Annotated in this window: 98 protein-coding genes, 1 other RNA gene and 2 pseudogenes (1 of these 101 cut by a window edge); 48 read left to right on the plus strand and 53 right to left on the minus strand. The window is 64.5% G+C overall.

The window, feature by feature from the left end; genetic code table 11:
- Together serC and gyrA are read right to left on the minus strand one after the other, a co-directional pair.
- A protein-coding gene (gene serC / locus ISF28_RS17075) for a 3-phosphoserine/phosphohydroxythreonine transaminase (protein ID WP_198118375.1) crosses the window boundary here: on the minus strand, positions 1-277 show its beginning. 830 nt of this gene lie to the left of the window's left edge; 277 of the gene's 1,107 nt are visible here — the first part of the coding sequence; the start codon lies at positions 275-277; its stop codon lies off the left edge, out of view.
- Between the two features lie 231 nt (positions 278-508).
- Positions 509-3,124, minus strand: a complete 2,616-nt coding sequence (gyrA, locus tag ISF28_RS17080) for a DNA gyrase subunit A (protein ID WP_198118376.1) — start codon at positions 3,122-3,124, stop codon at positions 509-511.
- 395 nt (positions 3,125-3,519) lie between these two features.
- On the opposite strand from gyrA, the gene ompA reads away from it, so the two are divergent.
- The 10 genes and pseudogenes from ompA to ISF28_RS17125 all read left to right on the plus strand — a co-directional run bounded on the left by ompA (position 3,520) and on the right by ISF28_RS17125 (position 12,561).
- The gene (gene ompA / locus ISF28_RS17085) at positions 3,520-4,236 is read left to right on the plus strand and encodes an outer membrane protein OmpA (RefSeq protein ID WP_198118377.1); all 717 of its coding nucleotides are present in this window, start codon (positions 3,520-3,522) and stop codon (positions 4,234-4,236) included.
- A gap of 134 nt (positions 4,237-4,370) precedes the next feature.
- Positions 4,371-5,069 (plus strand): bifunctional 2-polyprenyl-6-hydroxyphenol methylase/3-demethylubiquinol 3-O-methyltransferase UbiG, encoded by a 699-nt coding sequence (gene ubiG, locus ISF28_RS17090; RefSeq protein ID WP_370663454.1) that lies wholly within the window; start codon positions 4,371-4,373, stop codon positions 5,067-5,069.
- A gap of 23 nt (positions 5,070-5,092) precedes the next feature.
- Entirely contained in the window at positions 5,093-5,800 is a 708-nt protein-coding gene (locus ISF28_RS17095; RefSeq protein WP_198118379.1) for an HAD family hydrolase, read from the plus strand.
- A 289-nt stretch (positions 5,801-6,089) separates the two neighbouring features.
- Entirely contained in the window at positions 6,090-6,644 is a 555-nt protein-coding gene (locus tag ISF28_RS31055) for a glycine zipper 2TM domain-containing protein (RefSeq protein ID WP_198118380.1), read from the plus strand.
- Between the two features lie 108 nt (positions 6,645-6,752).
- Positions 6,753-7,111, plus strand: a transfer-messenger RNA (tmRNA) gene (ssrA, locus tag ISF28_RS17105).
- 64 nt (positions 7,112-7,175) lie between these two features.
- Positions 7,176-7,721, plus strand: coding sequence for a DUF6538 domain-containing protein (locus ISF28_RS31225; protein ID WP_370663457.1), 546 nt, complete (start codon positions 7,176-7,178; stop codon positions 7,719-7,721).
- A 107-nt stretch (positions 7,722-7,828) separates the two neighbouring features.
- A complete protein-coding gene (locus tag ISF28_RS17110) occupies positions 7,829-8,584 on the plus strand; it encodes a site-specific integrase (protein WP_198118381.1) in 756 nt (251 codons plus the stop codon).
- Positions 8,585-8,883: 299 nt separating this feature from the next.
- Positions 8,884-10,314 carry an RES family NAD+ phosphorylase gene (locus tag ISF28_RS17115; protein ID WP_198118382.1) on the plus strand — a complete coding sequence of 477 codons (1,431 nt, stop codon included), beginning with the start codon at positions 8,884-8,886 and terminating at the stop codon, positions 10,312-10,314.
- A 77-nt stretch (positions 10,315-10,391) separates the two neighbouring features.
- Positions 10,392-11,497: pseudogene (locus ISF28_RS17120) on the plus strand (IS3 family transposase).
- Positions 11,498-11,535: 38 nt separating this feature from the next.
- Complete coding sequence (locus ISF28_RS17125; protein WP_198118383.1) at positions 11,536-12,561, plus strand: hypothetical protein; 1,026 nt, start codon at positions 11,536-11,538, stop codon at positions 12,559-12,561.
- Positions 12,562-13,566: 1,005 nt separating this feature from the next.
- On the opposite strand, the gene ISF28_RS17130 is transcribed toward ISF28_RS17125, so the two are convergent.
- The 8 genes from ISF28_RS17130 to ISF28_RS17165 all read right to left on the minus strand — a co-directional run bounded on the left by ISF28_RS17130 (position 13,567) and on the right by ISF28_RS17165 (position 20,267).
- Positions 13,567-14,925, minus strand: coding sequence for a hypothetical protein (locus tag ISF28_RS17130; protein WP_198118384.1), 1,359 nt, complete (start codon positions 14,923-14,925; stop codon positions 13,567-13,569).
- 131 nt (positions 14,926-15,056) lie between these two features.
- Entirely contained in the window at positions 15,057-15,572 is a 516-nt protein-coding gene (locus ISF28_RS17135; protein WP_198118385.1) for a GNAT family N-acetyltransferase, read from the minus strand.
- Between the two features lie 2 nt (positions 15,573-15,574).
- Positions 15,575-16,153, minus strand: a complete 579-nt coding sequence (locus ISF28_RS17140) for a helix-turn-helix domain-containing protein (RefSeq protein WP_198118386.1) — start codon at positions 16,151-16,153, stop codon at positions 15,575-15,577.
- Positions 16,154-16,226: 73 nt separating this feature from the next.
- The gene (locus ISF28_RS17145) at positions 16,227-16,814 is read right to left on the minus strand and encodes a type 1 glutamine amidotransferase domain-containing protein (protein ID WP_198118387.1); all 588 of its coding nucleotides are present in this window, start codon (positions 16,812-16,814) and stop codon (positions 16,227-16,229) included.
- A 135-nt stretch (positions 16,815-16,949) separates the two neighbouring features.
- A complete protein-coding gene (locus tag ISF28_RS17150; protein ID WP_198118388.1) occupies positions 16,950-17,525 on the minus strand; it encodes a type 1 glutamine amidotransferase domain-containing protein in 576 nt (191 codons plus the stop codon).
- A 91-nt stretch (positions 17,526-17,616) separates the two neighbouring features.
- On the minus strand, positions 17,617-18,948 hold the full coding sequence (locus tag ISF28_RS17155) for an Nramp family divalent metal transporter (RefSeq protein WP_198118389.1): 1,332 nt from the start codon (positions 18,946-18,948) through the stop codon (positions 17,617-17,619).
- Between the two features lie 56 nt (positions 18,949-19,004).
- Positions 19,005-19,313, minus strand: a complete 309-nt coding sequence (locus ISF28_RS17160) for a chaperone modulator CbpM (protein ID WP_198118390.1) — start codon at positions 19,311-19,313, stop codon at positions 19,005-19,007.
- Positions 19,314-19,316: 3 nt separating this feature from the next.
- Entirely contained in the window at positions 19,317-20,267 is a 951-nt protein-coding gene (locus ISF28_RS17165; RefSeq protein WP_198118391.1) for a DnaJ C-terminal domain-containing protein, read from the minus strand.
- Positions 20,268-20,792: 525 nt separating this feature from the next.
- On the opposite strand from ISF28_RS17165, the gene ISF28_RS17170 reads away from it, so the two are divergent.
- The gene (locus tag ISF28_RS17170; protein WP_229519157.1) at positions 20,793-22,037 is read left to right on the plus strand and encodes a hypothetical protein; all 1,245 of its coding nucleotides are present in this window, start codon (positions 20,793-20,795) and stop codon (positions 22,035-22,037) included.
- Positions 22,038-22,407: 370 nt separating this feature from the next.
- Here ISF28_RS17170 and ISF28_RS17175 read toward each other — a convergent pair whose 3' ends face one another.
- The gene (locus ISF28_RS17175; protein WP_198118392.1) at positions 22,408-23,334 is read right to left on the minus strand and encodes a restriction endonuclease; all 927 of its coding nucleotides are present in this window, start codon (positions 23,332-23,334) and stop codon (positions 22,408-22,410) included.
- A 410-nt stretch (positions 23,335-23,744) separates the two neighbouring features.
- On the opposite strand from ISF28_RS17175, the pseudogene ISF28_RS31230 reads away from it, so the two are divergent.
- Positions 23,745-23,933, plus strand: a pseudogene (locus ISF28_RS31230) (transposase domain-containing protein); the annotation flags it as partial.
- A 104-nt stretch (positions 23,934-24,037) separates the two neighbouring features.
- Positions 24,038-24,136 (plus strand): transposase, encoded by a 99-nt coding sequence (locus ISF28_RS31235; protein WP_370663455.1) that lies wholly within the window; start codon positions 24,038-24,040, stop codon positions 24,134-24,136.
- Positions 24,137-24,330: 194 nt separating this feature from the next.
- Here ISF28_RS31235 and ISF28_RS17190 read toward each other — a convergent pair whose 3' ends face one another.
- Genes ISF28_RS17190 through ISF28_RS17200 form a run of 3 tightly spaced genes read right to left on the minus strand, consistent with a single transcriptional unit; the run spans position 24,331 to position 25,688 of the window.
- Positions 24,331-24,705 (minus strand): hypothetical protein, encoded by a 375-nt coding sequence (locus tag ISF28_RS17190; protein ID WP_198118395.1) that lies wholly within the window; start codon positions 24,703-24,705, stop codon positions 24,331-24,333.
- Positions 24,702-25,187, minus strand: a complete 486-nt coding sequence (locus ISF28_RS17195; protein WP_198118396.1) for a penicillin-insensitive murein endopeptidase — start codon at positions 25,185-25,187, stop codon at positions 24,702-24,704. Before ISF28_RS17195 ends, ISF28_RS17190 begins: the two co-directional genes overlap by 4 nt.
- A 9-nt stretch (positions 25,188-25,196) precedes the next feature.
- The gene (locus ISF28_RS17200; protein ID WP_198118397.1) at positions 25,197-25,688 is read right to left on the minus strand and encodes an Hcp family type VI secretion system effector; all 492 of its coding nucleotides are present in this window, start codon (positions 25,686-25,688) and stop codon (positions 25,197-25,199) included.
- Between the two features lie 209 nt (positions 25,689-25,897).
- Between ISF28_RS17200 and ISF28_RS17205 the strand changes: the two genes are divergently transcribed.
- From ISF28_RS17205 to ISF28_RS17225, 5 genes are all read left to right on the plus strand, one after another.
- Entirely contained in the window at positions 25,898-26,416 is a 519-nt protein-coding gene (locus ISF28_RS17205; RefSeq protein WP_198118398.1) for a hypothetical protein, read from the plus strand.
- A complete protein-coding gene (locus ISF28_RS17210) occupies positions 26,397-26,612 on the plus strand; it encodes a hypothetical protein (RefSeq protein ID WP_198118399.1) in 216 nt (71 codons plus the stop codon). Before ISF28_RS17205 ends, ISF28_RS17210 begins: the two co-directional genes overlap by 20 nt.
- Before the next feature lie 111 nt (positions 26,613-26,723).
- Positions 26,724-27,629, plus strand: coding sequence for a c-type cytochrome (locus tag ISF28_RS17215; RefSeq protein WP_229519158.1), 906 nt, complete (start codon positions 26,724-26,726; stop codon positions 27,627-27,629).
- A gap of 84 nt (positions 27,630-27,713) precedes the next feature.
- Positions 27,714-29,117 (plus strand): MATE family efflux transporter, encoded by a 1,404-nt coding sequence (locus ISF28_RS17220; protein ID WP_198118400.1) that lies wholly within the window; start codon positions 27,714-27,716, stop codon positions 29,115-29,117.
- Positions 29,118-29,562: 445 nt separating this feature from the next.
- The gene (locus ISF28_RS17225) at positions 29,563-31,782 is read left to right on the plus strand and encodes a S9 family peptidase (RefSeq protein ID WP_198118401.1); all 2,220 of its coding nucleotides are present in this window, start codon (positions 29,563-29,565) and stop codon (positions 31,780-31,782) included.
- Positions 31,783-31,846: 64 nt separating this feature from the next.
- Here the strand turns inward: ISF28_RS17225 and ISF28_RS17230 are convergent, their stop codons facing one another.
- The 3 genes from ISF28_RS17230 to ISF28_RS17240 all read right to left on the minus strand — a co-directional run bounded on the left by ISF28_RS17230 (position 31,847) and on the right by ISF28_RS17240 (position 35,013).
- Positions 31,847-32,026 (minus strand): CsbD family protein, encoded by a 180-nt coding sequence (locus tag ISF28_RS17230; protein WP_198118402.1) that lies wholly within the window; start codon positions 32,024-32,026, stop codon positions 31,847-31,849.
- 76 nt (positions 32,027-32,102) lie between these two features.
- Positions 32,103-32,756, minus strand: a complete 654-nt coding sequence (locus tag ISF28_RS17235) for a class I SAM-dependent methyltransferase (protein WP_198118403.1) — start codon at positions 32,754-32,756, stop codon at positions 32,103-32,105.
- Positions 32,757-32,934: 178 nt separating this feature from the next.
- A complete protein-coding gene (locus ISF28_RS17240; RefSeq protein WP_198118404.1) occupies positions 32,935-35,013 on the minus strand; it encodes a M13 family metallopeptidase in 2,079 nt (692 codons plus the stop codon).
- Between the two features lie 199 nt (positions 35,014-35,212).
- Between ISF28_RS17240 and ISF28_RS17245 the strand changes: the two genes are divergently transcribed.
- The gene (locus ISF28_RS17245; protein WP_198118405.1) at positions 35,213-35,497 is read left to right on the plus strand and encodes a flagellar protein FliT; all 285 of its coding nucleotides are present in this window, start codon (positions 35,213-35,215) and stop codon (positions 35,495-35,497) included.
- A 394-nt stretch (positions 35,498-35,891) separates the two neighbouring features.
- Here ISF28_RS17245 and ISF28_RS17250 read toward each other — a convergent pair whose 3' ends face one another.
- Positions 35,892-37,079: a type IV pilus assembly protein FimV gene (locus tag ISF28_RS17250; RefSeq protein WP_198118406.1), complete on the minus strand. Its 1,188-nt coding sequence runs from the start codon at positions 37,077-37,079 to the stop codon at positions 35,892-35,894.
- A 59-nt stretch (positions 37,080-37,138) separates the two neighbouring features.
- Between ISF28_RS17250 and fumC the strand changes: the two genes are divergently transcribed.
- The 3 genes from fumC to ISF28_RS17265 all read left to right on the plus strand — a co-directional run bounded on the left by fumC (position 37,139) and on the right by ISF28_RS17265 (position 39,239).
- A complete protein-coding gene (fumC, locus tag ISF28_RS17255; protein ID WP_198118407.1) occupies positions 37,139-38,533 on the plus strand; it encodes a class II fumarate hydratase in 1,395 nt (464 codons plus the stop codon).
- Positions 38,534-38,602: 69 nt separating this feature from the next.
- Entirely contained in the window at positions 38,603-38,815 is a 213-nt protein-coding gene (locus ISF28_RS17260; protein WP_075796591.1) for an RNA-binding S4 domain-containing protein, read from the plus strand.
- Positions 38,816-38,951: 136 nt separating this feature from the next.
- Positions 38,952-39,239, plus strand: a complete 288-nt coding sequence (locus ISF28_RS17265; RefSeq protein WP_198118408.1) for a DUF883 domain-containing protein — start codon at positions 38,952-38,954, stop codon at positions 39,237-39,239.
- 46 nt (positions 39,240-39,285) lie between these two features.
- Here the strand turns inward: ISF28_RS17265 and bufB are convergent, their stop codons facing one another.
- From bufB to ISF28_RS17305, 8 genes are all read right to left on the minus strand, one after another.
- Positions 39,286-40,935, minus strand: a complete 1,650-nt coding sequence (gene bufB / locus ISF28_RS17270; RefSeq protein ID WP_198118409.1) for an MNIO family bufferin maturase — start codon at positions 40,933-40,935, stop codon at positions 39,286-39,288.
- Between the two features lie 34 nt (positions 40,936-40,969).
- Positions 40,970-41,239, minus strand: coding sequence for a BufA1 family periplasmic bufferin-type metallophore (locus ISF28_RS17275; protein WP_198118410.1), 270 nt, complete (start codon positions 41,237-41,239; stop codon positions 40,970-40,972).
- Between the two features lie 239 nt (positions 41,240-41,478).
- The gene (locus tag ISF28_RS17280) at positions 41,479-41,679 is read right to left on the minus strand and encodes a YjfB family protein (protein WP_198118411.1); all 201 of its coding nucleotides are present in this window, start codon (positions 41,677-41,679) and stop codon (positions 41,479-41,481) included.
- Positions 41,680-41,790: 111 nt separating this feature from the next.
- Complete coding sequence (gene mobB, locus ISF28_RS17285; RefSeq protein WP_198118469.1) at positions 41,791-42,291, minus strand: molybdopterin-guanine dinucleotide biosynthesis protein B; 501 nt, start codon at positions 42,289-42,291, stop codon at positions 41,791-41,793.
- Between the two features lie 19 nt (positions 42,292-42,310).
- On the minus strand, positions 42,311-42,967 hold the full coding sequence (locus ISF28_RS17290) for a general secretion pathway protein GspB (RefSeq protein ID WP_198118412.1): 657 nt from the start codon (positions 42,965-42,967) through the stop codon (positions 42,311-42,313).
- Position 42,968: 1 nt separating this feature from the next.
- The gene (locus tag ISF28_RS17295; RefSeq protein ID WP_198118413.1) at positions 42,969-44,561 is read right to left on the minus strand and encodes an ExeA family protein; all 1,593 of its coding nucleotides are present in this window, start codon (positions 44,559-44,561) and stop codon (positions 42,969-42,971) included.
- Between the two features lie 9 nt (positions 44,562-44,570).
- Complete coding sequence (locus ISF28_RS17300) at positions 44,571-45,056, minus strand: hypothetical protein (RefSeq protein WP_370663456.1); 486 nt, start codon at positions 45,054-45,056, stop codon at positions 44,571-44,573.
- A complete protein-coding gene (locus tag ISF28_RS17305; protein WP_229519159.1) occupies positions 45,053-45,241 on the minus strand; it encodes a hypothetical protein in 189 nt (62 codons plus the stop codon). The genes ISF28_RS17300 and ISF28_RS17305 overlap by 4 nt, the downstream gene beginning before the upstream one ends.
- A gap of 295 nt (positions 45,242-45,536) precedes the next feature.
- On the opposite strand from ISF28_RS17305, the gene ISF28_RS17310 reads away from it, so the two are divergent.
- The 13 genes from ISF28_RS17310 to ISF28_RS17370 all read left to right on the plus strand — a co-directional run bounded on the left by ISF28_RS17310 (position 45,537) and on the right by ISF28_RS17370 (position 59,777).
- Positions 45,537-46,670, plus strand: a complete 1,134-nt coding sequence (locus ISF28_RS17310) for a GIN domain-containing protein (RefSeq protein WP_198118414.1) — start codon at positions 45,537-45,539, stop codon at positions 46,668-46,670.
- 15 nt (positions 46,671-46,685) lie between these two features.
- Entirely contained in the window at positions 46,686-47,060 is a 375-nt protein-coding gene (locus ISF28_RS17315; protein WP_198118415.1) for a hypothetical protein, read from the plus strand.
- A gap of 56 nt (positions 47,061-47,116) precedes the next feature.
- Positions 47,117-49,060, plus strand: a complete 1,944-nt coding sequence (locus tag ISF28_RS17320) for a CocE/NonD family hydrolase (RefSeq protein ID WP_198118416.1) — start codon at positions 47,117-47,119, stop codon at positions 49,058-49,060.
- 148 nt (positions 49,061-49,208) lie between these two features.
- Complete coding sequence (gene htpX / locus ISF28_RS17325; protein WP_198118417.1) at positions 49,209-50,078, plus strand: protease HtpX; 870 nt, start codon at positions 49,209-49,211, stop codon at positions 50,076-50,078.
- The gene (locus ISF28_RS17330; protein ID WP_198118418.1) at positions 50,075-51,205 is read left to right on the plus strand and encodes an AI-2E family transporter; all 1,131 of its coding nucleotides are present in this window, start codon (positions 50,075-50,077) and stop codon (positions 51,203-51,205) included. Before htpX ends, ISF28_RS17330 begins: the two co-directional genes overlap by 4 nt.
- A gap of 65 nt (positions 51,206-51,270) precedes the next feature.
- Positions 51,271-52,149: a glucosamine kinase nucleotide-binding domain-containing protein gene (locus ISF28_RS17335; RefSeq protein WP_198118419.1), complete on the plus strand. Its 879-nt coding sequence runs from the start codon at positions 51,271-51,273 to the stop codon at positions 52,147-52,149.
- 11 nt (positions 52,150-52,160) lie between these two features.
- Positions 52,161-53,270, plus strand: a complete 1,110-nt coding sequence (gene nagA / locus ISF28_RS17340; RefSeq protein ID WP_229519160.1) for an N-acetylglucosamine-6-phosphate deacetylase — start codon at positions 52,161-52,163, stop codon at positions 53,268-53,270.
- Entirely contained in the window at positions 53,263-54,273 is a 1,011-nt protein-coding gene (locus tag ISF28_RS17345; RefSeq protein ID WP_198118472.1) for an SIS domain-containing protein, read from the plus strand. The genes nagA and ISF28_RS17345 overlap by 8 nt, the downstream gene beginning before the upstream one ends.
- Before the next feature lie 9 nt (positions 54,274-54,282).
- Positions 54,283-55,767, plus strand: a complete 1,485-nt coding sequence (nagZ, locus tag ISF28_RS17350) for a beta-N-acetylhexosaminidase (protein ID WP_198118421.1) — start codon at positions 54,283-54,285, stop codon at positions 55,765-55,767.
- A 185-nt stretch (positions 55,768-55,952) separates the two neighbouring features.
- Positions 55,953-57,251, plus strand: coding sequence for a tetratricopeptide repeat protein (locus ISF28_RS17355; RefSeq protein WP_198118422.1), 1,299 nt, complete (start codon positions 55,953-55,955; stop codon positions 57,249-57,251).
- Between the two features lie 373 nt (positions 57,252-57,624).
- Positions 57,625-58,692, plus strand: coding sequence for a flavodoxin family protein (locus ISF28_RS17360; RefSeq protein ID WP_198118423.1), 1,068 nt, complete (start codon positions 57,625-57,627; stop codon positions 58,690-58,692).
- A gap of 64 nt (positions 58,693-58,756) precedes the next feature.
- Positions 58,757-59,497 carry a GntR family transcriptional regulator gene (locus ISF28_RS17365; protein ID WP_198118424.1) on the plus strand — a complete coding sequence of 247 codons (741 nt, stop codon included), beginning with the start codon at positions 58,757-58,759 and terminating at the stop codon, positions 59,495-59,497.
- A gap of 31 nt (positions 59,498-59,528) precedes the next feature.
- Entirely contained in the window at positions 59,529-59,777 is a 249-nt protein-coding gene (locus tag ISF28_RS17370; protein WP_198118473.1) for a hypothetical protein, read from the plus strand.
- Positions 59,778-59,795: 18 nt separating this feature from the next.
- Here ISF28_RS17370 and ISF28_RS17375 read toward each other — a convergent pair whose 3' ends face one another.
- The 11 genes from ISF28_RS17375 to rpsP all read right to left on the minus strand — a co-directional run bounded on the left by ISF28_RS17375 (position 59,796) and on the right by rpsP (position 70,325).
- Complete coding sequence (locus ISF28_RS17375) at positions 59,796-60,578, minus strand: SDR family oxidoreductase (RefSeq protein ID WP_229519161.1); 783 nt, start codon at positions 60,576-60,578, stop codon at positions 59,796-59,798.
- A 149-nt stretch (positions 60,579-60,727) separates the two neighbouring features.
- Positions 60,728-63,457, minus strand: coding sequence for a M16 family metallopeptidase (locus tag ISF28_RS17380; RefSeq protein WP_198118425.1), 2,730 nt, complete (start codon positions 63,455-63,457; stop codon positions 60,728-60,730).
- Between the two features lie 69 nt (positions 63,458-63,526).
- A complete protein-coding gene (locus ISF28_RS17385; protein WP_198118426.1) occupies positions 63,527-63,976 on the minus strand; it encodes a CBS domain-containing protein in 450 nt (149 codons plus the stop codon).
- A 111-nt stretch (positions 63,977-64,087) separates the two neighbouring features.
- A complete protein-coding gene (locus ISF28_RS17390; protein ID WP_198118427.1) occupies positions 64,088-65,809 on the minus strand; it encodes a type III effector protein in 1,722 nt (573 codons plus the stop codon).
- Positions 65,810-66,001: 192 nt separating this feature from the next.
- Positions 66,002-66,343, minus strand: coding sequence for a DUF3579 domain-containing protein (locus tag ISF28_RS17395; protein ID WP_198118428.1), 342 nt, complete (start codon positions 66,341-66,343; stop codon positions 66,002-66,004).
- 138 nt (positions 66,344-66,481) lie between these two features.
- Complete coding sequence (locus ISF28_RS17400) at positions 66,482-67,441, minus strand: CobD/CbiB family protein (RefSeq protein ID WP_198118429.1); 960 nt, start codon at positions 67,439-67,441, stop codon at positions 66,482-66,484.
- Positions 67,442-67,518: 77 nt separating this feature from the next.
- Positions 67,519-68,184: a CoA pyrophosphatase gene (locus ISF28_RS17405; protein ID WP_198118430.1), complete on the minus strand. Its 666-nt coding sequence runs from the start codon at positions 68,182-68,184 to the stop codon at positions 67,519-67,521.
- Between the two features lie 59 nt (positions 68,185-68,243).
- On the minus strand, positions 68,244-68,627 hold the full coding sequence (rplS, locus tag ISF28_RS17410) for a 50S ribosomal protein L19 (RefSeq protein ID WP_198118431.1): 384 nt from the start codon (positions 68,625-68,627) through the stop codon (positions 68,244-68,246).
- Between the two features lie 90 nt (positions 68,628-68,717).
- Positions 68,718-69,479 (minus strand): tRNA (guanosine(37)-N1)-methyltransferase TrmD, encoded by a 762-nt coding sequence (trmD, locus tag ISF28_RS17415; RefSeq protein ID WP_198118432.1) that lies wholly within the window; start codon positions 69,477-69,479, stop codon positions 68,718-68,720.
- Between the two features lie 26 nt (positions 69,480-69,505).
- Positions 69,506-70,039 carry a ribosome maturation factor RimM gene (gene rimM, locus ISF28_RS17420; protein ID WP_198118433.1) on the minus strand — a complete coding sequence of 178 codons (534 nt, stop codon included), beginning with the start codon at positions 70,037-70,039 and terminating at the stop codon, positions 69,506-69,508.
- A 37-nt stretch (positions 70,040-70,076) separates the two neighbouring features.
- The gene (rpsP, locus tag ISF28_RS17425) at positions 70,077-70,325 is read right to left on the minus strand and encodes a 30S ribosomal protein S16 (RefSeq protein WP_056440640.1); all 249 of its coding nucleotides are present in this window, start codon (positions 70,323-70,325) and stop codon (positions 70,077-70,079) included.
- A gap of 205 nt (positions 70,326-70,530) precedes the next feature.
- Between rpsP and ISF28_RS17430 the strand changes: the two genes are divergently transcribed.
- Complete coding sequence (locus ISF28_RS17430) at positions 70,531-70,944, plus strand: NINE protein (protein ID WP_198118434.1); 414 nt, start codon at positions 70,531-70,533, stop codon at positions 70,942-70,944.
- 18 nt (positions 70,945-70,962) lie between these two features.
- Here the strand turns inward: ISF28_RS17430 and ISF28_RS17435 are convergent, their stop codons facing one another.
- From ISF28_RS17435 to ISF28_RS17475, 9 genes are all read right to left on the minus strand, one after another.
- Positions 70,963-71,691 carry a hypothetical protein gene (locus ISF28_RS17435; protein ID WP_198118435.1) on the minus strand — a complete coding sequence of 243 codons (729 nt, stop codon included), beginning with the start codon at positions 71,689-71,691 and terminating at the stop codon, positions 70,963-70,965.
- A gap of 172 nt (positions 71,692-71,863) precedes the next feature.
- Complete coding sequence (locus tag ISF28_RS17440; RefSeq protein ID WP_198118436.1) at positions 71,864-73,654, minus strand: acyl-CoA dehydrogenase; 1,791 nt, start codon at positions 73,652-73,654, stop codon at positions 71,864-71,866.
- A gap of 88 nt (positions 73,655-73,742) precedes the next feature.
- Entirely contained in the window at positions 73,743-74,675 is a 933-nt protein-coding gene (locus ISF28_RS17445) for an electron transfer flavoprotein subunit alpha/FixB family protein (RefSeq protein WP_198118437.1), read from the minus strand.
- A gap of 15 nt (positions 74,676-74,690) precedes the next feature.
- The gene (locus ISF28_RS17450; RefSeq protein WP_198118438.1) at positions 74,691-75,440 is read right to left on the minus strand and encodes an electron transfer flavoprotein subunit beta/FixA family protein; all 750 of its coding nucleotides are present in this window, start codon (positions 75,438-75,440) and stop codon (positions 74,691-74,693) included.
- A 226-nt stretch (positions 75,441-75,666) separates the two neighbouring features.
- A complete protein-coding gene (locus tag ISF28_RS17455) occupies positions 75,667-75,894 on the minus strand; it encodes a sulfurtransferase TusA family protein (protein WP_198118475.1) in 228 nt (75 codons plus the stop codon).
- A 345-nt stretch (positions 75,895-76,239) separates the two neighbouring features.
- Positions 76,240-78,855 carry an alanine--tRNA ligase gene (alaS, locus tag ISF28_RS17460; RefSeq protein ID WP_198118439.1) on the minus strand — a complete coding sequence of 872 codons (2,616 nt, stop codon included), beginning with the start codon at positions 78,853-78,855 and terminating at the stop codon, positions 76,240-76,242.
- Between the two features lie 231 nt (positions 78,856-79,086).
- Entirely contained in the window at positions 79,087-80,748 is a 1,662-nt protein-coding gene (locus ISF28_RS17465; RefSeq protein WP_198118440.1) for a flagellinolysin, read from the minus strand.
- Positions 80,749-80,818: 70 nt separating this feature from the next.
- The gene (gene ugpQ / locus ISF28_RS17470; RefSeq protein ID WP_198118441.1) at positions 80,819-81,571 is read right to left on the minus strand and encodes a glycerophosphodiester phosphodiesterase; all 753 of its coding nucleotides are present in this window, start codon (positions 81,569-81,571) and stop codon (positions 80,819-80,821) included.
- Positions 81,572-81,591: 20 nt separating this feature from the next.
- On the minus strand, positions 81,592-81,927 hold the full coding sequence (locus ISF28_RS17475) for a DUF1294 domain-containing protein (protein ID WP_198118442.1): 336 nt from the start codon (positions 81,925-81,927) through the stop codon (positions 81,592-81,594).
- A gap of 128 nt (positions 81,928-82,055) precedes the next feature.
- Between ISF28_RS17475 and ISF28_RS17480 the strand changes: the two genes are divergently transcribed.
- Both ISF28_RS17480 and ISF28_RS17485 read left to right on the plus strand, forming a co-directional pair.
- Positions 82,056-82,574: a hypothetical protein gene (locus tag ISF28_RS17480; RefSeq protein ID WP_229519163.1), complete on the plus strand. Its 519-nt coding sequence runs from the start codon at positions 82,056-82,058 to the stop codon at positions 82,572-82,574.
- Between the two features lie 39 nt (positions 82,575-82,613).
- A complete protein-coding gene (locus ISF28_RS17485) occupies positions 82,614-83,057 on the plus strand; it encodes a DUF3597 domain-containing protein (RefSeq protein ID WP_198118443.1) in 444 nt (147 codons plus the stop codon).
- On the opposite strand, the gene ISF28_RS17490 is transcribed toward ISF28_RS17485, so the two are convergent.
- The gene (locus ISF28_RS17490; protein ID WP_198118444.1) at positions 83,054-84,103 is read right to left on the minus strand and encodes a zinc ribbon domain-containing protein; all 1,050 of its coding nucleotides are present in this window, start codon (positions 84,101-84,103) and stop codon (positions 83,054-83,056) included. The two genes, ISF28_RS17485 and ISF28_RS17490, sit on opposite strands and share 4 nt — an antisense overlap.
- A 122-nt stretch (positions 84,104-84,225) precedes the next feature.
- Positions 84,226-85,248, minus strand: coding sequence for a tryptophan--tRNA ligase (gene trpS / locus ISF28_RS17495; protein ID WP_198118445.1), 1,023 nt, complete (start codon positions 85,246-85,248; stop codon positions 84,226-84,228).
- A 300-nt stretch (positions 85,249-85,548) separates the two neighbouring features.
- Between trpS and ISF28_RS17500 the strand changes: the two genes are divergently transcribed.
- The 4 genes from ISF28_RS17500 to ISF28_RS17515 all read left to right on the plus strand — a co-directional run bounded on the left by ISF28_RS17500 (position 85,549) and on the right by ISF28_RS17515 (position 92,109).
- The gene (locus ISF28_RS17500) at positions 85,549-87,810 is read left to right on the plus strand and encodes a family 1 glycosylhydrolase (protein WP_198118446.1); all 2,262 of its coding nucleotides are present in this window, start codon (positions 85,549-85,551) and stop codon (positions 87,808-87,810) included.
- 120 nt (positions 87,811-87,930) lie between these two features.
- Positions 87,931-89,694: a cation:proton antiporter domain-containing protein gene (locus tag ISF28_RS17505; protein WP_198118447.1), complete on the plus strand. Its 1,764-nt coding sequence runs from the start codon at positions 87,931-87,933 to the stop codon at positions 89,692-89,694.
- A gap of 33 nt (positions 89,695-89,727) precedes the next feature.
- Positions 89,728-90,996 carry a CaiB/BaiF CoA transferase family protein gene (locus tag ISF28_RS17510; RefSeq protein WP_198118448.1) on the plus strand — a complete coding sequence of 423 codons (1,269 nt, stop codon included), beginning with the start codon at positions 89,728-89,730 and terminating at the stop codon, positions 90,994-90,996.
- Positions 90,997-91,041: 45 nt separating this feature from the next.
- Entirely contained in the window at positions 91,042-92,109 is a 1,068-nt protein-coding gene (locus tag ISF28_RS17515) for an MORN repeat-containing protein (protein ID WP_198118449.1), read from the plus strand.
- 34 nt (positions 92,110-92,143) lie between these two features.
- Here ISF28_RS17515 and ISF28_RS17520 read toward each other — a convergent pair whose 3' ends face one another.
- The 5 genes from ISF28_RS17520 to ISF28_RS17540 form a co-directional block, all read right to left on the minus strand.
- Positions 92,144-92,470 carry a hypothetical protein gene (locus ISF28_RS17520; protein WP_198118450.1) on the minus strand — a complete coding sequence of 109 codons (327 nt, stop codon included), beginning with the start codon at positions 92,468-92,470 and terminating at the stop codon, positions 92,144-92,146.
- A gap of 148 nt (positions 92,471-92,618) precedes the next feature.
- The gene (locus tag ISF28_RS17525) at positions 92,619-93,497 is read right to left on the minus strand and encodes a hypothetical protein (RefSeq protein ID WP_198118451.1); all 879 of its coding nucleotides are present in this window, start codon (positions 93,495-93,497) and stop codon (positions 92,619-92,621) included.
- Positions 93,498-93,514: 17 nt separating this feature from the next.
- A complete protein-coding gene (locus ISF28_RS17530) occupies positions 93,515-94,297 on the minus strand; it encodes a hypothetical protein (RefSeq protein WP_198118452.1) in 783 nt (260 codons plus the stop codon).
- A complete protein-coding gene (locus tag ISF28_RS17535; RefSeq protein WP_198118453.1) occupies positions 94,294-94,809 on the minus strand; it encodes a hypothetical protein in 516 nt (171 codons plus the stop codon). The genes ISF28_RS17530 and ISF28_RS17535 overlap by 4 nt, the downstream gene beginning before the upstream one ends.
- A 29-nt stretch (positions 94,810-94,838) precedes the next feature.
- The gene (locus ISF28_RS17540; protein WP_198118454.1) at positions 94,839-95,129 is read right to left on the minus strand and encodes a DnaJ domain-containing protein; all 291 of its coding nucleotides are present in this window, start codon (positions 95,127-95,129) and stop codon (positions 94,839-94,841) included.
- Between the two features lie 205 nt (positions 95,130-95,334).
- On the opposite strand from ISF28_RS17540, the gene ISF28_RS17545 reads away from it, so the two are divergent.
- The 6 genes from ISF28_RS17545 to ISF28_RS17570 all read left to right on the plus strand — a co-directional run.
- Positions 95,335-97,083, plus strand: a complete 1,749-nt coding sequence (locus tag ISF28_RS17545; protein ID WP_198118455.1) for a glutamine--tRNA ligase/YqeY domain fusion protein — start codon at positions 95,335-95,337, stop codon at positions 97,081-97,083.
- Positions 97,084-97,259: 176 nt separating this feature from the next.
- Positions 97,260-99,110: a sensor histidine kinase gene (locus ISF28_RS17550; protein WP_229519164.1), complete on the plus strand. Its 1,851-nt coding sequence runs from the start codon at positions 97,260-97,262 to the stop codon at positions 99,108-99,110.
- Positions 99,111-99,438: 328 nt separating this feature from the next.
- On the plus strand, positions 99,439-100,272 hold the full coding sequence (locus tag ISF28_RS17555; RefSeq protein WP_198118456.1) for a glycine-rich domain-containing protein: 834 nt from the start codon (positions 99,439-99,441) through the stop codon (positions 100,270-100,272).
- 217 nt (positions 100,273-100,489) lie between these two features.
- On the plus strand, positions 100,490-102,343 hold the full coding sequence (locus ISF28_RS17560) for a sensor histidine kinase (protein ID WP_198118457.1): 1,854 nt from the start codon (positions 100,490-100,492) through the stop codon (positions 102,341-102,343).
- A gap of 298 nt (positions 102,344-102,641) precedes the next feature.
- A complete protein-coding gene (locus ISF28_RS17565) occupies positions 102,642-103,337 on the plus strand; it encodes a glycine-rich domain-containing protein (protein WP_198118458.1) in 696 nt (231 codons plus the stop codon).
- Positions 103,338-103,537: 200 nt separating this feature from the next.
- On the plus strand, positions 103,538-104,805 hold a 1,268-nt coding region (locus tag ISF28_RS17570; protein WP_198118478.1), incomplete at its 3' end, for a CHASE domain-containing protein.

The raw sequence follows: 104,805 nt of genomic DNA on the forward strand, positions 1-104,805 counted from the left end.
TGTTCAGCGGAATGATGGCGTTCTGGCCGAGGCCGCCGCCCTGCATGAACAGGACCTTGTAGTTGGCCGGCACGCCCAGCAGTTCGCGCAGGTCGGCTTCGGCCTGCTGCGCGATCGAGATGAATTCGGGGCCGCGGTGGCTCATCTCCATCACGGACATGCCGCTGCCGTGCCAGTCCAGCATCTCGTCGGCGGCCTGGCGCAGGACTTCCTTCGGCAGGACGGCCGGGCCGGCGGAGAAGTTATAAACCTGGGTGGCGGCGAGAGATTGATTCACGAATATCCTTGAATGAGTGCGGGTGCGGCGGCGTGCGTTCCCGTCATGACAATGCGGGTTCCTCGATTTTCGCACGAAACTTGCAAAAAATCCTCTACCACTGCCATTTCGCGGCCCGGTGCCACATTGCGGAAAGACCACCGCCCGAAAAAGTGCTCCGACCCCGAATTGCGGGAATAAAAAAGCCGCCGGTGCTGGCGCGCGGCGGCTTTTCGGCGGAGGGAACCCGGCTTATTCCGGTGCCGGCTCCAGCTCGGTTTCCTCGAGATCGGTCTCGACGACGCGCTGCAGGCCGGACAGCCTGGTGCCGTCTTCCACAGCGATCAGCGTGACGCCCTGGGTGGCGCGGCCCATCTCGCGGATCTCGGCCACGCGGGTGCGGATCAGCACGCCGCCGGTCGTGATCAGCATGATCTCGTCCGTCTCGTCGACCAGCGTCGCGGCGACGACCTTGCCGTTGCGCTCGGACGTCTGGATCGCGATCATGCCCTTCGTGCCGCGGCCGTGGCGCGTGTATTCCGTGATCGGGGTGCGCTTGCCGAAGCCGTTTTCCGTCGCGGTCAGCACGGACTGCTGCTCGTTCTCGGCGACCAGCAGCGCGATCACGTTCTGGCCCTCTTCCAGGTTCATGCCGCGCACGCCGCGCGCGGTGCGGCCCATCGGGCGCACGTCGTTCTCGTCGAAGCGCACGGCCTTGCCGGCGTCGGAGAACAGCATCACGTCGTGCTTGCCGTCCGTGAGGGCGGCGCCGATCAGGAAGTCGCCCTCGTCCAGGTCGACGGCGATGATGCCGGCCTTGCGCGGATTCGAAAAATCGCGCAACGGCGTCTTCTTGACCGTGCCGAGGCTCGTCGACATGAAGACGTAGTGATCTTCCGGGAACGTCGAGTTCTCGCCCGACAGCGGCAGGATCACGGTGATCTTCTCGCCGTCCTGCAGCGGGAACATGTTGACGATCGGCTTGCCGCGCGAGTTGCGCGAACCTTGCGGCACTTCCCACACCTTCAGCCAGTACATCCGGCCGCGGTTGCTGAAGCACAGCATGTAGTCGTGCGTGTTGGCGATGAACAGCTGGTCGATCCAGTCCTCGTCCTTCGTCGCCATCGCCTGCTTGCCGCGGCCGCCGCGCTTCTGCGCGCGGTATTCGGAAATCGGCTGCGATTTCATGTAGCCCGTGTGCGACAAGGTCACGACCATGTCCTGCGGCGTGATCAGGTCTTCCGTCTCCAGGTCGGAGGCGTTGTGCTCGATGGCGGAGCGGCGCGTGTCCTTGCCGTTTTCCGCGTAGTCGGATTTGATCTGCGCCATCTCGTCGACGATGATGCTCGTGACGCGCTCCGGGCGGGCCAGGATGTCGAGCAGGTCGGCGATGTGCAGCATCACGTCCTTGTACTCGTTGACGATCTTGTCCTGCTCCAGGCCGGTCAGACGCTGCAAGCGCATCTGCAGGATTTCCTGGGCCTGCTCGTCCGACAGCTTGTACAGGCCGTCCTGCTGCATGCCGTAGTGCTTCGGCAGGTGCTCGGGACGGAACGCCTCGATGCCGCCGGCGGCGCCCGTCTCCGTGCGCATCAGCATTTCGCGCACGAGGGACGAATCCCACGCGCGCGCCATCAGTTCCGTCTTCGCGACCGGCGGCGTCGGCGCGGCCTTGATGATCGCGATGAAGTCGTCGATGTTCGCCAGCGCGACCGCGAGACCTTCCAGCATGTGGCCGCGTTCGCGCGCCTTGCGCAGTTCGAACACGGTGCGGCGCGTGACCACTTCGCGGCGGTGCGACAGGAAGCACTCCAGCATCTGCTTGAGGTTCAGCAGCTTGGGCTGGCCGTTGACGAGGGCCACCATGTTCATGCCGAACGTGTCCTGCAGCTGGGTCTGCTTGTACAGGTTGTTCAGCACGACTTCCGGCACTTCGCCGCGCTTCAGTTCGATGACGACGCGCATGCCCGATTTGTCGGACTCGTCGCGGATGTCGGAAATGCCTTCCAGCTTCTTGTCGCGCACGTTTTCGGCGATGCGCTCCAGCAGCGATTTCTTGTTGACCTGGTACGGCAGCTCGTCGACGATGATCGCGATGCGGCCGCCGTCCTTGCCGTATTCCTCGAAGTGGGTCTTGGCGCGCATGACGACGCGGCCGCGGCCCGTGCGATAGCCGTCGCGCACGCCCGAGACGCCATAGATGATGCCGGCCGTCGGGAAGTCCGGCGCCGGGATCAGCTCAATCAGTTCGTCGATCGTGCAATCCGGATTCCTCAGCACGTGCATTGCGCCGTTGATCACTTCGGACAGGTTGTGCGGCGGGATGTTCGTCGCCATGCCGACCGCGATGCCGGACGAGCCGTTGATCAGCAGGTTCGGGATCTTCGTCGGCAGGACGGTCGGCTCTTTTTCCTTGCCGTCGTAGTTGGGCTGGAAGTCGACGGTGTCCTTGTCGATGTCGGCCAGCAGTTCGTTCGATATCTTGTCCAGGCGGCACTCGGTGTAACGCATCGCCGCGGCGGAGTCGCCGTCGATGGAACCGAAGTTGCCCTGCCCGTCCACGAGCGTGTAGCGCAGCGAGAAGTCCTGGGCCATGCGGACCAGCGTGTCGTAGATCGACGCGTCGCCGTGCGGGTGGTACTTACCCATCGTGTCGCCGACCACGCGCGCGCACTTCAGGTAAGGCCGGTTCCAGACGTTGTTCATTTCGTGCATCGCGTACAGCACGCGGCGGTGCACGGGTTTCAAGCCGTCGCGCACATCCGGCAGAGCACGGCCCACGATCACGCTCATCGCGTAATCGAGGTAGCTCTTGCGCATCTCTTCTTCCAGGGAAATTGGAACTGTTTCTTTTGCGAATTGATCCATTGTGCGGGTCGGCGCCTTCAGGCTGATCTGTTGAATTCCAAGCCCATGATTTTACCACGGCCGACCTGCCAGCAACGCATTTCGGCCGCCAGCGAAGGCGATAGCAAACTGGCACAATTAGCGCATTGACACATTCCTGTCATAAACGTTCGTCAAGCTTCGATACGCTTGTCGACACCTTGTTGCGCAGAAACAACGCGACAAATAGCATGCAAGGCAATTGGTCGACCACGGTTCGTGCGGATGTGGCGTATGTGGCAAAATGGCCGAGACGTTAATTGCTTGTTTCACAATGCGGAACTGACATGTTGTCTCGAGTGTTAATCTTATACTCACGTCTTATTGCCCCTGAGCAGTTTCGCTGCTAGAAGATTTTACCGAAAGGAAGAAAAAATATGAATAAATTGGCAACCCTCGTATTCGCTGCCACGGCCGCGATGGCGGGCAGCGCATCCGCGCAAAGCGCACCTCCGTATGCGCCGCTGACCACCGATATTCACGCTCGCACGCCGTACAGCGCTTACGTGCAGGATGCCCGTGGTGTCATCGCCCGCGATCCGTTCGGCCTGTGCTGGCGCACCGGCTACTGGACCCCGGCCGACGCGGTCCCGGGCTGCGACGCGCCGCTGTGCGTGCCGCCGGAACACCTGGAAAACGGCAAGTGCGTCGCACCGCCGCCTCCGCCGGTCGCCGCTCCGGCACCTGCCGCCCCGGCTCCGGCCCCAGCACCGGCTCCGGTCCCGACCTCGGAAAAAGTGAGCTACTCGGCTGACGCCTTCTTCGACTTCGACAAAGCCGTGCTGAAGCCGGCCGGCAAGGCATCGCTGGACGACCTCGTCACGAAGCTGAAAGACATCAACCTGGAAGTCATCATCGCCGTCGGCCACACCGACTCGGTGGGCACCGATGCCTACAACCAGAAGCTGTCCGTGCGCCGCGCCGACGCCGTCAAGGCTTATCTGCAGAGCAAGGGCGTCGATGCAAAACGCGTCTACACCGAAGGCAAGGGCGAGAAACAGCCGGTCGCCGACAACAAGACCGCCGCCGGCCGTGCGAAGAACCGCCGCGTGGAAATCGAAGTCGTCGGTACCCGCAGCAGCCAGCAGCAGTAATTCTTAATTCTGCTTGACGCCTGGACAACCCCGCTTCGGCGGGGTTTTTTTATGTCTCACCGGCATGTGTTTTTTTTCGCGACCCCATCCGTGCCGGCTACCCATTTCCGCTATCATTCCGTCCTATGACTACGATGACCAACGCCGATCCCTTAGAGATCCAGAAGTTCAGTGAACTGGCCCACCGCTGGTGGGACCCGACGTCCGAATTCCGTCCGCTGCACGACATCAACCCGTTGCGCCTGGAATGGATCAACGCGCGCGTGCCGCTGGCCGGCAAGAACGTCATCGACATCGGCTGCGGCGGCGGCATCCTGGCCGAATCGATGGCGCGCAAGGGCGCCAAGGTCACGGGCATCGACCTGTCCAAGAAAGCCCTCAAGGTGGCCGACCTGCACAGCCTGGAATCGGGCGTGGAAGTGCGTTACAAATTGATCGCGGCCGAGGACATGGCCGCGGAAGAGCCCGGCCAATTCGACGTCGTGACCTGCATGGAGATGCTGGAGCACGTCCCCGACCCGGCCGCCATCGTGCGCGCCGCCGCGACGCTCGTGAAACCGGGCGGCCGCGTGTTCTTCTCGACCCTGAACCGCAACGTCAAATCGTATCTGTTCGCCGTCGTCGGCGCCGAATACGTGCTGCGCATGCTGCCGCGCGGCACCCACGACTATGCCAAATTCATCACGCCGGCCGAACTGTCGAATTTCGTGCGCGACGCCGGCCTCATCGTCGACGGGCTGAAGGGCCTCACGTACAACCCGTTGACCAAGATCTACTCGCTGAACCAGGACACCGGTGTCAACTACATGGTCGCCTGCAGTAAACCGATGTAATAAAGCGCTTTAAATACCGACTCATGACCTTTTCTTCCGCCCTGCCCGCGCCGCGCGCCGTCCTGTTCGACCTCGACGGCACGCTGGCCGACACCGCGCCCGACCTCGCGGCCGCCGTCAACCGGATGCGCACCGAGCGCGGCCTGGAACCGACGCCGTACGCCCTGCTGCGCCCGACCGCCTCGGCCGGCGCGCGCGGCATGATCGGCGCCGCCTTCGGCCTCGCACCGGGCGACGAGGGCTACGAAGCCCTGCGCGTGGAATGGTTCGAGCGCTACCAGTCGGCGATGGCCGTGCACAGCACGCTGTTCGACGGCATTCCCGACCTGCTGGACGGCCTCAAAGCGGCCGGCATGGCCTGGGGCATCGTCACCAACAAACCGGCACGCTTCACCGATCCGCTCGTGCCGCTGATCGGCCTGGCGCACGCGGACTGCGTGGTCTCGGGCGATACGACGCCGCACGCGAAGCCGCACCCGGCCCCGCTGCTGGAAGCGGCCCGCCGCCTGGACATCGATCCCGCGCACTGCTGGTACGTGGGGGACGATTTGCGCGACATCGAAGCGGGCCGCGCGGCAGGCATGGTCACCGTCGCGTGCAATTGGGGCTATTGCGGCGCCATCGATCCGACGACCTGGGGCGCCGATGTCCAGCTCGACACGCCGCGCCACCTGCTGCAGGTGTTGCGCGATCTGGCGGACCCGGCCGGGGCTGCGAAAGCGGCGGCCTGATTCGCCTGTCTACGTGCCGCGTCCCGCCTGCCACGTCGGGCGGCGGCGCGCTGCCTCCCCTCTTCTCTTCTACGTCGCGCCCCGTCATCGATGCTGGCGGCTGCGCTTCTTGTTCCGAGCTACGTCGTCGGTTAGTTGCAAACTTCGATCCAGAGCCGTCGTCTTCGTTGGACCACTGGAACTCGGCACTTACATATCTTTACGATTGATACAGTGAATCGTCTATCTCTCCACAATGCCCCCGAGTAATCTACAACCACACGACAACAACTCCTCAGGAGCAGACAAAATGGAAACGCTCAAGACCGCCACCTCCCGCATCCACCCGCTGATGGCTGCTGCCGCAGTGTCCGTCATCGTCGTCAGCCTGGCCGGCGCGGCCGCGATCACCGGCCTCCTGCCGAGCTCGCACAGCGCCCCCGACGCAGGCGCCAACACGGCCCAGACCGGCGCACCGGCAAGCGCATTGCCGATGGCAGCCGAAACGCCGCAAGGTGCCCAGCCGGTGCAAGGCGCCTTCGCGCAGCCGGTCGTTGCGAGTGCCCAACCGGCACCGACCGTGATCAAGGAAACCGTGATCCGCGAAGTGCCTGCGAAACCTGCTCCGCATCACACGGTGCACCACACGAGCTACGCGCAGAACGATGCGCCGGCCTATCGTGAACCGGCACCGCGTCCGGCACCGCAGCCGAACTACGTCGCCATCGGCACCGGCGCCGTCGTCGGCGGCCTGCTGGGCAACCAGGTCGGCAGCGGCAACGGCCGCAAACTCGCGACTGTCGCCGGCATCATCGGCGGCGGCATGCTGGGCAACCAGATCGCCAACCAGAACCAGGGCCGTTAAACACGCCAGACCTTGATTCTCCGCACCTCGCACCCATATCGGGTGTGAGGGCGCGTCAAGGGCTCTCCGCTCACCGGCCGATTGCGGTACAATGAGCGTTCTCTTTCTGGGGGCGACCTGGTTTCGACGTGGGTTGCAAAGCAGAACAGGGCATACCGAGGACTGGTTACCTCGTAAATACATCCAGAAATCAATAACTGCAAACGATAACTCGTACGCACTCGCAGCCTAATCGCTGCTAGCTCTACACCACCTCGCCTCTGGGGTGTGCCGCAAGGCAAGTAGAGTCATTTACAGAGGCTAGGACTCAACCGGGTTACTTGGTTGCTTCCGAAATTTAAGGTAACTCGCTTGGTTGCAGGGTGCACGTCCCCGTCAGCCAGGTTAAATTAAAAGACAGTGCTAAGTATGTAGAACTGTCTGTAGAGTGCTTGCGGACGAGGGTTCGATTCCCTCCGCCTCCACCAGTATTCCGATAAGCCGCTGATTCGTCAGCGGCTTTTCCTTTTTCAGCACGTGCGATCTGGCTTGGTGCCCCAACCGAGCGCCCCAAGACAGGTCAGACATTGCCATCAGAGTCGCATCATCGCTACATCGAAACAAGTTCGGAATCCTCTACTTCCGCATGGCAGTACCCCAGACCTCCGGCACCGCTTCGCCTCCAAAGAAATCTACCGCAGCCTGCGTACCGCCAGCATCAAGGAGGCTACGGCCGCGGCGCAAACGCTCTTAATCGCTCTCAAACGAGCGTTCACAGAAATTAGGCCACAACTCATGTCCGACCAGAAAGAAACGCCTACAGCCCCGCTAATTACTCTGGATGACGTGCTCGCCAGGGCACGCAAAGACCTGTACTGCGCGCACGCATTGATGAGCTTGAACAGACGGTTGACGGTCTGCAGGACACCCAACACGCCGACCACCGGCGACATCAGGAAACATTCACGATCGTCACGAAGGCTGCAGTTCGGCCGCCGAAGAAGCCCTCCCCTCTGTTCTCGCAACTGGGCAGGGACTATGAGCGCGATCGGCACGCAGGAAATAAATGGACGCCCGCCACGCACAGCGAGAACATAGCGATATACAAGATATTCATTGATATCGTTGGCGACCCTCCACTTGATGACATCGACGAACAGCAGGCGTTAACCTTCATCGAAACGCTCAAGAAGCTGCCCGCGAATATGAACAAGATGTCTGCGTACAGGGGCAAAACCACCGCAGAAATCATCGAGCTAAACCCGCCGCCGATCAGTACCGAGACGTTCAACAGGTACGTCGAGCGGATCAGCGGTCTGTTCAAATTTGCGATCTCGAAGCGAAAGTACGCCCTGCGGTACAACCCGTTTAGTGGGCGCGGCTTGGACGATAGCAAGACGAAGAAGCGCGAACCGTTCACGGTCGAGGAACTGACAAAGATCTTCGGGGCGGCTGAACACGCTCAACGCAAACACAAAAGCACGTACGCGTATTGGCTCCCAATAATGGGGCTGTTTGCCGGCGCACGGCCGAATGAGCTTTGCCAGCGCCACCTGTCCGACTTTGAGGTCACTGACGGCGTCCGTTACATCAACATTAGGGACGAAGAAGATTTTCAGCGGGTCAAGAACAATAACGTCTGCCGCCAGGTCCCGGTTCACGAAAAACTGATCGAGGTCGGCCTCATACGCTACGTCGAGCGCCTGCGTGATCAGGGCCAACAGCGTCTCCTCCCGATGCTGAAATTTTATGAAAAAGATGGCGACGCCAAGAAGCCGTCAGATTGGTTCGGACAATTTGGAAAGCGGTGCGGCATCATGGAAACCCATACAAAGGCTTTCCACTCGTTCCGACACACGTTCATATCATCATTGCTCAACGACGGGGTGCCGGAACTGTCCATCGCGCAAATCGTCGGCATGAGGGACGGACGATTGCGTCAAACATCTACTGGAACGTGAAAGACCTCGTGAGGTGCAAGCAGATCGTCGATGAGTTCCAGCCGCCACAAGACGTTTGGCGGATCATCCCCAAGTTCGAAGATGTGAAGATCGGCAAAGTCGGGGCGACCGGATAAACAGGCGCGAACTACTTGCTTGCAGCCTGAAACTGACCGCATACTATGCTAAACCATCCACTCTCAGGAACTTGGCGGCATTGACATTTTCGCGTCACTCTTCTGCAGGCAGACTATGTCTTCATAAAATAGACAAAGTCTATTTGAAAAATCATCTAAAACAAAATAACTAGGACAACGACCTTGCCTAATAAACTTATCTGTTTCGAATGTATCGGTGAGAGCTATCTTTCAGAGCAAACTAGGCTCTTCGGCGAGAAAGGTAAGGAATGCTCTTATTGTGGAGAGGAAGACACTAGTGTTTTCCCAATCGAATACATTGCAGATCACGTATCCACCGTCTTCGATCATAGCTACTCTCTAACGCCGAATGAGCCTAACGCGTATGAATCTATGTTGCTTGCGGATGACGAGAATGACTATGACTGGGAACGAGAAGGAGAGGCACCTATTGATATAGTTGCAGATATTGTCAACGTCTCGTACGAGATTGCAGAAGATGTTATTAACGCCCTAGATTCAGCCAACCAAGTCGACGAGCGGCGCAATCCGGGAGCTGAGGCGCCCTTTAACTCCGAAGCGCGTTATGAGAGCGTAGGCCGAGATGAAGAAGAGTCGGAAAAAACGTGGGAAAGTCTAACATATGGACTCCACCATTCCGCGCGCTTTTTTAACACGGGCCTCAGGAGTTTCTTAGATAGTCTATTCTCGGACATTCATATAAAAGACGGCCGCAATGGAAAGGCAATTAGAATTGTCGAACCTGGCTCGAAGATTGCACGAGAAATCTATCGAGCGCGAGTTTCAGTCAATCGCGAGTCTGTGAAAGAAATCCTGTCCGGCTTGCCTGCTACCTTAGGCGCTCCGACTGGACGTAAAGTTCGCGCTGGACGAATGAATGCAGCTGGGATATCGGTATTCTACGGCGCTTGCGACCGCGACACATGCTTGGCTGAGGTACGGGCACCAGTAGGTAGTTCAGTTGTCATAGGCCAGTTCGAGTTAGTACGTGCCGTGAAGCTACTTGACCTTGATGCGTTAGGGAAGTTGTACGTAACGAAAAGTCTTTTCAACCCAGGCTACAGCGCCGACCTCGAAAAATGCTCTTTTTTAGCTTTACTGTCTCGCCGGTTTTCAATGCCAGTAATTCCCGGAGGAGAAGATTTTGACTATTTGCTTTCGCAAGCGGTTTGTGAGTACCTCGCCGGCTCTATCAAGCCGCAACTCGATGGCATCATTTTCAAATCATCTCAGCGAGGAGGCAACGGGAAAAACATTACCCTTTTCAATCACGCAAGTTTCGTTGAGCTACCGAAGTATCCGCCTGGCACCAAGTTCGCGAGCTACCACCTTCCACCTGACGATGATGGAGAGGAATCATATGCCGTCTCCGTCCAGCTGCCTGCGGAAGATATAGACGAGGTTCGGAACAACACGTCCGATAATCATTGGCTAAGTTCAGTCACATCGACCTTTGATACTGATATCCCGTCGGTGGCAACTCTCCGCCTTCGAACCGAAAATGTTGAAGTCATTGAGATCCTCGGAGTTTCGTACTCTAAGCGAATACTTGAGGTCAGGCACCACGAGTTCACCGGCGAACCAGGTTTTTGATGAGCGGGCCTTACGCCTTGAATCGCCACCAGTATCGTAGACGCTCCTGAGCCATAATTCTGGGTCAAGGAGAAGATATGAGTGGAAAGCGGTACGCAGAGGAATTCAAGATCGCGGCGGTCAAGCAGGTGGCGGAGCGCGGTCATCCGGCGAGCGAGGTGGCGGAGCGTCTTGGGTGAGCATGCACAGCCTTTACACCTGGGTAAAGCGCTACGGTGTGCCCGATGAGCAGCGCAAGACGGTGGATTCTCAGGCAGAGGAATAGCGGCGCCTGAAGGCCGAGTTGAAGCGCGTCACGGAGGAGCGCGACATCTTGAAAAAGGCCGCGGTGTACTTTGCCAAGACGTCCGGGTAAGGTACACCTTCATTGCTGAGCTCCAGGACCAATTCCCAGTGCCGCGGCTGTGCAAGGTGCTCGGCGTGCATCCCAGCGGTTTTTATGCCTGGCGCCTGAACCCCGAAAGCCGCCGCGCTAAAGAAGACAAGCGGCTGCTGGTTCCCATCAAGGAGTCGTGGCTGGAAAGCGGCAGCGTGTACGGTTACCGCAAGGTCAGCGATGACTTGCGCGAGCTGGGTGAACAATGCGGTATCAATCGCGTCCACAGCCTGATGCGGTCGGCCGGACTCCGCTCGCAGACCGGCTACGCCAAGCGCAAGTACAAACGCGGCGGCGCACCTTCGCTGGTGGCGCCAAATCATTTGCAGCGCCAGTTCGACGTGCAGGAGCCCAATCGGGTTTGGGTGACGGACATTACGTATATCCGCACGTACGAAGGCTGGCTCTATCTTGCCGTGGTACTTGACCTGTTCTCGCGCCAGGCGGTCGGCTGGTCGATGAGTTCGCGTATTGATCGCGAGCTCGCGATGAGCGCACTTTTAATGGCTGTCTGGCGTCGACAACCCAAGAATACGGTGATGGTGCATTCCGACCAGGGCAGTCAATTCAGCAGCTACGATTGGCGCGACTTCCTGGAACGATAACACCGTTGCCGAGAGCTTCTTCCAACTGCTCAAGCGGGAACGGATTCGTCGTAAAACGTATGGTACTCGTGAAGAGGCAAAGCAGGACGTCTTCGACTATATCGAGATGTTCTACAATCCAAAGCGGCGGCACAGCTTCAGCGATGACTTGTCGCCGGTCGAGTACGAAAAGCAGTATTTTCAGCAGCTGTCGAGTGTCTAGCAAACTCGTGGCGATTCATTAAAAGTTCACCAGTCACAATGAACACATCCGAAAAAGAGCTTCAGCTTAGGTCATGGAACCGCTTTATAACTCGCAATTTCGAGATTGAGCCAGAACTCATAGGAAAATTCCATAAATTCCAGTTTGCAAATGCTACCGTTACAATCCGCCTTCCTAAGAAGAGCCAGGTCGATCGACCAAGCAGGTTTGATCAAATAGCGTCACGGAGTGCCTATAGAGTAATCGAAGGGATCGAAGTTCCACTGTACTACCACGTCCACAAAGTGGATGTAGAAGTCAATCTAGGTGCAGTTGCGACTCTTAACCCTGCGGTCTTAACACAACACTGCAATGCTTACGAACTGGTTACCCCCGATGTTCAGGAACAACTAAATTCTTATTGCGTGAATCATCAAGTTCTTGCGGCGCAGGCGTTCGAATATTGGCTTTCCGTATTGCGATGGACGAGCGATAATTATTCGATCGGACGCTACGAAGTGACGGAGAATAATTCGGGGTGGTCAACTTATTTGCACGACGTCGCGAGCAATCGCAAGATTTGGATTGGCACCACAGTTATTAAAGTTCCCGGATCAAAACCATTTAGTATCGAAAACTGGCGGAAGTCAGCCTTAAGACTCCGGAAAGGGGCGAAGGCTGAACCATACATCACTATTCTTCATGAGGCAGAAGAGTATCTCGATCGAGGCGAATATCGCAGATCACTGATCGACATGGCAGTGGCCACCGAACTATATATCCGGCGCATCGTAATGTCACGCCTACCGGAAACGCTAAATTCATATCTGATAGATAAGATTGAACGAGTTGGAATCTCTGAATTTAGTGAAAAAATATTCCCTGAATCATTAAATGAGATAGGCTTAAATAAACTTGATAATATTAAAAAAGATCTCAAGGCGCTGTTTACCACTCGGAATCAGGTAATGCATATGGCTGATTATAACGTTGCGACCGAAGAACTTTGCAAAAAATTTCTAAATGCTACGAAGGCACTTTTGGGCTTGTCCGAGTTCATTAAGCCTATGAAAAATAAGCCATGAAGCCCCCTGCACAGTACCGGAACCCGGATTGTGACGATGGTAGAATGCCCGGTTTGGTGTCCCGAACGGGATACCAAGATCAAGCCAGATCAGGTGTAAAACCGGGGCGGATCAATGACTTAGCTGGTGACTTGAACGAGGGCTCGATTCCCTCGTCCTCCACCAGTATTCCGATAGGCGGCTGATTCGTCAGCGGTTTTTCTATTTTTTGCATGTTCGATCTTGGCTTGGTGGCCCTAATGAATGTCCCAAGACAGACCATCTATGGCTATCAAAGTCACATCATCGCTACATCGCAACAGGTACAGAATCCTCTACTTCCGCATGGCAGTGCCAGCAGCCGTCGGGCATCGCATAGAGCCATACAAGCGGTTCCGCCCCTTCCGGCACACCGCCGTCTGCGAGTACTGTGCCCTGCCTATTTCGAGCAGGCCTCTTTTACCTTGCCGCGCGCCATCTTTTCCCAAGCATCGAAGGAAGGCTGCTGCGCCTTCGATGCGACATAAGTGTGAATCCGTAGGGTAAGTGCAGTACCGTCCGGTGTGGGCGCAAAGTCAGCACGTCCTAATACGGAGCTCGACCGTCCACCATAAGGGCTCGGCTGGTAAAGGTCGCACGTAACAGACCCGTCGGGGCGTACAGGGCTGCACTCAGGAATGCCATGGTATGCCGTGACAAAGACAGGCCCTCCGCTTTCAGTGCCGCAATAGCGTAAGCCCTCGTAGAACGAACTCACAGCAGTTGTTACAGGTAATGATATGCTGACCGTGCGAGAAACGAAGTCGGAATCCTTCAGTTGGCCAGGAGCGGTAGCTGCGCACGCCGACAGCAAGAGTGAAGCAGCAAGAGGAACAAACAGGCTCTTCATGAAAAACGAGGTAGTGTAATTTCTTCTTGTTAAGTGTAGGGCATTATAACGGCATCATTGATCTGTTAGTGGACCTCCAAAAAAAACAAAGCCCGTCTCGCGCAAGCGAGCCGGGCTTTGCTTTTGGCCCTTAATGTTCAAATCGATGTCAAATACTCCACGAGATCCGCCTTCTCTTGCGCCGACAACCCCAGGCTGAAGTGGGCGTCGTAATGGTTCACCACGTCGAGCAGCGTCGAGAAGCGCCCGTCGTGATAAAAGCCGCCCTTGGTGTGCGTCCACAGACCTTTCAGCGGCGCGGTCCGATACCGCTTGTCCGGCGCCCGATTGGCCTGAAACTCGTCGATGCCAATCTCTTGCGCCGTATGCATATTCCAGCCTGGTTCCGTGAACATCGGCGCAACGTGGCAGCTGGCGCATCGTGCCTTGCCTTCGAAAATGCGCCTGCCGACCGACGCCGCTTTGCCGTCGAAGCTGCCGGGCGGCGGCGCCGGTGCGACGATGGCGAGCTGGTAGAAGTGCAGAGCCGGGAGCTTCGCGCTGATCAGATCGGGGTCGCTGCGAATGTTGCCGAAGTTGTTGCGTGCGGCGACAGGAAACTGGGCCGGGTCATTCAGCCGCGGATCGTAGAAGGTCCCTTTGCCGTGCATTTCCAGGTTGGCGACAAACGCATTCCAGTGGGTGACCGATCCCCAGCCCGTCCATGTGTGCAGGTTGACGCCCGCCAGGCCGAAGGCCGGCGGGATCAAGATCGCCGCTGATTTGCCGTCTGGACGAAAACCTTTCCCGTCGAGCAGGAATTCGGCGTCAAATTTTCCCGGCCCCCAGGCAGCGAACACGTTCCTCACATCGCCTTCGGTCTTGCCCACGATCTTCGCGACGGCACTGAGATCGGGCGCCAGATTCACGATCGCCCCGACGTTGAGATCACGATTGGCCCAGCCGTCGAGCCGGTGGCCGATCCCGCGTGCCAAAGAATCATCGACCGTCGAATGGCACAGCGCGCACTGCACCCCCATGGTCCGTAAGCGGCCGTTCGCATCGAACCGACCGGTCACGCCGACGACGGCATTTGCCTTGAGCAAGGCGAGCGTGTTGGCGGGATCGTTCAGGTCGATCTTGCCGGATTTCAGACGATCGACCACCGCCGGCGGCAGCGCGTCGACATCGACCTTCAGCCCGATCGCCAGGGCGGCTTTCGGACTCACGCCCGGGCCGACGCCGCCGAAACGCGCTCCCTCGACTGCCTGGTGCAGCTTGATCGTGTCGCCCCAGAAGGCCTCGTCCCCAAAGGTATCGAAGCGGAAAGTTCGTCGCCCCTGGGCGACGGCATGCCTGGCGTCGTCCGCGATCTTGCGGTCGATCGGGGTCAGCGCCCGGCTTTCCCCGGTCTCGCCGGACGTTCTGGATTCATCGGTTTGCGAAGCGGCATGCAATGCCGCCAACGCCACGACCGACACGACCGGAATGGACCACCATATCCGCCGCTTCATCATTGCCCCCGTTCCTGAATGAACGTTGCCTATAGCAAACCAAGGCTCCCCGATGTGATCAACGTAAAACTACGCTGCGGCCAGCGGGACTGGCATGACATGTCTCAAACAGGAACAGGAAGACGAACAAGGACTCAGGTGAGTTGTCGATAAAAATACGTCGTATTACACAGTCCGCCCTCGGGCCACAACGCAAAACCAGGCACGACACCCAACTGAGCCCACCCCATGCGCGCATACAAGCGCTCCGCATCCGGACTGGACGTATCCAGCACCAGCAACGTCTTGCCCGCCACACGCGCCTCCCGCTCCGCCGCATCCATCAAGGCCGCGCCGACGCCCTGCTTGCGCGCCCGCCGCATCACGAGCATCTTGCACAGGTCGGCCCGATGCGGCTGGTTGTCCGGCATCGCCAGCACAAGGTGCACGGTGCCGACGATGCCGTGCTCATCCTCGGCAACCAACAATAAACGCTTGCCGGCCTCGACGTCTGCAGCAAGCCCGCGCCACCAGGCAAGCGCCTGGCCCAGCGTGAACGGCTGCATGAACCCGACCGACGCCCCACCCTCGACACAGTCGAACAACACTGCGGCCAGCCCTTCGATGTCCGGATCGGTCAGGCTCGAAAGACGGCGAACGCGGCAAGTCATGATCAGCTCCTGGCAAGCGTGGTAAGGACGACGGCATAGCGCGCCGGCACGTCCCCGGGGTTGTGGAAGGAATTCGGTGCGTCGAGCGGGATGGCGAGGCAGTCGCCCGTGTCGAGCAGCCAGGATTCCGCGCCATAGGCGATCTGCATCCGGCCTTCGAGCATCCAGATCTGTTGCAGCACGGCGGGCGTGCGGGCGCCGGCCTCGTACGTCACGCGCGTACGCGGCGGAAACGTCACTTCGACGATGCGCGTCGGCGACTGGAAGCCTTCCGGCGAGACATTGCGGCGCAGATAGCCGGAGTGCGGGTCCTGCCACGTGACCTGGTCGGCCAGGCGCGCGACGGGCTCGGTCTTGCGGGCCGGATCGTCGAACAGCGACGCGAGCGGCACGCCGAGGCCGGCCGCCAGCTTGTCGAGCACCACGGCCGTCGGGCTCGTCTCGCCGCGCTCGATCAGCGACAGCATCGACCGGCTGACGCCGCACTGGTTCGACAGCGCATCCAGCGACAGGCCGCGCTCGCCGCGCAGCAGCCGCACTTGTTGGGCGATACGCCCGTTGACGGAAGCATCATCTTTCATAATGGAGGCATTCTCCAGTATGAAAGATTTTCCGTCAACTATTTTGGATTAAATATCCAGCATAATGGACAAACTAGGATGTCGGCCCCGGATCCGTCCCCGGTGCCACGAGCAATTCCTTCAGCATCATGTCGTTAAACATGGGCAGGTCGTCGGGCTTGCGGCTCGTGAGGAGGCGCGCGTCCAGCACGACGGGCTCGTCGGTCCATTCGGCGCCCGCATTCGTCAGGTCGCGCTTGAGGCTGGGCCAGCTGGTCACGTGCTTCCCGGTGGCGATGCCCGCATCGATCAATGTCCAGGGACCATGGCAAATTGCCGCGACCATCTTGTCCTCGGCATCGAAATCGCGGATGAAATCGATCGCCTCCCTGCTCATGCGCAGCTGATCCGGATTGGCGACGCCACCCGGCAGCACGAGGCCGTCGAAATCGGCCGGCCTGGCGTCGCCGACGTTCATCTCGACCCGGAAGCGGTCGGCCGGCTGCATGTGATGAAAGCCCTGCACTTCGTCGCCGGCGGCCTTGGGCGCCAGCAGGACGACGGTCGCGCCCTGCTCTTCCAGGAAGGAACGCGGGCTCGTGTATTCGATCTGTTCCACGCCATCCGTCATCAGCATGGCGACGCGCTTGCCTTGCAAGGGCTTGCTGGCAACTTGTTCCATATAAACTCCTTTTGGTCGAATCTATCGGGACGATCAACCATTCTAGGCAGGGGATGCCGGAGGCGTCGCACGCCGCGAGCGCGCAAAAAAACGCCGGCGCGCATGCGGCCGGCGTTTGGTTCACGTCAAAACGCGTCAGTGCTTCGTCTGTCCGGCCGTCTGCAGTTCACTCAGCAGCGCCTGGTTGAAGGCCGGGATGTCGTCCGGCTTGCGGCTCGTGACGAGCTTGCCGTCGACGACGACCGGCTCATCGGTCCATTCGGCCCCGGCATTCTGCAGGTCGAGCTGCAAGGTGGGCCAGCTGGTGACGTGCTTGCCGGTGACGAGGTCGGCGTCGATGAGCGTCCACGGGCCGTGGCAGATGGCGGCGATGGGCTTGTCCTCGCGGCCGAATTCGCGGATGAAGGTGATCGCCTCCATCGACAGGCGCAACTGGTCCGGATTGGCGACGCCGCCCGGCAGCACGAGTGCGTCGAAGTCGCCCGGGCGGGCGTCGCGCACGTCGAGTTCGACCTTGAACTTGTCGGCCGGGGTCAGGTGATTGAAGCCCTGGATCTCGTCGCCCGTGGGCTTGGGGGAAACGAGCGTCACCTGGGCGCCCTGCTGCTCGAGAAAGCCGCGCGGGCCCGTGTATTCGACTTGCTCCACGCCATCGGTCATGAGGATGGCCACCCGTTTGCCCTGCAGGGCCTGGTTCGTTCCTTTTTGCATGTAACCTCCATGTCAGCGTTCGAAAATGGCTAGGCAGGAAGCGATTGTAGATTTGCCCGATCCGGAACGGCGCGCGCAAGACATGGCCGGGTCAGCCGGACAGCGCCTGCCACACCATCCACAGGTTGGCGCCGGAGATGACGACGAACAGGAACCACGACAGCGCGGACGTCCACCACGCGTTGACGAACTGCGCCATCAGATCGCGCCGTCCCGTCAGGCGGATCAGCGGATACATGGCGAACGGCAACTGCAGGCTCAGCACGACCTGGCTGCCGACGAGCATCTTGCCGATCGCGTGGTCCCCCAGCGTCAGCACGCCGACCATGGCCGGGCCCAGCGCCAGCGCGCGCGTGATCAGGCGGCGCTGCCAGCACGGAATCCTGAGTTTCAAGAAGCCTTCCATGATGACCTGGCCGGCGATGGTGCCCGTGAACGTGGAACTCTGGCCGGACGCCAGCAGCGCCAGGCCGAACAGGATGGCGGCCGCGGCCGTGCCCGCGACGGGGGCCAGCAGGTAATAGGCCTGGTCGATGTCCATCACGTTGCCGCCGCCCGGCTTGTAGAACGCGGCGCCGGCCAGCACGAGGATCGCGCCGTTGATGAACAGCGCGAGAAACAGCGACACGATGGTGTCGATGCGCGACAGCTTGATCGCCTCGGCAAGCCGGCCGCCATCCTCGTTGAGGTCGTGGCGCATGACGCGCGTCTGCACGACGGACGAATGCAGGTACAGGTTGTGCGGCATGACGGTCGCGCCGAGGATGCCGATGGCGAGATACAGGGCATCGCGCTGCCCCAGCTTTTCCAGCGACGGCACGAGGCCCGCCACGACGGCGCGCGGGTCCGGATCGACAAGAAACAGCTCGGCGAACAGGCAGACGGCGATGGTCACGATGAGGCCCAGCACGATGGCTTCCAGCTGCCTGAACCCTTTGCCCTTGAGGCCCAGGACGATGATGGTATCGAACGCCGTCAGCGCCACGCCGACGGGCAGCGACACGCCCAGCAGCAGCTTGAACGCAAGCGCGCAGCCGAGCACTTCGGCCAGGTCGCAGGCGATGATCGACAGCTCGGCGAACGCCCACAAGCCTTTCGCATGGACCGGAGAATATTGCTCGCGGCAATGTACCGCCAGATCCTTCCCGGTGACGATGCCAAGCCGCATGCTCAGGCATTGCAGCACGATGGCCGCCAGGCTGGACAGCACGACGACGAACAACAGGTCGTAGCCGAACTGGGAGCCGCCCTGGATGGCGGTGGCCCAATTGCCCGGATCCATGTAACCGACCGACACCAGCAAGCCAGGGCCCGCATAGCGCACGATCTTTTTCCATAGCGGATCGTTCTCCGGCACATTGACGGTGCCGGAGACTTCCGACGGACAGAACGGCGCGTTGGCGTTGGTCGGTAGTTTGAGCATAGCGGGAAGATAGCACGGGACGAAAATCTCCCGTGTTCCCTCCCGAGCTCGGCAGCTTAGCCGATGCCCAGCACGCGCATGCGCGCGCGCAGGCGGCGGATCTCGTCGGCCATGTCGACCACGAGCGCGGCGAGGTCCTCGTTGGCGTCGAAATCGCGTTCGACGCGCAGCAGGTGGCGGGCGCGCGCCAGGTCGCCGCTGCGGAAACGCCAGGTCGTCACCTGCACGCTGAGCTCGCTGCCCAGCACGCCCGCATGGACGTGGCGCACGACCCAGTCCGGCTCCACGTTGCAGGCGCGCGCCAGTTCGTCGAGCGTCAGCGCCGCGTCCTCCAGCAACACGCCGGTGAGAATATCGTCATGCATCGTTCAAGCTCCTATGCGTTCGCGTGGGTTGAAGGCAAGGTCGCGCGCCATCGCCTCGTACAGCTCGCGCGCGCGGTCGCTGGTGGCGGGCGGCAACACGACGTTCAGCATCAGGTACAAATCGCCCGGCGTCTTGGCCGGAATGCCGCGTCCTTTCAGGCGCAGCTTGCGTCCGCTCTGCGACCCGGCCGGCACCGTCACCTCGACCGTGCCGGACGGCGTGGCCACCGAGATGCTGGCACCGAGCGCCGCTTCCCACGGCGCCACCGGCACATCCTGGTAGACGTGCGTTCCTTCGACGCGGTAACGCGCATCGGGGTTCAACTGGATTTCCAGGTACAGGTCGCCGGCCGGCCCGCCGCCAAAGCCCGGATGCCCCTGCCCGCGCATGCGCAGCTGCTGGCCCGGCGTGACGCCTTTCGGGATGTTCACGGACAGCGTCTTGTCCTGCATCGTCACGTGGCCCTGCGCGTCGTGCTGCGGGATGCGCAGGCTGATCGTCCGCGTGGCGCCCTGATAGGCGTCGCGCAGGTCGATGGCGATGGCGGCATGGATGTCCTCGCCGGGCATCTGGAATCCGCCGCCGCCCGCCTGCCCGCGTGGGCCCGCACCCGCGCCCCCGCGCGAGCGCCGGCCCACGTGGGCGAACAGGTCGTTGAAGAAATCGTCCGCGCCGGCGCCGCCGAAATCGAATTGCGTGCCCCAGTCCGGCGGCGGCTGGAAGCCCTCGCCGGGACGATGGCCGCGGCCCAGCTCGTCGTAAGCGGCGCGCTTTTCCGCGTCGCCCAGCACGTCGTAGGCCTCGTTGATTTCCTTGGTCTTCGCGTCCGCGTCCTTGTGCTTGCTGACGTCGGGGTGGTACTGCCGCACCAGCTTGCGGTAAGCCTTCTTGATCTCGTCCTGGGTCGCCGATTTCTCGACACCAAGGGTCTGGTAATAGTCCTTGTATTCCACGAGCGTAGCTCCCGGTCGGGTTGGATGGTGATTGACCCGTATGTTGAGGCGGGGTGCTTGCTTTTCAATTACTACTTACCAGACGCTTGGTGGCGAGAAAGCTGCGCCCCTGGCCCACATCAGGGAAAGCTTAACGCAAGCTAAGCATTAATTTAGCTGAGGCTTAGGGTAACGGTTCCCTTCCAGCACATCATCGATCGATGGAAAGCCGAGATAGCTAGCTCCGCGAACCTGCAACACGTGACAGGACGTCATGAATCGTCGTGTCAGCAGCGTTTGACACCAGCTCGCCACAAGGTAGCGGGACCGTCATCGTGATCTTGACGGCGTTATTACTGCCGTCCCGCGTTGCTCCGCTACGGCGGACCGGCTGTACTACTCGTACAGCTGCGCTTCTCGAACGGCAGTGCGGCCGCTAGCGACGGTTTTTCGAGGTGTCCTTAAGAAGAGCGGCAATAATCATTGCCTACACTTCAACACTGTGGCAGCATAAGAACTTATCTACATAACTCGTTGGAGTTAACATTGGCTAGGGAAGACTATTTGTTCTGCGAAATGGATTGGTTTTCGGTTGACCGGAATCAGCGCCAACAAATGGCGAATGAAATTGAGCGTCTTAATGGAGACAGGCTTCTAAACACATCAGTTGATGATCTTGCCCAGTATTTTACCGAGAAGTTTTCGATCGCTCCACCGCAAATTGATGTCGAAAACTTGGTGGTTGATCAGCGTGAAGCACGCGTTGACGTTAGCCATGACCGAACGAGATTTTTCAGCGACCACGGTGGCCCACATTTTGTAACGGGAACAGAAATAGAAGTGGAAATTCCGTTTAGTGGTGAGGCAGACGCATTCAAAATACAACCGACGCACTACTCACTTAATCCACCACGCGCAAAAGTTTATGGATCAAATATTGTCTTCAAGATAGTAGGCGCAAGCTTGCAAGCCGAAGCGGTAAAGGCCCAAATCGACACCACCATCGTTTCGATTCAAGGCTATTTATCTACACTTAGGAATGATATCAGCGGACTGAACAGCAAGCTCTTTGGAGAAGCTCGCCAGGCTATTGAAAGAAGGCGTATCAAGCTACTCGCTGATCGAAATGTGGTCTCATCTTTGGGCTTCAAAATGAAGGAACGTGATGGAGCGGCCAAGACGTATGTCACGCCAGAGGTAAGGCGAAAGATCACTCCAGTGATGCCACAGGCAAGCTCTGCACCTTACAAACCTGAGCCTACGCTGACTAACGTAGACTATGAGCACATCCTAGGAGTTATGCAGAACATGACCCAAGTGATGGAACTCAGCCCTTCAGCCTTTCTAGCCGTTGACGAAGAAGCGTTACGATCACATTTCTTAGTGCAGTTGAATGGCCATTATCAAGGCCAAGCGACCGGAGAGACCTTTAACTATGAAGGAAAAACTGACATTCTCATTCGCTCTGAAGGAAAGAACATCTTTATAGCTGAATGCAAGTTTTGGTCTGGACCTAAAAAGCTCATGGAGACAATTGATCAGTTGTTGGGATACAGCTCTTGGCGCGATACAAAAACCGCCGTTGTCATTTTCAATCGCAATCGCGACTTTTCTAAAGTTCTTGCCTCTATTCCTGGAGTCGTACGTGCGCATCCGAACTACAAAAAAGATGCCCCAGGCTCATCGGAAACATCATTTAGGTATGTTTTCGCAAATCGGGATGACCGCAACCGCGAAATGCTTTTAACTGTTCTCGCGTTTGATGTACCAACAACGAACCGACACAGTTGAATTCACGCAGAAGCCACTCTTGAGACTATTTGAAGATGTAATTGAAATGCGCAAAACTAAGATATCATCTATTGTTCTGGCCTGGCTACTCTGACGGTGTTCTCTTAAGCTTCTTTGCGATTGCGTTCAAGCTTAAGTGAATAGTGGGTAATAGCTATCTTTGATCAGGCCAGCGTCACGCAGTTCCTGAATGATCTTGCGTGCCTCAATGGCCTTCGCGACAGTCTTGTCGGTTTGATCTCAAGTCATTGGATCTCCATACGTAGCTATCAGTTCAACAGATAACTTCTGATCGTGTATCTATTAATTGGGGATCACCGACTGGCTTCAAATAATTTAACAGTACATTTTTGCAACGCAAGCAACGCCATTACAATGCATCTAGGTCAATCGCGTCTTCTACAAACTCAAACCAGCGCTCGGAAATCTCGAGATGCATTTCAATAAAATTTGCTGTCTTCCAAGTACCATCCGATCTGGGCTCCCACAACGAAAAATCAGTTGGCACGTGCTCAGTTGCAATGACTTTATTAGGCGGGACAGTAACTTCGCGACTATTCCAATCAAAAAATCCGTCCGCCTTTATTTCAACTCGGTATTCTAGTTGTCTAGTCACCCTTTCTGCTCGAAAGACGATACTTTCACACAGTCGCTGAAGGCCCGGCTTGATTTCTATAAGCTGCGGCCTTTCAAACTTGGAAATCATTTGAACGATTTCAGTTTCGCCGCTCATTACGTCTTCGTGCTTCAATAGAAAGTTCGTAATACTGTCCAAAACTCTCTTGCCACGTATTTTTAATTCCTCAACAATAAGGTTCGTTACTGGCGCTACATCATCACAAAAATTCAACCATACGTTAAGTCCTCCCCACCGCCTTACGTCAGCAGTCCAACGCGTACAGATCAAAAACTGCTTGTTTGCTACATCGCGCTCTAAAAGAGATAAAGCCTGAATACCATAATCTGCGCATTTTTCTAATGCTGGCTTTGCAAACCCAGAACGAGACATCAAAACCTTGAAGTTCGCGTTTACATCCCGTGCTTTCGTAACAAAAGCATCAACCTCGGGATTACCCACTTTCCGCTTTAAATCTTTACACTCAATTACACCAAGCATAGGCTGACCTGCGAACCGTCCTCGTATGACCACATCAAATTGCCGATGATGTCCAAGTCGGTCGATAATCACTTCGTTGTGTGTAACGGTAGAAGTCGGATCGATCTGAGCCTGCATGGCCGCGACCAGCTTCTCAAAAGCTATACCCGGACGTTCGAAAGTGGACATGTCGTTGGTCATGTTGGCTTAGCTAGGTCAAATAAAGAGATATTAAACCTTACCACAGCAAGCCGAAAAGGTAAAAATTGGAACAGTTGAAGAATGAACGTATGCTTGCTCTTGAGTCCTATTGTGGCAGAAGGAGTAAAGCTCGCTGCATCCGCATGGATTGTGCAGACCGCAACGCTGCAGCGAATCAAACACTTCGCGGCAGCTTCCGTCGTGTTGCGGTTGCGACTTCGATCAGCGCTTCGGCTTCGACTGTACAGATTTCAATAAATCCCAGGTATTCGCTGAAGTATGCAAGTGCTACCGCCACAGTTTAAATAAATCGGAACCAAGAGGCGTTCGACCACGCCTGCAAGTTGATGGGGAAGCTGAACCAACTCGATCATGAATACCGGTGCGAACTGCTGTAATTTGACGAATCGGGTTTTAGCCCAAACCCGCCGGTGCAGTCTGGCTGGGTCCGGATTGGTCAGACCCGTTCAGTCGAGCCATTGGCGCACCATCAGCGGGTCAAGGTATTGGGAGCGTTACGCCACGACGGGCAGTTGATCTGGACTACCCAGCAGTTGCCAACCAGGCGCGAAGATTTGATCGCTTTTTTGGTCAGATAGTGGACTTACCGCACTCGGTACCGCGCATCGTGCTGCTCGACAATACCGCGATCCACAAGGGGCAAGAAATGGAAAAATGCCGACGCTGATGGGCCAAGCAAGGGTTGCATTTGTCCTACCTGCCGCCGTACAGCCCGGAGCTCAATCGCATTGAGATCATGTGGACGCATGCTAAGTACTTCTGGCGCCGCTTCGTTGAGTGAACGGAGCAGATCTTAACGAAATTCAGTCACTGATGAAAGGTTTCGGGGCTGAATTCACGATAAATTTTGCGTAATTACTTTAACTACGAATTCTGGCCCCGCACACAGAATTTCTGACTGACCCCGATTTATACAGCTCGCGTCGCGAAAAGAGCTCTCGAAAGGGCGATTTTAACAGCGCGATTAATCGGGGGCTAACAGCTACCGCCAGCAATGCTCTCCCCTGTGCGCAGATTAAACCCAATAAAGCACCTATATCCATCAGAGGGCGAGAAGGAACACCAAACATGTCCCTTCCGGCGCAGTCGTTCTCCCGGTTCCGCACTACATGTGACCTTTGCATCCGGGTACAATGAATCGAAAATCTCTTTTGCACCTTGACCACTGATTTCTATAGATAGCTTGCGCTCATCTTTGGTCGGCGCCTGCTCGTCGCCCAGACCACCGGAGTAGATCGTATATTCGGCTTTAAGCGGCTTCGACGGCGCCGGGTAAACAGGCTTTTCCTGCGCACGACTTGCGGCAGACAGTACCATTGCGACGGCGATAAGTAAGATCTTTTGCTTCATTTAACGGACACCCTAATGTCAACATGAAAGTGGTCGTCGTGCCCCTCCCATGGCCTTACCCCATGAATATCCGGGTCGTTGAACAGTACCTGTCTCACCGACGGATGCGACAGGAAAATTGCGATGAGCTTTGCCGTGGCAGCGTGGTCATACTGATCATGCTCGAATCGACTGACACGAACCTGTTGACCATCGAATCGAAGCGCCCGTATGTCGACCTGTAAACCGTTCATGTGGCTGTGATGTTTAGGGTACACCGGGCCGCCTGCCTGGCTGATGTTACCAATTCCAAATTTACGGTTGTCGATGGCCTGCCATTCACGTTCCACCCAGAACAGCACCGATAGCAGCACTGGATGGCCGTATTGTCCCGCGCCGTGCAATGGCGTGCCGTAGACGTAATAACCTGCGTCTTCAGGCGCTTGCGGCAGCATGAAATATCCGCGCGAATCCTTCGGCTGGATCGGAATTCCGTCAGGCATGGCAACTCCTTATGCGACTTTGTTGCAGGCAAGATCCCATCCGCCGACCGTGCTTCCGCCGGCACCGCCACTAATCTTTTGCTGCGTGTACTTCCACTTCACCTTCGAGAAGCGTAGACCAATTTTGTCGTGCAAAACGCTCCCCTCGTGAACCGTCTGATCCATGCTGGCGATCATCACGTTTTCCAACTCGACCTCGTAATACTTGACCGGCTTTCCGTCGCCGTCCGCCCGCATAAACTCCAGCTTCGCTTTTGGAATTGTCTTGCCCATGGAACAGTGTTGCATGAGAGTGGGCGATGACAGATCAGCCAGCTTGCTGATCGAAAGGGTTCGGTGTTCGCACCGCTCAGCTGTATGGCCTCCGCTTGTTGACGCAGTCGCGCTCTTTGGCTGGGCAACGCCCATGTTCACAGATGAAAGCTCGATCCATCCTTGATGTGTGGAGTCTGCAGACTCGCCCTTGATACCGTCGATTTGCAGGTAAACGTCGATGGCCATGGCCCCTCCGATGTCAGCAAGTTCAAAGCACTGATCTTGCATCTCTTCCGAGTTGAAAATTTGACCAGTAACAACATTTGACGAGGTCACAGGACCGGGCTCCGGAAAGCACGGACTTGTCTCCTGACGCCATGTCGTGCCGTTTGATGCATGCATCTGCGCGGCCTAGCATCGGAGATCACTCATCACTCATCGAATGGAGACTAGCCGTGCCAAACAAGCGCTACCGATCCCTGATCGCAGCAAGCATATTGTCCATCACGGCCGCAGCCGGCGCCGCCGCCCAGACGGCGAGCTTCGCCGGCAGCTACAACGGCGCCTCCACCTTGGGCGGCTCGTGTTCGATGAGCTACAGCATCGCGGGCGTGGAACCGTCCGGGACCGGCCCCTGTCCCGTATTCATCTACATCGTGGGCACCAGCGAGACCTACAACAATGCGGCGGCCATGGCGGCCGCGAACGATATGGCGAGCAAGGGTAATGTCGCGGCGACCGTCAACTATGCCGAATCGCAGTTCGGCACCTGCTCCGTGCTGAGCGCCAAGTCGAGCTGCATGTTCGATCCGAACAGCGCGCTGAGCGCCGTGTCGCAGCTGTGTGCGCGGGCGAAGGCCGATTGCAGCAAGGGCATCGTGGTCGGCGGCTTCAGCCTGGGGTCGATCCTCGCGCTGCTCGCGAAGAACTATGATGCGCGCGTGCAGGCGGCCTATGGCATGGGCGACGTATGACCTGTCGTCCTGCGTGTCGAACGACAACCGCACGCTGCCCAGCGACCGCCTGCGGGCCGTCGACGGCGAGAGGGACAATTTCGCCGGCGGCACGCAATCCGCCGTCCAGAACGCGCTGCAGAACGTCAGGGGCTTGAAATGCAACTGCAGTGGCTCACCAACTTCACGGACGAAGCAATCGATGACGCGCGCTTGACGCATGACGCATCGCGCCGCCCTGGCCGTGTTTAGCATTTCAACCAGTATCCGGCCATGAACGGCAGTGCTAGATTCCTCGTGTTGCCGTTCGTCCAACAAGGGGGAAATCATGGTGAGCAAGTGGGTCAAGCGCACGAGCATCGCATTGGCGGCGCTCGCCCTGCTGGGCGCGGCCACGGCAGGCGTCGGCAATGTGCTGGGGGAACGCAAGATGGCGCGCAGCATCGCGCTCGTCGTGCGTCCGCTGGACATCGTGCCGGACGTCGCGCGCGTCGACCACGGGCGCTACCTGTACAACACGCGCGGCTGCGCGGAGTGCCACGGTGCGGACGGCGCCGGCAAGACCATCGTGCGCGACGGCGGCATGCTCGTCGTCGCGCCCAACATCACGGCCGGCCCCAACGGCACCACCGCGCACTACCGCGTCGTCGACTGGGTCCGCACCGTGCGCCACGGCGTCAAGCCGAACGGCAATCCCGTCATGATCATGCCCAGCGACGACTACAGCCGCCTCAGCGACGAAGACATGGCGGCGCTCGTCGCCTACCTGGAGCAGATGCGGCCCGTGTCCGGCGTGAAGGCCGTCATCGACGTGCCCGTGCCCGTCAAGGCGTTGTATGCGTTCGGCGTCATCAAGGACGCCTCCGAAAAGATCGACCACGCGTTCGTCCCGCCGCAGGCCGTGCCCGCCGCCGTCACGCCGGCGTACGGCGCCTATGTCGCCGCCGCCTGCACCGGCTGCCACGGCGCGGACCTGGCCGGCGGCCGCGTCCCCGGCGCGGCGCCGTCGTGGCCGCCCGCCGCCCGGCTGGCGCCCGGCAAGGGCAGCGCGATGAACCGCTATCCGACGCCGGAATCGTTCATGACCATGCTGCGCACGGGCCACCGGCCGGACGGCAGCGCGATCAGTGCCGCGATGCCGTTCGGGTCGTTCCGGCAGATGGACGACACGGACCTGCGGGCGCTGTACATGTATCTGAAATCGGTGCCGGGGACGACGCTGGCGCAGCGCTGAAACACGCCCCGCGCGCGGCGCGCGGCGGTCACACCGGCTTGGCAATTCCTCAGTAAAATGATCGGTTTCCCCAGCAAGCCGATCATGACGACCAACCTGCCCAGCACCGGCGCCCGCGCGGCGCATCCCGTCCGCACCGAGATCGCCACGCTGTGGCGCCTGTCGTGGCCCATGCTCGTGGGCCAGCTCGCGACCGTCGGCATGGGCGTGGCCGACGTCGCCATGACGGGCCACGTCAGCGCGGCGGAACTGGCCGCCGTGTCGCTGGGCACGTCCGTGTGGTCGATCATCCTCGTGACCGTCATGGGCATCATGATGGCCGTGAACTCGGTCGTGTCGCACGAGATGGGCGCCGCCCGCTACGACCGCATCTCGCACTCGGTGCGCGAATCGCTGTGGATGGGTGCCGGCGTCGGCGTCGCGGGCTGCCTGGCCGCGAACCTGTGCACGCTCGTGTTCGACCACATCGGCCTCGACGCGGCCGTGGCCGGGCGCGCGTCGGCATTCCTGCACATCATCAGCTTCGGCATGCCCGCGTTCGCCTGCTACCGCGCGCTGTACGGCTATACGACGAGCATCAACCAGACCAAGCCCATCATGGTCATCGCCATCGGCGGCCTGCTCTACAACATCGTCATGAACTGGCTGTTCATCTTCGGCGAATTCGGCCTGCCCAGGCTGGGCGCGCTCGGCTGCGCCGTGTCGACGGCCACCGGCATGTGGCTGATGCTGGGCGCCATGCTCCTGTGGATCAAGGTGTCCGACGCATACCGCCTGACCTACCCGTTCACGCGCTGGGAAGGTCCGAACTGGAAAGAAATCGGCAGCATGCTGCGCCTGGGCCTGCCGATCGGCGTCACGTATTTTGCGGAAGTCAGCGCCTTCGGCATCATCAGCCTGCTCGTGGCGCGCTTCGGCGTCATCGAGGTCTCGGCGCACCAGATCGCGCTGAATTTCGTGTCGCTCGTGTTCATGGTGCCGCTGAGCTTCGGCATCGGCGCGTTGACCCGCGTGGGCCAGGCGATGGGCGAAGGCCATCCGGTGCGCGCGCGCTTCGTGGCCTGGGTCGGCACGGGCATGTGCATCGCGTTCGGCCTGCTGTCGGCCATCTGCATCGCCCTGTTCCGCTGGCAGATCGCGGCGATGTACACGTCGGACACGGCCGTGCAGGCCACGTGCGTGATGCTGTTGTTGTTCGCCGCCCTGTTCCAGTTGTCCGATGCCACGCAGGTCGCGGCCGCGTCCGCCATCCGCGGCTACAAGGTGACGCGCTCGCCGATGGTGATCCAGATGATCGCATTCTGGGGCGTCGCCCTGCCGGTCGGCTGGATCCTCGGCCTGGCGCCGGACTGGTTCCCGTGGTCGCCGGGCAAGCCGATGGCCGCCACCGGCTTCTGGATCGGCCTCGTGCTGGGCCTGACCGTGGCCGCCGTGCTGCTCGCGTGGACGCTCAACCAGCTGTCCAAGCTGCGCATCCGCCACCCCTGAATTCGGGGTCAGAGCACTTTTTCGCTGAATTCGGGGTCAGAGCACTTTTTCGTGCACGATCTTTGAAGCAATTTCGTGCGGTAGCCCTCGGCGGCACACCTCTGCCTGACACGATGTTGCGCTGCGGACGCAGGATGATGTCGGGTGTTGTTACGCACCTGACATTGATCGGAAATTCGCTCTGACCCCGAATTTGCGCTCTGACCCCGAATTTTGGGCGAAAAAAAAGCCGATGGACGGGGAATCCATCGGCGTAACCCTAGGAGAGAGTTTCATCCTATTTGTCGGCATTGGGGGCCGACGAAACGATCATAGTGCATCGCAGCGTAAGCAAACATTACAGTTCATCCATCATCCTGCGGCTGTATTTGCAGCGTGCCGGCAATGACTCTGGTATCGTTCCGCCGTTGCACCTCATTAATTTCTATTCTTTACCCAAGAGCCCATGCGCCATCTTCTCTGCCTTTTAGCCGCATTGTCGGCCGTTCCCGCATCGGCGGAACGGCTGACGCTGGACCGCATCCACGCCGACCCGGCGTTGTCCGGTCCTGGCGTCCGCAGCCTGAGCGTTTCGCCCGACGGCGAGCACGTGACCTTCCTGCGCGGACGCACCGACAACCAGTTCCAGCTGGACCTGTGGGAGTTCAATATGAAGGACAAGACCATGCGCCGCCTGGTCGACTCCAAGCAATTGGTCCCGAACGAGCACCTGTCGCTGGAAGAGAAGGCCCGGCGCGAGCGCGCCCGCACGGCCAGCCTGTCCGGGATCCTGAGCTACAGCTGGTCGCCCGACGGCAAGCGGCTGCTGGTCCCGATCGCGGGCGACCTGTACCTCGTCGACGTGAACCGGCCGGACGCCGCGCGCAAGGTTGCATCGGGCAACGTGCTCGATCCGAAGATCTCGCCGAAAGGCCACTACGTGTCGTACGTGCGCGACCAGAACCTGTTCGTCATCGACCTGGCGACGGGCCGGGAGCGCCAGCTGACGATGGACGGTAAAGGCACCGTGCACAATGGCGAAGCGGAATTCGTCGCGCAGGAAGAGATGGACCAGCACACCGGGTATTACTGGGCGCCGGACGATTCCGCCATCGCCTACCGCCACTACGACGAGGCGCAGGTGCCCGTCGCGCGCCGCTTCGAGATCTTCGCCGACCGCACGGAAGTCATCGACCAGCGCTACCCGGCCGCGGGCGCGAACAACGTGCTGATCGACCTGATGATCGTGGACCCGGCGACGGGCGCGCAGAAGACGGTCGACCTCGGCCCGGACAAGGACATCTACCTCGTGCGCGCCGACTGGAGCGCAGACGGCAAGACCCTCGTGTACCAGCGCCAGTCGCGCGACCAGAAACGCCTGGACCTCGTCGCCGTCGACGCCGCGACCCTGGCCGAGCATCCGCTGCTGACCGAGACGTCGAAGACCTGGGTCAGCCTCCACGACGACCTGCGCTTCCTCGGCCGCCGCAAGGCATTCATCTGGGCGTCCGAGCGCACGGGACGCAAGCACTTGTACCTGTACGATATGTCCGGCAAGCTGCTGCATCCGATTTCGAGCGGCGAATGGGGCGTCGACAACATCCTCGCCGTCGACGAGCAGGCCGGCAAGGTCTATATCGCATCGAACAAGGACGCCGTCATCGACAAGCAGGTCTATGTGCTGAACCTGGACGGCAGCAATGCGGGCAAGCCGATGCGCCTGACCAAGCAGGACGGCTGGCACGAGGACGTGTTCGCCCACAACGGCAAGATTTTCGTCGACACGTTCTCCGACCCGGACACTCCGCCGCAAATATCGATCCATCGCGCCGACGGCGCCATGGTCGAGTGGCTCGACCATAACGAGTTGAACGCGACGCACCCGTACGCGAAATACGTGCCGAATCATCTGCCGACGGAATTCGGCACCATCCAGGCGCACGATGGCCAGACGCTGTACTACTCGATGATCAAGCCGGCCGGCTTCGATCCCGCCAAGCGCTATCCGGTCTTCCTGTTCACGTACGGCGGGCCGCATTCGCAGCGCGTCACGCGCCAGTGGGGCAGCCTGTTCAACCAGTACATGGCGCAGCAGGGCTTCGTCGTGTTCGTGCTGGACAACCGCGGTTCGTCGCGCCGCGAGCGCGCGTTCACCGACGTCATCTACGGCAACCTCGGCGCGCACGAAGTCGAGGACCAGCTGACGGGCATCGACTGGCTCGCCAAGCAAAGCTTCGTCGATCCCAAGCGCGTGGGCGTGTTCGGCTGGAGCTATGGCGGCTTCATGACCTTGCGCCTGCTGGAGGCTGGCTCGGACAAGATCGCGATGGGCGTGGCGGTGGCGCCGGTGACGGACTGGTCGCTGTACGACACCCACTACACGGAGCAATTCGTGGGCGCGACGCCGCAGTCGGATCCGGCCGCGTACGAGCGCAGCGGGGTGTTCGCACACCTGGACGGCCTGAAATCGCCGCTGCTGCTGGTGCACGGCATGGCCGACGACAACGTGCTGTTCACCAACACGACGCGCCTCATCGACGCGCTCGTCAACCGCGACGTGCAGTTCGAGCTGATGACGTATCCGGGTGCCAAGCACGGCCTTTCGTCGCGCGCGCAACAACGGCACGTGTACGGCTTGATCGAGGCGTTCTTCAAGAAGCATCTCGGCGGAACCGTGCCGAATTGAACGACGTCTTGCAAACAAAAACGGCCGCGCGATGCGGCCGTTTTTTCAAGTGCGAATCGCTGGATCAGCGATTGCCCTTGTCGATGGCGTCACGCAGGTCGCCGGCCTTTTCCTGCACCTTGCCTTCGACCTGCTTGCCCAAGCCCTTGGCCTGCTGTTCGCTGCTGCCGACAGCCTTGCCGACTTCCTCCTGAACCTTGCCGCCGATGTCCTTGGCCTTGCCTTTGATTTGGTCGTCGTTCATGTCGGAATCCTCCTTCGAGTTTGTGACCGCTTACCGATGCAAGCGGGATGCAATCAGGATAGGTGGATGCGGATCTTCATTCTGTACGCAAACTAACAAACGATCCACTCGGCTTGCGCCACACACTGGCCAGCCAGGGCTGCTGTTCGCGCGGCAATCCTTCCGGCCGGTAATAGTGGCGCAGCGGCATAAAACCGGCCGCGACGACGTAACGCTCCCACGCCGGATAGTCGTGGAAGCAGCCGTAGCGCGGGCCGTTCCACCCTTCTTCGTTATGGCCGCGCGGATTCGAGCTGAACAGCACGCCGCCCGGTTTCAGGGTCGCGTACAGCTCGCCGAGCACTTTCGGCAACAGATCGCGCGGCACGTGGAACAGCGACGCGTTCGCGAACACGCCGTCGAACGTCGCGTCCGGCAAGTGCAGGTCGATGAAGTTCTGGTGCCACACGTCGCAGCCGCTGAACGCGTGCGCCATCTCGACGAATTGCGCGCTGCCGTCCAGCCCGATCGCGCGGTGGCCCAGCGCCGCGAACGTCTTCAGGTCGCGCCCGGGCCCGCAGCCGAAGTCGAGGATCGTGTACGGAGCCGGCGCCTCGATCGCCGCCAGCAAGGCGTCGATGTTCTGGCTGACGTCGTGGTCTATCGTGCCGGCAAAGAACCGGCGCGCATTGTCGTCGTAATGGTGCAGCGTGCGACGGGTGATGTCTGCGTAATCGTCGTCATCGATCATGTCGGGAAGGAAGTGTGGAGGGTGAACGATGCGCCGATTGACGTCGAGATATTGCTGTTTAATAAGCTGCTTCATGAGCAATAAGCACGATGAAAGATACCCGGCCCATTCTAGTCCGGGCATCTTTCGGGCCGGCGCAGCTTACCCACGGGACATGACTCGTCCCGTCAGCATGCGCTTACCAGACGCGCACGCGCTGGTCCGGCGGCAGGTACAGCGCCTGGCCCGGCTGCACGTCGAACGCCTTGTACCACGCGTCCAGGTTGCGCACGGTGGCCGTGCGGTAGCGCGGCGGGGCGTGGCCGTCCGTCAGGATGCCGCGCCGCTCGGCCGCCTCGCGCGACTTGGTGCGCCAGCTCTGCGCATAGCCGATGAAGAACTGGCGGTCGGTCTCTGCCGTCGCATTCTTGCCGGCGGCGGCGTGGTAGGCATCGTACGACGCTTCCAGGCCGGCCAGGTCGGCCAGGTTTTCGGACAAGGTCAACTGGCCGTTCACGGCGAGGTCCGGGTACGGTTTATACGCGTTGTACTGCTCGACGAGCTTGTGCGACGCGGCCTTGAAATGCTCCATGTCCTGCTTCGTCCACCAATCGCGCAGGCGGCCCTGGGCATCGAACTGGGAGCCCTGGTCGTCGAAGCTGTGGCTGATCTCGTGGCCGATGATGGCGCCGATCGCGCCGTAGTTGACCGCATCCGGCGCCTTCGGATCGAAGAACGGCGGTTGCAGGATCGCGGCCGGGAAGTTCAGCGCGTTCTGCAGCGGCAGGTTGACGGCATTCACGAGCTGCGGCGGCATCGACCATGCCGTGCGGTCCGGCTTCGCGTGCAGCTTCGCCAGTTCCTGGTCCGTGTGGAAGGCCTCGGCGCGCAGCGCATTGCCGAACGCATCCTTCGGCTCGACTTTCAGGCCGGCGTACGATTTCCACTTGTCCGGATAGCCGACGCCCACGTACAAGGTCTTGAGCTTTTCCTTGGCCTGGGCGCGGGTGGCCGGCGCCATCCAGTCGAGCTTGTCGATGCGCTTGCCGAACGCCGCCACGATGTTGGCGACCATCCGCTGCAGCTGCGCCTTGTTCTCGGCCGGGAAGTACTTGGCGACATAGAGCTTGCCGACGGCCTCGTCCATTGCACCGTTCGTGGCGCCCAGCGCCCGCTTCCACCGTGCGGGCAGCTGCGGCGTGCCGGACAGCGCCTTGCCGTAGAACGCGAAATGCTGGTCGACGAAGGCCTTCGGCAGCACGTTCGCCATGTGGTTGATGGCGTGGAAGGCAAGATAATCCTTCCACGTGGCCAGGTCGGCCTTGGCGACGAGGGCCGCCTCGCCCTTCACGGCGGACGGGTGCCAGACGGTGAACTTGTCCTGGTCGCCCAGATGCGCGGCCTTGAAGAACGCGTCCCAGTCGATGCCGGGCGCGTTGGCGGCGAAATCCTTGCGCGTCCACGTATTGTCGGCTTTCAGCACGTCGGCCGAATCGGCGCGGGTGCCGTGGGTGTTGGCGATGTCGACTTCGAGCGCGAAGATCTTCGCGGCGCGCGCGTCGGCGTCCGCATCCGTGGCGGCGTAGCCGGCGAGTTTCAGCATCGCGGCGATGTGCTTCTGGTACTGCGTGCGCAGGCCAGCCATGCGTTCGTTGTTTTCCAGATAATACGCGCGGTCCGGCATGCCCAGGCCGCCCTGCAGCAGATAAGGCCAGTTGTGCGCCGGGTCGTGCAGGCCGGGCGCCACCCACACGCCGAAGATGTGCTCGGTGGCAAAGTGGGTATTGTTCAGCGGGTCGACGTCCGCCCGGATCGACGCGCCCAGCGCGCGCACCAGGTCGGCCTTGTCCTTGATGGCGGCGATCTGCGCCAACTCCGGCGTCAAAGGGGCCGCGCCGCGCGCCTCGATCGCGGCTTCGTCCATGTAGGCGTTGAAGTAGTCGGCGACCTTGCGGGCGTCCGGTGCGGCCTTCTTGTCCTCGCTCACGCCGTCGATCAGCTTGACGATGCGCTGGTTGGTGTCTTCCGCCAGATTGTCCATCGCGCCCCAGCGGCTGCGGTCCTCGGGGATGGTGGTTTTGGCAAGCCAGTCCTTGTTGACCCAGGCAAAGAAATCGTCGCCCGGCCGCAGGGCGGCTTGGGCGGTCCCGGCGGTTGTCCCGGCCGTGGCGGCCGCGGGCGGGGTCTGCCCGGATGCACCCGCGCCCGTGGTAACGAGCGCGGCGCCGCACATCATCAGCGTGATGGCGGTCTTGATCGGCGTCCAGCTAATAGTCATGTTGTCCCTTTTTCTAGAGTTCATTGATCTCGTTGCCGCGCGCTGGCGATCCGGCGCGCGCCGCGAGCACTATAACGCGGCATGCCAAAAAAAATTTCAAAAAAATCTTTCGAGAACCCTAAAGTTCTCCAAAACGCTGCCGTAAAAGGCAGACAACCGGTAATCCGGCCGGTGTTTGCCGCAATGGTGGAGCGCAGTCATGACGTCCAACGAAGTCCTCGCAATGTATGAAAACATCGCCGCCCTGAGCAGCCGCATGACCGTGGCCGCGCGCGAAGGGGATTGGGACGGCCTCGCCCGCCTGGAAACGCAGTGCGCCCTGCAGGCCAGCGCGGCGAAAAGCGGCGTGCCCCCGCTGGCCGGCGTGGAGCGCAAGCGCAAGATCGACCTGCTCAAGCAGATCATGGCAAACGACCGCGCCGTGCGCGACATCACCGAACCCTGGATGGGCCAACTGGACCGCGCCCTGAGCCCCGCCCACTGATCTTCCCAAAGCGAAATTACCCGCCCCTTGGACTTGCCGTCCCAGGGGCGTTTTAATTTTTGCTTTCCGAATAAAAAAACCCGCGCAGCGACGTCGGTCGGCTGCGCGGGTTCCAGAATTGGGGAGAGCGAGCACCAGGCATCCCCTGGCGTCGCCTCTTGCCGGTTGCCTCCGGCGTCCACCTGCCACTGTCGGCAGGCGAACCGCTTCCGGGTTCAGGCGCTTCATCAGCGACCGCCCAACCCCGCGCCACACAATCGGTGGTGGCTGCGGCGGACCCTGAGCCGTTTTGTGATCTCTTGATCCGTGATCAAAACATCATCGAAACGCAGTATAACGCAAAAAACGGACTTGTGTAGACGACCGTGCCAAGATTTTGAACACGGGCCCGGCACTAGTCGATCGTCGGCTCGGCGCCCTCGTCCCGCGGCGCCCGGGTGCGCGACGCGAAGCGCGCCTTGAGCTTGTCGAACAATGCGGGCGCCGCTGCGTCGGGCGCCGTTGCGTCGGACGTCTCGGCGGCCGCGCCGCCCGCCCTGCGCCGGCGCACGACGACGGCCGCTCCCGCGCCGCCCAGCGCCAGCACGCCGATGGCGGCGCCGATCCAGCCCCACGGCAAGCCGTCGTCCGGCGGTGGCGGCGGCTTGTGCGGCAGGAGCGGCTTGATCGAGTGGATCGGACGCGGGCCGGCCGGCTTGACGGGCTTCGGCGGCGGCACGGCGATGGCAGCGGCGGCGGCCGGCGCGGCCGCGTCCGGTGCTACGGGCGGCTGGGCGGCAACGGGGGCGCCCAGCGACACCTGCAGCTTCTTCATCCGGTCCTCGACCTGGCCGAGCCGGGCGCGCAATTCGTCGTTCTTCGCGCCGAGCACCGCGCAAGCCTGGGCCTCGCCGGCCGGGATCGCGCAGGCCCGCGGATGGACGTCCGGGTGCGCCACCGGCAGCGCCGGCGCCTTGGCGACGGGCGCCGGACGCGGCCGCCGTACCGGCACGCGCGCGTGCATGTGCACGGGCAGCGGCGGCGCCGCGGCCCGCGCCCGTTCCACCTGGGCCAGCAGCGCCGCGTCGGTCACGGACGCGGGCACAGGGACGCGGGCCGGCACGGACCCGGCCGAGGGAACGACGACGGGACCGGGCTCGCGCGCGGGCGCGGGCGCCGGCGCCGGATTCGGATCGGGCGTCAGCCACAGCGTGGCCAGGCGCACGGCGCGCTGGCCCTTGTCGACGAGTTCCAGGTACAGGTGCACGTGGTCGGCATCGACGGCGCGCGGCGACGTCACGTGCAGGAACTGGCGGCCGTCGCGCCGCATCACGGACAAATGCAGCGTCGACAACACGGGCGGCACGGCGATGCCGGCGCCGTTGTAGACCTCCGGGCTGGCCACGCGCACCTGCACCGGGGTGGCGGCGTCGTCGAGCATCGTCAATTCGATGTCGGCCACGAGCGGCTGCCCGATGTGGGACACCACGCGCGGATCGCCCAGCTCGGCGCCATGGGCAAAACCGAGCGCGGCGAATGCGAGGCTGAAGAGGAAAAGGCGGGGACGGCGGGCCATGACGAGGATAAATGGGGGCTTCTGCATCGTTAACGGCCGTTGCGGTACACTCTTTAATTCCATTGTCAAACCAACAGGACGCTTCCATGGAAAACCGGATTGAAAAGGACAGCTTCGGCCCGATCGACGTGCCGAACGACCATCTGTGGGGCGCGCAGACCCAGCGCTCGCTGCATCACTTCCACATTTCCAGCGAAAAGATGCCGTCCGAACTGGTCGCCGCGCTGGCGCAGGTGAAGCGCGCGGCCGCCGCCGTCAACCGCTCGCTCGGCAAGCTGCCGCAGGACAAGGCCGACGCCATCATCCGCGCCGCCGACGAAGTGCTGGAGGGCCGCCATCCGTCCGAATTCCCGCTGTCCGTCTGGCAGACGGGTTCCGGCACCCAGAGCAATATGAACATGAACGAGGTGCTGGCCAACCGCGCGTCGGAATTGCTCGGCGGCGAGCGCGGCGAGGCGCGGCTGCTGCACCCGAACGACCACGTCAACATGGGGCAGTCGTCGAACGACATGTTCCCCACCGCGATGCACGTGGCGGCCGCGCAGGCCGTCGCCAAGGACGTCGTGCCGGCGCTCGCGAAGCTGCGCGGCACGCTGGAGGTGAAGGCGCGCGACTTCGCCGACATCGTCAAGATCGGCCGCACCCACCTGCAGGATGCGACGCCGCTCACGCTCGGCCAGGAGTTTTCCGGCTACGTGGCGCAGCTCGAATTCGCCGAACACGCGCTCAAGAACACCCTCCCCGGCCTGCTGCTGCTGGCCGCCGGCGGCACGGCGGTGGGCACGGGCCTGAACGCGCATCCGGAATTCGCCAACCGCATCGCGGCCGAGATCGGGTCGCGCACCGGCCTGCAATTCAAGTCGGCGCCGAACAAATTCATGGCGCTGGCCGGCCACGACGCGATGGTGCTGGCGCACGGCGCCTTCAAGACGCTGGCCACGGCCCTCATGAAGATCGCCAACGACGTGCGCTGGATGGCGTCCGGCCCCCGTTCCGGCCTGGGCGAGATCACCATACCGGAAAACGAGCCGGGCAGCTCGATCATGCCGGGCAAGGTGAACCCGACGCAGTGCGAGGCGCTGACGATGCTGTGCTGCCAGGTGTTCGGCAACGACGTCGCGATCACGGTGGGTGGTTCGCAGGGCAACTTCGAGCTGAACGTGTTCAAGCCGATGATCGCCCACAACTTCCTGCAGAGCGCGCGCCTGCTGGCCGACGGCATGCGTTCATTCGACGAGCATTGCGCCAGAGGCATCGAACCGAACCGCAAGCGCATCGGCGAGCTGATGGAGCAGTCGCTGATGCTGGTGACCGCGCTGGCGCCGCACATCGGGTATGATCGCGCCGCGCAGATCGCCAAGACGGCCCAGCACGACGGCCTGACCTTGCGCCAGGCGGCGCTGCAGTCGGGTTTCGTCGACGCGGCGCAGTTCGACCAGTGGATCGTGCCGATCGAGATGACGCGGCCGCATCCGGACTGAGCGCAGCACCGTCACGGTGTTGTCTAAACGAACACAACAGTACGACACCGTTTTTTAACCGAGGATAGAATGCAAACGACAACTTTTGAACTGACATCGGAGTTCATCGAGCTGAACCAGCTGCTCAAGCTGGTCGGCGTGGTGGACAGCGGCGGCGCCGGCAAGCACGTGGTGGCGAGCGGCGACGTGTCGGTCGATGGCAAGAAGGAACTGCGCAAGACGGCCAAGATCCGTGCTGGCCAGGTGGTGACGCTGGGGGATATCCGCATCGACGTGCGCTGAGGCGCATCGCGCGCGCCCCGGAGTCGCACGGGGCGAGCCGTCCCCGACGGTAGGGGTTGACGTTTGCGCGCTGACAAACTTGGGCAGTCCTCCTTCTCTATATTGAAGTCGTAACATTCGGCTAAAGGTGAGGACGATGGAAACCCCAGAACCAAGCTCCATGACGCAGCAGCGCTTGATCGGCGACCTGCGTCTCGTCATCGAAAACGCGGAAGAATTGCTCAAGAATACCGATCACTACACCGGTGTCGTGTACCAGAACGCCCGCGCCAAGCTGGCGGTGGCGCTCAACGCTGCCAACGAGGAACTGGCCCGCTTCGAGGAGGAACAGCTGAACCGGATGATGGAAGCGACGCGTGCGGCGAACGAACTGCACCACGACACGACCGGGGAAGCACGCATCCTGCGCGCCTTCTACCACTGACAGCGCGGCGCCACCTCCTCCGGCGCCGCGTTCCCGCCCTTCCGCCTCACCCGCCTCCTTCACGCTCCGTTTCCGTTACGATCGCCGTCACGATGCGGCCCTCGAGCCAGCGCCGCAGGTGCGCGGCCACGTCGAAATCCCCGTCCACATCGAAGGCCGCGTCGAGCGCGGCGCCGAACGTGCCGCCGCGCGCCAGGCACGCCAGCGCCGCATAGTCCGCCGCGCCGACGGCATCGACTCGCACGTCGAAACGGGGACGCAGCACGAGCGCGTGCGTAGCGGCCCGCAGCGCGTCGGGAAAGTCCGGGCCGCCGTCCTGGTGCGCATGCCACAGCGCCGCCGTGGCCCAGGGCGACGCATGCAGCCGCAGCGCCGGATGCAGCACGGCGCGCGCCGTCTCGAACGCGTCCGGCGCGAGGCCGGCCAGGGTCGCAGGCGGACCGTCCGCATCCGGCGCGAACCACGCCTCGTGCACGGCCCATTCGAGGCGCGCGACGTCGGGCAGGTACGGATGGCCGGCGGCCGGCGCGAAGCCGGCGAGGAACGCCGGCAGCGCGGCGCCGAAGCGGTTCAGGTCCGGGTCGAGCGCCGGATGCGCGCGGCCATAGACGCCGGCCAGCGCGTCGAAGAAATCGTCGCCCACGAGCCGGCGCAGCACGGGATACGCGGACGACAAGGCGCGGCTCCAGTGCGCCGCCAGGTTGCCGCGATAGATGCCGAACCTGCGCGGATCGCCCTTCAGCAGCGGCGCCAGCGCGGCGTCGCGCGTGCGCTCGAACAGCGCGGCGCCGAACGCTTGCTGGACGGCGTCCAGGCCCGGCGCCGGTGCCCGATCGATGGGCGCGGCGACTGCGGGAAGGAACACGGCCGGCCTCGCTTCGGCCGCGATGCGGTCGGCCCGCGCCGCCTCGTCCAGCAGCACGTCGAGCGCGGGCAGGTCCGTATCCCACTCGACGAGCGTGGGCACGGCGCCGAAACGCGCCAGCGCCGCGCGATACAGATCCCACACGGGCGGCGCGACGGCAGCGCCGTGATGGTCGATGAGGCAGTCGTCGGTGACGAGGTGGCCGCCCAGGTGGATCTCGCCCACGGCGCCCGGCGGCAGCGCGGCGATGGCCGCATGCGGATCCTCGCCGTGGTTGTGCGCGTTGACGTACAGGTTGTTCACGTCCAGCAGCACGCCGCAGCCGGTGCGGCGCGCGAGTTCGGCGAGGAATTCGGCTTCGCTCATCGCGTCGCCCGCGAAGCGCACATAGGTGGAGACGTTTTCGACGAGGATGGCGCGCCCGAGCCGCTCCTGCACGCGCTGGACGCGCGCGGCGACGAGGCCGAGTGCCGCCTGGTCAAGCTGGACGGGCAGCAAATCGTTCAGCTGGCGGTCGCGCAGCGCGCCCCAGCTGAGGTGTTCGGACACGAGGGCCGGCTCGATCGCCCGCACGAGCGCGGCGACGCGGTCGAGGTGCCCGTCGGAAAAACCATGCACGGAACCGAGGCCGAGGCCGACGCCGTGCAGGCTGACGGGATAGTCGCACCTGACCGCGCGCAACACGTGCCAGTCCCAGCCCGCGCGCACAAGAAAGTTTTCCGTGTGGACCTCGACCCAGCCGACGCCGGGCTTGCGGTCGAGGAATGCGCGGTAATGGGGCGCCCGCAGGCCGATGCCGGCGCCGTGCGCGGGCCGGTCAGCGGCGGCCATGATGGCGCTTATCGATGGCGCTTATCGATGGCGCTTACTTGTCCTGCTTGGGCGGAACGAGCTTGCCGCCCGCTTTTTCGCAGGTGCCCTTGGGGACGTATTTCCACTCGCCCGGATCCTTGTCGGCCGCGGCCAGGCCGGCGCAGCCGTGGGCGGCCGAGCCGCAGTCGTTCTGGCCGGCCTTGGCGATGCCGTAGCATTTTTCCTGGTTGTCGGCCTGGGCATCCGCCTGGCCGGCGGCCGTCGCCTGGGCGGCGCAGACGCTCGCGAGCGCGGCGGCGATGAGGGCTTGTCGTTTGTTCATCGGGGATCTCCAAATACCGGTGCGTACCTGCACCGCGGCAAGCATTTTATCGCGGGAAGCGTGTCATGAGGGGAAAGTACGCGGGCGGGGGCGGCCGTTGTCTGCTGCGCGGACGCCGGTGCCGGCTGCGCAGCCCGTTGGTGGCGGCTGAGCGGAATGGTTTGTGTGGCCGCCCCCGTCGCGCCAGGTACTGGGCGGATAACGCGGGGCGCGGCAATTCCGTTGACGCGGGCGCGGATTCAGGCCGTCGTGTTGATGTGGTTGCCCAGGTGCGACGGCAGGTTCGGCGACGGCGCGGCCGCCTGCACGGCTTCCAGCATCTGGGTGGCTTGCGCGGCCTGGATGTCCTGCGACTTCTTCAGCACGGCGACGGCGACGTCCTGGCGGGTGCCGGTGTCGGCGATGCTGGTGGCAAGCTTGGCGATACCTAAGGCGTCCATGATGCGCTCCTGGTGATGGGTCCACGGGTCGACAGGTCGACGGGCCGGCCGGCGCGCGGGGTTCGCCCGCACGGCCGGTCATCTCCTTTAACGGCAGAACGCGGCCGGACTTTAGGCCGGCAGGCGATTAAAATTTCTGATCCAGGTCAGCACGGCATCGGGGTCGAGCAAATCGATCCATGCCACGTGCGGCGCCAGCCCGTCCGGCCGCGCCATGCTGGACGCGACGGCCACGACGTGGGGATCGCCCGGGAACAGCGGCGGCTTGCCCACTTCCGGCCGGTACACCTCCAGCTTGGGCAAGGCTTCCCATTTATAGCCTTCCACCAGCGTCAGGTCGGCCGGGGCCAGGCGCGCCAGATGGTCGGCCAGCGACGGTTCGGCCGCCCCGCGCAGTTCGCGCATGATGGCCACGCGGTACGGCGACGCGATCATCACCTCGGCCGCGCCGGCCGCGCGCATGCGGGCGCTGTCCTTGTGCGGCGGCTCCAGCAGCACGTCGTGGTGGCTGTGCTTGACGACGTTGACGCGCAGCCCGGACGCCGCCAGCCGGCCCACGACGTATTCCAGCAGCGTCGTCTTGCCGCAGCCGGACCAGCCGACGACGCCCATCACGGGGCCGCGGGCGGGATCAATACGGGACACGGAAGCGGGTCCCGCGGTAATTCATGACGGCGGCCTTGGGCAGCAGCTTTTCCAGCACGAGGCCGGGCGCCACCTCCTCGCCTTCGTGGCGCAGGGCCTTGTCGACGATCAGCAGGCGGTCGGATGGATTCGACGAATACATATAGCCGCCGAACGTCACGTGCGGGATGTCGCGCCGGCGGGCCTCCGGCAACTGTTGCAGGAAAGGCAGGCTGTCCTCCGGCGCCGATTTGGCGGTGACCGGCGCGGGTGCGGCCGGCGCGGATGCGGCCGGCGCCGGAGCGGCCGGTGCCGCCGGAACCGGCCGGGGCGGCGCCTGACGGGCGGCCACGCGCGCGTGCACGGGTTCGGGCGCGCGCTCGGGCGCGGGCGGCGGCGCGGGCGGCGCGGTAATGGCCAGCGTTTGCGGCGCGGGCTGCTCCGGCGCCGGCGCGGGCACAGGCACGGGCGCCTGGCGCCACATGAACAGCGCGCCCGCCGCCACGACGGCGGCGCCGGCGCCGAGGCCGACGAGCAGCGGCCTGCGGTTCGCCGCCATCCCGGCCGGCGCCGTGGGCACGGCCTGCGGCGCGTGGATCGTCGGCGCGCTGCCGAGCTGGCGTTCGGCCTGGGCCTTCTTCAACGCTTCGAGGATGTAGGACATATCACTTTCCCGTGGCCGCCAGCAGGTGCGGCTCGTCGACGCCGGCGAGCTGGTTCAGGCGCATATAGGTGCGCGGACCGGCCAGGCCGTCCGCCTTGAGGTTCTGCTTCAGCTGGAAGGCGCGCAGCAGGCGGCGCGTCGGTTCGTCCAGGACCTGGCCGCGCGGCGGCGCCGCGTGCTTGCCGCCCAGCTCCGCCAGGCGGGCGGCGATCCAGTCGACGTCCGGTCCGCTGTCGCCGGGCCCGACCTGGTCGCGGAAACCGCGCGGCACCTTCCACAACGTCGTGTATTCGCCGTCGATGCGGGTCGCCAGCAGCGCGAGATTCACGGTGTGGCGCCGGCCGTCGATGGTGAGCGTGGCGCTGTCGTCGTCCAGGCCGGTCAGCACGGCGTAGCCGACCCTGGCGCCGTCGTGCAGCGCGACGATGGCCGGCCGGTCGAGCAGGCGCAGTTCGTACAGGCCGCCGCGGCCCTGGTAGCAGCGCAGGCCGAGGCGCGGCGCGCCGTCGCACGGCGCGGTGGCGGGCAGTTGCCGGCCCCACAGCGCGCCCAGTTCGCGCAGCGCGTCGTTCTGCGTGGACAGCGCCAGCGGTTTGGCCGTCGCGGCGGCCGCATGCGCCGGCGCGGCCGCCCGCGCCTTCACGGGCAGGGGCGCCGGCGTGTGCGGCACGGCCTGCCAGGCGGCCGCGCTGATGGCGGCACAAGCCAGCACGCTGCCGGCCACGAGCGGCCAGCGCCGCGCCACGCGCGGCGCCGCGGCTGCTGCGGACCCGTCGCCGACGAAGACCTCGCGGGCCGCGCGGCGCAGGATCTTGGGCGTCACTTCGCGGCTGTTCTCGACGTAGGCGCCGAGCAGCGCGCGGTCGCACAACAGGTTGATCCGGCGCGGCACGCCGTCCGTCAGGCGGTGGATCAGCGGCGCCAGCGCGGCCGGCACCGGCGCCGCGCCCTGCTCGCCCGCGACGGCCAGCCGGTGCGCCACGTATGCGCCCGTCTCCGCGGCGGACAAGGGTCCCAGGTGGTAGCGGGCGATCACGCGCTGGGCCAGCTGCTCCAGCTCCGGCCGTGCGAGCATCGTGCGCAGTTCCGGCTGGCCGATGAGGATGATCTGCAGCAGCTTGCGCTCGCTCGTCTCGAGGTTCGTCAGCAGCCGCAACTGCTCCAGCACCTGGGCCGACAGGTTCTGCGCCTCGTCGATCACCAGCACGTTGTTATGGCTGCGCGCATGGCTTTCGAGCAGATAGGCGTTGATCGCATCGATGAAGGACTTCACCCCGGCTTTCGCGCCAGCCCCGGACGGGACGTCGATGCGGAATTCGTCGCAGATCGTCTGCAGCAGCTCTTCGACCGTCAGCTTGGGATTGAAGATATAGGCCAGGCGGCAGTCGTCCGGCACCTGCTCGATGAAGCAGCGGCACACGGTCGTCTTGCCGGCGCCGATCTCGCCGGTGAGCAGCACGAAGCCGCCGCCGCTGCCTATCCCGTACAGCAGGTGCGCGAGCGCCTCGCGGTGGCGTTCGCTCATGAACAGGTAACGCGGGTCGGGCGCGATCGAGAACGGCGCCTGCTTCAGATGAAAGTAATTTGTGTACATACCCAAGGCTTACCGGCGCGGCGGCAGCGGTTTGAACTTCGCGCAGTATATTTTGCTTTTGGCATTGTAGTAAGCGATCGTGCTGCCGGGGATGGATACGCGCAAAGGGTAAGGCGACGTGTCGGCCGCCAGGTGGCGCACGCCGGCCGCCTTGCGGATGTCCTGTTCCAGTTCGTCCGGCGGCACTTCCGCGACGGCGCCCACGAACACCCATTCGCTCGTGTCGTCGCTGACCATGACTTCCGTCACGGGCGCGCCCCACAGGGTCGTCTCGCCCGTGCGGAACCAGTACGCGCCGCCTTCGTGCTTGTAGGCGGGGCCGAAATGGGTCTGGAGCCAGGAATAGAAATACGCGTTGTCGAGATGGTCGTGACACAGCAGCGCCGCGCCGATGACGGGGGCGAACGTGGACGGCTGCTTGTCCTGCGTCTGTCCGTGCGCCGTCCCCGCGAACACGACCGCCAGCAGCATCGCCCAGCGGCGCAACGCGGTCACAGCTTGGACAGCCAGGCGCGGTTGGCGGCGATCTTCGCCTTCACCGAGGCCGGCAGCGCTTCGTAACAGCCCGGATGCTGCTTGAGCGCGTGCTCGCGCACTTCCTTTTCCAGGCCGTTGACGATGAATACATAAACGGAGGCACCTTCCGCATTCTTGCGGGTCCCCATGTAGCGAATCACCATGATCTCCTTGACGTGCACCCATTATGACATTCGGCCTCCGTTCCTACCACGGCCGGGTCGCAGCCGTGCGTCGGGATGGGGTGCTCGTCAGGGCCGGCGGGCACCGTCGTTGCGCTCGAGCCACATTCGCGGGCGCCTTCGTGGACAAACTGTCATGGTTTTCCGCGGCCGTCCATCCCCGGTTTTGCGCGGCCTGTCCCCCGTTTTCGCGCATTCGTCGAAAGGCGGCTGCGCCGGGCGCTGGCTTGTCGTATCGTCCAGACTCCCGACGCCGCCGCACGACCACGACACCACCATGAACGACACCAGGAAACTCACCGTCCTCGCCGCCGCGCTCGCGGCCGGCGCCATCGCCACGATGTCCGCCTCGTCCGCCCGGCCGCAGGATGCGCCCGCCGGCGCCGCCACCGAACAGCGTCCCGTCACGGCATTTTCCGCGATCGAGCTGGCGGGCCCCTACCACGTCGTCATCGACGCGCAGGCCAAGCCGGCGCTCGAATTGACGGGCGAACGCAAGCAGCTCGCCGAGGTCGAGACCGTCGTGCAGGGCGACACGCTCGTCGTGCGTCCCGTGCCTCGGCATGGCTTCTTCTTCAATTTCGGCAAGCGCCGCGAGACGGTCACCGTGCGCATCGGTGCCGGCGCCCTCAAGCGCCTGACGGTGGCCGGCAGCGGCGACGTCGACATCGACCACATCGACGGCGACCGCTTCACGCTGGCCGGCAACGGCCCCGGCGACATCCATGCGGGCGGCGCCGTGCGCCAGCTGACCGTCACGAGCAGCGGCAGCGGCGACCTGGACCTGCGTCGCCTGAAAGCGGCCGACGTCGATCTCGCGTTGAACGGCCCGGGCGACGTCCAACTGGCCGACGTCGGCAATGCCCTGGCCGTGCAGCAGGGCGGCTCCGGCGACCTGGTGGCGGACGGCCTGCGCACGGCCAAGGTGACGGCGCGCATGCGCGGTCCGGGGGACGTCAAGCTGTCCGGCACCAGCCGCGAGCTGGACCTGGAGATGTCGGGCTCGGGCGACTTCGAAGGCTGCGGCCTCAAGGTCGACGGCGGCGCGCGCTCCGTGCAGCGCGGGCCGGGCAATGCCTGCATCGCGGGCACGCTGCGCACATTCGACGGCGAAGTGGACGGCTCGGGCGAGCTGACCGTGCACGGCCTGCAGGCCGTGTCGGCGCGGCTGCGCATGAACGGTCCGGGCGACGTCCGCATCGACGGCAACGTGGCGCAGGTCGACGCGCAGCTCGCGGGATCGGGCAGCCTCGATGGCCGCGGCCTGACGGCGGGCCACGCGGACATCGTCGTGCACGGTCCCGGCACCGCGTCCGTGCACGTCGCCGGACCAGGCCGCGCGGACGCGCAGACCGCGGGCCGCGGCCAGCTGCTGTTCGTGGACCGCCGCGGTTCGCACATGTCGCGCTGACACGGGAGCCGCATCATGCCGTCCGTGTTCGCCCGCCTGAAACGCCGCTTCGCGCCGGCACTCGCTCCCGCCATCCGCGTGGACGCGGACGGCTTTTCCGCCTCGGACACGGTCGTGCCGTGGGACGACGTGAGCCGCGTGCTGGCCCATGCGGACGACGGCGGCCTGCGCATCGAAGTGCGCGCCGCGCATCTCGAGGACGCCGTCGTACTGGCCGAGACGCAGCCCGGCTTCGACGCCTTCGTGCGCATGGCCGACCGGCACCTGACGTTCCCGCTCGCGTGGTGGGAAGGGCTGCCGCGCGCGCGCCGCGTGGTGCTGTTCGAGGCCGCGCTGCGCGAAGTCCCGCTTGCCGATCCGCGTCCCGCGGCGCGCACCGCCCACGGCTGAACACGGGGTCCTTGTGCTAAGGTAGCGGCGCCGCCCACGACACGCCAAGGATCACCATGACGTCATTTTCCGCGCGCCTCGCGTCGCTTTGCGGGGCACTGGCCTGCGCCGGTCTCGCGCTCGCGCAGCCGGCGCCGACGTATCCCGCCCTGCCCTCCGAGACCCCGGCCGAATACACGCCGCCCAACGCCGGCTTCAACTACGTCAAGCGCACGGTGATGATCCCGATGCGCGACGGCACGAAGCTCAACACCATCATCATCGTGCCGAAGGGCGCGCACGACGCCCCGATCCTCCTCACGCGCACGCCCTACGACGCGGCCAGCCTCGTGAACCACGCCGACAGTTCCGACCTGGAGACGATCCTGACGGGCTACGACAACGCGGCCGACGTCATCGCCGGGGAAGGCTATATCCGCGTCGTGCAGGACGTGCGCGGCAAGTACGGCTCGGAAGGCGACTACGTGATGAACCGCCCGCTGCACGGTCCGCTGAACCCGACGCCCGTCGACCACTCGACCGACACCTGGGACACGATCGAATGGCTGACGAAGAACGTGCCGGAGACGAACGGCCGCGTGGGCATCATCGGCATTTCCTACGACGGCTTCCTGCCGCTGATGGCGCTCGTGAATCCGCATCCGGCGCTGAAGGTCGCCGTGCCGATGAACCCGATGGTGGACGGCTGGACCGGCGACGACTGGTTCCACAACGGCGCCTTCCGGCAGATCAATATGTCGTACATCCTCGAACAGGTCGTCACGCGCGCCAACACGGCCAAGTGGCCCGTCACGAACTACGACGACTACGACATGTACATGCGGGCCGGTTCGGCGGGCGCGCTGGGCCGCGAACGGGGCCTGGAACAGAGCGGCTTCTGGAACAAGGTCGTCGCGCACCCGGCCTACGACGACTTCTGGCGCCTGCAGGCGGTGGACAAGATCCTCGCGCGCCAGGACGTCACGGTGCCGACCCTGCTCGTGCACAGCCTGTGGGACGCGGAAGACATCTACGGCGCCATCGCCGTGTGGAAGGCGATCAAGCCGCACGACGCGCACGGCCTGGTGTTCCTGTCGCTGGGCCCGTGGTCGCACGGCGGCGCCATCGGCGACGGCAGCACGCTCGGGTCCCTGAAGTTCGGCAGCGACACCGCGCTGTACTGGCGCCAGCAGGTGCTGAAACCGTTCCTCGCGCGCTACCTGAAGGGCGACGCATCCGTGCCCGCCATCCCCACCGTGACCGCGTTCGAGACGGGCACGAACACATGGCGCAACCTGGCCGCGTGGCCCAGCGGCTGCAACGCCGGGTGCGCCATCGAACCCGCGGTGCTGCGCCTGGCCGCCGGCCGGAAGGCGGTGCTGGGCGGCGCGGCCGACGCGAAAGGGTATGACGAATACGTGTCCGATCCCGCGAAACCCGTGCCGTTCCGCCAGCGCCCGATCCCGCCGTACGGCTACGACGAGACGAAAGGCCAGACGTGGCCGCGCTGGCTCGTCGACGACCAGCGCGAGGCGTCCGGCCGCACGGACGTGGCGACCTTCACGTCCGACGTGCTGACGGCGCCGGTGAAGATCAGCGGCGAGCCCGTCGCCCACCTCGTCGCCTCGACGAGCGGCACGGACGCCGACTGGGTCGTCAAGCTGATCGACGTGTACCCGGACCAGGTGGGATCGCAACCGGCCATGGGCGGCTACCAGCTGATGATCGCGGGCGACATCTTGCGCGGCCGCTACCGCACGAGCCTGGCCACGCCGAAGCCGCTGGCGCCGAACAAGCCGCTTGACTACCGCTTCGGCCTGCCGACCGCGAACCACGTGTTCCTGCCCGGCCACCGCATCATGGTGCAGGTGCAGTCGAGCTGGTTCCCGCTGTACGACCGCAATCCGCAGACCTTCGTGCCCAACATCTTCTTCGCCCAGCCGGAGGACTACAAAAAGGCCACGCAGCGCATCTACCACAGCAGCTGGATCGAATTGCCGCTCGTCCGGGCCGCGCGCTGACGGCGCGCGCGCGGAACCTGTAGAATCATATTTTTTCGAAGAAATCCTCTCAGATACTTCGCTTTTTCAAGATTCGTCATTGCCCTATCCTTCGCCTTGACAACGGCCGGTCCGGCCGCGATTCTTGTTATCGATGAGAGATACGACCATGAAACGAATCCTGCTTTTCCTCGCCACCAACCTCGCCATCATGCTCGTGCTGGGCGTCACGGCGAGCCTGCTCGGGGTCGACCGGTACCTGACGGCCAAGGGCCTGAATCTGTCCGCCCTGCTCGTCTTCGCCGGCCTGCTGGGCTTCGGCGGCGCTTTCATATCGCTGTGGCTATCGAAGCCGATCGCCAAATGGACGACCGGCGCGCGCGTGATCGAACAGCCGGCCAACCCCACCGAGCGCTGGCTGCTCGACACGGTCGCGAACCAGGCCCGCAAGGCCGGCATCCCGATGCCGGAAGTGGCCGTCTACGAAGGCGCGCCGAACGCGTTCGCGACGGGCGCGACGAAGAACGCTTCGCTCGTCGCCGTGTCGACGGGACTGCTGCAGTCGATGACGCACGATGAAGTGGAAGCCGTGCTGGCGCACGAAGTGGCGCACGTGGCGAACGGCGACATGGTGACGCTCACGCTGATCCAGGGCGTGGTGAACACGTTCGTGATCTTCCTGGCGCGCGTCGTCGCGTATGCCGTCGACCAGTTCCTGCGCCGCGACGGCGAGGAACGCGGCCCCGGCATCGCGTTCACGATCACCTCGGTCGTGTGCGACCTGCTGTTCGGCCTCGTCGCGAGCGTCATCGTCGCCTGGTTCTCGCGCAAGCGCGAATACCGGGCCGACCGCGGCGCCGCGCAGATCATGGGCACGCCCCGTCCGATGATCGCCGCGCTCCGGCGCCTGGGCGGCATCGGCCATGCCGACCTGCCCAAGAGCCTGGCCGCATCGGGCATCGCGGGCGGCGGCGTGCTGGCCCTGTTCAGCAGCCATCCCTCGTGCGAGGACCGCATCGCGGCCTTGCAGCGCGCATGACGGACCGGCGCACACTCCGCTTCGCGGCGCCGGCGCTGTTCGCGCTGGCGCTGGCCGTCCTGCTGCAGCACTTCCTCGGCGCGCTGGCCTGGGCCGGCCTGCTCGCCGTCATCACCTGGCCCGGGCACGTGCGCCTGCAGGCGCGCGGCTGGCCGCCGGCCGCCAGCGCGGCAATCCTCGTCGGCCTCCTGATCCTCGGTTTCGTGGCGCCGTCGCTGGTGCTCGTGAACACCCTCAGCGGCGAACTGGCCGGCGTCCAGCGCCTGCTCGCGCGCGCGAACGAGACGGGCCTGCCCGCCCCCGCGTGGCTCGCGCAGCTGCCGCTCGTGGCCGAACATGCGATCGAATGGTGGAACGAACACCTCGCGCAGCCCGGCGGCCTGAATCGCCTGGTCGGCAACGCGGCCGGCGACTTCGCCCCGCACCTGACGGGCGCCGCGCGCCTGTGGGGCGGGGCGGTCCTCGCCAACGCCCTCTACCTGTTCCTCGCCCTGCTCACGCTGTTCGTGCTCTACCTGCACGGCCCCGCCGCCATCCGCCACGTCGACAACGCGGGCCGGCGCCTGCTGCCGCGCCAATATCCGATGCTGCGCCGCGTGTTCCCGCTGTCCGTGCGCGGCACGGCGCTGGGACTCGTATCCGTCGCCATCCTCGAAGGCTGCGTGCTCGGCGTCGCCTACGCCATCGCGGGCGCGCCGGCGCCGGCGCTGCTGGCCGTGTTCACGGGCTACCTCGCTCTCGTGCCCGGCGGCGCGCCGCTGTCGTTCACGCTCGTCTCGCTGCTGCTGCTGGGCCAGGGCCATTCCGGCGCGGCGCTCGGCCTGTTCTGCTGGGGCGCGTTCGAGCTGTTCATGGTCGACAAATTCATCCGCCCGAAACTCATCGGCCGGCGCGTCAACCTGCCGTTCCTCGCCGTGCTGTTCGGCCTCCTCGGCGGCGTGTCGACGCTCGGCGTCATCGGCCTGTTCGTCGGGCCGTTCATGATGGCGATCCTGTTCGAATGGCTGCGCGGGGACGATGGCGACAATACCGCATCCAATACCAATTTTACGCAGATCACGGCACTCTCCGGCAGAGAGAACGAGACCAATCCGCCGGCCTCCGGGCGACGCGACAATACCACTTAAATACCTGTTGACAAGCCTATCCGTGCTGCCTATAGTGCCCTGACCTTTCCGGCACAGCATTCACCATGATCGACTATCTCATCGGCGTCGACGGCGGCGGCACCGGCACCCGCGTGCGCATCGCACGGTGCGCGCCCGGCGGCGCCACCGAACTGGCGCAGGGCGCCAGCGGCCCATCCGGCCTGGGCCTCGGCATCGCCCGCGCCTGGACGGCCGTCCAGGACGCCGTCGCCCAGGGCTTCGCCGCCGCCGGCATCGCGCAACCACCTCTTGCGAGCATGGCCATCGGCCTCGGCCTCGCCGGCGTGCACAACCGCCAGTGGGCGCAAGAATTCATGGACGCGGATCCCGGCTACGCCGCGCTGCGCCTCGAAACGGACGCGTTCACGACCTTGATGGGCGCGCACGGCGGCCGGCCCGGCGCCATCGTCGCCATCGGCACGGGCAGCGTGGGCGAAGTGCTGCTGCCCGACGGCACCCGGCGCGAGGTCGGCGGCTGGGGCTTCCCCGCCGGCGACGAAGCGAGCGGCGGCTGGATCGGCCTCGCCGCCATCAACCACATCGAACAGGTGCTGGACGGGCGCCGGCCGGGGAGCGGCTTCGCCGCCGCCGTCATCGACGCCTGCGGCGGCAACCGCGCCGCCATCCAGGTCTGGCTCGGCCAGGCCACGCAAACGACGTACGCGTCGCTGGCGCCGCTCGTCCTGCAGCACGCGGACGACCCGGCCGCGCGCGCCATCCTGGCGAAGGCCGGCGAGGAAGCGGCCGCGATCGCCCGCGCGCTCGACCCGGACGGCCACCTCCCGCTCGCCCTGTGCGGCGGCCTCGGCGCCGCGCTGCGCGACTGGCTCCCGGGCGCGCTCGCGGACCGCGCCCGCGCGCCCGAAGGCGATTCCGCGCGCGGCGCGCTGCGCATGATCGAGCTGCACCTGGCAGCGGCATGAAAGGACTCCCCATGCAAGGCAATATCCTGACCCCGGACGGCTGGATCCGCGGCCGCATCCGCGTCGACGCCGGCGCCGCGACGATCGCCGCCATCGAAGGCGAGACGGCCGATCCGTCCGCCAACGGCGACGACTACATCCTGCCCGGCTTCATCGACCTGCACGTGCACGGCGGCGCGGGACGCGACGTGATGGAAGGCGGCGACGCCCCGCACGTGATCGCCCGCCTGCACGCGCGGCACGGCACCACGAGCCTGCTGGCCACGACGATGACGGCGCCGCTCGCCGACATCGACCGCGCGCTCGCCGCCGTCGGCAGCGCCTGCGAGCAGCGCGGCAAAGGCGAGGCGCGCATCCTCGGCGTGCACCTGGAGGGCCCGTACATCAATTCGGGCAAGCTGGGCGCGCAGCCGCCGTTCGCGCGCGCGGCGACGATGGAAGAAGTCGAGCGCCTCAATGCGCAGGCGCCGCTGCGCCTGATCACCGTCGCGCCCGAGATCGACGGCCACCTGGCGCTCGTGCGCCGGATGGCGGACGCCGGCATCCGCGTGCAGATCGGCCACACGAGCGGCAACTACGACGACGGCGTGCGCGCGCTGGAACACGGCGCGGCCGGCTTCACGCACCTGTTCAACGCGATGCCGGGCCTGCACCACCGCGATCCCGGCATGGTGGGCGCGGCGCTCGCGCATGCGCAGTACGCCGAGATCATCCCGGACCTGCTGCACGTGCATCCGGGCGCGATCCGCACCGCGCTGCGCTGCATCCCGAACCTGTACTGCGTGACGGATTCCACGGCCGCCGCCGGCATGCCGGACGGCGAGTACATGCTGGGCCGCCAGGTCGTCCACAAATGCATGGGCGGCGTGCGCCTCGCGGACGGCACCCTGGCCGGCAGCACGCTGACGATGGACCAGGCGCTGCGCAACCTGGTGTCGATCGGCCTCGATCTCGCGGACGCCGCCCGCCGCGTGTCGACCAACGCCGCCGACTACCTGGGCGAGACGCGCCGCGGCCGCATCGCGCCGGGCTGCTTCGCCGACCTGGTCGTCCTCGACCGCGACCTGAACCTGAAAACCGTTTATATCGAAGGAGAAGCGTGTGACCTCGCTGATGCTTGAAGAAGCCGTGTCCGCGGCCGACTGCGTCGCCCAGCAGTTGTCGAACGACGCCGAGCGCTACGCCGCGCTGGGCCATCACCTGCGCAGCGCCTCCTTCCAGAACGCGGTGACGGTGGCGCGCGGCAGTTCGGACCACGCGTCCGGCTACCTGGCCTACCTGATCATGGCGCGCATGGGGCGCCTCGTGACGTCGCTGCCGATGTCGCTCCTCACCTTGTACAAGGCGCCGCTGCAGGCGGCCGGCACGCTTGCCGTCTCGATCTCGCAATCGGGCCAGAGCCCGGACGTCGTCGAACCGATCCGCTACTTCCGCGCCGGCGGCGCGACGACGGTGGCCCTCGTGAACGACATCGATTCGCCGCTCGCCCATGCGGCGCAATGGGCGCTGCCGCTGCGCGCCGGGCAGGAACGGAGCGTGGCCGCGACGAAGAGCTTCATCGCCAGCCTGACGGCCGGCGCGCGCCTCGTGGCCGAGTGGCAGCAGGACGACGAACTGAAAGCGGGCCTCGCCGCGCTGCCGGACGCGCTGCGCCGGGCGGCGCGGACCGACTGGTCGGCCGCGCTGGACGTGCTGGCTCCGGCGCGCAACATCATGGTCGTGGGCCGCGGCATCAGCTTCCCCATCGCGCTGGAGGCGGCCCTGAAATTCAAGGAGACGTCCGCGCTGCAGGCCGAGGCCTTTTCCGGCGCCGAGATCAAGCACGGCCCGATGGCGCTGATCGACGAGGGCTATCCCCTGCTGATCTTCGCCACGCGCGGCCCGGCGCAGGCAGGCCTCGTCGCGCTGGCCGACGAGATGCGCGGCCGCGGCGCGCGCGTGCTGCTCGCGGCGCCCGCGGACGTGCCGTCGCGCGACCTCGACCTGCCCGTGTCGGACTGCCCGGACCTCGACCCCATCGTCGCCATCGAAGCGTTCTACGTGATGGCCGCGCACCTGGCGCAAGCGCGCGGGCTCGATCCGGACAAGCCGCGCCACCTGAACAAAGTCACTAAAACACACTGAGCCGCCCTGATGCACACGAACGATTTGCGCCAACTGGCCGGCCGCCTGATCATGATCCGGCTGTCCGGCACCGAGCTCGACGCCGACACGACCGCATTCATCCGCGCGCACCGCATCCGCGGCGTGTGCCTGTTCCGCCAGAACATGACGGACGCCGCGCAGCTGACGCGCTTTACGGGCGCTTTGCGCGATGCGATGGGCGCCGACGCGCTGATCGCGCTCGACCAGGAAGGCGGCGCCGTCGTGCGCGCGCTGTGGGTGCCGCCGCCGCCGTCCGCGATGGCGCTGGGCGCGGCCGGCGATGCGGACCTCGCGCGCGACGTGGGCGCGGCCGTGGCGCGCGCGATCCGCGCCATGGGCTTCAACTGGAACTTCGCGCCGGTGCTGGACCTGAACAACAATCCGCAAAATCCCGTCATCGCCGAGCGCTCGTTCGGGGCCGATCCTCAGCAGGCGACGGCGCTCGCACTCGCGTGGATGGCGGGCAGCGAAAGCGAAGGCGTGGCCTGCTGCGTGAAGCACTTCCCCGGCCACGGCGACACGCACGTCGACTCGCACCGCGACCTGCCCACGGTCGACAAGCCCTTGTCCGAACTGGCGCGCTTCGAATTCGCGCCGTTCCGCGCGGCCGCACCGCACGCGCCGGCCGTGATGACGGCACACATCGTCTACCCGTCCCTCGACGCGGACAATCCGGCGACGATGTCGCGCGCGATCCTCACCGATCTGCTGCGCACGCAATGGGGTTACGAAGGCGTGATCATCACGGACGGCATGGACATGCACGCGATCGCGCACCGCTACGCCGCCGGCGAGGCCGCCGTGAACGCGCTGCTGGCCGGCGCCGACATGGTGATGGCCATCGGCAGCCGCGCCGACCAGCAGGAGACCATAGCCGCCATCGCGGCCGCCATCGCCGACGGCCGCCTGCCGCTTGCCGACGTGCACGCGCGCCTGGCCCGTCTCGACCGCCTCGCATGCGCGCATCCGGCAGGCAGCGTGCCGTACACGACGGAGGATGCGGACCGCGCGCTGATGGCGCAGGCGTGGCGGCGGGCGCTCACGGCGCGCGGCAATCCGCATCGTCCCGCACCACGGGCCAAGGTGCGGCTCGTGGCGCGCCAGGACGTCGTCAGCGACGGCGTGTCGGAAGCGGGCGTGCCCGCCGGCGCCGTCGCGGCGATGCTGGGGCGGTTGTTCGACGTCGACCTCGTCACGTTCGCGGACGCGGAACGCTTCGACTGGTCCGCCCTGCCGGCCGACGGCCGCTTCACGATCCTGGCGTCGACCTCGCGCCGGCGCTACGGTCCGCACGCCCGCGCCACGTGGACGCCGGACCTGCACCTGGCGCTGTGGAACCCGTACCAGGCCCTCGACTTCGCGGCGCCGGCCCTGATGACGTATGGCTTCGCGCCGCCCGCGCTGGACGCCGTGCGGGCCTGGCTGGCCGGCGAGATCGACGCCGAGGGCCGCTGCCCGGTGCCCGGCTTTTGACGGCACGAGGTAACCCATTGTAACGGGCCAGCCTGCTCTTGCACGGCTGGGGCACAATTGTCACGCCCGTCAACAGTTTGTGGGACAATGCACGCTTTGTCCGAGAGCGGCACCCGGCACCGTCGGCGTATGTATTCGAGCCACTGATCGGCGCAACTTTATCGTCATTAAGAGAGGATTTTTCAATGTCCCAATTCCGTATTGCACGCCTTGCCCTGATGCTGGCCGCCCTCGGCTTGAACGCCGCGCCGGTCCTGATGCACAACGCGTCGGCCCAGGACAAGAATGCGCCTGCGGCCCAGCCGAAGCCGGACTCGGTCCGCCCGGAACTGTACAAGCTGCTCGACCCGGCCCAGATCAAGCCGCTGATGGACGCGAAGAACTACACGGAAGTGCAGAACCGCATCACGCAAGCGGAAGCGGTCGCGAACCAGACCCCGTACGAAAGCTATGTGCTGAACCGCATGAAGTTGTCGCTGGGCACGTCCACGGGCAACGACAAGATGGCGATGGACGCCCTGGAAGCGATCCTCGCGTCGGGCAAGCTGCCGGAAGCGGACAAGCCGAACTTCCAGCAGGCACTGGCCACGTACTACTACAACGCCAAGAACTATCCGAAGGCGATCGAGCTGTACAAGCAGGTCCAGGCCAGCGGCAAGGCGTCGGACCAGGTCAACTCGGCGCTGATCCGCGCCTACTACCTGAGCGGCGACTACGCGTCGGCACTGAAGGCCCAGGAGCCGGTGCTGGCGGCCACGGAACAGGCGGGCAAGACGCCGTCGCAGGAAGACCTGCGCCTGTACGCGTCGGCCGCGAACAAGGTCAAGGATGACGCCGCCTATCTGCGCGGCCTGGAAAAACTGACCGCCTATTATCCGAACGACGATTTCTGGACCGACCTGATCAGCCGCGGCATCGTGCGCAAGCCGGGCTTCCAGGACACCAGCATCCCCGACGTGCTGCGCCTGGAATTCGCGGCCGTCAAGCAGATGTCGTCGGACTCCTACACGGAACTGGCCGAGCTGGCCCTGAAGGACGGCTTCCCGAGCGAAGCCAAGAAGGTCGTCGACGCCGGCTTCGCCGCAGGCGTGCTGGGCACCGGCAGCGGCGCCGCCAAGGATCGCCAGCTGCGCGACCGCGCCACCAAGGAAGCGGCCAACGACGCCAAGACCATCGCCGCCAGCGAAGCGTCGGCCAGCAAGCTGAAAGCCGGCACGGGTCTCGTCAACCTGGGCTGGGCCTATGTGACGATGGACCAGTACGACAAGGGCATCGGCTTCATCCAGCAGGGTATCGCCAAGGGCGGCCTGAAGTCGCCGGACGAAGCCAAGCTGCGCCTGGGCATGGCCTACGCCAAGGCCGGCCAGAAGGACAAAGCCATCGAGACCTTCCGGCAAGTGAAGGCCGGCGGCGGACTGTCGGACACGGCCAAGTACTGGATCCTGCTGCTGAACCACCCGACCGGCGCGATGGCAGCCAAGTAATTCCCGCGGGACCTCCCGCGAGCAAGACGGCGCGCACCCCGGTTCGCGCCGTTTTTTTCGCCTGAAAATTCGGGGTCAGAGCATATTTCGCGCCGAATTCGGGGTCAGAGCACATTTCGAGTCAATGTCATGGCGCACATTATCTCGCCATCTGTGCGGGTACAGCCCCGGCGCGACGTCGTGCCACGCGTCGCGCACCGCCTGGCCGTTGCGCTAACTTGCCCGCAGACACATGCTCCAAAAAGTGCTCTGACCCCGAATTTGCCGGAAAGCGTGCTCTGACCCCGAATTTTTTGGTGTGTGTGAGTTGGCGTACGGGCCGAGCCGTGCCTTGCGGCCGATAATCGCCGCAACTCTTTCAGGAAGGCCGGCGATGAGTACCGTACGCAAGGGCCAGGCGCCCGCGAAGCTGAACCGCGATGAGTTTCACCTCGTCTTTTCGCGCGACTTTTACGATCCCGCCTACCAGGCCGTGGCGACGGAGCTGGCGGCCGTCGAGGAGGTCGCGTGGCAGGCCTACGCCGGTGCGCGCAAGGCGCCCGTCACCGTCAAGGCGGGCCCCGGCTTTGCCGATCCCGATTACGACCTGTCCGTCGAATGGAAAGCGACACGCGACCGCCTGCTGGCCGCCGAGGCTCGCCAGAAGGACCCGGCGACGCCGAGCCGCGTCCTGCTGATCAATGGCGCGGCCCGCAACGACGGCAGTTGCCCGGGCGAGGTCTCGAAGACGTGGCGCCTCGCCAAGCTGTGCGAAGAGGTCCTCGCGGCCGACGGGGTGGAGACGGACTTGCTCGACCTGTCGCGCGTCACCTCCGATTACGACCGCCACATCCACCCGTGCAAAGGCTGCGTGTCGACGGCGATGCCGCTGTGCCACTGGCCGTGCAGCTGCTATCCGAACCATTCCCTGAACCAGGAAAACGACTGGATGAACGAGATCTACGAGCGCTGGGTGCGGGCGCACGGGATCATCATCCTGACGCCCATCTACTGGTATCAGGCGCCGGCCGTGCTGAAACTCATGATCGACCGGCTCGTGTGCGCGGACGGCGGCAATCCCGACCCCACCTCCACGCACGGCAAGAAGGCGGACGAAGCGAAAGCGCTGGAGCGGGACTGGCCGTACCCCAAACACCTGGCCGGCCGGGTCTATGGCCTCGTCGTGCATGGCGACGTGGCCGGCATCGAGGCGACGCGGCGTTCGCTGGCCGACTGGCTCGACTGGATGGGCCTGATCGACGCGGGCCCCACGGCCCTGCTCGACCGCTACGTCGGTTATTACGAGTCGTATGCGGACAGCCACGCGGCGCTGGACCGGGACGCGGCCTTCCAGGACGAGGTGCGCAACGTGGCGCGGTCCGTGTCCGCGGCCGTCGCGGCCGTGCGTTCCGGCAAACTGCTGCGGCCGGACCGGACGCTGGCCAATCCCAGACCGAAATAGCGCGGCCGGCAAGCGGTCTTTTTTTGGTATTATCCGGGCTTCCATCATTCCGACGCCCGCCGCAATGTCCCACCTCGCGCAGTTGATGCACCAGATCTCCGCCACCAGCAACCTGCCGCTGTACCAGCAATTGCAGCGGGCCCTGCGCGACGCGATCGACCGCGGCGTCTACGGGCCGGCGGAAGCGCTGCCGGCCGAGCGCCAGCTGGCGGCCGAACTGGACATCTCGCGCATCACCGTGCGCAAGGCCATCGACGGCCTCGTCGAGGAAGGCCTGCTCGTGCGCCGCGCGGGATCGGGCAATTTCATCAACACGCGCTTCGAAAAGAATTTCGCCAAGCTGACGTCGTTCTCGGAAGACATGCGCTCGCGCGGCCGCACGCCGCGCAGCGTCTGGCTCAAGCGTTCGGAAGGATTGGTGACGCCGGACGAGGCGCTGCGGCTGGGGTTGTCGCCGGGCGCCGCCGTCTACCGCTTCAACCGCATCCGCTACGCCGACGACATGCCGATGTGCCTGGAATACGCGACGATCGCCGCCTCCGCCCTGCCCTCGCTGGACGCGGTGGACGTGTCGATGTACGAGGCGCTGGAAGCGAACGGCAAGCGCCCCGTGCGCGCCCTGCAGCGCCTGTCCGCGCTGCTGCTGAACGCCGAGCAGGCCAAGCTGCTGCAATCGAAGGAAGGCGATGCCGGGCTGTGCGTGGAACGGCTGGGCTTTCTGCCGGACGGACAGGCGGTGGAATTCTGCCGCTCCTACTTCCGCGGCGACATGTACGACTTCGTGGCCGAGCTGAGCGCCGGCTGATCCAATCAACAACGACAATGCCATGACCAACCTGACCTACGAAGCCTACCTGGACGAAGTCACGACCCTGCTGACGGAGCTGTACGACCTCGACGACGCCACCGCCATCAAGCTCGTCGTCGACGCGCAAGCCGCCGAGTATTTTTCGCCGCACGACGACCATCCGGCCATGCGCACGCTCACGCGCGCCCGCGAGGACGCCGTGGCGTTGTACAAGGCGCGGCAGGCGCGCGTCGACACCCAGGCAAGGCAGCAACGCGCCGCGCGCAAGAAACGGTAACCCCGTAGGGTCGGCGCATCAAATGGCAGTCAACCCGCCATCGATGGCCAACTGGTGACCGGTGACGAACGACGCCTGCTCCGAGCACAGCCACAACGCCGCGTTGGCGACCTCGGACGCATCGGCGATACGCCCCATCGGATGTGCCGATTTCAGCTTCTTGTCGCGTCCCGGCTCGCGGTCGAGCATGCGGGCCAGCATCGGCGTCTTGACGGCGCCCGGGCAGATGCTGTTGATGCGGATGCCGTCCTTGGCGTATTCCACGGCCGCGCTCTTCGTCAGGCCGACGACGGCGTGCTTGGACGCCGAGTAGATGGCGCGGTTGGGCGCCGCCACGAGGCCGCCCGCGTCCGCGATGTTGACGATCACGCCGCCGCCCTCCTGCTTGAGCATCTGGCGCAGCTGGCTCTTCATGCACAGCCAGACGCCCTTGACGTTGACGCCCATGATGCGGTCGAACTGGTCGTCCTCGCCCTCGGCCAGCGGCAGGAATTCTTCCTCGATGGCGGCGCCGTTGACGGCGCAATCGATGCGGCCGTAATGGCCTACCGCCTTGTCGACCAGCGCGTCGACGTCCGCCGCGGCCATTACATTTGCTTTAACGAACAGCGCCTTGCCGCCCGCTTCGACGATCAAGGCTGCGGTCATGTGGCCACCGTCGACCGACGTGTCGGCAATGACGACGCAGGCGCCCGCGCGCCCGAATGCCAGCGCGGTCGCACGGCCGATGCCGCTGGCGCCTCCGGTTACCAGCACAACCTTGCCTGCATACGAAATGCCGCTCGGTGTCTGCTTGGTCATGCCTTTCATCATGCTTCCTTTTCAATAGCTTGACGCAATCTTTGCTTCTCACAAGCAATACTGCGCTAAGGCAACATGATAGCGCCCATCCGGGCATTGACCAAGTTTCTCGACACTTCGGCCGGACGATGAACGGCCGAGTGTTGCATTCAGGGTGCAGGTTTCGCTTTCGCCTTGTCGCCTGCCATGACCACGGACATCTTTGCAGGGTCGATCGCCTTGCGGAATGCCGCGTTCAGCTGCGGCAACGTGACGGCCATCAGGCGCTTTTCGAACTCGGCCGACCATGCGAACGTGCGTCCCCGGTACAGATACGACGTCCAGCCGGTCGCCAGCGCGCCGTCGTCGGACCGATTCTGGACGCGCTCTTGCATCAGACCCGACTTGGCACCGGCGAGTTCCGCCGCCGTAAAGCCATCCTTGAGCGCGCGCACGAGTTCTTCGCGCACGGCCGCGTCGACCTTGGCCAGGTTCTGCGGCGCGGCGATGGCGTTGATCGCGAACATGCCGGCACGGTCGAGATCGCCGGCCACGAGGTTCGAGCCGACGCCATACGACAGGCCGTCGTGCTGGCGGATCCGATCCATCAGGCGCGACCGCAGGCCGCCGCCGCCGAAGATGTAATCGGCCAGCATGAGGGCCGGATAGTCCGGATCGTCGACGTTCAGGTCGACGTTGACGCGTGCGGTGTAAAAGCCGTTGGCCTTGTCGGGCGTGTTGAGGAATTCGTGGATGGGCGCGATGTCGCCATTCTTGCGCAGCACGGGCGCCACGTGCATCGGCGCTTTCCAATGGCCGAACAATTGGTCGACGAGCGGCGCGATCGCCTGGGCGTCGAAATCGCCGACGATGGCCATCTCCGCCGGCACCGTGCCGTAGTAATCGCGGTGGAAGGCCTTGACCTGGTCCAGGGTGGCGCTCTTAATGTCGGCAATATCTTCCTCGAGCGTCGTTTCGTGACGGATATCACCCTTGGGATAGATATCAAAATGCTCATTCAACGCGCGCGACGCGATGCTCGTCGGTTCGCTGCGGCTCGCCTCCAGGCCGACGATGGATTGCTGGCGCAACTGCTCGAATTCGTTGGCCGGGAAGCTGGCCTCGCGCAGCACGTGGGCCACGAGCTTCAGCGCTTCCGGCAGGTTTTCGCGCGTCGTCTGGAAATGCGTGAGGCTGCCGGAAATCTTGAGCTTGTCGAAGGCGTCGGCCAGTTGCACGCGGTCGTATTTCGTCGTGCCGCGCATCAGCATCGCCGACGTCAGGCCGGGCAACGCGCCTTTCCCGAACAGGTTCTGTTCGTCGCCGATGTGCTGGCGCAGGTCGACGGTGACGGTCTGGCCGCGGTTCTTCTTGGGCAGCAGGGCCAGTTTCACGCCGCCGGCCGTCGTCACGGTCGTGCGCTTCAGGATGTTGGCCTGGCTCGGGTCGAAATCCTCCGCGCTCAACGTGGACGCCTGCGGCTTGAAATCCTTGAGCAGGGTTTGCACGCTGGGCGCCGGCGGGATCACGGCGCGCTGCGGGTGGTCGTCCGGGATGAATTCGCCGGTGACGCGGTTGTCGCGCTTGAAATAGCGGCCCGCCGCCGCGGCCACCTGGGCCGACGTGATCTTGCCGACGCGGTCGCGGCCGACGAAGAACAGGCGCCAGTCGCCCAGCGCGATGACGTCGGACAGCGCCACGCCCACCCGCTGCGGATCGTTCAGGCTGCGCTCGAATTCGTTCAGGAAGCTGCGTTTCGTGCGTTCCATTTCCTCCGGCGTCGGCGGGTTCTTGGCGAAGTCTTCCACCGCCTGGGTGAGCGCGGCGCGCACGGGTTCGAGCGGCGCGTCCTTCTTGACGACGGCGCCGAAGTACTGCAGCCCGGGCGCATACCCCGTCTGGCCGTAGGCAAACACCTGGCTCGCCTTGCCCGTCTCCACCAGGAGTTTATGCAAGCGGCCCGTCGGCGAATCGCCGAGGATGGACGAGGCGAAGCTCAGCGCGTCGCTGTCGTCGTGCAGGCCGGACGGCACCTTGTAGCCGAGCGCGACGATCTGCACGTCGCCCTGGCGCCGCACGGTGAACGTGCGGTCGCCGTCCTGCGTGGGTTCGACGGTCCAGAATTCCGGCAGCGTACGCTTGGGCTTCGGAATGGCGCCGAACAAGCGGTTAATCGACAGCAAGGTCTTGGCGGGATCGAACTTGCCCGCCACGAGCAGCACGGCATTATCCGGCTGGTAATACGTGTGATAAAAATTCTGCAGGTTCGCGATCTTGACGTTCTCGATGTCGCTCTTGTTGCCGATCGTCGCACGGCCATACGCATGCCAATCGTAGGCCACGCTCTGCATGCGCTTCATCAACACGGCGCCCGGCGAATTCTCGCCGTTCTCGTACTCGTTGCGCACGACCGTCATCTCGGAATCGAGATCCTTCTTGGCGATGTTGGAATGCGTCATGCGGTCCGCTTCCATGCCCAGCGCCCAGTTCAGGTTGTCATCGGACGCCTGGAACACCTCGTAGTAATTGGTGCGGTCGAGCGACGTCGTGCCGTTGAACTGCATGCCGCGGTCCTGGAACTGGCGCGTGATGTCCGGGTGCTTGGGGCTGCCCTTGAACATCATGTGCTCCAGCAGGTGGGCCATGCCCGTCTCGCCATAGTTCTCGTGGCGCGAGCCGACGAGGTACGTCACGTTGACGGTGATGGTGGGCCGCGAGGAATCGGGGAACAGCAGGACTTTCAGGCCGTTCGGCAGGCGGTATTCCGTGATGCCCTCGACCGCCGGGCCCTGCACGACGCCCTTGGGCAGGTCGAATGCCCAGGCGCCTTGCGCGATGAAGGAAAGGCCGCCAACGACGGCAAAGGCGGCCAGGCCGCGCTGGAAAAACGTCAAGCTCATAAGTCTCCGTCTGTCAGAACCATTGTCCGTGGGACATGGTAACAGACGGGAACTTAGGCCAGGCTTACCTCACTGACGCACGCGCCGTTCGTGCTGTTGCTGGTAGGGGCTGATGCGCGCCAGGTCTTCCATTTCCTCGGCCAGGAAGCCGAGCAGATCGTCCGCGCTGACGATGCCGACGAGCCGCCCGCCGTCGCCCACGACGGGCACCCGGCGGATGCCGCGCAGGCGCATGCGTTCGATGGTGACGGTGACGTCGTCGTGCTCGTCGGCCGTGAGCAAGTCGTCCGTCATGATGTCGCCCACCTGCAATCCGGTCGGATCGAGGCCGAGGGCGACGACGGATACGACAATGTCGCGGTCGGTGACGATGCCGGCGGGAACGGGCACGGTGTCCGCCGCGTCGACGACGACGATGTCGCCCACGTGATGTTTGCGCATGAGAAAAGCCGCACCCTGCACGCTCTCGTCGCGCGCGCAGTAGACGGTGTCGACCGTACAGAGTTTTCCGACTTCCATGGCCACCTCCATCATTCGGCGCTGGTGCTACCAATGAAGCATAGGCACAGGCCAGTGACAATGCAATCCCGCGTTCGAGGCGACTTGAAGCCGAACCAGCGGCGCAACCGCTCAGCCCCCGGTGAAACGGTTGAGTACCACCTTGTACAGGTCGTAATCGGAATGATAGCCCACCCCCGGCGGGCCGGACGTCACCGGAGGCCGCTGTTCCGTCTCGCCGCGGGGCAGGCGCTTGGTCCGGTCATGGGCGCCCAGCCCCAGCTTGAGCCACACCAGGCCGGGCGACTTGAAGCCCAGCCCTTTCATGCGCTCCATCAGGCTCTTGCGGGGCCGCTCCGCATAGTCGAGCGTAACGGCGATGCCGCGCGGCCTCGCATAGTCGTAGCCGAGCTTTCCGCCCTTGATGGCGTGACGCGCCTGGGTCCGATTCGGCAATTGCGGATCGAACAGCACGAGCGGCGCGGGATCATGCAGTTTCACGCGACTCTCGATCGCCGCGGCAAACAGTTGCGCGCTCGCGCCGCCCATCGACCCTCCGGCGATGTACTGGAACTTCACGTTGCGCCCCTTGGCGTGGGCGTCCTCGATCGCTTGCGCGACCAGCACGGCCGCCTCGTGGTTCGCCTTGAACACCGCGCCCACCGACTGGCCGATGCTGCTGAAGGCCTGCTTGACGTCCCGCATGTTCTGCATGCCGTCGAACATCACGCGGACCTCGGTCCGCGGATTGCCACGCGAGTCCCACACGATCTCCTCATCCCATACCATGTGCGCGACGTGGGCGGCACGCACCAGCTTTTCCCTGTCGCCCGCGGGCAGGAGGGCGAGCAGGTGCGACGTACGCAGTGTGGCCGCGATGGTGTGCTCGTGAGTCAATTTGATACTCGCGGGCCGTTGCGCCATCTGCATTTGTTCGTGAAGATGAGCCGTGAACACGTCGGCGCTGCCGCCCTGCGCGCGTTGACACGCCACATACTCGATCCGATACTGCCTGTCATCGGTACGTATCGATGGGAGCAGCGCTTCGGCAAAGCGCATCGCAAGCTGCCGCACGGCATGGTGGTCGGCCGAATCCGGCTCGGAGGCGAGCGGCGCGCCAAATGCATCGAACTCGTTTTTTAGGTGCACCTGCAGCAGGTTCACCGTCTTCCCGTCGCGGCCGGTGACCTGGCGTTCGCTGACAAAACAATTGACCTCCCTTGCCGCCCGCACCAGTCCGGCCAATACGTCCGGCGGCACGCCCCGTCCGAAAGGCATCCGTTCGATCGCGGCGCTGTCCGGCTCTGGCGGCAGGTGGTACAGCGGCGCGCGCAGCAGGCGGCCCACGGCACTCAACTGCGCTTGTCGCGCGCGGCCCGGTGCGGCGGGCCCCAGTCCAAGCGCCTCGGTGATGTGCGAGACCTGCTGGTCGTCCAGGCAAACAATCGACGTCAACATGTTCGACATGCAATCGATTTTCGGCCCCGACGCCAATTTGCCGAACGCCGTCGGGCGCGCGGGCGCGCCTGCCGGCAATGGAGGGGTATCGGCCCCGTCCGCCGTCGCGCCGGGCGCGGCAAACGGCGCGTGCCGGGCACTGAACTGTTCGAGCCGCCGCACCGGTGCGCGGACGGCCGTGGTCGGCGGGCGCGTTCCGGGGCGCCCGCCCAATACCGGCGAGATCGATTCCAGCGTGCGGGCGGGCCAGCGGCTGGTCTCGGCCGGCGTCCGGGACGCGGTATCGGCAACCGGGCGGTCGCCGATCGGTGGCGCAGTGAATGCGTTTGTTTTCAAAGGAGTGTTCTCGGACAGGCGCACAGCCGTGCGGTCGGCTTGGCATCCGCCATTGAACATTCTTTTTTTGAACAGCCTGGCGCCCGCTGCGAAGTAAGGTGCCGAAGAACGATCAGTGAACCCGCTGAACCGGCGCGGCCGGTGCGCGATGCATGGCGCGCGCGGACAAGATCGTCTCGACTGCGGTCGCGCGCGTTGCCGGCCGCTGGTATGCCAGCATTACCGTCGACACGTCCGGTGTTTGGAAAACGGTCAGGTCTTCTTCTCTTCCGCCGGTGGGACGAAGCACGCCTCGACGACTTGCAGGTCGTTATCTTTGGCGAAATTGCACACGAAGTGGTAGGCGAGCGGTTCGATGCTCTTGAGGGCATTGTTCACGACGACCGCCTTGACGCCGTTCACGACCGTCGGGTGCACATAGGGCGAGAACTTGAGGTGGGCATTCGGGCCGCCGCTGCCCGCCGGCCGGAAGCACGACATGACGCCGCAGAGACGTTCGGCCCAGTCACTCGGGCGGAATTGTCTGCCCTTACTTGTCACGCCGAGAATGAAGAATTCGTCGGCGCCTTTCCCGGTTTGCGGTGAGTCGGCCATAGTGCGGCTTATGAAACAAAGGCGTGGATGAGAACAACCCGACTATTATATCTTATAGAAGACCTGCGGACGAGCCCCGCGTGCCGGCCGGCGCGAACCGGCACGACGCGCGTCTCGAATCTTCTGCTTCCGTCGGGTTCAGCCGAGCAGGACCGCGCCGGAGAGCAGCAGCAGGAGCAGCATCCATAATAACAGCGCACGCCAGACCAGGCCGACCGTGCTTTGCAGTGCGCGCACGCTCGGCTCGTCGCCGGGCAGGACGTCGTCCTCGCTGGCGGACAGGTCGACGGTCGCGGCGTCGGCCGGCAGGATGCGCGGCGCGTTCTCGGCCGGCGAGCCGAGGCGCACGCCCATGGCGCCGCCGCCGGCGGCCAGGATGATCCCTTTCGATTCGTCCGTCCACCGGCCGGCGAAATTACGCCACGCATAAATCGAGTCCTCGAAATTGCCGACGACGGCGAACGCGATCGCAGTCAGGCGCACGGGGATCCAGTCGATCCAGTAGAACGCGCGCGCGGCGAATTCGCCGAACGCCTCGTTGCGCATGTGGTCCGGCTCGTTCCATGCGCGCGCGAGGTATTCGGACACGCGGTACATGACGGCGCAAGCCGGACCGAGCGGCATCAGGAACCAGAAGAACACGCCGAACACGTTGCGGTGCGTCGTGATCAGGGATTTTTCGACGGCGATGCGGGCGATCTCGGTCCCATCCATGCCGACCGTGTCCATCTTCGTCCATTCGGCGAGCAGCGTGCGCGCCGTGGCCTCGTCGCCGGCGTTCAGGGCGAACTGGATCGATGTGAAGTAATGGCTGTAATGGCGGAAACCGAGCGTGAGATAGACGATCAGCACGTTCCAGGCGAACGCGGCAAACACGAGGCGGTAGTACACGAGGACGCCGTAGATGATGGCCGTCGGCAACATCAGGACCGCCATCATCAGGAACCAGCCCAGCCGCCCATGACTTGCTTGGCCGGCATTGAACCAGGCCTCCACACGCATGGCGAAACGCTTGATCTCGGCGTAGATCTGGTTATCTGCGCGCAGCGGCTTCAGCTGTTCGATGAGCAGCGCGCACAGAATGGAAAAGAATGTCATGCACGGTCCTTTGTCGTTGTTGCCTTACTTCATTGCTCGCTACGATAGCGCAGACACAGACCGGAGTCCATGCCCCTTCAGGCGCGTAACAAATGAAACAGATTACGTAACATACCCGCCGTGGCACCCCAGATGAAGAAGCGTTCGTAAGGCATCGCATAAAAACTGCGCCGGCCGCCGCCGTCGGGCAGTTCGAACGACATGCGCTGATGGTTCATGCCATCCATCAGGAATCGCAAGGGCACTTCGAAAATGGCGGCCACTTCGTTCGACTCGGCCGTGAGGTCGAACGGCGGCGTGACGAGGCCCACCACGGGCGTGACGACGTAGGCCGACGCCGTGACGTGGTCGGGCAACACGCCGACGATTTCCACGTGGCGGCGCATGAGGCCGATCTCTTCCTGCGTTTCGCGCAGGGCCGTTTCGATGGGGGAGGAATCGTCTTCTTCGGCGCGGCCGCCGGGAAAGCTGACCTGGCCCGCATGGTTCGTCAGGTGTTCGGTGCGCTGGGTCAACAGCACGGTCAAGCCTTCGGACCGGCGCACGATGGGGATCAGGACGGCCGCGCGCCGCAGCACGGGGAAGCGCAGGCGCATGTCCTCGGGCAGTTCCGGCTCCCACAGCGGCGGATGGGCGAGGCGCCGGCGCAGCCAGGCGGCGTCCAGGCGCTCTTCCGGCAAGGCGGCCTCGCCGGCGATCGCGTCGACGGGCAGGCGCTTCGGATCGATGTGCAATGTTGCCAAGGCTTTCTCCAAAAGAAAAAGGCATCCAAATGGATGCCTTTTTCCTACCACAATCGCTATTACTGCGCAGCAGTGGTAGCAGCTTTGCGGTTCGGCAGTTTCTCTTTGATACGTGCCGATTTGCCCGAACGCTCGCGCAGGTAGTACAGCTTCGCACGACGCACGTCACCACGACGCTTCACTTCGATCGAAGCGATCAGCGGCGAGTACAGCTGGAACGTACGCTCCACGCCTTCGCCCGACGAGATCTTGCGAACGATGAAGTTCGAGTTCAGGCCGCGGTTGCGACGCGAGATGACGACGCCTTCGTATGCCTGGGCGCGCTTGCGGTTGCCTTCGACGACGTTGACGCTGACGACCACGGTGTCGCCCGGTGCGAAATCAGGGATGTTGCGGCCGAGGCGCGCAATCTCTTCTTGCTCGAGTTGCTGGATCAGATCCATTTGTAGACTCCTTATACCATCTTGCCGGCGCGTTCGTTGCCCGGTAGAGGATGGGGTTGACCATGCGTGTCCCGATATCGGGGCCCGCCTTTATTCCGCCGCCTTTTCCAAGGTTGCGAGAAACTGCTCGTCGGCCTTCGTCAGCAGACCGGCGCCACGCGCCTTGTCCAGCAGATCCGGCCGTTTCTTCGCGGTCGCCTCCAGCATACGCCGGCGGCGCCACTTCATGATTTCCGCGTGGTTGCCACCCATCAGCACGGGCGGCACGGCCACGCCTTCGTACACTTCCGGACGCGTGTAATGCGGCGAATCCAGCAGGCCGTTGACGAAACTGTCTTCGACCGCCGACGCGTCATCGCCCAGCACGCCGGGCAGTTGCCGCACCACGGCATCCATCAGCGCCATCGCCGGCAACTCGCCGCCGGACAACACGAAATCGCCGAGTGAAATTTCCTCGTCGACCACGCGGTCCAGCAGGCGCTGGTCGACCGCCTCGTAGCGGCCGCACAGCACGACGAGACCGGGCTCATCCTTCAAGCCCATCACACGTTCATGCGTCAGCGGTTTGCCTTGCGGCGACATGAACACGACCCGCGGTGCGGGAAGCCCCATGTCGACCTGGCGCTGCTTCGCCGCGTTGATCGTCGCTTCGAGCGGCTTGGCCAGCATCACCATGCCGGGACCGCCGCCGTACGGGCGATCGTCCACGGTGCGGTGGCGGTCCAGCGTGAAATCGCGCGGATTCCAGATCGCCAGGTTCCACAAGCCCTGCTCGTGCGCGCGCCGGGTCACGCCCGACTGCGTCAATGCGGCAAACATTTCGGGAAACAAGCTCACGACGTCAAACTGCATCGAGACCTCGCTTCAGGCGGATGGGATCAATAATCCAGACCCCAGTCCAGGGTAATCAGTCCGGCTTGCAGGTCGACCGTCTTGACGTACTGGTCCACGAACGGCACCAGCCGCTCCGGCGCTTTCGCGTCGGGAGCGGCGTTCGGATCGGGCACGGGCGCGATCCGCAGGATGGACTGCGCGCCATTGTGCATCATGTCGGTGACCTTGCCGAGCGCTTCGCCCTGCAGGTTGACCGTATCCAAGCCGATCAGGTCGGTCCAGTAATACTCGTCGTCCGGAAGTTCCGGAAAGTCCGCACGCGACACCTGCACCGTGGTGCCCTTGAGCGCCTCGGCCATGTCGCGGTCGGTCACGTCGACCAATGTGGCCGTCACGTCGCCGCTGTGGTACTTCGCATTCCGCACGTCGACGGCATGCAGCGACGGCTTGTCGAGCCACCAGGTTTTGACGTTCAGCAACGCGTCCGCATCCAGAGAATGCGGCGTGACGCGCACACCACCGCGCAACCCGTAGGCGCCGGTGATATAGCCGACCTGGATCAGGTCGTCGGGGGCCACTTGTGCTGCCGAATCGGTCAAACCGTACAACCTTGAATCAGGCAGCAGCCTTTTGCGACGAGATCAGGCGAGCAACCGTCGGCGACAGTTGTGCACCCACGCCTTGCCAGTACGACAGACGGTCAGCGGTGATGTTCAGGCCGACTTCCTTGCCCGAAGCCATCGGGTTGTAGTAGCCGATGCGCTCAATGAAACGGCCGTCGCGGCGATTGCGCGAGTCGGTTGCAACGATGTTGTAGAACGGGCGCTTCTTGGCACCACCACGAGCTAAACGAATAACGACCATAATATTTCCAAAAGTGAGCTGGACGAAGAAAGCCGACGATTATAGCGCGTCACACCGTCCGTCAGCAAGCGTGTTTATATAAAAACCAAGAACGCTGGGATGCGGTCCCAGCCGAATCCAAGATTATCGCCGATTTCACGACACTCCGCCACTCCGAAGCCCACTTTTAGACCATACTGTTGGCTTTCCTTTTAACATTTATTCGATGCCGCAACACAAGAACAAGACCTTCGCCACCGCCCTCGCCCTCTTGCTCGGCGGACTCGGCGCACACCGTTTCTATCTCAAGGGCAGCACCGACCGCCTCGGCCTGCTGCACGTCTGCAGCGTTCCCGCGGCCGGCCTCGTGTACGGACTCGGGCATGCCCCCAATCCGTTCTACGTCCTGCTGCCGCTCATCGTGTCCTGGCTGGCCGGCTTCGTCGCAGCGCTGGTCTTCGGCCTGATGCCGGACGAGAAATGGGACGCCCGCTACAACGCGGGCTCCGGCCGCCGCTCGCAATCGCACTGGCTCGTGATCCTGCTCGTCGTGCTCACGATGCTGGTGGGCACGACGACCCTCATCGCCACGATCTCGCGCCTGTTCGACCTGATCTATACGGGCGGCGCCTACGGCTGACCGCGCGCCGCACCGGCATCACAAGCCGCTCGTGTTCCAGTTATACCGGGGCACCTGCGTGGGCGGCGTGCCCGTCACGATGACGATCTCGCGGTGCGCGTCCAGCGTGATGGCGGACGGGTCGGCCGTGTAGCGCGTGACCTTTTCCTTGTCGACCACGTAGAACGCCGGCTTGCCCGGCAGCCCGGCCACGGACGCGGTGCTCAAAGGCTGCCCCCACAGGGCGAAGAACTGGCCCAGCGTGAAGACCTTCGGCACGTCCGTTTCGATGTGCATGACGCCTGAACCGTCGTGCGTGTGCATCTCGTACGCGCATCCGCTGCCGCGGCCGATCGAATCCGGCAACGCGAGCCGCACGCCGTCCTGGTACACCGACAGCAGCGCGTGGACGTGGTAGTTCTCGTTCTTGGCGCAGCCGACGCCGTCGACGATGGCCGTTCCCGAATGGCTCCAGGCGGGCCAATGCGGCCGGCTGAAGGTCACGGTGGCCGAAATCTCGGTATAGGTGGGCGCCAGCACGATGTCCGGCGGCGGCGCGGGATCGGTGGGCGGAGGCGGCGCCGGGTCGGGGGCCGGTGCCGGCGTCGGTGCCGGCGTCGGCGCCGGCGTGGGGCTCGGTGCCGCCGGCGGATCGTTCGCGGCCACCGTGGGGGCGGAATCGCCGCCGCCGCCGCAGGCGACCAGCGCACTCATTACGGCGCATGCCGCGGCGATCGGCAATACCAGACTAGCCTTCGTGGAAAACATGGGCGCTCCTTGGATGATGGATGCGACGAATCGATTCTAGGAGCGTCTCCTACCCATTACGCATGACGGACATCAAACACATGACGCAGGTCGGCACCGCACAACAAATCGCCTGCTGCAGCACGAAAAAAAAGCGGCACGCAGGCCGCTTTGCAATTATGCCATGACGCGCTCAGAACTGCTCGACATCCAGCGCCAGCACGCCCGCGCTGCCCTCCACGATCGCATGGCGCAGGCCATCCGCCTGCGCCAGGATATGATCGGCGAAGAAGCGCGCGGTGCCGATCTTGGCGCGGTAGAACGCCGCGTCGCCGGTGCCGCCATCCAGCTTCTGGCGCGCGACCAGGGCCGCGCGCGCCATCTGCCAGCCGCCCAGCACGATGCCGGCCAGTTTCAGATACAGGACGCTGCCCGCGAACACGGCGCGCACGTCGGACTTCGCGTTCGCCACGACGTAGTCGACGACGGCTTCCAGCGCCGCGCTGCCGGCCGCCAACTGCATGCGGATCGCGGCCAGGTCCGCATCCGGCGACTCGGCCAGCTGCGCCTCGGTCGCGCGCACCTGGGCCAGGACGGATTTCGCCACGGCGCCGCCGTCGCGCACGGTCTTGCGGCCGACGAGGTCGTTGGCCTGGATGGCCGTCGTGCCTTCGTAGATCGTCAGGATCTTGGCGTCGCGGTAGTGCTGGGCGGCGCCCGTCTCCTCGATGAAGCCCATGCCGCCATGCACCTGCACGCCGTCGCGCGCGACGTTCTCGCTCATCTCCGTCGACCAGCCCTTGATCACCGGCACGAGGTATTCGTAGAGCGCCAGGTTGGCCTTGCGCGTCGCTTCATCCGGATGGCTGTGGGCCAGGTCCGACAGGCCGGCGCCGACGTAGGCGAGCGCGCGCGCGCCTTCCGTCTGGGCGCGCATCGACATCAGCATGCGGCGCACGTCCGGGTGATTGATGATGGCGACGGGACCGGCGGACCCTTCGACGGCGCGCGACTGCACGCGCTCCTGCGCGAACGCGACGGCCTGCTGGTACGCGCGTTCGGCCAGGCCGACGCCCTGCATGCCCACGCCGAAGCGGGCCGCGTTCATCATGATGAACATGTATTCGAGGCCGCGGTTCTCTTCGCCGACGAGCGTGCCGATGGCACCGCCATGGTCGCCGAACTGCAGCACGGCGGTCGGACTCGCCTTGATCCCCAGCTTGTGCTCGATCGACACGCAGTGCACGTCGTTGCGCTCGCCCAGCGAGCCGTCGTCGTTCACGAAGAATTTCGGCACGATGAACAGCGAGATCCCCTTCACGCCCGGGGGCGCGTCCGGCGTGCGCGCCAGCACCAGGTGGATGATGTTCTCCGCCATGTCGTGCTCGCCGTACGTGATGAAGATCTTGGTGCCGAAGACCTTGTATGTGCCGTCGCCCTGCGGCACGGCGCGGGTGCGCACGGCGGCGAGGTCGGAACCGGCCTGCGGCTCCGTCAGGTTCATCGTGCCGGTCCATTTGCCGCTGATCAGCGGCTCGATGAAGCGCGTCTTCTGCGCGTCGCTGCCGGCGGTCAAGAGCGCTTCGATGGCGCCGTCCGTCAAGAGGCCGACGAGCGCGAACGCGATGTTCGCGCTGTTGAGCATCTCGATGCACGGCGTGGCGACGAGCTTGGGCAGGCCCTGGCCGCCGAATTCGGCCGGATGCTGCACGCCTTGCCAGCCGGCGTCCGCGAAGCTGCGGAACGCTTCCTTGAAACCTTTCGACGTCGTGACCTGGCCGTCATGCCAGAAGCTCGGTTCCTTGTCGCCCGGGTGGTTCAGCGGGGCGACGACCTCGCCGCAGAATTTCGCGTTTTCTTCCAGCACGGCTTCGACGGTGTCGGGCGTCGCGTCTTCGCAGCCGGGCAGTTGGTTGATCTCGGACAGGTTGGCCAGTTCGTTGATCACGAACAGCATGTCTTTCAGGGGGGCGTTGTAGGTCACCGCGGTCTCCTAGTTTCTCTTTACGTAAACGTCAATCGTCGGCCGCAAAAAAGGCGGGTGGGTTCCCGCCTTCCGGGATCGACGTGGATTAGCCCAGTTCCTTGACCAGGGCCGGCACGACCTCGAACAGGTCGCCGACGATGCCGTAGTCGGCCACCGAGAAGATCGGCGCTTCCGGATCCTTGTTGATGGCGACGATGGTCTTGGAATCCTTCATGCCGGCCAGGTGCTGGATCGCGCCCGAGATGCCGACGGCGATGTACAGCTGCGGCGCGACGATCTTGCCGGTCTGGCCGACCTGCCAGTCGTTCGGCACGTAGCCGGCGTCCACGGCGGCGCGCGACGCGCCCATGGCGGCGCCCAGCTTGTCGGCCAGCGGTTCCAGGATCTTGAAGTTCTCGCCCGAGCCCATGCCGCGGCCGCCGGAGACGACGACCTTGGCGCCGGTCAGTTCCGGACGGTCCGACTTGGCCACTTCGCGGCCGACGAAGGCCGACTTGCCCGAATCCGCGACGGCGGCGATGCTCTCGACGGCGGCCGAACCGCCGTCAAGCGCGGCGGCGTCGAAGCCGGTGCCGCGCACGGTGATGACCTTCACCTTGTCCGTCGACTGCACGGTGGCGATGGCGTTGCCGGCGTAGATCGGACGCTCGAACGTGTCGGGCGAGTCGACCTTGGTGATTTCCGAGATCTGGGCCACGTCCAGCTTGGCGGCCACGCGCGGCAGCACGTTCTTGCCGAAGGCGGAGGCCGGGGCCAGGATGTGCGAGTAGCTACCGGCGACGGCCAGGATCTGCTCGGCGACGTTCTCGGCGAGGCCGTCGGCGAATTGCGGCGCGTCGGCGACCAGCACTTTCGCGACGCCCGCGACTTTCGCGGCTTGCTCGGCGACGGCACCGCAACCGCTGCCGGCGACGAGGACGTGTACGTCGCCGCCGCATTGCGCGGCCGCGGTGACGGTGTTCAGGGTGACAGCCTTCAGGTGGGCGTTGTCGTGTTCAGCAATGACGAGTGCGACCATGATGTTCCTTTATATTCAGATGACTTTGGCTTCGGTGCGCAGCTTCGCAACCAGGGTCGCCACGTCGGGCACCTTGACGCCGGCCGAACGCTTCGCGGGCTCGGCGACCTTGACGGTCTTCAGGCGCGGCGTGACGTCGACGCCCAGGTCTTCCGGCTTGACGGTCGTGAGCGGCTTTTTCTTGGCCTTCATGATGTTCGGCAGCGTGACGTAGCGAGGCTCGTTCAGGCGCAGGTCGGTGGTGACGATGGCCGGCAGCGTCAGCTGCACGGTTTCCAGGCCGCCGTCCACTTCGCGGGTCACGGTGACCTTGCCGTCTTCCAGCACGACTTTCGAGGCGAACGTCGCTTGCGGCCAGCCCAGCAGCGCGGCCAGCATCTGGCCGGTCTGGTTCGAATCGTCGTCGATGGCCTGCTTGCCCAGGATGATCAGTTGCGGCTGCTCTTCGACGGCCAGGGCCTTCAGCACCTTGGCCACGCCCAGCGGCTCGATCTCGGCTCCGGTCTCGACCAGCACGCCGCGGTCGGCGCCGATCGCCATCGCGGTACGCAGGGTTTCCTGGGCCTGGGCCACGCCGCAGGTCACCGCAACGATCTCGGTGACCTTGCCCGCTTCCTTCAGGCGCGTGGCTTCTTCCACCGCGATCTCGTCGAACGGGTTCATCGACATTTTGACGTTGGCGATATCGACGCCACTGCCGTCGGACTTGACGCGGACCTTGACGTTGTAGTCGACCACGCGTTTGACGGGTACCAGGACTTTCATAGTGTGCCTTTGGAAAATGGAATAAAGACTAAAAATGATCCGAATTATAAAAGCAAATGACGTTTAGGTCAGAATTAAAGCACGATCGTGCGTTTTTTGGTTAGAGTAAAAGCCCTAATCGCGGTCGGTTCGTGCGTGTTCGGATGCTCGGAAAGTAGCCGGCAGGGTCGCCGTTGGTGGAATAGCCTTGCCCGGCGGGCCGGGCGCTTCGACGTAGAGTCAGTGCTTACTTACGGCGCAGCCAGAACGTGAATTCGCCGTTGACGCTGGTATGCGCCAGCAGGGCATTGCCCGTCTGCTTGGCGAACGCCTGGAAGTCGCGTACCGAACCGGTATCGGTGGCGACGATGCGCAGCACCTCGCCGCTGGCCAGTTCCGCGAGTGCCTTCTTGGCCTTGAGGATCGGCAGCGGGCAGTTCAAGCCACGCGCATCCAGGTCCTTCTGGACCTCGATGGTGCCGGTGTCGATTATGGTTTCGCTCATCGATTGCCTGCTAGTTGGTAGGGGCATGGACCCGATAGTACTCCAATTAGCCCATTATGACGCGCCGCACCAAAATTTGGTATCCGTGTTGCGTTGTAACAACGGCAATTACTTGACAGGCAGATAGAGTTTCGGTGCGAATGACCGAAACGGAGGGATGTGGGTGGGTGGATTGTCATCGAGTCCTCGGACTCAATGACGCCACGCGTTCAACCAGCTCATGATTTGATTTGGCTCAACGTTGACCCATGTTGAACGCATGGACGGCAAAGCCGTCCACCCTACCCGCCGCCATCATGGCGGCGGTTACAACGGTTACGCGGAAACGCGCTCGCCGACCCAGCCCGCGACGCCAGCCAGCGCCTGCGGCAGCGCAGCGGGATCCGTACCGCCGGCCTGGGCCATGTCCGGACGGCCGCCGCCCTTGCCGCCCACCTGCTTGGCGACGAAGTTGACGAGATCGCCCGCCTTGACCTTGCCCGTGGCGTCCGGCGTCACGCCGGCGATCAGGCTGACCTTGCCGTCGACGACGGAAGCCAGCACGATGGCGGCCGTCTTGAGCTTGTCCTTCAGCTTGTCCATCGTCTCGCGCAGGCCGGCGACGTCGGCGCCTTCCATCGTGGCGGCCAGCACCTTGATGCCGTTCACGTCGATGGCCTTGGTCACCAGCTCGTCGCCCTGGCCGGCAGCCAGCTTCGACTTGAGCGCGGCGATTTCCTTCTCCAGCGACTTGACCTGGTCCTGCACCTGGCCGATGCGGGCCGGCAGCTCGTCCGGGCTCGTCTTGAGGACGCCGGCCGCTTCGTTCAGCTTGCGGTTGATCGATTGCACCAGCGCCAGGGCGCCCTCGCCCGTCACGGCTTCCACGCGGCGGATGCCGGCGGCCACGCCCGATTCGGACACGATCTTGAACAGGCCGATGTCGCCCGTGCGCGTCACGTGCACGCCGCCGCACAGCTCTTTCGACGAGCCGATGTCGAGCACGCGCACGGTGTCGCCGTATTTCTCGCCGAACAGGGCCATGGCGCCATGCTTGATCGCATCGTCCATCGACATGTGCTGGGCCTTCGTCGCGTGGTTCTGCAGGATCTCGGCATTGACGATCTGCTCGACCCGGGCGATTTCCTCGGCGCTCAAGGGCGCGTTGTGGCTGAAGTCGAAGCGGGTCTTGTCCGGGTCGACCAGCGAACCCTTCTGCTGCACGTGGCCGCCCAGCACTTCGCGCAGCGCCTTGTGCATCAGGTGCGTCGCCGAGTGGTTGCGGATGGTGCGGGCGCGCTTCACTTCATCGACTTGCGCGTCGACCATGTCGCCGACTTTCAGCGAGCCCGACTGCAGCACGCCGTGGTGGCCGAACACTTCCGCCTGGATCTTCAGCGTGTCTTCCACCTCGAACACGCCGCCCGGCGATTTCAGCAGGCCCTTGTCGCCCACCTGGCCGCCGGATTCGGCGTAGAACGGCGTCGTGTCCAGCACGACGATGCCGTCCTGGCCCGCTTTCAACTCGTGCACCGGCGCGCCGGCCGTGTACAGCGCGACGACGCGGCTGTTGTGCGCCAGCGATTCGTAGCCGACGAACCTGGTCTTCTCGCCCGAGTACTCGACGTTGGCGGCCATCTTGAACTTGCCGGCGGCGCGGGCGGTTTTCTTCTGCTGCTCCATGGCGGCAGTAAAACCTTCCTCGTCCAGCTTGATGCCGCGCTCGCGGCAGATATCGGCCGTCAGGTCCAGCGGGAAGCCGTAGGTGTCGTACAACGTGAAGGCGGTGGCGCCGTCCAGGTTGTGCGGATCCTTGGCCAGCTGCGCCTCGAGAATCTTCATGCCGTGCTCGAGGGTCTCGCCGAAGCGCTCTTCCTCGGCCTTCAGCACCTGCATCACGCGCTCTTTCGCTTCGTGCAGTTCCGGGTATGCGGCGCCCATCTCGATGTCCAGGTCTGCCACGAGCTTGTAGAAGAACGGCTTCGTCTGGCCCAGCTTGTGGCCATGGCGCAGCGCGCGGCGGATGATGCGGCGCAGGACGTAGCCGTGACCTTCGCTGCTCGGGATGATGCCGTCGACGATCATGAAGCTGGACGCGCGGATGTGGTCGGCGATCACTTTCAGCGAGTTGTTCGCCAGGTCCGTCGCGCCCGTTTCGCGGGCGGCGGCGCGGATCAGGTTCTGGAACAGGTCGATCTCGTAGTTCGAGTGCACGTGCTGCAGCACGGCGGCCAGGCGCTCCAGGCCCATGCCGGTGTCGATCGACGGCTTCGGCAGCGGGGTCAGGACGCCGGCTTCGTCGCGGTTGAACTGCATGAACACGAGGTTCCAGATCTCGATGAAGCGGTCGCCGTCTTCCTCGGCCGAGCCCGGGGGGCCGCCCCAGATCTCGGGGCCGTGGTCGTAGAAGATTTCCGTACACGGGCCGCACGGGCCGGTGTCGGCCATCTGCCAGAAGTTGTCCGATGCGTAACGCGCGCCCTTGTTGTCGCCGATGCGGATGATGCGCTCCGCCGGCACGCCGATCTCGTTGGCCCAGATGCCGTACGCCTCGTCGTCTTCGAAGTAGACGGTGATGGTCAGCTTGTCCGCCGGCAGGTTGTAGACCTTGGTCAGCAGTTCCCAGGCAAAGTGGATGGCGTCGCGCTTGAAATAGTCGCCGAAGCTGAAGTTGCCCAGCATTTCGAAGAACGTGTGGTGGCGCGCGGTGTAGCCGACGTTTTCCAGGTCGTTGTGCTTGCCGCCGGCGCGCACGCAGCGCTGCACGGTGGTGGCGCGCTTGTACGGGCGCGTATCCAGGCCCAGGAACACGTCCTTGAACTGCACCATGCCGCTGTTGGTCAACAACATCGTCGGGTCGTTGCCCGGCACGAGCGGGCTGGAGCGGACGATCGTGTGGCCTTTGGACTCAAAGAACTTGAGAAACTTTTCGCGTATTTCGGTGGATTTCATGTCGTAGGGGCGGATTTATGCAGCTTGCTATATAAAGAAAATCGATTATAGCGTAGCTGTTGACCGTCAATCGTATCTGCGAGATTGGCTGTTGCAGGATCGACAACCGGAACGGGCACGGGTATGCGTGGTGGGCACGGCGTGCCCACCCTACCAGTACACGGCCGTGGGGTGGACACCCGTGTTTGACGCAGGCCGTAGGGTGGGCTCCCCGAGCCCACCAAATGCAAATCAACGCAGCAAGGCCAGCACCGCCCGCGGCTCCCCATTGGCCTGCGAGAGAATCGCCGACGCCGCCTGCTGCAGGATCTGCGTGCGCGTCAGCCGGACCGCGGTGCCCGCATAATCGACGTCCTGGATGCGCCCGCGCGCCGCTTCCAGGTTCATCGACGACGTCTGGTTATTGCTGGTCACGACGTCCATGCGGTTGCTGTAGGCGCCCACCAGCGTGCGCTGCTCGCTCACCGACGCGAGCGCGTCGTCGATCCGCAGCAGCGCCACCGCCGTGTTGTGCATGTCCAGGTCGGCCAGGCCCAGCGCGCTCGCGTTCACGGCCGAGAACTGCATGTCGATCAGGTCGCCGGCATCGGCGCCGGCCTGGACCTGCACGTGGCGCATGGACGGGGCGGACGTGCCGATGTCGGGATACTCGACCTTGAAGTTGCGCAGCGGCCGGTCCGGCGTGCCGGCGCCGGATTCGGCGACGACGCCCTGGGCGTCGCGCGACGGCCCGCCGTCCGCGTCCAGGCCGCCGATGGCGCCCGTGTCGGCATCCGTCAGGTTCATCGTGTTCGTGATGAAGCTGGCGCCATTGGCCGCGAAGTCCGCCATGAACGCCGCCGTGTCCTGGTATTGCCCGCCCGTGACGGCCTTCAGGGCAGTGTCCAGGTCGGCCGTGCGGTGCGCGCTCAGATACGTCATCAGGCCCTTCATGCCGCCGTCGACGCCCATGCTTTTCAATTGCTGGTGCAGGTAGCGCGACGCGACGTAACCGCCTTCGTACGTGAAACCGCCGCCCGCGATCGTCCCGACGATGTCGTTTGCCGTCTGGCCGCCGGCCAGCGCGCCGGCCACGCGCTCGTCCGCGCCTTGGATCAGCTCGGCGGTGCCTTCCGTGAACCATTGCGGAAAATTGAAGCTGGTCGAGCGCAGCATGATCGCGTGCACCATCTCGTGCGCAATGACGCGGTCGTCGTACAGCGGACCCGTGCCGCCGTCCGGCGTGGTGATGTTGCTGAAATCCGCCATGTCGATATTCAGGGTGACGTCGCTGTCCGCCGCCGTCGAGCCCGACACCGAGGCGAGCACGCCGCCCTTCCCGTCCGTCGTGTCGAGGTTGATCTTCAGAGTGACGCCGTCCGCCTGCAGGCCGTAGTATTGCTGGACCATGTCTTCGGCGGAACTCAGCCAGCCGGCCCGGAGGCTGTCCAGCACGGCGCGCTTCTGCTTGTCCTCGCTGCCGTTCGCGGTCGCCTGGAAAAAGATCGTCTGGCCATTGAACGAGGCGCCGTTGCCCGTCTGGGTGATCTGGGTGAGGATCTGGTCCGCTTCCGTCTGCAGGGTGCTGCGGTCGCGGTCCGTGTACGACCCGTTGCCGGACGCCACGGCCAGTTCGCGCAGGCGCTGCAGCCGGTCGGTGATGGTCGCCAAGGTGGTGTCCGCCACCTGGAGCATCGACGTGGTGTCGTTGAGGCCGCGCATGGCCTCGCTCATCCCGGTCAGCTGCGACGACATCCGCGCCGCCAGCGCCTGGCCGGCGGGATCGTCGGTGGCGCCGCCGATGCGCGCCCCCGAGCTCAGGCGCGCGATCAGGCTGTTCGCCTCGTTCGTGTGCTCCGCGAGCTTGCGCTGGGCAAACAGGGACAGTGATTGATTGTTGATCGAAAGTGACATAAGGACCGTAACCGGTAACCGAATGTCATTAACGACAACACACTACATTTCTTTAGGGAATATTTGTAGATCAAGCGAAAGCGGGACCGATGAGGTCGATCCGGTCCGTGCACAACCCGTCCACGCCCCAGGCGAACAGCGTGCGCGCCCGGTCCGGCGCGTTGACGGTGTAGCAGAACAGGCCGAAGCCGGCCGCCTTCACCGCGGCGGCCCGGGCCGCCGTCAACCGTTTGTGGTCGGTATGGATGGCGACGACGTCCAGCGCCCGCGCGCGCCGTTCCCAGTCGGGCGGGAGCGACGGCGTCAGCCAGGCGCGCGGCACCTCCGGCGCGGCGTGCCGGGCCGCGTCCAGCGCGGCCGCGCTGAACGAGGACAGCAAGGGCGCCCGCTCGACCCTGCCTGCGGCGAGCTCGTCGGCAAACAGGGCGGCGGCCAGGCGCGCGACGACGGCGCCGGTCTGCGCGTCATGGCCGGGCACCGGCTTGATCTCGATATTCATCCACACGCCGTGCGCCTTGCAGAATTGCGCGAACTCGACGAACAGCGGCACCGGCTCGCCCGCGTAGTCCGGCCCGAACCACGCGCCCGCGTCGCGCGCGGCGAGGTCGCGCGCGTCGATGTCCGCCACCGATCCCGTCCCGGCCACGGTGCGGCCCAGGTCCGGGTCGTGCAGCACGACGGGGACGCCGTCCCGGGCCAGCATGACGTCGAATTCGATGGCGCGAAAGCCCGCCGCCATGCCGCGCCGCAGGCCGGCCAGCGTGTTTTCCGGCGCAAGCGTGCCGCCGCCGCGGTGTGCCAGGATTCTCGGATACGGCCACATGATTGCTCCTCGTAAGATGTTCAAGCCAGCGTCCGCGCCAGCGCGCAGAACCCGGCCAGGTTGACGCCGACGGTCAGCCAGAACAGGTGCCGGAACGGCAGCTTGACGGTCTTGTGGCGCAGCCATCGTTGCGCCAGCAGGGCGCCGGGCCAGCCGCCGGCGAGGCCCAGCAACAGCAAGTCGCGCTCGGGCGTGCGCCGGTCGCCGCGCCGCGCCGCCGCCTTGTCGCGCGCGTACAGCGCAAAGCAGGCGACGCTGGCGAGCAGGTACGCCAGCCCCACCGCGGACGGCAGGCCGAGGGCCAGCGCGGCATACGCATACAGGGCCAGGAACAGCAGCAGGGGCAGATACGTCATGTGTCGCCTTGGTATTTTTTACGAGCAAGACGATTATAGATGCCCTCCGTCCGTTCGCGAACGTACGGAGGGATTGCGCACGAACGCCTACCCTTGCCTCCTTCGACGTGTCAACACGGGAGACCATCATGAGCTTTGATTTGGGCAATCTGTTGCAGCAATACCTGGGCGGTGCCAATCCGAACGTCAACCCGGCGCAGGCCGAGAGCGATTTCGACCACGTGGCCCAGAGCGTGCCGCGCGCCACCGTCGCGCAGGGCGTGACCCAGGCGCTGCGCTCGGAGCAGACGCCGCCGTTTTCGCACATGGTCAGCCAGTTGTTTAGCAACAGCAATCCCGACCAGCGCGCCGGCATGCTGAACCATCTGCTGGCCAACGTGGGGCCGTCCGTGCTCTCGTCCGTCGCCGGCGGCGCGCTCGGCAACCTGATGGGCGCCGACCAGGCCCGCGTGACGCCGGAACAGGCGAACCGGGTGTCGCCGGACCAGGTGCAGGAACTGGCCGCCAAGGCGGAACAGCAGAACCCTGGCATCGTCGATCGCATGGGCGACTTCTATGCCGAACACCCGACCCTGGTCAAGGCCATCGGCGGCGCCGCGCTGGCGATCGCCCTCGGCCACATGGCGCAGGGCATGCAGCGCCACTAAACGCATCCAGCATCCATCCATCACCGACAAGGATTCGACATGGGCATCCTGAGCAATATCTTCCACAAGATCTTCCCGTCCTCGCACCCCGCCGCGCAATCCGGCGGCCAGGCCGCCCCGGGCTCCCAGCAACGCGCCCCGCAGCCGACGCAGCCACCGGCGCAGCAGCCGGCCCCGCAAACGGCGCCGCAGTCCGCGCAACAGCCGCAGGCGGCACCGATGCAGCAGGTCGACGTGGAAGCCGTCTTGAACAATATGCAGCAACAGTCCGGTCAACAACTGAACTGGCGCACGTCGATCGTCGACCTGCTCAAGCTGCTCGGCCTGGATTCCAGCCTGCAGGCCCGCAAGGAACTGGCCGCCGAGCTGCACTACACGGGCGATACCAACGACTCGGCCAGCATGAACATCTGGCTGCACAAGCAGGTCATGCGCAAGCTGGCCGAGAACGGCGGCAAGGTGCCGGCCGATCTCAAGGACTAATCCGCCAGACTGAGGTTCGCGGGCGTGCCGCACGAAAAGCAATAGCGCGTGAACGCGTTCTTGCGCGTGCTGCACGCCGGGCAGCGGTCGAACAGGCCGATGCCGCAATGGGGGCAATGGGCCAGGTGCCCATCCTTGAAGTCCGTGGCGCGCTCGCACGACGGGCACACGCTCTTGGCGATGCGCGCCATCGCCACGTCGTAGCGCATCGTCGTGCGCCGCTGCGCGTCGGGCAGCGCCTCCGCTTCCTTCTGGCGCGCCAGCCACGCGTGCAGCCAGCGGATCGCGTAGCGGCCGACGACGACCGTCACGACGATGCCCACGCCGTAGCGCACATAGCCGCCGTAGCTGGGCAAATACGGCACCAGCTCGACGAAGAACGCGAACAGCGCAAAGAAAATGAAGCCCCAGGTGAACGGCCAGTACGTGCCGTTGCGCTTGTATCTGAACAATGCGCCGGCCACCAGCAGCAGCGGCAGCGTGACCCCGAGGCGCATCAGGAAGACCTTGCGCTCGGCCTGCCGCTCGGTCGCGTACCGGGCCTCGCGCGCCGGTTGCAGCAGGGCCTCGTAGGCCGCATCCGCCTTCTGCTCGGCTTGCCTGGCGTCGAGCGCCGCCTGCTCCTGCACCTGGACCGCCGCCAGCGCCGCGCGCTCGGCGGCGCCGAGCTTGTCGAGATCGCGGTTGCGCGCGATCAGTTCCGCGTCCTGGTCCGGCCGCGCCGTCGCGTGGCGAGTCGCGATCCAGTCGTTGAAGGCGTCGCGCGCGCTCCGCGTGTTCGATTGGGCCACGCGGTGTTTCTGCCGGGCCTGCTCGAGCGCCGCGCCGGCCTCCTCGCGCGCCTGCTGCGCCTGCTCGCTCGCGGCCTTCAGCGGCCCCGCCTTGGCGGGATCGAGGAAATGCTCGGCGTCGGGCACCGGCTCGAGATACATCACGTTGTCGACGACCTGGTTGCCCAGGCCGATCAGGAATCCGGCGAATACGAAGGCGACGAGCCACAAGGCCCGGCGCATCCATTGTTCGGTCCAACGCAATCCTTTTCTCATTGCGGCTCTCCATCGATGGCGGAAGCCGCAGCTTGCCATCAATAAATGGAGCAGGCCACAAGAAAGCGCAAGGCGATCACCTTGCGCTACCTCACGTGGCGTTTATCGCTACCCGACGCGGGTTAGAAGTAGGACAAGCCCAACGCCTTGCGCACTTCGTCCGTCGTGCGCGCCGCCACCTCGCGCGCCTTCATCGTGCCTTCCTTGAGGATCTGCATGACCTGGCCCTTGTCCTTGGCCAGCTCCTCGCGGCGGGCGCGGATCGGGGCCAGCAGGTCCTGCAGGATGCCTTCCAGGCGCTTCTTGACGATGGAATCGCCCAGGCCGCCGCGCACGTAATGCGCCTTCATCTCGGCGAGGCCCTCCTTGTCGGTGTCGAACGCGTCGAGGTAGAGGAACGCGACGTTGCCTTCCAGGTGGCCGGGGTCGGATACCTTCAGGTGCAGCGGGTCGGTGTAGACCATCTTGACGGCGGCGCGGATCTCGTCGACGGACGCGCCCAGGTTGATGGTGTTGCCGAGCGACTTGCTCATCTTCGCCTTGCCGTCGATGCCCGGCAGGCGGCCCACTTCCGGCACGATCGCCTTGCACTCGACGAGGATGTCGCGGCCGGCGTTGCGGTTGAACTTGCGCACGATCTCGTTGCACTGCTCGATCATCGGGATCTGGTCCTCGCCCACCGGCACGATCGTCGCCTTGAACGCGCTGATGTCGGCGGCCTGGCTCGCGGGGTACGTGAGGAAGCCGGCCGGGATGTCGCGCTCGAAGCCGCGCATGATGATTTCCTGCTTGACGGTCGGATTGCGCTCGAGGCGCGCGACGGTCACGAGGTTCAGGTAATAGAACGTCAGCTCGGCCAGTTCCGGGATCTGCGACTGGATCAGGATCGTCGATTTAACCGGGTCGATCCCCACGGCAAGGTAATCGAGCGCCACTTCGATCACGTTCCGGTGTACCTTACCGATATCATCCATATTGTCCGTGAGCGCCTGGGCGTCCGCGAGCATGATGAACTGGCGATATTGGTCCTGGTAAGTGACGCGATTGCGCAGGCTGCCGACGAAGTGACCGAGGTGCAGCGGCCCGGTGGGGCGGTCGCCAGTCAGGATGATGGGCGTGGTAGCGGTGGGGGTTTGCAGACTCATCGAGTTTTCCTTGGGTGTTTATCTGCCCTTGCCTCGATCCTGCCGCGCCAACAAAAACGCCACCTTGGAATCGAGGCGGCGTTCGGAATACCTATCCAATTCACTGGCCGCGCGCAGTCAGCGGCGCCACCAGGTGAGAACAGGATGTGGATACGAAAAATTCATGGATGGCATGGTTGCAGGTTGACGTGCCGCTGTCAACCGCCACCGCTCGAAAGCCAAAACGCTTCCCCGACTTTTTTGCCAGCTCGGGACCATGCTGGATTTTTTGTTGCAATAAAACTAACATTTGGGTGAGTCATGAAACCAACGAAGAGCACGAACAGCCACGCCCGTCCCCTCGAACTGTGGGGCGGCCTCGAATGCACCGTCAACCGCGTCCGCGACGACTACTTCCACCAGCTCGACCGTAACGGCCACGCCACCCGGGCCGACGACATCGACCGTTTCGCCTCCCTCGGCATCCGCGCCATCCGCTATCCCGTGCTGTGGGAACGCACGGCCCCCGACGGTCTCCACGCCGCCGACTGGAGCTGGTCCGACGCGCGCCTGTCCGCCCTGCGCGCCCACGGCATCACGCCGATCGCCGGCCTGATCCACCACGGCAGCGGCCCGCGCCACACGAGCCTCATCGATCCCGCATTCGCGGAGCAGCTGGCGGAATACGCCGGTGCCGTCGCCGCGCGCTATCCATGGCTCGAGTACTACACGCCCGTCAACGAACCGTGCACGACGGCACGCTTCGCCGGCCTGTACGGCGTGTGGTATCCGCACGGCCGCGACGACCGCACGTTCGTGCGGGCGCTCCTGAACCAATGCCGCGCCGTCGTCCTCTCGATGCGCGCGATCCGCGCCGTCAATCCGCATGCGAAGCTCGTGCAGACGGATGACCTCGGCAAGACCTACAGCACGCCGGAGCTGGCCAAGGTGGCCGAGTTCTACAACGAGCGCCGCTGGCTCGCCTGGGATCTGCTGTGCGGCATGGTCGGCCCCGAACATGCACTGTGGTCCTACCTGACGAAGACGGGCATCCCGGCCGGAGAATTCCTGTGGTTCCGCGACAATCCGTGCCCGCCGGACGTCATCGGCGTCAATTACTACGTCACGAGCGAGCGCTGGCTGGATCACCGTCCCGACCGCTACCCGGCTCACCACCGCGGCACGGCCGACGGCATCCCGTGCGCCGACATCGAGGCGTCGCGCGCGCTCGCGACGCCGACGGCCGGCATCGCCCCGCTGCTGCATGAAATCTGGGACCGCTACCACCTCCCGCTGGCCGTCACCGAGGCCCACATCGACGCCAACCGTGAAGATCAATTGCGCTGGCTGCTGGAGATCTGGGAAGCGGGCAAGGAAGTGCGCGAGAGCGGCGTCGACCTGCGCGCGGTGACGGTGTGGTCGCTGCTCGGCTCGTTCGACTGGAACAGCCTCGTCACGTGCAACAACGGCTATTACGAGCCGGGCCCGTTCGACGTGCGCGCGCCCGAACCGCGCGCGACGGCCGTGGCGCGCATGATGCGCGAGCTGTCGGCCGGCAAGCCGCTGTCGCACCCGGTGCTGCGCGGCCAAGGCTGGTGGCGCCGCCCGGGCCGCTGGCTGTGCCAGCCCGTGGCGACGCCGGCCGCCCTCACCTCGATCACGGCGGACGGCCACACGCTCGTCGGCAAGGACGCCAGGACGATCCTGATCACGGGCGCGACGGGCACCCTGGGCCGCGCCTTCGCCCGCCTCTGCCGCAAGCGCAACCTCGCCTATCGCCTGCTGTCGCGCCAGGACATGGACATCACCGACCCGGCGTCCGTCGAACGCGCGCTCGACAAATACCATCCCTGGGCCGTCGTCAACACGGCCGGCTACGTGCGCGTGGACGACGCCGAGCGCGATGCCGAACGGTGCTTCCGCGAGAACGCGATCGGCCCCGCGATCCTGGCCGCCGCCTGCGCGCGCCACGGCGTGCACCTGACGACGTTCTCCAGCGACCTCGTGTTCGACGGCGCCCTCGACCGCCCCTACATCGAAAGCGATACGGTCGCCCCGCTCAACGTCTACGGCCGCAGCAAGGCCGAGGCCGAACTGCGCGTGCAGGACAAGCACCCGGGCGCCCTCGTCGTGCGCACGAGCGCCTTCTTCGGGCCGTGGGACAAGTACAACTTCGTCACCCTGGCCTTGCAGGCGCTGGAACGGGGCGAACCGTTCCGCGCCGCGCACGACATGGCGGTGTCGCCGACCTATGTGCCGGACCTCGTGCACGCCTGCCTCGATCTCGCCATCGACGGCGAGTCGGGCGTCTGGCACCTGGCCAACGTCGGCACGCTGTCGTGGGTCGAGCTGGCCGAGCTGGCGGCCACGCGCGCGGGCGTGGACGCGAGCCGGCTGGAAGCCGTGTCGACCGAGTCGTGCGGCTACGCGGCGCCGCGGCCCCGCTACACCGGGCTGCACAGCGAGCGAGGGATTCTGCTGCCGGCGCTGGATCATGCGCTCACGCGCTACCTCGAGCTGCGCAACGAGATCGACCGGGAGATGGAGGAAGTGATCCTGATGGCGGAGAGCCGGCAGGCGTGATGGACCGCACGGTGGGCACGGGGTGCCCACCCTACGGCTACAATTGGCGGCTATGACTAACCGATTGCCGTAGGGTGGGCTCCCCGAGCCCACCTTATGCATGCCAAAGGCCCCCATCCCGTGCAAGAGCAACACGCCTTCCCCTTCCTGCGCGAAATCCTGCTGTTCCTCGCCCTTGCCGGCATCCTGATCCCGCTGCTGCAGCGCCTGCGCATCAACCAGGTGCTGGGCTTCCTCGCCGTCGGCGCCCTCCTCGGCCCGTTCGGCCTCGGGCGCATGGCGCAGGACTTCGCGCCGCTCGGCCTGTTCACCTTCCCGAACAACGACAACGTCGCCATGCTGGCGGAGCTGGGCGTGCTGTTCCTGATGTTCATGATCGGCCTGGAGCTGTCCGCCGCGCGCCTGTGGGCCATGCGGCGCTGGGTGTTCGGCACGGGCAGCGCGCAGGTCGTGCTGTGCACCGCGTTGATCGGCGGGGCGGCCTATTTCCTGCTCGTCCCGCGGCTCGATGCGGCGCTCGTGCTGGGCCTCGTGCTGTCGCTGTCGTCGACGGCCGTCGTGATGCAGCTGCTGGCCGAGAGCCAGCGCACCGCGAGTCCCGTCGGCCAGGCCGCGTTCGCCGTGCTGATGCTGCAGGATCTCGCCGTCGTGCCGATCCTGATCCTCATCGGCGCGCTCGGCGAAAACGGGGACGCGCACACGAACGTGGCCCTCGTCGCCCTGCTCGCGATGGCCAAGGCGGCCGGCGCCATCGCGTTGATCTACCTGGTCGGCGGCAAGGTCGTGCATCCGCTGTTCCGCGCGTTCGCGGGCCACCGCCAGCCGGACGTGTTCATGGCGCTGATTTTGCTGTCGACGTTCGGCATCGCCGCGCTGTCGCACCTGGCCGGACTGTCGATGGCGCTGGGCGCGCTGATCGCCGGCGTGCTGCTGGCCGAGACGGAATTCAAGCACGAGGTCGAACTGATGGTCGAACCGTTCAAGGGCCTGCTCATGGGCCTCTTCTTCATGACGGTCGGCATGGGCATGGACGCGCTGCAGATCCTGCACGCGCCGCTGTGGCTCGCGGGCGCCGTGTGCGGACTCGTGCTGCTCAAGGGCGCCGTCATCGCGCCCCTGCTGCGCCTGTCCGGCCTGCCGTGGGGCCGCGCGCTCGAAGGCGGCCTGCTGCTGGGCCAGGGCGGCGAATTCGCGTTCATCGTGATCGGCTACGCGATCGCGGCCAGGCTGCTGGACGGCGCGCTCGGCGCGCGCGTGATGCTGGCCGTCGGCCTGTCGCTGTTCGTCACGCCGCTGCTGGCGCGGATCGGGCACACGCTCGGCGAGCGCTGGGCCGAACGCGCGCGCGCCGAAGAAACCCGCAACGTCGACAACGAACTGGAACGAGCGCGCGGCCGCGTGATCATCGCCGGCTTCGGACGCGTGGGACAGCAGCTGGCCAAGCTGCTCGCGGCGCAGGGCATCCCGTACATCGCCTTCGAGAACGACGCGAAGATGGTCTCGCGGCTGCACGCGGCCGGCGCGCCCGTCTACTTCGGCAACGCGGCGCGGCCGGAACTGCTGCGCCGCGTGCACGCGCACGACGCGCCCGCGATCGTGCTGACGATGGACCACCCGGCATCGGCGCTGCAGGCCGTGCGCGGCATCCGGCGCGAGTTCCCGCACGTGCGCGTGTACGCGCGCTCGCGCGACGAAAAGCATGCGCGCGCCCTCAAGCAGGCCGGCGCCAACGTCGTCGTGCCGGAAACGCTGGAGGCGAGCCTGCAGTTGTCGGCCTTCGTGCTCGAAGGGATGGGGCTGGACGAACGCGTCGTCGACGACATCGTCGACCGCGAACGCGACCAGTTCGTGGCCGCGCTGGACGAGACCCCGCGCGACGTATAATCCGCGCCGAGAACAACTCATCCCGGAGACAGAATGGCATCCATTCCGAACGGACCGCACAACGGTCCGGAACAACGACTGCAAGGGGCGCTGGGCCACATCCGCGTGCTCGACCTGTCGCGCGTGCTGGCCGGGCCGTGGTGCTCGCAGAACCTGGCCGACCTCGGGGCCGACGTGATCAAGATCGAGCGCCCCGGCGCCGGCGACGACACGCGCGCCTGGGGCCCGCCGTATGCGCCCGACGCCGCCGGCCAACCGACCACCGAGGCGGCCTATTACCTGTCGGCGAACCGCGGCAAGCGTTCGCTCACCGTCGACATCGCGACGCAACAGGGCCAGGCGCTGCTGCGCGAACTGGTGCGCCATTGCGACGTCGTGCTGGAGAACTTCAAGGTCGGCCACCTGAAGCGCTACGGCCTCGATTACGAATCGCTGAAGGCGATCAAGCCCGACCTCGTGGTCTGCTCCATCACGGGCTTCGGCCAGGACGGCCCGTACGCGCACCGCGCCGGCTACGACTTCCTGATCCAGGGCATGGGCGGACTGATGTCCGTGACGGGCGAACGCGACGACCTGCCTGGCGGCGGTCCGCAAAAAGTCGGCGTCGCGCTGACGGACCTGATGACGGGGATGTACGCGACCGTCGCCGTGCTCGCGGCCCTCACGCACCGCGACCGCACGGGCGAAGGCCAGCACATCGACATGGCGCTCCTGGACACGCAGGTCGCGATGCTCGCGAACGTCGGCAGCAATTACCTGAACAGCGGCAAACGGCCGAAGCGCTGGGGCAACGCGCACGCCAACATCGTGCCGTACCAGACGTTCGCGTGCAGCGACGGCCACATCATCGTCGCCGCCGGCAACGATGGCCAGTACCAGAAATTCGTCGAAGCCGGAGACCGGCCGGATCTGGCGCGCGACCCGCGCTTCGCCACCAACCCGTTGCGCGTGCAGCACCGCGACGTGCTCGTGCCGCTGCTGGCCGACATGGTGCGGACGCGCACCCGCGCGGCCTGGATCGCGCAGCTGGAAGCCGTGGGCGTGCCGTGCGGCCCGATCAACGACCTGGACGAGGTGTTCGCCGACGAGCAGGTGCGCGCGCGCGGCATGGAGATCGCGCTGCCGCATCCGACGGCCGGCGCCGTCAAGCTGGTACGCAATCCGATGCGAATGTCCGCCACGCCGGCGACGAGCGGCCTGGCGCCGCCGCTGCTGGGCGAGCACACGACCGAGGTGCTGCGCGACGTGCTGGGCAAGTCCGACGAGGAGATCGCCGCCCTGCGCGCGGGCGGCGTTGTGTAAACCGGACCAATCGCTGAGTTGACAATTCAAGGGCGGACATGGATCATGGCGTCCATGAAATCTGCCTGCATTCCCTTCCTGCTCGTACTCGGTTGCGCGCCCGCCATGGCGCAGGAGGCGCCCAAGTGGATCGGCGCGGCGGACTGCCGCCTGGCCCCCGTGACGCCGCCGCCCGCGCAGGCGCCGGCCTGGAAAGGCGGTTGCCGTGACGGCTACGCCGACGGCAAGGGCGTGCTGGAATGGACCGATGCCGCCGGCAAGCGCTACAAGCTGGAGGCGGATGTCGGCGCCGGCCGGGTGCGCGGCGACGCCACCCTGCACTACCCGAACGGAGAACTTTACACGGGCACGCTCAAGGACGGCGTGCCGGACGGGCACGGCTATTTCCGCGAGCCGAACGGCGACCAGTACGAGGGCGAAGTCCGGATGGGCGAGCTCACGGGCATGGCCGAAGTCTTGTACGTGAACGGCGACGACTACAAGGGCGAGTTCAAGAAGGGCAAGCGCGACGGCACGGGCACGATGGCCTTCGCACTCGGCGGCCGCTACGAAGGCGGCTGGAAGAACGGCGAGCCGAGCGGTCCGGGCAAGATCGTCTATGCGGGCACCGCGGGACGCGAGGTCGCCGTGCAGGATGGGCGCGATTCGAACCGCGCGCTCGTCGCGGCCCCCGACGGGACCTACACGGTCAAGCAGGATATCGCGGCGATCGGCACGACGATCCGTCGCGACGCGGCGCGCGGCGTCCCGGTGCCGCCCGAGCGGGGGTTCAAGGAATTGACGGCGCAGGAGCAGGCGACCGTCGCCAGTTGGTATCCGGCGCTCGCGCCGGGCGACGAGCCGCCCTATCCGGCCAAGGGCCCCGCCGAATTCCTCAGGGCGATGCAGCGCGTCGTCAGCAAGACGCTCGCGGAAGGCGACGTCACCATCTACGTGCTGGTGGGCGCGGACGGCAAGGTGCGCAGCGTCAAGGCGATCGGGCTGAACGATCCGGAGGCACGCAAGATCGTCGCGACGATGGCCGGCCTGGTCCAGTACAAACCGGCCGTCTGCGCCGGACAGCCCTGCGAGATGGTCTATCCCTACCGTCTCGCGCTGACGCTGGAACCCTGAGCGCCACGGCGCGCGCCGTGGCGGTGTCGACCGGTCAGTGCAGCTTGTGCTTCAGGTCCGACAGTTCGGCGTGCACGCGGGTGACCGCGGCTTCCAGGTGAGCGGGCATGGTCGGCAGCGAGCGGCTGATGCGCTTGGCTTCGTCGCCCATGTCTTCCAGGTTGTCCACGCATTGCTGGATGCGCTGCTGGTCGTTCGATTGCATCACGCTCTGCGCCTGCCTGGCTTCGCGCGACAGTTTTTCGATGCAGTCGCGGATCTCGTCCGGTGCGTCGCCCGCCTGCTTGCAAGCCTGTTCGGCCTCTTGGATGGATTGCTGAATATGAGTGAATCGCTGCTGGATTTCGTTTGCTTGCAACATGACGTAACTCCTTGCATTGATGGCTCGTGTCCGCATCCGGGGATGGATGCGGGGCTGGAGCGTCATGGTAGTCCGGTTGGGAATCGGGGGGCGCACGAACCGTATTGACGAGCTGAGCTGCTCACCACGGAATTACCGGATTTGATGATTACGGATACTCGGCGTCGATCTCGGAACCCGCGTAATTCTCGAGCTCCACGAACAGCTGCGTCATGGGCACCTTGCCCGCGATATTCTGCAGCAGGATGCTGTTGCGGTAACTGTCGATGCGCTCCGCGATGACGCCCCGGTGCGGCGCCGGGACGTGCTCGAGCAGCGCGGCCCAGCCCGCGTCGAAGTCCGGCTTGCCTTTACGGACGGTCTGCACGAAGCGCTCGAATTCCTTCTGCCCCGTGCGCGCGACGATGCGCCCGCCGCCCTCGACGCCGAAGACGATCGCGAGCGCGATGACGCCTTCCGCGTTCAGGTCCGGATCCTTGACGGGACCTTCCCAGTGATGCCGGCGCAGCCACTGCGCGGCGCGCACGACGGCCTGCACCTCGTGGCGCTGCTTCAGCTGCCCGAGGTAGCGCTCGTAGCCGGACCACGTCTCGCCCGGGTCGGCCGTGCAGATGTCGACGAACAGCTCCTTCAGCCGGCGCGCCGAGTACACGGGGTCGTTGTCGTACTCGCCGAGCAGCGTGTCTTCCGGCAGCGCCGCCAGTTCGCGGATCAGCCGGAAGCCTTGCTGGAACACGTATTCCGCGCCCTCGCCCAGCAGCACGTCCAGCGCGTCCAGGTCGCCCTGTTCGTCCTCGGTCTCCACCAGATGTTCGAGGCCCAGCGACACGCCGCCGACAGTGAGAAGCTGCGCGCGCTGGATGCCTTCGGCCGTGCGGTCGTTGGTGAACTTCTCGGCCACCATCGCCGTGATGCCGGCCAGCTCGTCGGCCAGGCCGGCCGCTTCGTCGCCATTCGCATGTTGCGGGATCAGCCGGATCGCGCGGATCAGCCGGGGCAGTTTTTCGATGACGATCGCAGGCAGCATCGATGCGCTCGTCCCCGTCACGAGAAGATGTCCGTGCCGATGCTGCGGCGGCCGCTGCGGCGTTGCAGGCTGCGGACGGACGGCACCTGCTTGCGCAGGCGGTACAGCAGTTCGCGCGTGCCGCGCTGCTGGAATTCCGTCTCCTCGTCCGGATCGTCCGGCAACTCGACGTCCGCGAGGTCGGCCGTGTTGCGGTATTCCGGGAACAGCTCCAGCAGCGAGCGCTGCCAGCCGTCCTCGCTGGCCTTGGCCAGGTCGACGGCGAGCGGCACGATGTCGCTGTCGGACGTCGTGTGCACGTTGATGTGCGGACCGCGGTTGTTGATCTCGCCGGCCACTTCGAGGATTTCGCGCGGCGCCAGCGACCACACGATGGCGAACGCGGTCGCGCCGTAGTCCGTGGCCGAGGCCTCGGCCAGCAGTTCCTGGCGGCGCTCGTCGTCATCCGTCGCGTAGACGATGCCGTGGATGTGGTTGAACAGGTTTTCGGCGATGCGCTCGGGATCGTCCTCGATCATGTCGTCCGGCCACGTGGCAGCCAGGTACGCGAGGCTCTCGGCCCAGGCCTTGGGCGGCACGAGCAACGTGGCGACCGACGTCTTGGCGCCGTCGAAGCCGGCCAGGTGCAGCGCCGTGACCTGCGGCGGCAACGTGGACAGCACTTCGGCCACCGCGTAGTCGCCGTGCTCGTCGGCCGCGTGGGACAGCGCTTCCTCGGCGTGCTGCAGCGAGCCTGCCAGCACGAGGTCGCCGACCTGCTTGGTCAAGGCCGGCAAGTTGGATTTGTTGTCGTCGCTCATTCGCGGTCACCTCCGTCCTGGTCGAACAGTTGGGCGAAATCGTCGCCTGCCGACGTTTCGTCGAGTTCCTCGTCGTCGCCTTCGTCGTTCCGTGCCAGCTGGTCGAGCGACTGGTCGTCGTCTTCCCAGCGGGCCTGGTTCTTGTACAGGAAGGCCGTCACGATGGCCTGGCGCGCCAGTTCCGGATGGTTTTCGCAGATGGCCGCATACATCGCGCGGCCTTCGTCGTCGCCGTCGCAGTTGGCCATCGCGAACACTTTGTCCGGGTTGCCGCCTTCGTAGTCGGAGGCTTCGCGGATGAGGCCTTTCGGGTCCGTGAAGCGGATGCGGTCGACGAGCGCGAACGCCATCAGGTTGACGTCGTCGAGGCCGTCGCCGCCCGCGTATTCGGACACGAGGGCCTGCACCATCATGTCGTAGTTCTTGCGATTGGGCGGGTCACCCAGGGTGCCTTCGATCTGGCCTTCCAGCTCGCGCGACTGGAAGGCGAACTCCGGATGTACTTTTTTCATGATTGACTCGTATTCTGTTGGATGCGTGTTCAGGCGGACAAGTTCACGCCGTTGAGGGCGAACACGGAACGCCACAGCTCGAACGCCTCGCTTTCCGCGTCGAGCACGATGCGGTGGTTGACGCTCTGGTCGTATTCCGCGCGCCGGGCCGGGTCGGACAGGACCTCGTATGCCTTGGTGACGGCCTTGAAGCGCGCTTCCGCGCCCGGCGCCTGGTTGCGGTCCGGGTGATAGCGCATGGCGAGCGAACGGTAGACCTTCTTGATCTCGTCGTCGCCGGCATTCGGCGCGACGCCGAGGATCGCGTATAAATTTTCCACGTGGAACTCTCCGGCTGTGTCCGAAAAAACATTAAACCGAGATTATCCTATAGAAAGCGCCAACTTGACAGGCCGCCCCGGGCCGGCCGATCTGCCAAGTATGGAGACGCCCGCCGTGCCGAACCGTGCGCTTGACCACATAGCGGCCCGGATGCCGTCTTGTACGGTAAAATGCCGGGCATCTTACCCCTTAAAAACAGGTTTCATGAGTAACGACAAGAACGCCGCGGCGGCCACCCCGTCGCCGAATTTTGTCCGCGCGATCGTCGAATCCGACCTCGCCGCGGGCACCCACACGCGTGCCGGCATGCCGTCCGTGATCACGCGCTTCCCGCCGGAGCCGAACGGCTACCTGCACGTGGGACATGCGAAATCGATCTGCCTGAACTTCGGCCTGGCGCGCGACTACCAGGGCCGCTGCCACCTCCGTTTCGACGACACCAATCCGGAAAAGGAAGACCAGGAATACGTCGACACGATCATGGACAGCGTCAAGTGGCTGGGCTTCACGTGGGAGCAAGGCGGCCAGGAGTACCTGCACTACGCCAGCGACTACTTCGACCAGCTGTACGCGATGGCCGAGTACCTGATCCAGAACGGCAAGGCCTACGTCGACAGCCAGAGCGCGGAAGACATGTCCAAAAATCGCGGCAACTTCGGCACGCCGGGCACGAACTCGCCGTTCCGCGACCGCCCCGTGGAAGAATCGCTGCAGATCTTCCGCGACATGAAGGCCGGCAAGTACAAGGATGGCGAACACGTGCTGCGCGCCAGGATGAGCGACGACGCGATGGCCTCGCCCATCATGACGAACCGCGATCCGGCCCTGTACCGCATCCGCCATGCGCATCACCACCGCACGGGCGACAAATGGTGCATCTACCCGATGTACGACTTCACGCACCCGATCTCGGACGCGCTGGAAAGCATCACGCACTCGCTGTGCACGCTGGAATTCCAGGACCACCGCCCGTTCTACGACTGGCTGGTCGACACGCTGGCCGACGGCGGCTTCTTCGAACGTCCGGTGCCGCGCCAGTACGAGTTCGCGCGCCTGAACCTGACCTACGTCGTCACCTCGAAGCGCAAGCTGCGCCAGCTGGTCATCGACGGCGTCGTCACGGGCTGGGACGATCCGCGCATGCCCACCATCGTCGGCCTGCGCCGGCGCGGCTACACGCCGGAATCCATCCAGCTGTTCTGCGAGCGCATCGGCGTCTCGAAGGCCGACGGCTGGATCGACATGAGCACCCTGGAAGGCGCCCTGCGCGACGACCTCGACCCGAAGGCGTCCCGCGCCGTGGCCGTGCTCCGTCCGCTGAAACTCATCGTCGACAACTTCCCGGAAGGCGAGACGGTCGAGTGCAGCGCGCCCGTCCACCCGCACCATCCGGAATGGGGCACCCGCACGTTCCCGTTCTCGCGCGAACTGTGGATCGAGCAGGAAGACTTCATGGAAGTCCCGAGCAAGGGCTACCACCGCTTCTATCCGCCGAGCGACGACAAGCCGGGCTCGCGCGTGCGCCTGAAATACGGCTTCGTGGCCGAGTGCACCGGTTTCGACAAGGACGCCGACGGCAATGTCGTGGCCGTGCACGTGAACTATTTCCCGGACTCGAAATCGGGCACGCCGGGCGCGGACACCTACAAGGTCAAGGGCAATATCACCTGGGTCAGCGCCGGCCACGCGCTGGAAGCCGAGGTGCGCCTGTACGACCGCCTGTTCCTCGACCCGCAGCCGGACGGCGGCGGCAAGGATTTCATGAGCGTGCTCAATCCGAACGCGCTGGAAGTCGTCACCGCCTATCTGGAACCGGGCCTGGCCCAGGCCGCGCCGGACCAGCGTTTCCAGTTCGAGCGCCACGGTTATTTCGTCGCCGACCGCGTGGACTCCGTCCCGGGCAAACCCGTGTTCAACCGCGTCACGACGCTCAAGGACAGCTGGGGCAAGTAGCCCGTACGTTTGATCTAGCGCAAAGCCCGGTTCATCGACGAATCGGGCTTTTTTCTTGCCCCCTCGGAACCCATCGTCGCCCTGCTCCGACAACTCCCTGATCTGCTAGGTTCGCGCGCCATCCAAGCCAAGTAAGTTGCAATAAATTAACAATATCATGCCGCCCGCGGACCTTCATGTCGACGACGCTGAGAGACGCATTTTCCGTCACCCGGTTCTCGTTCTGGACCGGCGTCATGCTATCCACGCTGGTCGGCAGCGTGCTGTACGCCATCACCTCGCGTTCGATCGAAAGCGATGTCCAGGAACGCTTCGTCCGGAGTGCGAAATACGCGCAGGCCGTGATCAATATGCGCATCAAGTCGTATACCGACCTGTTGCGCGGCGCGGCGAGCGTGCTGCAGAGCGGGGACACGCACAGCCACCGCCAGTTCCACGCCTACGTGCAGGGCCTCAACCTGGCCAAGAATTATCCGGCCGTCGATACGCTGAACTTCGCCGCCTGGGTGCCCGGCGACGAACGTCCGCAGTTCGAGCAGGGACTCGAACGGGAATTGCAGACCTTCCTCGGGCCGGGAGCCCGCCTGGCCATCACGCCGCCCGGCATCCGTTCCTCCTACCTCATCGTCACCTATATCGAGCCGGACGCGACGAACACGCGGCTGTACGGTCTCGACCTGATGAGCAATCCGTATTTCCGCGAGCAGCTCGTCCAGTCGCGCGACGACGGCATTCTGCGCGCCTCCGGCCGGCCGATCGCGGCGGTGTCGACGCCCAACGACAACCACCTGGGCATGCGCCTGCCGGTGTACCGGCACGGGACCCTGCTGACCGGAATCGAACAACGGCGCGCGGCCTATCTCGGCTCGCTCGGGATCGCGTTCAGCCTCCCCAAGCTGCTGAACGGCGTGATGGAAGAAATGCCGGTTCCCGGCGTACGCATGGCCCTGTTCGACGTCGGCCCGCGCGAGGTGATCGGCCATGACACGGCAACGTGGCCCAAGGAGCTGTTCGACAGTCACGGCAACGCCGACATCCCGACGCCGCCCCTCGCACGCGGCGACGACGTCTTTTCGGTCACCCTGCCGCTCGATTTCAACGGGCGGCCGTGGGAGACGAGGTACAGCGTCCCCAAGACGGCGCTGTACACGACGTTCGATTTCTATTACCCGAAGCTGATGATGGCCTTCGGCTTCCTCGGCTCCGTCCTGTTGTACGCGCTGTTGCACATCCTGACGTCGTCGCGCCGCGCCGCCCTCGCGCTGGCGAAGGAAATGACGAGCGAGCTGCGCGAGAGCCAATCCAAGCTGCAGCTGTCGCACCAGAAGCTCAGGCGCCTGGCCGACCACGCCTACCAGATCAAGGAAATGGAACGCAAGCGCATCGCGCGCGAGATCCACGACGACCTCGGCCAGAGCCTGCTCGCGTTGCGCATCGAAGCCGAACTGCTGGCCGGGCGCACGAGAGGTACGCACAGCCATCTGAACAAGCGCGCCCGCGCCACCTTGCAGCAGATCGACACGACGATCAAGAGCGTGCGCCAGATCATCAACGACCTGCGTCCGACCGTGCTCGACCTGGGCCTGTCGGCCGCCGTCGAGTGGCAGCTCAACCAGTTCCAGCGGCGCACCGGCATCCAGTGCGAGATCCAGGACGACCACGGCGAGATCGCCCTGCCGGACCACTGCGCGACGGCGTTCTTCCGCATCCTGCAGGAGTCGCTCACGAACATCGTCCGGCACGCCAACGCGACGCGGGTGAAGGTGGAGTTACGGCTGAACGGCGGCTGGCTGACGCTGACGGTGCGCGACAACGGTTGCGGCCTGCCGCCGGGCGGGCGCAACAAGAACGGTTCGTTCGGCCTGGTCGGCATCGAGGAGCGCATCGTCATCCTCGGCGGCACCTGCGCCGTGTTCAGCGATCCGGACGGCGGCACCACCGTGACGGTGTCGGCGCCCGTCGTCGGCACGCCCGAGCCGGCCCACGCCCAGCAGCCGGAACATAGCCCGGGTTCGGCCGTCATCTAATCCCATCCACGACGCAATGACCGACGCCGCCCCGGCGGGCGACGCGTCGTCACGTCCATTCTCCACGCGTATGACTACTTCATAAAAAAGAAACGGTGTAGCTGCCCGGTTAACAAATGTTGTTTTTTTGACAAATATCAATATCTCTGCAAATTGCCTCAACTACATTGATTACGTGTAAGGCGCATTAACGAAACGATCGACTCATTAGCCGACGTCATCACGAACCTCGAGGGATTACTGTCCGTCTCCGGCCCGACACGCCGATACAACCACACTAGGGAAGCAGTCACAACGATATCTTCAACAACGAATGAGGATGACCAACATGAACACCAACGACCTGTTTGACGCCGTAATGCAACTCGACCTGGCACCGATCAAGATGAAGTTGATGCACGTGGAATCCGGTGAGGGCTGGAGCCTGGAAAAGGCCAATGCCGTGGAAAAGGAATATCGCCGTTTCCTGTGCCTGATGAAAATGTATCCGGACGAGCCCATCGCACCGCTGGTCGACGTCGACACGTTCTGGCACTACCACATCCTCGACACGATGAAGTACGCCGTCGACTGCGACCAGGCATTCGGCTACTTCGTCCATCACTATCCCTATGTCGGCATGCGGGGCGAGGATGACGCGCAGTTCCGCATCGAAAGCGGCGAACGCATGCACAACCTGTACGAAGCCACGTTCGGCGAGGCTTATCCGGCGACGGAACCGGTGCAGGCGGAATCGTCCGGCACGGCCTATTGCGCCGGTCCCTGGGACCGGTCGGTTACCGCCGCCGCTCCCATCAGGATGTCCGCCGCTTACTGTGCCGGTCCGTGGGACAAGCAGGGTACGTCCGCCGCCGGCCCGACCGATACCGCCTACTGTGCGGGTCCCTGGGACAAGCCCCATGCACACGGCACGGCCGGCGCCGCCACGGCCTATTGCGCCGGCCCGTGGGACAAACAGGGTGCACGCGGCGCCGCCAGAGCCGAAACCGCCTACTGCGCGGGTCCGTGGGACAAGCACGAAGCACGCGCCGCCGGCGCCGCGACGGCCTACTGCGCCGGCCCGTGGGACAAACGGGACGCACGCAAGGCCGTCGGCGCCGAGACCGCTTACTGCGCCGGACCGTGGGCACCGGAAGCCGCACCGGCAGTACAGAACGTCTGACGAACGCGACGCGGGAAGGGCGTTCCTCGTACGCGCTTCCCGGGCATGCGACCTTGCCCGCGCCGATTCCGGTGCGGGCTTTTTTTGTCCTTAGCGATTCCCCAGCTATCAACAACTCTTCGAACTACTAGGTTCGCGTCACATTCGGTGCGGGTAAGTTGCAATATCTAAATAGCAAATCACCGGCAAGAGCCAGAATCATGCTCCAAGGAAGACAATGCGGGAGGTTCTGAGAGGCGCATTTTCGGTCAACCGGTTCTCGTTCTGGACCGGCGCATTGCTGTCGGCGGCGGTTGGCAGCGTACTGTACGTACTGACCCAGCGTTCGATCGAGAACAATGCTCATGAACGCTTCATCAATCATGCGAAATACGCGCAAAGCGTCATCGGTGTGCGCATCAAATCGTACACCGATCTGCTGCGCGCGACCGGGAGTCTGATTCACAGCACGGATATCCTGAGCCACCGCAAACTGCACGAATACGTGCAGGGTCTCGATCTGGCCAACAACTTCCCGGCGGTCGACTCGATCAATTTTGCGCTCTATGTCACCGACGAGCAGCGCCAGGACTTTCTCGACGATCTGCGTGAAGACATGCAGCGTCACATCCATTCCACGACGCCCCTGGACATTTCGCCGCCGGGCCGGCGCGCATCCTATCTGGTTGTCAGCTATATCGAACCGGATCAGTCCAACCCAAGCCATTACTGCATCGATCTGATGGCCAACCGTTATTTCAACAAACAACTGGCCGAATCCCGCGACCATGCGACGCTCTATGCGTCCGGTACGCCCATCCTCGCGCTGTCCGGGCCCAACGACATCCACCTGGGCATGCGCATGCCGATCTACTATTTCGGCGCTCCGGTGGATACGGTGGAGCAGCGCCGCGCGGCCTACGTCGGCTCGCTTGGCATCGCCTTCGGCGTTCCGAAACTCCTGCACGGCGTCATGGACGAGATTCCGATCAAGGGGCTGCGCATGACGCTGTTCGACATCGGTCCCGGCCTCGACGTCCATGGCCGCGAAACGGCAGGACTGCCGCGCACCCTGTTCGACAGCCATGGCACCGCCAGGGATCCGACGCCGCCGCTCGACGCCGGCGACAACATGTTTTCCGCGACCCTGCCGCTGGATTTCAATGGCCGTACCTGGAAGACGACCTTCAGCGCCCCCAAGGCCTCCCTGTACACCGAATTCGACGACTATTACCCGAAGCTGATGATGGCCTTCGGCTTTCTCGGCTCCGTCCTGTTGTACGCCCTGCTGCACACGCTGACCTCGTCGCGCCGCGCCGCCCTCGCGCTCGCGCAGGAAATGACGAGCGAGCTGCGCGATAGCCAGACCAAGCTGCAGCTGTCGCACCAGAAGCTCAGGCGCCTGGCCGACCACGCCTACCAGATCAAGGAAATGGAACGCAAGCGCATCGCGCGCGAGATCCACGACGACCTCGGCCAGAGCCTGCTCGCGCTGCGCATCGAGGCCGAACTGCTGGCCGGGCGCACGCGGGGCACGCACAGCCATCTGCACAAGCGCGCCCGCGCCACCTTGCAGCAGATCGACACGACGATCAAGAGCGTGCGCCAGATCATCAACGACCTGCGTCCGACCGTGCTCGACCTGGGCCTGTCGGCCGCCGTCGAGTGGCAGCTCAACCAGTTCCAGCGACGCACCGGCATCCAGTGCGAGATCCAGGACGACCACGGCGAGATCGCCCTGCCGGACCACTGCGCGACGGCGTTCTTCCGCATCCTGCAGGAGTCGCTCACGAACATCGTCCGGCACGCCAACGCGACGCGGGTGAAGGTGGAAGTGCGCCAGCACGGCGGCTGGCTGACGCTGACGGTGCGCGACAACGGTTGCGGCCTGCCGCCTGGCGGGCGCAACAAATACGGTTCGTTCGGCCTGGTCGGCATCGAGGAGCGCATCGTCATCCTCGGCGGCACCTGCGCCGTGTTCAGCGAGCCGGACGGCGGCACCACCGTGATGGTGTCGGCGCCCGTCGTCGGCATGCCCGAGCCCGTCCACTCCCAGCAGCAGGAACATGGCTCGGGTTCGGCCGTCATCTGACGCAGTTCTCTTCGCTATTCCGCCACGGCCGCCGGGTGCGCTTCCTGGATGGCTTACTCCATTTCTGCAAACTCGAACAGTCCCCAGAGCAATATATGTTGTTTGTTTGACAAATATCAATAACTAGGTGAATTGCCTCATCTACATTGAGCACGTGTAAGACACGTCCGCAAATCTACCATTGTATTGCCAGACGTCATCACATGCTTAATGGAAATGTTGTTCAGAAGCAGCAAATTCACCGCATACACCATAAACTAGGGATAGTAGTACTTAACCAATTATTATGAGGATGACCATGTACACCAACGACCTGTTTACCGCCGTGATGCAACTCGACCTGGAACCGATCAAGATGAAACTGATGCACGCGTCCGGCCAGGGCTGGAGCCTGGAAAAGGCCAATGCCGTGGAAAAGGAATACCGCCGCTTCCTGTGCCTGATGAAGATGCATCCGAACGAGGACACCGCGCCGCTGGTCGACGTCGACACGTTCTGGCACTACCACATCCTCGACACGATGAAATACGCCGCCGACTGCGAGCAGGTGTTCGGCTACTTCCTGCACCACTATCCTTACGTCGGCATGCATGGCGAAGAGGACGATCAATTCCGCCTCGACAGCGGCGAGCGCATGCGCACGCTCTATGAAGCGACGTTCGGTGAAGCCTATCCGGGTGCCATCGCCGAGGCCGCGGACACCGGTTACTGCGCCAGCCCGCGCACCGAAATGGCCTATTGCGCCAGCCCACGCATCGCGGCGCAGGCCCGCCTTGGCGAAGGCGCCGTGGCCGCCACCGCCTACTGTGCCAGCCCGCGCACCGAAACGGCCTATTGCGCCAGCCCGCGCATCGCGGCGCAGGCCCGCCTTGGCGAAGGCGCCGTGGCCGCCACCGCTTACTGCGCCAGCCCGCGTACCGAAACGGCTTACTGCGCCAGCCCCCGCACCGAGGCAAGCCGGGGCGCAGATGCGCTGACCGCGCTGGACGCCTGAGAACCTCCGGCCAGAATATCGGCCTTTCGCCCCGTTACCAATGCTGTCGAGTGCCCGCTTCGGCTTCCGGAGCGGGCTTTTCGTTTGCCTCGTCCATTTCCAAGCCGCCAATTCCACGCGGCACTCGACACAAGTGTTGTGACAAATTAACATTGCACATCCGGCGGCGCCGGAGCACTTCCTTGGGGAAACGGATTTTCATGGCGACGACGCTGAGAGACACCTTTTCTGTCACCCGGTTCTCGTTCTGGGCTGGCGCACTGCTGTCTTCTCTGGTCGGCAGCCTGTTGTACATGTTCACGGCACGTTCGATCGAGAGCGATGCCGAGGCCCGCTTCATCAGTCATGCCAAACACGCGCAAAGCGTGATCAACGTTCGGGTGAAATCCTATACGGACCTGCTGCGCGCCACAGGCAGCATGATCCAGAGTTCGGACGTACTGACGCATCAGAATTTCCACGAATTCGTGCTTGGACTGGATCTGGTCAACAATTTCCCTGCGGTCGACTACATCAATTACGCAGTCCAGGTCCCTCGAGAGCAGCGCCAGGCCTTCGTCGACGAATTGAGCGCGAGCGTGGCCCGCATCTTCGACAAGCCGGTCGAGCTGGACATCGCGCCGCCGGGAATCCGGCCGTCCTACCTTGTCGTGGCCTTCGTCGAACCCGCGCCGCCGGGAGCGCAATACTATGGCATCGATCTGATGGCCAACCGTTATTTCGGGACCAAACTGATCGACGAGCGCGATAGCGGCATGATTTTTTCGACGGGTACGCCGATTCCCATGTTGTCGCGTCCGAACAATATCTATATGGGTATGCGCATGCCGGTCTACCACAAAGGCCTGCCGCTGGGCACGGTCGACGAGCGGCGCGCCGCCTACACGGGTTCCCTTGGCATCGCATTCAGTATCCGCAAGTTGCTGCATGGCGTAATGGACGAGGTCCCGGTCCACGGTCTGCGCATGACGCTATACGACGTCGGTCCGGGCATCGACGCGCATGGCCAGGCCACCCTTGGCAAACCGCTCGCGCTGTTCGACAGTCTGGGCACCCCGGCCGAGCCTACGCCGCTGCTCGACACCGGCGACGATGTCTTCTCGACGACCCTGCCGCTGGATTTCAACGGGCGGCCGTGGAAGACGACCTTCAGCGCCCCCAAGGCCTCCCTGTACACCGAATTCGACGACTATTACCCGAAGCTGATGATGGCCTTCGGCTTTCTCGGCTCCATCCTGTTGTACGCCCTGCTGCACACGCTGACCTCGTCGCGCCGCGCCGCCCTCGCGCTCGCGCAGGAAATGACGAGCGAACTGCGCGAAAGCCAGACCAAGCTGCAGTTGTCGCACCAGAAGCTCAGGCGCCTGGCCGACCACGCCTACCAGATCAAGGAAATGGAACGCAAGCGCATCGCGCGCGAGATCCACGACGACCTCGGCCAGAGCCTGCTCGCGCTGCGCATCGAGGC

Source organism: Massilia rhizosphaerae, assembly GCF_016093545.1.
In the GTDB taxonomy this organism is placed as follows: Bacteria; Pseudomonadota; Gammaproteobacteria; order Burkholderiales; family Burkholderiaceae_D; genus Telluria; species Telluria rhizosphaerae.

Bases quoted from the DNA above. Each gene is read 5' to 3' on its own strand.
- gyrA (WP_198118376.1), bottom strand. From the start codon at position 3,124: ATGGATCAATTCGCAAAAGAAACAGTTCCAATTTCCCTGGAAGAAGAG.
- ompA (WP_198118377.1), top strand. From the start codon at position 3,520: ATGAATAAATTGGCAACCCTCGTATTCGCTGCCACGGCCGCGATGGCG.
- ubiG (WP_370663454.1), top strand. From the start codon at position 4,371: ATGACCAACGCCGATCCCTTAGAGATCCAGAAGTTCAGTGAACTGGCC.
- ISF28_RS17095 (WP_198118379.1), top strand. From the start codon at position 5,093: ATGACCTTTTCTTCCGCCCTGCCCGCGCCGCGCGCCGTCCTGTTCGAC.
- ISF28_RS31055 (WP_198118380.1), top strand. From the start codon at position 6,090: ATGGAAACGCTCAAGACCGCCACCTCCCGCATCCACCCGCTGATGGCT.
- ISF28_RS17110 (WP_198118381.1), top strand. From the start codon at position 7,829: ATGAACAAGATGTCTGCGTACAGGGGCAAAACCACCGCAGAAATCATC.
- ISF28_RS17125 (WP_198118383.1), top strand. From the start codon at position 11,536: ATGAACACATCCGAAAAAGAGCTTCAGCTTAGGTCATGGAACCGCTTT.
- ISF28_RS17130 (WP_198118384.1), bottom strand. From the start codon at position 14,925: ATGATGAAGCGGCGGATATGGTGGTCCATTCCGGTCGTGTCGGTCGTG.
- ISF28_RS17135 (WP_198118385.1), bottom strand. From the start codon at position 15,572: ATGACTTGCCGCGTTCGCCGTCTTTCGAGCCTGACCGATCCGGACATC.
- ISF28_RS17140 (WP_198118386.1), bottom strand. From the start codon at position 16,153: ATGAAAGATGATGCTTCCGTCAACGGGCGTATCGCCCAACAAGTGCGG.
- ISF28_RS17145 (WP_198118387.1), bottom strand. From the start codon at position 16,814: ATGGAACAAGTTGCCAGCAAGCCCTTGCAAGGCAAGCGCGTCGCCATG.
- ISF28_RS17150 (WP_198118388.1), bottom strand. From the start codon at position 17,525: ATGCAAAAAGGAACGAACCAGGCCCTGCAGGGCAAACGGGTGGCCATC.
- ISF28_RS17155 (WP_198118389.1), bottom strand. From the start codon at position 18,948: ATGCTCAAACTACCGACCAACGCCAACGCGCCGTTCTGTCCGTCGGAA.
- ISF28_RS17160 (WP_198118390.1), bottom strand. From the start codon at position 19,313: ATGCATGACGATATTCTCACCGGCGTGTTGCTGGAGGACGCGGCGCTG.
- ISF28_RS17175 (WP_198118392.1), bottom strand. From the start codon at position 23,334: ATGACCAACGACATGTCCACTTTCGAACGTCCGGGTATAGCTTTTGAG.
- ISF28_RS17190 (WP_198118395.1), bottom strand. From the start codon at position 24,705: ATGAAGCAAAAGATCTTACTTATCGCCGTCGCAATGGTACTGTCTGCC.
- ISF28_RS17195 (WP_198118396.1), bottom strand. From the start codon at position 25,187: ATGCCTGACGGAATTCCGATCCAGCCGAAGGATTCGCGCGGATATTTC.
- ISF28_RS17200 (WP_198118397.1), bottom strand. From the start codon at position 25,688: ATGGCCATCGACGTTTACCTGCAAATCGACGGTATCAAGGGCGAGTCT.
- ISF28_RS17210 (WP_198118399.1), top strand. From the start codon at position 26,397: ATGGCATGGGCGACGTATGACCTGTCGTCCTGCGTGTCGAACGACAAC.
- ISF28_RS17215 (WP_229519158.1), top strand. From the start codon at position 26,724: ATGGTGAGCAAGTGGGTCAAGCGCACGAGCATCGCATTGGCGGCGCTC.
- ISF28_RS17220 (WP_198118400.1), top strand. From the start codon at position 27,714: ATGACGACCAACCTGCCCAGCACCGGCGCCCGCGCGGCGCATCCCGTC.
- ISF28_RS17225 (WP_198118401.1), top strand. From the start codon at position 29,563: ATGCGCCATCTTCTCTGCCTTTTAGCCGCATTGTCGGCCGTTCCCGCA.
- ISF28_RS17230 (WP_198118402.1), bottom strand. From the start codon at position 32,026: ATGAACGACGACCAAATCAAAGGCAAGGCCAAGGACATCGGCGGCAAG.
- ISF28_RS17235 (WP_198118403.1), bottom strand. From the start codon at position 32,756: ATGATCGATGACGACGATTACGCAGACATCACCCGTCGCACGCTGCAC.
- ISF28_RS17240 (WP_198118404.1), bottom strand. From the start codon at position 35,013: ATGACTATTAGCTGGACGCCGATCAAGACCGCCATCACGCTGATGATG.
- ISF28_RS17245 (WP_198118405.1), top strand. From the start codon at position 35,213: ATGACGTCCAACGAAGTCCTCGCAATGTATGAAAACATCGCCGCCCTG.
- ISF28_RS17250 (WP_198118406.1), bottom strand. From the start codon at position 37,079: ATGCAGAAGCCCCCATTTATCCTCGTCATGGCCCGCCGTCCCCGCCTT.
- fumC (WP_198118407.1), top strand. From the start codon at position 37,139: ATGGAAAACCGGATTGAAAAGGACAGCTTCGGCCCGATCGACGTGCCG.
- ISF28_RS17260 (WP_075796591.1), top strand. From the start codon at position 38,603: ATGCAAACGACAACTTTTGAACTGACATCGGAGTTCATCGAGCTGAAC.
- ISF28_RS17265 (WP_198118408.1), top strand. From the start codon at position 38,952: ATGGAAACCCCAGAACCAAGCTCCATGACGCAGCAGCGCTTGATCGGC.
- bufB (WP_198118409.1), bottom strand. From the start codon at position 40,935: ATGGCCGCCGCTGACCGGCCCGCGCACGGCGCCGGCATCGGCCTGCGG.
- ISF28_RS17275 (WP_198118410.1), bottom strand. From the start codon at position 41,239: ATGAACAAACGACAAGCCCTCATCGCCGCCGCGCTCGCGAGCGTCTGC.
- ISF28_RS17280 (WP_198118411.1), bottom strand. From the start codon at position 41,679: ATGGACGCCTTAGGTATCGCCAAGCTTGCCACCAGCATCGCCGACACC.
- mobB (WP_198118469.1), bottom strand. From the start codon at position 42,291: ATGGGCGTCGTCGGCTGGTCCGGCTGCGGCAAGACGACGCTGCTGGAA.
- ISF28_RS17290 (WP_198118412.1), bottom strand. From the start codon at position 42,967: ATGTCCTACATCCTCGAAGCGTTGAAGAAGGCCCAGGCCGAACGCCAG.
- ISF28_RS17295 (WP_198118413.1), bottom strand. From the start codon at position 44,561: ATGTACACAAATTACTTTCATCTGAAGCAGGCGCCGTTCTCGATCGCG.
- ISF28_RS17305 (WP_229519159.1), bottom strand. From the start codon at position 45,241: ATGGTGATTCGCTACATGGGGACCCGCAAGAATGCGGAAGGTGCCTCC.
- ISF28_RS17310 (WP_198118414.1), top strand. From the start codon at position 45,537: ATGAACGACACCAGGAAACTCACCGTCCTCGCCGCCGCGCTCGCGGCC.
- ISF28_RS17315 (WP_198118415.1), top strand. From the start codon at position 46,686: ATGCCGTCCGTGTTCGCCCGCCTGAAACGCCGCTTCGCGCCGGCACTC.
- ISF28_RS17320 (WP_198118416.1), top strand. From the start codon at position 47,117: ATGACGTCATTTTCCGCGCGCCTCGCGTCGCTTTGCGGGGCACTGGCC.
- htpX (WP_198118417.1), top strand. From the start codon at position 49,209: ATGAAACGAATCCTGCTTTTCCTCGCCACCAACCTCGCCATCATGCTC.
- ISF28_RS17330 (WP_198118418.1), top strand. From the start codon at position 50,075: ATGACGGACCGGCGCACACTCCGCTTCGCGGCGCCGGCGCTGTTCGCG.
- ISF28_RS17335 (WP_198118419.1), top strand. From the start codon at position 51,271: ATGATCGACTATCTCATCGGCGTCGACGGCGGCGGCACCGGCACCCGC.
- nagA (WP_229519160.1), top strand. From the start codon at position 52,161: ATGCAAGGCAATATCCTGACCCCGGACGGCTGGATCCGCGGCCGCATC.
- ISF28_RS17345 (WP_198118472.1), top strand. From the start codon at position 53,263: ATGCTTGAAGAAGCCGTGTCCGCGGCCGACTGCGTCGCCCAGCAGTTG.
- nagZ (WP_198118421.1), top strand. From the start codon at position 54,283: ATGCACACGAACGATTTGCGCCAACTGGCCGGCCGCCTGATCATGATC.
- ISF28_RS17355 (WP_198118422.1), top strand. From the start codon at position 55,953: ATGTCCCAATTCCGTATTGCACGCCTTGCCCTGATGCTGGCCGCCCTC.
- ISF28_RS17360 (WP_198118423.1), top strand. From the start codon at position 57,625: ATGAGTACCGTACGCAAGGGCCAGGCGCCCGCGAAGCTGAACCGCGAT.
- ISF28_RS17365 (WP_198118424.1), top strand. From the start codon at position 58,757: ATGTCCCACCTCGCGCAGTTGATGCACCAGATCTCCGCCACCAGCAAC.
- ISF28_RS17375 (WP_229519161.1), bottom strand. From the start codon at position 60,578: ATGACCAAGCAGACACCGAGCGGCATTTCGTATGCAGGCAAGGTTGTG.
- ISF28_RS17380 (WP_198118425.1), bottom strand. From the start codon at position 63,457: ATGAGCTTGACGTTTTTCCAGCGCGGCCTGGCCGCCTTTGCCGTCGTT.
- ISF28_RS17385 (WP_198118426.1), bottom strand. From the start codon at position 63,976: ATGGAAGTCGGAAAACTCTGTACGGTCGACACCGTCTACTGCGCGCGC.
- ISF28_RS17390 (WP_198118427.1), bottom strand. From the start codon at position 65,809: ATGTTCAATGGCGGATGCCAAGCCGACCGCACGGCTGTGCGCCTGTCC.
- ISF28_RS17395 (WP_198118428.1), bottom strand. From the start codon at position 66,343: ATGGCCGACTCACCGCAAACCGGGAAAGGCGCCGACGAATTCTTCATT.
- ISF28_RS17400 (WP_198118429.1), bottom strand. From the start codon at position 67,441: ATGACATTCTTTTCCATTCTGTGCGCGCTGCTCATCGAACAGCTGAAG.
- rplS (WP_198118431.1), bottom strand. From the start codon at position 68,627: ATGGATCTGATCCAGCAACTCGAGCAAGAAGAGATTGCGCGCCTCGGC.
- trmD (WP_198118432.1), bottom strand. From the start codon at position 69,479: ATGCAGTTTGACGTCGTGAGCTTGTTTCCCGAAATGTTTGCCGCATTG.
- rpsP (WP_056440640.1), bottom strand. From the start codon at position 70,325: ATGGTCGTTATTCGTTTAGCTCGTGGTGGTGCCAAGAAGCGCCCGTTC.
- ISF28_RS17430 (WP_198118434.1), top strand. From the start codon at position 70,531: ATGCCGCAACACAAGAACAAGACCTTCGCCACCGCCCTCGCCCTCTTG.
- ISF28_RS17435 (WP_198118435.1), bottom strand. From the start codon at position 71,691: ATGTTTTCCACGAAGGCTAGTCTGGTATTGCCGATCGCCGCGGCATGC.
- ISF28_RS17445 (WP_198118437.1), bottom strand. From the start codon at position 74,675: ATGGTCGCACTCGTCATTGCTGAACACGACAACGCCCACCTGAAGGCT.
- ISF28_RS17450 (WP_198118438.1), bottom strand. From the start codon at position 75,440: ATGAAAGTCCTGGTACCCGTCAAACGCGTGGTCGACTACAACGTCAAG.
- alaS (WP_198118439.1), bottom strand. From the start codon at position 78,855: ATGAAATCCACCGAAATACGCGAAAAGTTTCTCAAGTTCTTTGAGTCC.
- ISF28_RS17465 (WP_198118440.1), bottom strand. From the start codon at position 80,748: ATGTCACTTTCGATCAACAATCAATCACTGTCCCTGTTTGCCCAGCGC.
- ugpQ (WP_198118441.1), bottom strand. From the start codon at position 81,571: ATGTGGCCGTATCCGAGAATCCTGGCACACCGCGGCGGCGGCACGCTT.
- ISF28_RS17475 (WP_198118442.1), bottom strand. From the start codon at position 81,927: ATGACGTATCTGCCCCTGCTGCTGTTCCTGGCCCTGTATGCGTATGCC.
- ISF28_RS17480 (WP_229519163.1), top strand. From the start codon at position 82,056: ATGAGCTTTGATTTGGGCAATCTGTTGCAGCAATACCTGGGCGGTGCC.
- ISF28_RS17485 (WP_198118443.1), top strand. From the start codon at position 82,614: ATGGGCATCCTGAGCAATATCTTCCACAAGATCTTCCCGTCCTCGCAC.
- ISF28_RS17490 (WP_198118444.1), bottom strand. From the start codon at position 84,103: ATGAGAAAAGGATTGCGTTGGACCGAACAATGGATGCGCCGGGCCTTG.
- trpS (WP_198118445.1), bottom strand. From the start codon at position 85,248: ATGAGTCTGCAAACCCCCACCGCTACCACGCCCATCATCCTGACTGGC.
- ISF28_RS17500 (WP_198118446.1), top strand. From the start codon at position 85,549: ATGAAACCAACGAAGAGCACGAACAGCCACGCCCGTCCCCTCGAACTG.
- ISF28_RS17510 (WP_198118448.1), top strand. From the start codon at position 89,728: ATGGCATCCATTCCGAACGGACCGCACAACGGTCCGGAACAACGACTG.
- ISF28_RS17515 (WP_198118449.1), top strand. From the start codon at position 91,042: ATGGCGTCCATGAAATCTGCCTGCATTCCCTTCCTGCTCGTACTCGGT.
- ISF28_RS17520 (WP_198118450.1), bottom strand. From the start codon at position 92,470: ATGTTGCAAGCAAACGAAATCCAGCAGCGATTCACTCATATTCAGCAA.
- ISF28_RS17525 (WP_198118451.1), bottom strand. From the start codon at position 93,497: ATGCTGCCTGCGATCGTCATCGAAAAACTGCCCCGGCTGATCCGCGCG.
- ISF28_RS17530 (WP_198118452.1), bottom strand. From the start codon at position 94,297: ATGAGCGACGACAACAAATCCAACTTGCCGGCCTTGACCAAGCAGGTC.
- ISF28_RS17535 (WP_198118453.1), bottom strand. From the start codon at position 94,809: ATGAAAAAAGTACATCCGGAGTTCGCCTTCCAGTCGCGCGAGCTGGAA.
- ISF28_RS17545 (WP_198118455.1), top strand. From the start codon at position 95,335: ATGAGTAACGACAAGAACGCCGCGGCGGCCACCCCGTCGCCGAATTTT.
- ISF28_RS17550 (WP_229519164.1), top strand. From the start codon at position 97,260: ATGTCGACGACGCTGAGAGACGCATTTTCCGTCACCCGGTTCTCGTTC.
- ISF28_RS17555 (WP_198118456.1), top strand. From the start codon at position 99,439: ATGAACACCAACGACCTGTTTGACGCCGTAATGCAACTCGACCTGGCA.
- ISF28_RS17560 (WP_198118457.1), top strand. From the start codon at position 100,490: ATGCGGGAGGTTCTGAGAGGCGCATTTTCGGTCAACCGGTTCTCGTTC.
- ISF28_RS17565 (WP_198118458.1), top strand. From the start codon at position 102,642: ATGTACACCAACGACCTGTTTACCGCCGTGATGCAACTCGACCTGGAA.